108 protein-coding genes and 3 tRNA genes (1 of these 111 cut by a window edge) are annotated in these 112,237 nt (G+C 72.9%); 57 read left to right on the forward strand and 54 right to left on the reverse strand.

Annotated features, from left to right (window positions below):
• Positions 1–148: 148 nt before the first annotated feature.
• Positions 149–442 carry a hypothetical protein gene (locus IE332_RS19315; protein ID WP_229928723.1) on the reverse strand — a complete coding sequence of 98 codons (294 nt, stop codon included), beginning with the start codon at positions 440–442 and terminating at the stop codon, positions 149–151.
• 78 nt (positions 443–520) lie between these two features.
• Between IE332_RS19315 and holA the strand changes: the two genes are divergently transcribed.
• Entirely contained in the window at positions 521–1,519 is a 999-nt protein-coding gene (gene holA / locus IE332_RS19320; protein WP_189917953.1) for a DNA polymerase III subunit delta, read from the forward strand.
• Between the two features lie 92 nt (positions 1,520–1,611).
• Here holA and IE332_RS19325 read toward each other — a convergent pair whose 3' ends face one another.
• The 3 genes from IE332_RS19325 to IE332_RS19335 form a co-directional block, all read right to left on the reverse strand.
• Positions 1,612–2,283, reverse strand: coding sequence for a hypothetical protein (locus IE332_RS19325; protein ID WP_189917955.1), 672 nt, complete (start codon positions 2,281–2,283; stop codon positions 1,612–1,614).
• A 513-nt stretch (positions 2,284–2,796) separates the two neighbouring features.
• Positions 2,797–3,066 (reverse strand): 30S ribosomal protein S20, encoded by a 270-nt coding sequence (gene rpsT / locus IE332_RS19330; RefSeq protein WP_030309778.1) that lies wholly within the window; start codon positions 3,064–3,066, stop codon positions 2,797–2,799.
• Positions 3,067–3,319: 253 nt separating this feature from the next.
• A complete protein-coding gene (locus tag IE332_RS19335) occupies positions 3,320–3,646 on the reverse strand; it encodes an antibiotic biosynthesis monooxygenase family protein (protein ID WP_189917957.1) in 327 nt (108 codons plus the stop codon).
• Between the two features lie 188 nt (positions 3,647–3,834).
• Here IE332_RS19335 and lepA point away from each other — a divergent pair, with 188 nt between their 5' ends.
• A complete protein-coding gene (gene lepA / locus IE332_RS19340) occupies positions 3,835–5,703 on the forward strand; it encodes a translation elongation factor 4 (RefSeq protein WP_189917959.1) in 1,869 nt (622 codons plus the stop codon).
• A 113-nt stretch (positions 5,704–5,816) separates the two neighbouring features.
• On the opposite strand, the gene IE332_RS19345 is transcribed toward lepA, so the two are convergent.
• The 4 genes from IE332_RS19345 to IE332_RS19360 all read right to left on the reverse strand — a co-directional run bounded on the left by IE332_RS19345 (position 5,817) and on the right by IE332_RS19360 (position 11,978).
• Complete coding sequence (locus IE332_RS19345) at positions 5,817–6,899, reverse strand: NAD(P)/FAD-dependent oxidoreductase (RefSeq protein WP_189917960.1); 1,083 nt, start codon at positions 6,897–6,899, stop codon at positions 5,817–5,819.
• Between the two features lie 127 nt (positions 6,900–7,026).
• Positions 7,027–7,935, reverse strand: a complete 909-nt coding sequence (locus IE332_RS19350) for a sigma-70 family RNA polymerase sigma factor (protein ID WP_229928724.1) — start codon at positions 7,933–7,935, stop codon at positions 7,027–7,029.
• 201 nt (positions 7,936–8,136) lie between these two features.
• Positions 8,137–10,035 carry an ABC transporter ATP-binding protein gene (locus IE332_RS19355; protein ID WP_189918469.1) on the reverse strand — a complete coding sequence of 633 codons (1,899 nt, stop codon included), beginning with the start codon at positions 10,033–10,035 and terminating at the stop codon, positions 8,137–8,139.
• A gap of 209 nt (positions 10,036–10,244) precedes the next feature.
• Entirely contained in the window at positions 10,245–11,978 is a 1,734-nt protein-coding gene (locus tag IE332_RS19360; RefSeq protein WP_189917962.1) for an ABC transporter ATP-binding protein, read from the reverse strand.
• 333 nt (positions 11,979–12,311) lie between these two features.
• On the opposite strand from IE332_RS19360, the gene IE332_RS19365 reads away from it, so the two are divergent.
• Together IE332_RS19365 and hemW are read left to right on the forward strand one after the other, a co-directional pair.
• Positions 12,312–14,234 carry an AMP-dependent synthetase/ligase gene (locus tag IE332_RS19365; protein WP_189917964.1) on the forward strand — a complete coding sequence of 641 codons (1,923 nt, stop codon included), beginning with the start codon at positions 12,312–12,314 and terminating at the stop codon, positions 14,232–14,234.
• 58 nt (positions 14,235–14,292) lie between these two features.
• Positions 14,293–15,522: a radical SAM family heme chaperone HemW gene (gene hemW / locus IE332_RS19370; protein WP_189917966.1), complete on the forward strand. Its 1,230-nt coding sequence runs from the start codon at positions 14,293–14,295 to the stop codon at positions 15,520–15,522.
• 31 nt (positions 15,523–15,553) lie between these two features.
• Here hemW and IE332_RS19375 read toward each other — a convergent pair whose 3' ends face one another.
• The 3 genes from IE332_RS19375 to htpX all read right to left on the reverse strand — a co-directional run bounded on the left by IE332_RS19375 (position 15,554) and on the right by htpX (position 17,988).
• On the reverse strand, positions 15,554–16,387 hold the full coding sequence (locus IE332_RS19375) for a DUF3097 domain-containing protein (RefSeq protein ID WP_189917968.1): 834 nt from the start codon (positions 16,385–16,387) through the stop codon (positions 15,554–15,556).
• Positions 16,388–16,418: 31 nt separating this feature from the next.
• Positions 16,419–17,003: a PspA-associated protein PspAB gene (gene pspAB / locus IE332_RS19380; protein ID WP_189917970.1), complete on the reverse strand. Its 585-nt coding sequence runs from the start codon at positions 17,001–17,003 to the stop codon at positions 16,419–16,421.
• A gap of 64 nt (positions 17,004–17,067) precedes the next feature.
• Positions 17,068–17,988, reverse strand: a complete 921-nt coding sequence (htpX, locus tag IE332_RS19385; RefSeq protein WP_189917972.1) for a zinc metalloprotease HtpX — start codon at positions 17,986–17,988, stop codon at positions 17,068–17,070.
• Positions 17,989–18,290: 302 nt separating this feature from the next.
• On the opposite strand from htpX, the gene hrcA reads away from it, so the two are divergent.
• The 15 genes from hrcA (at position 18,291) to era (ending at position 32,679) form a co-directional block, all read left to right on the forward strand.
• Entirely contained in the window at positions 18,291–19,325 is a 1,035-nt protein-coding gene (gene hrcA / locus IE332_RS19390; protein ID WP_189917973.1) for a heat-inducible transcriptional repressor HrcA, read from the forward strand.
• A gap of 71 nt (positions 19,326–19,396) precedes the next feature.
• Entirely contained in the window at positions 19,397–20,536 is a 1,140-nt protein-coding gene (gene dnaJ / locus IE332_RS19395) for a molecular chaperone DnaJ (protein WP_189917975.1), read from the forward strand.
• Positions 20,537–20,639: 103 nt separating this feature from the next.
• Entirely contained in the window at positions 20,640–21,389 is a 750-nt protein-coding gene (locus IE332_RS19400) for a 16S rRNA (uracil(1498)-N(3))-methyltransferase (protein WP_189917977.1), read from the forward strand.
• Between the two features lie 130 nt (positions 21,390–21,519).
• Positions 21,520–24,780: a S41 family peptidase gene (locus IE332_RS19405; protein ID WP_229928725.1), complete on the forward strand. Its 3,261-nt coding sequence runs from the start codon at positions 21,520–21,522 to the stop codon at positions 24,778–24,780.
• Between the two features lie 140 nt (positions 24,781–24,920).
• On the forward strand, positions 24,921–25,637 hold the full coding sequence (locus IE332_RS19410; RefSeq protein WP_189917979.1) for an RDD family protein: 717 nt from the start codon (positions 24,921–24,923) through the stop codon (positions 25,635–25,637).
• Positions 25,638–25,689: 52 nt separating this feature from the next.
• Entirely contained in the window at positions 25,690–26,043 is a 354-nt protein-coding gene (locus tag IE332_RS19415; protein WP_189917981.1) for a histidine triad nucleotide-binding protein, read from the forward strand.
• 6 nt (positions 26,044–26,049) lie between these two features.
• A complete protein-coding gene (locus IE332_RS19420; protein WP_189917983.1) occupies positions 26,050–26,973 on the forward strand; it encodes a ribonuclease Z in 924 nt (307 codons plus the stop codon).
• Between the two features lie 325 nt (positions 26,974–27,298).
• On the forward strand, positions 27,299–28,324 hold the full coding sequence (locus IE332_RS19425; protein WP_229928748.1) for a PhoH family protein: 1,026 nt from the start codon (positions 27,299–27,301) through the stop codon (positions 28,322–28,324).
• A 14-nt stretch (positions 28,325–28,338) separates the two neighbouring features.
• Positions 28,339–28,833, forward strand: a complete 495-nt coding sequence (gene ybeY, locus IE332_RS19430) for an rRNA maturation RNase YbeY (protein ID WP_189917985.1) — start codon at positions 28,339–28,341, stop codon at positions 28,831–28,833.
• 19 nt (positions 28,834–28,852) lie between these two features.
• Positions 28,853–30,178, forward strand: coding sequence for a hemolysin family protein (locus IE332_RS19435; RefSeq protein WP_189917987.1), 1,326 nt, complete (start codon positions 28,853–28,855; stop codon positions 30,176–30,178).
• Positions 30,179–30,211: 33 nt separating this feature from the next.
• Complete coding sequence (locus IE332_RS19440; RefSeq protein ID WP_189917990.1) at positions 30,212–30,448, forward strand: hypothetical protein; 237 nt, start codon at positions 30,212–30,214, stop codon at positions 30,446–30,448.
• 21 nt (positions 30,449–30,469) lie between these two features.
• Positions 30,470–31,015 (forward strand): DUF4383 domain-containing protein, encoded by a 546-nt coding sequence (locus IE332_RS19445; RefSeq protein ID WP_189917992.1) that lies wholly within the window; start codon positions 30,470–30,472, stop codon positions 31,013–31,015.
• Positions 31,016–31,043: 28 nt separating this feature from the next.
• Positions 31,044–31,397: a cytidine deaminase-like protein gene (locus IE332_RS19450; RefSeq protein WP_189917993.1), complete on the forward strand. Its 354-nt coding sequence runs from the start codon at positions 31,044–31,046 to the stop codon at positions 31,395–31,397.
• A gap of 126 nt (positions 31,398–31,523) precedes the next feature.
• On the forward strand, positions 31,524–31,685 hold the full coding sequence (locus IE332_RS19455) for a hypothetical protein (RefSeq protein WP_189917995.1): 162 nt from the start codon (positions 31,524–31,526) through the stop codon (positions 31,683–31,685).
• A gap of 64 nt (positions 31,686–31,749) precedes the next feature.
• Positions 31,750–32,679, forward strand: coding sequence for a GTPase Era (gene era, locus IE332_RS19460; protein WP_189917997.1), 930 nt, complete (start codon positions 31,750–31,752; stop codon positions 32,677–32,679).
• A 97-nt stretch (positions 32,680–32,776) separates the two neighbouring features.
• Here era and IE332_RS19465 read toward each other — a convergent pair whose 3' ends face one another.
• Together IE332_RS19465 and IE332_RS19470 are read right to left on the reverse strand one after the other, a co-directional pair.
• Positions 32,777–33,043: a protealysin inhibitor emfourin gene (locus IE332_RS19465; RefSeq protein WP_189918000.1), complete on the reverse strand. Its 267-nt coding sequence runs from the start codon at positions 33,041–33,043 to the stop codon at positions 32,777–32,779.
• Positions 33,044–33,189: 146 nt separating this feature from the next.
• Positions 33,190–34,212 carry a M4 family metallopeptidase gene (locus IE332_RS19470; protein ID WP_189918002.1) on the reverse strand — a complete coding sequence of 341 codons (1,023 nt, stop codon included), beginning with the start codon at positions 34,210–34,212 and terminating at the stop codon, positions 33,190–33,192.
• A 334-nt stretch (positions 34,213–34,546) separates the two neighbouring features.
• Here IE332_RS19470 and leuA point away from each other — a divergent pair, with 334 nt between their 5' ends.
• From leuA to IE332_RS19490, 4 genes are all read left to right on the forward strand, one after another.
• Entirely contained in the window at positions 34,547–36,343 is a 1,797-nt protein-coding gene (gene leuA / locus IE332_RS19475) for a 2-isopropylmalate synthase (protein ID WP_189918004.1), read from the forward strand.
• A 262-nt stretch (positions 36,344–36,605) separates the two neighbouring features.
• Positions 36,606–37,271 (forward strand): TerB family tellurite resistance protein, encoded by a 666-nt coding sequence (locus IE332_RS19480; RefSeq protein WP_189918006.1) that lies wholly within the window; start codon positions 36,606–36,608, stop codon positions 37,269–37,271.
• A 210-nt stretch (positions 37,272–37,481) separates the two neighbouring features.
• On the forward strand, positions 37,482–38,228 hold the full coding sequence (gene recO / locus IE332_RS19485; RefSeq protein WP_189918008.1) for a DNA repair protein RecO: 747 nt from the start codon (positions 37,482–37,484) through the stop codon (positions 38,226–38,228).
• A 4-nt stretch (positions 38,229–38,232) separates the two neighbouring features.
• Entirely contained in the window at positions 38,233–39,066 is an 834-nt protein-coding gene (locus IE332_RS19490; protein ID WP_189918011.1) for an isoprenyl transferase, read from the forward strand.
• Positions 39,067–39,145: 79 nt separating this feature from the next.
• Here the strand turns inward: IE332_RS19490 and IE332_RS19495 are convergent, their stop codons facing one another.
• The 4 genes from IE332_RS19495 to IE332_RS19510 are packed head-to-tail and all read right to left on the reverse strand — an operon-like array spanning position 39,146 to position 42,361.
• On the reverse strand, positions 39,146–39,556 hold the full coding sequence (locus IE332_RS19495) for a Fur family transcriptional regulator (protein WP_189918013.1): 411 nt from the start codon (positions 39,554–39,556) through the stop codon (positions 39,146–39,148).
• Positions 39,557–39,591: 35 nt separating this feature from the next.
• Complete coding sequence (locus IE332_RS19500; RefSeq protein ID WP_189918015.1) at positions 39,592–40,524, reverse strand: metal ABC transporter permease; 933 nt, start codon at positions 40,522–40,524, stop codon at positions 39,592–39,594.
• Positions 40,521–41,285: a metal ABC transporter ATP-binding protein gene (locus IE332_RS19505; protein ID WP_189918017.1), complete on the reverse strand. Its 765-nt coding sequence runs from the start codon at positions 41,283–41,285 to the stop codon at positions 40,521–40,523. The genes IE332_RS19500 and IE332_RS19505 overlap by 4 nt, the downstream gene beginning before the upstream one ends.
• 11 nt (positions 41,286–41,296) lie before the next feature.
• On the reverse strand, positions 41,297–42,361 hold the full coding sequence (locus IE332_RS19510; RefSeq protein ID WP_373313774.1) for a metal ABC transporter substrate-binding protein: 1,065 nt from the start codon (positions 42,359–42,361) through the stop codon (positions 41,297–41,299).
• A 182-nt stretch (positions 42,362–42,543) separates the two neighbouring features.
• Between IE332_RS19510 and IE332_RS19515 the strand changes: the two genes are divergently transcribed.
• Positions 42,544–43,926, forward strand: a complete 1,383-nt coding sequence (locus IE332_RS19515; RefSeq protein WP_189918018.1) for a glycine--tRNA ligase — start codon at positions 42,544–42,546, stop codon at positions 43,924–43,926.
• A gap of 75 nt (positions 43,927–44,001) precedes the next feature.
• On the opposite strand, the gene IE332_RS19520 is transcribed toward IE332_RS19515, so the two are convergent.
• The 3 genes from IE332_RS19520 to ybiA all read right to left on the reverse strand — a co-directional run bounded on the left by IE332_RS19520 (position 44,002) and on the right by ybiA (position 46,930).
• Positions 44,002–45,162 carry a hypothetical protein gene (locus IE332_RS19520; protein WP_189918019.1) on the reverse strand — a complete coding sequence of 387 codons (1,161 nt, stop codon included), beginning with the start codon at positions 45,160–45,162 and terminating at the stop codon, positions 44,002–44,004.
• Positions 45,163–45,230: 68 nt separating this feature from the next.
• Positions 45,231–46,355, reverse strand: a complete 1,125-nt coding sequence (locus IE332_RS19525; RefSeq protein ID WP_189918020.1) for a hypothetical protein — start codon at positions 46,353–46,355, stop codon at positions 45,231–45,233.
• On the reverse strand, positions 46,352–46,930 hold the full coding sequence (gene ybiA / locus IE332_RS19530; RefSeq protein WP_189918021.1) for a riboflavin biosynthesis intermediates N-glycosidase: 579 nt from the start codon (positions 46,928–46,930) through the stop codon (positions 46,352–46,354). The genes IE332_RS19525 and ybiA overlap by 4 nt, the downstream gene beginning before the upstream one ends.
• Positions 46,931–47,055: 125 nt before the next feature.
• Between ybiA and IE332_RS19535 the strand changes: the two genes are divergently transcribed.
• Positions 47,056–50,883 carry a wHTH domain-containing protein gene (locus IE332_RS19535; protein WP_189918022.1) on the forward strand — a complete coding sequence of 1,276 codons (3,828 nt, stop codon included), beginning with the start codon at positions 47,056–47,058 and terminating at the stop codon, positions 50,881–50,883.
• Here the strand turns inward: IE332_RS19535 and IE332_RS19540 are convergent.
• From IE332_RS19540 to IE332_RS19555, 4 genes are all read right to left on the reverse strand, one after another.
• Positions 50,873–51,982 carry a threonine aldolase family protein gene (locus IE332_RS19540; protein WP_189918023.1) on the reverse strand — a complete coding sequence of 370 codons (1,110 nt, stop codon included), beginning with the start codon at positions 51,980–51,982 and terminating at the stop codon, positions 50,873–50,875. The two genes, IE332_RS19535 and IE332_RS19540, sit on opposite strands and share 11 nt — an antisense overlap.
• A gap of 254 nt (positions 51,983–52,236) precedes the next feature.
• Positions 52,237–52,467: a hypothetical protein gene (locus IE332_RS19545; protein ID WP_189918025.1), complete on the reverse strand. Its 231-nt coding sequence runs from the start codon at positions 52,465–52,467 to the stop codon at positions 52,237–52,239.
• Positions 52,464–52,649, reverse strand: a complete 186-nt coding sequence (locus IE332_RS19550; RefSeq protein WP_229928727.1) for a hypothetical protein — start codon at positions 52,647–52,649, stop codon at positions 52,464–52,466. The genes IE332_RS19545 and IE332_RS19550 overlap by 4 nt, the downstream gene beginning before the upstream one ends.
• A complete protein-coding gene (locus IE332_RS19555; protein ID WP_189918517.1) occupies positions 52,646–53,023 on the reverse strand; it encodes a hypothetical protein in 378 nt (125 codons plus the stop codon). The genes IE332_RS19550 and IE332_RS19555 overlap by 4 nt, the downstream gene beginning before the upstream one ends.
• 111 nt (positions 53,024–53,134) lie before the next feature.
• Here IE332_RS19555 and IE332_RS19560 point away from each other — a divergent pair, with 111 nt between their 5' ends.
• Together IE332_RS19560 and IE332_RS42400 are read left to right on the forward strand one after the other, a co-directional pair.
• Positions 53,135–54,001, forward strand: a complete 867-nt coding sequence (locus IE332_RS19560; protein ID WP_189918027.1) for a helix-turn-helix domain-containing protein — start codon at positions 53,135–53,137, stop codon at positions 53,999–54,001.
• Between the two features lie 28 nt (positions 54,002–54,029).
• Entirely contained in the window at positions 54,030–54,167 is a 138-nt protein-coding gene (locus IE332_RS42400) for a DUF397 domain-containing protein (protein WP_373313765.1), read from the forward strand.
• 15 nt (positions 54,168–54,182) lie between these two features.
• Here IE332_RS42400 and IE332_RS19570 read toward each other — a convergent pair whose 3' ends face one another.
• Positions 54,183–54,593 (reverse strand): SCO4402 family protein, encoded by a 411-nt coding sequence (locus IE332_RS19570; RefSeq protein ID WP_189918031.1) that lies wholly within the window; start codon positions 54,591–54,593, stop codon positions 54,183–54,185.
• 50 nt (positions 54,594–54,643) lie between these two features.
• Positions 54,644–55,114, reverse strand: coding sequence for a DUF5959 family protein (locus IE332_RS19575; RefSeq protein WP_189918033.1), 471 nt, complete (start codon positions 55,112–55,114; stop codon positions 54,644–54,646).
• Positions 55,115–55,241: 127 nt separating this feature from the next.
• Between IE332_RS19575 and IE332_RS19580 the strand changes: the two genes are divergently transcribed.
• Positions 55,242–55,775, forward strand: a complete 534-nt coding sequence (locus IE332_RS19580) for a P-loop nucleotide/nucleoside kinase family protein (RefSeq protein WP_189918042.1) — start codon at positions 55,242–55,244, stop codon at positions 55,773–55,775.
• A 19-nt stretch (positions 55,776–55,794) separates the two neighbouring features.
• Here IE332_RS19580 and IE332_RS19585 read toward each other — a convergent pair whose 3' ends face one another.
• Positions 55,795–56,376, reverse strand: a complete 582-nt coding sequence (locus IE332_RS19585; protein ID WP_189918051.1) for an RBBP9/YdeN family alpha/beta hydrolase — start codon at positions 56,374–56,376, stop codon at positions 55,795–55,797.
• 75 nt (positions 56,377–56,451) lie between these two features.
• On the opposite strand from IE332_RS19585, the gene IE332_RS19590 reads away from it, so the two are divergent.
• Positions 56,452–57,069 carry a TetR/AcrR family transcriptional regulator gene (locus tag IE332_RS19590; RefSeq protein ID WP_189918053.1) on the forward strand — a complete coding sequence of 206 codons (618 nt, stop codon included), beginning with the start codon at positions 56,452–56,454 and terminating at the stop codon, positions 57,067–57,069.
• A gap of 24 nt (positions 57,070–57,093) precedes the next feature.
• Here the strand turns inward: IE332_RS19590 and IE332_RS19595 are convergent, their stop codons facing one another.
• Positions 57,094–57,528: a nucleoside deaminase gene (locus IE332_RS19595; protein WP_189918055.1), complete on the reverse strand. Its 435-nt coding sequence runs from the start codon at positions 57,526–57,528 to the stop codon at positions 57,094–57,096.
• Positions 57,525–58,340 (reverse strand): LLM class flavin-dependent oxidoreductase, encoded by an 816-nt coding sequence (locus tag IE332_RS19600; RefSeq protein WP_189918058.1) that lies wholly within the window; start codon positions 58,338–58,340, stop codon positions 57,525–57,527. The genes IE332_RS19595 and IE332_RS19600 overlap by 4 nt, the downstream gene beginning before the upstream one ends.
• A gap of 93 nt (positions 58,341–58,433) precedes the next feature.
• On the opposite strand from IE332_RS19600, the gene IE332_RS19605 reads away from it, so the two are divergent.
• Positions 58,434–58,880, forward strand: coding sequence for an Lrp/AsnC family transcriptional regulator (locus IE332_RS19605; protein WP_189918060.1), 447 nt, complete (start codon positions 58,434–58,436; stop codon positions 58,878–58,880).
• A gap of 115 nt (positions 58,881–58,995) precedes the next feature.
• Positions 58,996–60,123, forward strand: a complete 1,128-nt coding sequence (locus IE332_RS19610; RefSeq protein WP_189918062.1) for a serine hydrolase domain-containing protein — start codon at positions 58,996–58,998, stop codon at positions 60,121–60,123.
• A 33-nt stretch (positions 60,124–60,156) separates the two neighbouring features.
• On the opposite strand, the gene IE332_RS19615 is transcribed toward IE332_RS19610, so the two are convergent.
• From IE332_RS19615 to IE332_RS19625, 3 genes are all read right to left on the reverse strand, one after another.
• Positions 60,157–60,636, reverse strand: coding sequence for a winged helix DNA-binding protein (locus tag IE332_RS19615; RefSeq protein WP_189918064.1), 480 nt, complete (start codon positions 60,634–60,636; stop codon positions 60,157–60,159).
• Positions 60,633–61,115, reverse strand: a complete 483-nt coding sequence (locus IE332_RS19620; RefSeq protein WP_189918071.1) for a MarR family winged helix-turn-helix transcriptional regulator — start codon at positions 61,113–61,115, stop codon at positions 60,633–60,635. The genes IE332_RS19615 and IE332_RS19620 overlap by 4 nt, the downstream gene beginning before the upstream one ends.
• A 142-nt stretch (positions 61,116–61,257) precedes the next feature.
• Entirely contained in the window at positions 61,258–62,778 is a 1,521-nt protein-coding gene (locus IE332_RS19625) for an MFS transporter (protein ID WP_189918073.1), read from the reverse strand.
• Positions 62,779–62,880: 102 nt separating this feature from the next.
• Between IE332_RS19625 and IE332_RS19630 the strand changes: the two genes are divergently transcribed.
• On the forward strand, positions 62,881–63,780 hold the full coding sequence (locus IE332_RS19630; RefSeq protein WP_229928728.1) for a helix-turn-helix transcriptional regulator: 900 nt from the start codon (positions 62,881–62,883) through the stop codon (positions 63,778–63,780).
• A gap of 2 nt (positions 63,781–63,782) precedes the next feature.
• Here the strand turns inward: IE332_RS19630 and IE332_RS19635 are convergent, their stop codons facing one another.
• Together IE332_RS19635 and IE332_RS19640 are read right to left on the reverse strand one after the other, a co-directional pair.
• Positions 63,783–64,220 (reverse strand): hypothetical protein, encoded by a 438-nt coding sequence (locus IE332_RS19635; RefSeq protein WP_189918075.1) that lies wholly within the window; start codon positions 64,218–64,220, stop codon positions 63,783–63,785.
• Positions 64,217–64,864: a hypothetical protein gene (locus tag IE332_RS19640; RefSeq protein WP_189918077.1), complete on the reverse strand. Its 648-nt coding sequence runs from the start codon at positions 64,862–64,864 to the stop codon at positions 64,217–64,219. The genes IE332_RS19635 and IE332_RS19640 overlap by 4 nt, the downstream gene beginning before the upstream one ends.
• Before the next feature lie 135 nt (positions 64,865–64,999).
• On the opposite strand from IE332_RS19640, the gene IE332_RS19645 reads away from it, so the two are divergent.
• The 6 genes from IE332_RS19645 (at position 65,000) to IE332_RS19670 (ending at position 73,138) form a co-directional block, all read left to right on the forward strand.
• Positions 65,000–66,214, forward strand: a complete 1,215-nt coding sequence (locus tag IE332_RS19645; RefSeq protein WP_189918079.1) for a sensor histidine kinase — start codon at positions 65,000–65,002, stop codon at positions 66,212–66,214.
• Positions 66,202–66,846 (forward strand): response regulator, encoded by a 645-nt coding sequence (locus IE332_RS19650; RefSeq protein WP_189918081.1) that lies wholly within the window; start codon positions 66,202–66,204, stop codon positions 66,844–66,846. The genes IE332_RS19645 and IE332_RS19650 overlap by 13 nt, the downstream gene beginning before the upstream one ends.
• Positions 66,843–67,619: a DUF4097 family beta strand repeat-containing protein gene (locus IE332_RS19655; RefSeq protein WP_189918083.1), complete on the forward strand. Its 777-nt coding sequence runs from the start codon at positions 66,843–66,845 to the stop codon at positions 67,617–67,619. Before IE332_RS19650 ends, IE332_RS19655 begins: the two co-directional genes overlap by 4 nt.
• Before the next feature lie 127 nt (positions 67,620–67,746).
• The gene (dusB, locus tag IE332_RS19660) at positions 67,747–69,075 is read left to right on the forward strand and encodes a tRNA dihydrouridine synthase DusB (protein WP_229928729.1); all 1,329 of its coding nucleotides are present in this window, start codon (positions 67,747–67,749) and stop codon (positions 69,073–69,075) included.
• 564 nt (positions 69,076–69,639) lie between these two features.
• Positions 69,640–72,348, forward strand: coding sequence for a pyruvate, phosphate dikinase (gene ppdK, locus IE332_RS19665; protein WP_189918085.1), 2,709 nt, complete (start codon positions 69,640–69,642; stop codon positions 72,346–72,348).
• A gap of 265 nt (positions 72,349–72,613) precedes the next feature.
• The gene (locus IE332_RS19670) at positions 72,614–73,138 is read left to right on the forward strand and encodes a ribonuclease (RefSeq protein ID WP_189918087.1); all 525 of its coding nucleotides are present in this window, start codon (positions 72,614–72,616) and stop codon (positions 73,136–73,138) included.
• A gap of 45 nt (positions 73,139–73,183) precedes the next feature.
• On the opposite strand, the gene IE332_RS19675 is transcribed toward IE332_RS19670, so the two are convergent.
• On the reverse strand, positions 73,184–74,179 hold the full coding sequence (locus tag IE332_RS19675) for a putative endonuclease domain-containing protein (protein ID WP_189918089.1): 996 nt from the start codon (positions 74,177–74,179) through the stop codon (positions 73,184–73,186).
• Between the two features lie 166 nt (positions 74,180–74,345).
• On the opposite strand from IE332_RS19675, the gene IE332_RS19680 reads away from it, so the two are divergent.
• Positions 74,346–75,584 carry an ADP-ribosylglycohydrolase family protein gene (locus tag IE332_RS19680; protein WP_308437586.1) on the forward strand — a complete coding sequence of 413 codons (1,239 nt, stop codon included), beginning with the start codon at positions 74,346–74,348 and terminating at the stop codon, positions 75,582–75,584.
• On the opposite strand, the gene IE332_RS19685 is transcribed toward IE332_RS19680, so the two are convergent.
• The gene (locus tag IE332_RS19685) at positions 75,574–76,308 is read right to left on the reverse strand and encodes a GNAT family N-acetyltransferase (protein ID WP_189918091.1); all 735 of its coding nucleotides are present in this window, start codon (positions 76,306–76,308) and stop codon (positions 75,574–75,576) included. The two genes, IE332_RS19680 and IE332_RS19685, sit on opposite strands and share 11 nt — an antisense overlap.
• A gap of 649 nt (positions 76,309–76,957) precedes the next feature.
• On the opposite strand from IE332_RS19685, the gene IE332_RS19690 reads away from it, so the two are divergent.
• The 5 genes from IE332_RS19690 (at position 76,958) to IE332_RS19710 (ending at position 84,011) form a co-directional block, all read left to right on the forward strand.
• Complete coding sequence (locus tag IE332_RS19690; RefSeq protein WP_189918093.1) at positions 76,958–77,902, forward strand: PAC2 family protein; 945 nt, start codon at positions 76,958–76,960, stop codon at positions 77,900–77,902.
• A gap of 179 nt (positions 77,903–78,081) precedes the next feature.
• On the forward strand, positions 78,082–79,083 hold the full coding sequence (locus IE332_RS19695) for an SGNH/GDSL hydrolase family protein (RefSeq protein ID WP_189918095.1): 1,002 nt from the start codon (positions 78,082–78,084) through the stop codon (positions 79,081–79,083).
• Between the two features lie 227 nt (positions 79,084–79,310).
• Positions 79,311–80,618, forward strand: coding sequence for a deoxyguanosinetriphosphate triphosphohydrolase (locus IE332_RS19700; RefSeq protein WP_189918097.1), 1,308 nt, complete (start codon positions 79,311–79,313; stop codon positions 80,616–80,618).
• A 164-nt stretch (positions 80,619–80,782) separates the two neighbouring features.
• Entirely contained in the window at positions 80,783–82,687 is a 1,905-nt protein-coding gene (dnaG, locus tag IE332_RS19705; protein WP_189918099.1) for a DNA primase, read from the forward strand.
• 64 nt (positions 82,688–82,751) lie between these two features.
• Entirely contained in the window at positions 82,752–84,011 is a 1,260-nt protein-coding gene (locus IE332_RS19710; protein ID WP_373313766.1) for an RNA polymerase sigma factor, read from the forward strand.
• Here IE332_RS19710 and IE332_RS19715 read toward each other — a convergent pair.
• From IE332_RS19715 to IE332_RS19730, 4 genes are all read right to left on the reverse strand, one after another.
• Positions 84,008–85,159, reverse strand: a complete 1,152-nt coding sequence (locus IE332_RS19715) for a helix-turn-helix domain-containing protein (protein WP_189918101.1) — start codon at positions 85,157–85,159, stop codon at positions 84,008–84,010. The two genes, IE332_RS19710 and IE332_RS19715, sit on opposite strands and share 4 nt — an antisense overlap.
• Positions 85,160–85,598: 439 nt before the next feature.
• Entirely contained in the window at positions 85,599–87,002 is a 1,404-nt protein-coding gene (gene gad / locus IE332_RS19720) for a glutamate decarboxylase (RefSeq protein ID WP_189918103.1), read from the reverse strand.
• 118 nt (positions 87,003–87,120) lie between these two features.
• Entirely contained in the window at positions 87,121–88,554 is a 1,434-nt protein-coding gene (locus tag IE332_RS19725) for an FGGY family carbohydrate kinase (RefSeq protein ID WP_189918105.1), read from the reverse strand.
• A 107-nt stretch (positions 88,555–88,661) separates the two neighbouring features.
• A complete protein-coding gene (locus tag IE332_RS19730) occupies positions 88,662–88,958 on the reverse strand; it encodes a hypothetical protein (protein ID WP_189918485.1) in 297 nt (98 codons plus the stop codon).
• A gap of 240 nt (positions 88,959–89,198) precedes the next feature.
• Here IE332_RS19730 and IE332_RS19735 point away from each other — a divergent pair.
• Positions 89,199–89,271, forward strand: a tRNA-Asn gene (locus tag IE332_RS19735).
• Between the two features lie 62 nt (positions 89,272–89,333).
• Positions 89,334–89,406, forward strand: a tRNA-Asn gene (locus IE332_RS19740).
• Between the two features lie 145 nt (positions 89,407–89,551).
• Here the strand turns inward: IE332_RS19740 and IE332_RS19745 are convergent.
• Both IE332_RS19745 and IE332_RS19750 read right to left on the reverse strand, forming a co-directional pair.
• Positions 89,552–90,298: a trypsin-like serine peptidase gene (locus tag IE332_RS19745; protein WP_189918107.1), complete on the reverse strand. Its 747-nt coding sequence runs from the start codon at positions 90,296–90,298 to the stop codon at positions 89,552–89,554.
• A 117-nt stretch (positions 90,299–90,415) separates the two neighbouring features.
• The gene (locus IE332_RS19750; RefSeq protein ID WP_189918109.1) at positions 90,416–91,273 is read right to left on the reverse strand and encodes a trypsin-like serine peptidase; all 858 of its coding nucleotides are present in this window, start codon (positions 91,271–91,273) and stop codon (positions 90,416–90,418) included.
• A 192-nt stretch (positions 91,274–91,465) separates the two neighbouring features.
• On the opposite strand from IE332_RS19750, the gene IE332_RS19755 reads away from it, so the two are divergent.
• The 5 genes from IE332_RS19755 (at position 91,466) to IE332_RS19775 (ending at position 94,770) form a co-directional block, all read left to right on the forward strand.
• Positions 91,466–91,539 (forward strand) — tRNA-Ile (locus IE332_RS19755).
• Between the two features lie 290 nt (positions 91,540–91,829).
• Complete coding sequence (locus IE332_RS19760; RefSeq protein WP_189918111.1) at positions 91,830–92,777, forward strand: SPFH domain-containing protein; 948 nt, start codon at positions 91,830–91,832, stop codon at positions 92,775–92,777.
• Positions 92,778–92,786: 9 nt separating this feature from the next.
• The gene (locus tag IE332_RS19765) at positions 92,787–93,029 is read left to right on the forward strand and encodes a type II toxin-antitoxin system antitoxin (protein ID WP_189918113.1); all 243 of its coding nucleotides are present in this window, start codon (positions 92,787–92,789) and stop codon (positions 93,027–93,029) included.
• A 36-nt stretch (positions 93,030–93,065) separates the two neighbouring features.
• Positions 93,066–93,695 carry a GOLPH3/VPS74 family protein gene (locus IE332_RS19770; RefSeq protein ID WP_189918115.1) on the forward strand — a complete coding sequence of 210 codons (630 nt, stop codon included), beginning with the start codon at positions 93,066–93,068 and terminating at the stop codon, positions 93,693–93,695.
• Positions 93,696–93,825: 130 nt separating this feature from the next.
• Positions 93,826–94,770 (forward strand): 1-aminocyclopropane-1-carboxylate deaminase/D-cysteine desulfhydrase, encoded by a 945-nt coding sequence (locus IE332_RS19775; RefSeq protein ID WP_189918117.1) that lies wholly within the window; start codon positions 93,826–93,828, stop codon positions 94,768–94,770.
• A gap of 25 nt (positions 94,771–94,795) precedes the next feature.
• Here IE332_RS19775 and IE332_RS19780 read toward each other — a convergent pair whose 3' ends face one another.
• Together IE332_RS19780 and IE332_RS19785 are read right to left on the reverse strand one after the other, a co-directional pair.
• Positions 94,796–96,313, reverse strand: a complete 1,518-nt coding sequence (locus IE332_RS19780) for an LCP family protein (RefSeq protein ID WP_189918119.1) — start codon at positions 96,311–96,313, stop codon at positions 94,796–94,798.
• A 120-nt stretch (positions 96,314–96,433) separates the two neighbouring features.
• Positions 96,434–96,898, reverse strand: a complete 465-nt coding sequence (locus IE332_RS19785) for a MarR family winged helix-turn-helix transcriptional regulator (RefSeq protein WP_189918121.1) — start codon at positions 96,896–96,898, stop codon at positions 96,434–96,436.
• A gap of 103 nt (positions 96,899–97,001) precedes the next feature.
• On the opposite strand from IE332_RS19785, the gene IE332_RS19790 reads away from it, so the two are divergent.
• Both IE332_RS19790 and IE332_RS19795 read left to right on the forward strand, forming a co-directional pair.
• Positions 97,002–98,027, forward strand: coding sequence for an NADP-dependent oxidoreductase (locus tag IE332_RS19790; protein WP_189918123.1), 1,026 nt, complete (start codon positions 97,002–97,004; stop codon positions 98,025–98,027).
• Positions 98,028–98,416: 389 nt separating this feature from the next.
• On the forward strand, positions 98,417–98,911 hold the full coding sequence (locus tag IE332_RS19795) for a DUF3145 domain-containing protein (protein ID WP_189918125.1): 495 nt from the start codon (positions 98,417–98,419) through the stop codon (positions 98,909–98,911).
• Between the two features lie 63 nt (positions 98,912–98,974).
• Here IE332_RS19795 and fabF read toward each other — a convergent pair whose 3' ends face one another.
• The 5 genes from fabF to IE332_RS19820 all read right to left on the reverse strand — a co-directional run bounded on the left by fabF (position 98,975) and on the right by IE332_RS19820 (position 104,011).
• Positions 98,975–100,240 carry a beta-ketoacyl-ACP synthase II gene (gene fabF, locus IE332_RS19800; RefSeq protein ID WP_189918127.1) on the reverse strand — a complete coding sequence of 422 codons (1,266 nt, stop codon included), beginning with the start codon at positions 100,238–100,240 and terminating at the stop codon, positions 98,975–98,977.
• A 182-nt stretch (positions 100,241–100,422) separates the two neighbouring features.
• A complete protein-coding gene (locus IE332_RS19805) occupies positions 100,423–100,665 on the reverse strand; it encodes an acyl carrier protein (protein ID WP_189918130.1) in 243 nt (80 codons plus the stop codon).
• A 79-nt stretch (positions 100,666–100,744) separates the two neighbouring features.
• A complete protein-coding gene (locus tag IE332_RS19810) occupies positions 100,745–101,776 on the reverse strand; it encodes a beta-ketoacyl-ACP synthase III (protein WP_189918132.1) in 1,032 nt (343 codons plus the stop codon).
• Positions 101,773–102,723, reverse strand: coding sequence for an ACP S-malonyltransferase (locus tag IE332_RS19815; protein WP_189918134.1), 951 nt, complete (start codon positions 102,721–102,723; stop codon positions 101,773–101,775). The genes IE332_RS19810 and IE332_RS19815 overlap by 4 nt, the downstream gene beginning before the upstream one ends.
• 91 nt (positions 102,724–102,814) lie before the next feature.
• The gene (locus IE332_RS19820; protein WP_189918487.1) at positions 102,815–104,011 is read right to left on the reverse strand and encodes a PucR family transcriptional regulator; all 1,197 of its coding nucleotides are present in this window, start codon (positions 104,009–104,011) and stop codon (positions 102,815–102,817) included.
• Positions 104,012–104,218: 207 nt separating this feature from the next.
• On the opposite strand from IE332_RS19820, the gene IE332_RS19825 reads away from it, so the two are divergent.
• Positions 104,219–104,995 (forward strand): pirin family protein, encoded by a 777-nt coding sequence (locus IE332_RS19825; protein ID WP_229928730.1) that lies wholly within the window; start codon positions 104,219–104,221, stop codon positions 104,993–104,995.
• 13 nt (positions 104,996–105,008) lie between these two features.
• Here the strand turns inward: IE332_RS19825 and IE332_RS19830 are convergent, their stop codons facing one another.
• Positions 105,009–105,839 (reverse strand): serine hydrolase domain-containing protein, encoded by an 831-nt coding sequence (locus tag IE332_RS19830; protein ID WP_189918136.1) that lies wholly within the window; start codon positions 105,837–105,839, stop codon positions 105,009–105,011.
• Between the two features lie 176 nt (positions 105,840–106,015).
• Here IE332_RS19830 and IE332_RS19835 point away from each other — a divergent pair, with 176 nt between their 5' ends.
• Both IE332_RS19835 and IE332_RS19840 read left to right on the forward strand, forming a co-directional pair.
• On the forward strand, positions 106,016–106,519 hold the full coding sequence (locus tag IE332_RS19835) for a MerR family transcriptional regulator (RefSeq protein WP_189918138.1): 504 nt from the start codon (positions 106,016–106,018) through the stop codon (positions 106,517–106,519).
• 290 nt (positions 106,520–106,809) lie between these two features.
• Positions 106,810–107,823, forward strand: a complete 1,014-nt coding sequence (locus IE332_RS19840; RefSeq protein WP_189918140.1) for an aldo/keto reductase — start codon at positions 106,810–106,812, stop codon at positions 107,821–107,823.
• Positions 107,824–107,882: 59 nt separating this feature from the next.
• Here IE332_RS19840 and IE332_RS19845 read toward each other — a convergent pair whose 3' ends face one another.
• Positions 107,883–108,461 (reverse strand): TIGR03086 family metal-binding protein, encoded by a 579-nt coding sequence (locus tag IE332_RS19845; RefSeq protein ID WP_189918142.1) that lies wholly within the window; start codon positions 108,459–108,461, stop codon positions 107,883–107,885.
• Between the two features lie 101 nt (positions 108,462–108,562).
• Here IE332_RS19845 and IE332_RS19850 point away from each other — a divergent pair, with 101 nt between their 5' ends.
• A complete protein-coding gene (locus tag IE332_RS19850) occupies positions 108,563–109,552 on the forward strand; it encodes a helix-turn-helix transcriptional regulator (RefSeq protein WP_189918149.1) in 990 nt (329 codons plus the stop codon).
• A 14-nt stretch (positions 109,553–109,566) separates the two neighbouring features.
• On the opposite strand, the gene IE332_RS19855 is transcribed toward IE332_RS19850, so the two are convergent.
• From IE332_RS19855 to IE332_RS19865, 3 genes are all read right to left on the reverse strand, one after another.
• Positions 109,567–110,781, reverse strand: coding sequence for an alpha/beta hydrolase (locus IE332_RS19855; protein ID WP_229928731.1), 1,215 nt, complete (start codon positions 110,779–110,781; stop codon positions 109,567–109,569).
• A 199-nt stretch (positions 110,782–110,980) separates the two neighbouring features.
• Positions 110,981–111,316 carry an MmcQ/YjbR family DNA-binding protein gene (locus tag IE332_RS19860; protein ID WP_189918153.1) on the reverse strand — a complete coding sequence of 112 codons (336 nt, stop codon included), beginning with the start codon at positions 111,314–111,316 and terminating at the stop codon, positions 110,981–110,983.
• 119 nt (positions 111,317–111,435) lie between these two features.
• Positions 111,436–112,237: the end of a Dyp-type peroxidase gene (locus IE332_RS19865; RefSeq protein WP_229928732.1), read on the reverse strand. Its footprint extends 1,574 nt past the window's final position; only the last 802 of its 2,376 coding nucleotides appear in the window; its start codon lies off the right edge, out of view; the stop codon is at positions 111,436–111,438.

The following is a 112,237-nucleotide window of genomic DNA, read 5'->3' on the forward strand; positions in this document are numbered from 1 at the left end:
CACGCCGCAGGAAATCGGGAGCAAAATTGGCCCTCGCACCCCCACTTCCGACCCGCACCGGCGCGCGGAACGGGCAGCGGAAGTGAAGAGGAAAGGGAAGCGCAAGGGGAGAAGCACAACGGAGAGGGCCCCCGAGGAGCCCCGCCCCTCAGGCCTCCTCGCGCCAGCCCTCGTGGTCGGTGGCGAGGGTGTCGAGGGCGTGCAGCAGGGTGGGGGTCCAGCCGGTGTCCGGGGCGTCGATCACGACGAGCCACTGGGCGTCCTCGGCGTCGTCCTCGCCGGCGAGCGCGTCGCGCACGATCTCGAGTTCGCCGAGGTCGGGTTGGGTGGCGCCGAGTTCCTCGGCGACCTCGTCGGCGGCGTCGCGGTCGGGCAGGACGAGCAGTTGCCGGGCGTGCGGGTCGTCGACGTCCGGGAGGGTGGTGGTGTGGTTGTCGGTCACCCGCCCATTGTCCAGGCCGCCCGCCCGGGCCGATCGGGAGGGCGGGAGTGTCGGCGGCCCGTGGGATGCTGGTAGGCGATGGCCAGGAAGAGTGCACCCGATGACCTGCTCGCCCCGCTGACCCTCGCGGTCGGCCAGGAGGAGCTGCTGCTGGACCGCGCGGTCGCCCAGGTCGTGGCGGCGGCGAAGGCGGCGGACCCGGACACCGACGTACGGGACGTGCCGCCCGGTGGCCTGCAGCCCGGCAGCCTGGCCGAGCTGACCACGCCGTCGCTGTTCGCCGAGCGCAAGGTCATCGTCGTCCGTGCCGCCCAGGACCTCTCCGCCGATTCGGTGAAGGAGGTCAAGGCGTACATCGAGGCGCCGGCCGAAGAAGTGATCGTGGTGCTGGTGCACGCCGGCGGCGTCAAGGGCAAGGGCCTGCTGGACGCCGGGCGCAAGGCGGGTGGCCGCGAGGTGGCCTGCGCCAAGCTGACCAAGGCGAACGAGCGGCTGGCCTTCGTCAAGGGCGAGTTCCGCACGCTGGGCCGCTCGGCGACGCCGGAGGCCTGCCAGGCGCTGCTGGACGCGCTCGGCAGCGACCTGCGCGAGCTGGCGGCCGCCTGCCACCAGCTGACCTCGGACGTCGAGGGCACGATCGACGAGACGGTGGTCGCCCGCTACTACAGCGGCCGGGCGGAGGCGACGGGCTTCGAGGTGGCCGACCTGGCGGTCACCGGCCGGGCCGCGGAGGCGCTGGAGCGGCTGCGCTGGGCCCTGGCCGTCGGCCAGCCGCCGACCGGCATCACCTATGCGCTGGCCTCCGGCGTGCGCAGCATCGGCCGGCTGGCGACCACCGGGCGGAACATGCGCCCGGCCGACCTGGCCCGTGAGCTGGGCATGCCGCCGTGGAAGGTGGACCGGGTCCGCCAGCAGATGCGCGGCTGGACGGGAGACGGGGTGGCCGCCGCGCTGACCGCGATCGCCCAGGCCGACGCCGCCGTCAAGGGCGGCTCGGACGATCCGGCCTTCGCCCTGGAGCGTGCGGTGGTCGCCGTGGCCCGGGCGGCCAGGGCCGGTTCCCGCCCCGCCTACTGACACGGCCGAGGCCGAGGCCGAGGGCCGAGGCCGCCCGGGCCCGCGGCCGGAGCCCCGGAGCGGCGCCCGCCGCCGACCCCCGCGGCCGGAGGCTACTTCCGCATGGCCCGGACGGCGTCCTGCGCGTCCGACTGCAGGGCGCTGCGCAGATCGTCCTTGGACGGCGGCTTGCCCTTCCCCTCGGTGTAGCTGGCCGAGTAGTTGATGTAGTACGTCATCCCGCCGTCGAGGATGTCCAGTTCGGCGTAGAGGCTGTGGTACTTGTCCGAGCCGTCGTCCTTGTAGAGGAAGTACGCCTCCTCGCCGAGCCCGGAGATGTCGGTGACCTGGTAGCCGCGGGCCCGGTAGAGCTCCTTGTTGGCCTTCAGCTCGGGCCCGGGGTTGACCGCCTTGTGCAGGTCGGCGCGCATGTAGACGGAGGCGTACTCGCTGTCGCTGTTGCCGCCGGTCCGCTTGAGGCTCATCGAGCAGTTCATGCTGTCCAGGGCCGGGTGCCGGTCGGTGTGGTGGGTCGGCGCGGAGGTGTCCGAGACGGAGTACGTCTGCAGCAGCTTGGTGGGCTTCCCGGTGGTGCAGAAGTCGTCGGAGAGGTGGTAGCTGCCGAGGCTGCGCGGCGAGGAGTCGCTGCTGACCATGCCGGGGATGACGATCACGGCGGTGGCCCAGCCGGCCGAGACGAGCACGGCGCCGACGAAGGCCCAGACGGCGTTGCGCCGCAGGTGCCCCCCGGAGCCCGAAGCACCGCCTCCCGGTACCGACGCCATCCCCGGTGCGGTCGCCGCTCCCGGCGCCGCGGGCATCCCCGGCCCCGGAGGCATCCCCGGCGCCGCGGGCATCCCCGGCCCCGCGGGCATCCCGGGCGCCGTCGGCAGTCCGGGCGGCGGTCCGAAGCCCGCGGCGCCCGGCGCTCCGGCCGGCGGTCGCGCCCCCGGTACGGGCTGCGCGCCGGGTGTCTGCTGCGGGAATCCGTACCCCGGCCCGTTCGGTGCGGACGGTGGCGGTGGCGTCGTCATGAGGTTCCCCCTAGGCCTGGCGTCGGGGCGCTCCCCGCACCTCGATCACACCTGACCCGACCATAGCGGCCGGACCGTGAAACGCGACAGGCGCCGCAGTGGCCTCCGGGGAGGAGGCCGACTGCGGCGCCTGCCGTACAGATTCGTGCACCGCACCCGCGTGGCGAACGCAGGCCGCGTGCGGTGCGAGTCTCGCGCGCCTCAGGGTCCGGGTAGAGGGCCGGAGCGTCCCGAGGCGGAGGGGGCCAGTGGCCCCCGGAGGCGTCAGGCCTGGACGGCGGTGTTGACGCGCTTGGTGATGGCCGACTTCTTGTTGGCGGCCTGGTTGGCGTGGATGACGCCCTTGCTCACGGCCTTGTCCAGCGCCTTGGAGGCGGCGCGGGCCAGCTCGGTGGCCTTCTCGGTCTCGCCGGCGGCAGCGGCCTCACGGGCCTTGCGCAGAGCGGTCTTCAGCGAGGACTTGACGGCCTTGTTGCGCAGGCGCGCCTTCTCGTTGGTCTTGTTGCGCTTGATCTGGGACTTGATGTTCGCCACGAAGGAGCCTCAGTCTGTCTAAAGGTTCTGAACGGGATCGCACCGGCGGCCGTCGGTCCAGCTGAGAGGGCATGCCGAGGCCAGGTGCAGCTGACTACGCTACCAGGGGGCCCACTCCCGCCCCAAACCGGCCGCCCGGCCCCGACCGCCCCCAAGCCGACCGCTCCCCAACCGGCCGTCCCGCGCCGTCCGCCCCCAAAACCGGCCGTCCCGCGCCGTCCCGCGCCGTCCCGCGCCGTCCGGCGCCGACCGCTCAGTGGGCGGAGGCCGGCGGCCGGGCGTCGAGCAGCGGTTCGCCGTAGTGCTCGACCTCCGGGAAGGGGCGGTAGAAGTGGTGCAGCAGCGCACGCCACCGCTGGTACTCGGGGGAGGTGCGGAAGCCCTCGGTGTGGTCGGCGAGGGTGTCCCAGCCGACCTGGAGGAGGAAGCGGGAGCCGCGGCCCTCGTCGAGGCAGCGCCGGAGTTCCAGGGAGCGGAAGCCGCGCTGGACGGAGATCAGCGGGCGGGCCTCGGCGAAGGCGGCGAGGAACTCCTCCTCCCGGCCGGGCAGGACGTCGAGCAGCGCGCTTTCGAGGATCACGGGGGCCATCCTGCCGCTCCGGGGCGGGCGGCGGGAAGGGTCGGACGGTCCCGAACGGCGGCAGGGCCCGCGCTCGTGGGAGTATGGGAGGAACTATTTCGATCGGACGAGACTGTCCGGTCCCCGGGAAGCCGGTCAGCGATGACCCGGACACCCCCGGCCCCGGACCAACGGAGAATCGGACCAAGGTGCCCGCGACCCCCAGCAATGTGCCAGAGCCCAGCCGTACCGACCCGGCGCTGATCCGCAACTTCTGCATCATCGCCCACATCGACCACGGCAAGTCGACGCTCGCAGACCGGATGCTGCAGATCACCGGCGTCGTCGACCCCCGGCAGATGCGTGCCCAGTACCTCGACCGCATGGACATCGAGCGTGAGCGCGGCATCACCATCAAGTCGCAGGCGGTCCGCCTCCCGTGGGCGCCGAAGACCGGCGCGAACGCCGGGACGACGCACATCCTCAACATGATCGACACCCCCGGCCACGTGGACTTCACGTACGAGGTGTCCCGCTCCCTCGCCGCGTGCGAGGGCACCATCCTGGTGGTCGACGCGGCCCAGGGCATCGAGGCGCAGACCCTCGCCAACCTGTACCTGGCGCTGGAGAACGACCTCACGATCGTCCCGGTGCTGAACAAGATCGACCTTCCGGCCGCCCAGCCGGAGAAGTACGCCGCCGAGATCGCGCACATCATCGGCTGCGACCCGGCCGACGTGCTCCAGGTCAGCGCCAAGACCGGTCTGGGCGTCGAGGACCTGCTGGACCACATCGTCGACACCATCCCGGCCCCGGTCGGCGTCAAGGACGCCCCGGCCCGCGCGATGATCTTCGACTCGGTGTACGACTCCTACCGCGGTGTGGTCACCTACGTCCGTGTCGTGGACGGCCAGCTGACCAAGCGCGAGCGCATCGCGATGATGTCGACCGGCGCCACCCACGAGCTGCTGGAGATCGGCGTCATCTCCCCCGAGCCGAAGGTCGCCGACGGCCTCGGCGTCGGCGAGGTGGGCTACATCATCACCGGTGTGAAGGACGTCCGGCAGTCCAAGGTCGGTGACACCATCACGTCGATGCACAAGGGTGCCACCGAGCCGCTCGGCGGCTACAAGGACCCGCGCCCGATGGTGTTCTCCGGCCTCTACCCGCTGGACGGCTCGGACTACCCGCTGCTGCGCGACGCCCTGGACAAGCTGCGGCTCAACGACGCCGCGCTGGTGTACGAGCCGGAGACCTCGGTCGCGCTCGGCTTCGGCTACCGCTGCGGCTTCCTCGGCCTGCTGCACCTGGAGATCATCCGGGAGCGCCTGGAGCGCGAGTTCAACCTCGACCTGATCTCCACCGCGCCCAACGTGGTCTACCGGGTGATCATGGAGGACGGCACCGAGCACACCGTCACCAACCCGAGCGAGTTCCCCGTCGGCAAGATCGCCGAGGTGTACGAGCCGGTCGTGCGCGGCACCATCCTCGCGCCCAACGAGTTCGTCGGCGCGATCATGGAGCTCTGCCAGTCCCGCCGCGGCAGCCTGCAGGGCATGGACTACCTCTCCGAGGACCGGGTCGAGCTGCGCTACACCCTTCCGCTCGCGGAGATCGTCTTCGACTTCTTCGACCAGCTGAAGTCCAAGACCCGCGGCTACGCCTCGCTGGACTACGAGCCCATCGGCGAGCAGACCGCCGACCTGGTCAAGGTCGACATCCTGCTGCACGGCGACGCGGTGGACGCCTTCTCCGCGATCGTCCACAAGGACAAGGCCTACGGCTACGGCGTGATGATGGCGGGCAAGCTGCAGAAGCTCATCCCCCGCCAGCAGTTCGAGGTGCCGATCCAGGCGGCCATCGGCTCCCGGGTGATCGCCCGTGAGACGGTCCGCGCGATCCGCAAGGACGTCCTCGCCAAGTGCTACGGCGGTGACATCTCCCGTAAGCGGAAGCTGCTGGAGAAGCAGAAGGAAGGCAAGAAGCGGATGAAGATGGTCGGCCGCGTGGAGGTCCCGCAGGAGGCCTTCATCGCCGCGCTGTCCACCGACGCGGAGACGCCGAAGGACAAGAAGTAGCCGAGGGAAAGACGTAACCGAGGCTGGCCGAAGGGCCCGGGCATCCCGCCCGGGCCCTTTCGCGTTCCCGGAAGGCGCCCTCGACGTCCGAGGGCGGCTACTCCCTCGGCGCGCTACTTCAGCGCGCCGAGGACGGCCGAGACGATCGCCGCCTTGGCCAGCCGCCCCGCGGTGCCGGTCAGGACGGTGGGCCTCATCGCGTCGTCCGGGTGGACCAGCTGCAGCAGCCCGTCCCGCCGGCCGAGGCTCAGGCACTGCACGACGTACCGGAACGAGAACGGCTTCGCGGTGCGCCCGTCGAGCAGCTTGCCGACGTACTGGCCCTGCGGCAGGGCGGTGGCGCAGCCCATCCGCAGGGTGCCGATGCCGGGGACGGTGACCGCGGCGGCGTCGCCGACCACGTGCACGTCGGGGTGCGAGACCGACCGCAGGTGGTCGTCGACCAGGGCGCGGCCGCGCTCGTCCACGGCCAGTCCGGCCTCGGCGGCCAGCGGGTGCGGTTCCAGCGAGGCGGCCCAGACGGTGAGGTCGGCGTCGATAGGGCCGGCGGTGGTGCGCGGGCCGTCCGGGGTGACCTCGGTGACGGTGGCGTCCTCGTGGACGGTGACGCCGAGCCGGTCGAGGACGCGCAGGATGTGGGCGCGGCCCTTGGGCGAGTAGATTCCGCCGACCCGGCCGGCCGCGACGATCCGCACCCGCCAGCCGGGGTGGGCCTCGGCGAGTTCGGTGGCGAGTTCGATGCCGGTGGCGCCGCCGCCGACGACGGCCAGGGTGCCGGGGCGGTCGGCCTCGCCGATCAGGCGCCGCACCTCGGCGGCGCGCTCCACGGGGTGGGCGTGCTCGACGGCGCCGGGGACGTCGTGCCAGGCGGTGCGGCTGCCGAGGGCGTAGACGAGGGTGTCGTAGCCGAGGGCGGTGCCGTCGTCGAGCAGGACCTTGCGCCCGGCGAGGTCGAGCTCGACGGCGCGGGCCCGGCGGTGCTCGATCGAGCGGCCGCGGGCCAGGTCGCCGATGGCGGGCCAGTCGCGGCCGCGTCCGGCCGCGGTCTCGTGCTGGCGGATGCGGTGCAGGAGCCGCTCCTCGGGGGCGACCAGGGTGACGTGGTGGTGGCGTCCGGCGCCCTTGGCCGCGGTGAGTCCGGCGTACCCGGCGCCCAGGACGACGATCCGCTTCCGGTCGCTGGTGGTGCTGCTCATCTCGTCCGCCTCCGTTCGCTGTGCCCTCGTGGGGCGCTGTTCGGGAAGGGGACGACGTGGCCGGCCGGGATGTGACCGTGACCCGCGTCACAAGCTCACGCGGGTCAGAGTTAGCGGCAGGGCCGGGTCAGGGGGTGGCGACCGGGCCGATCCGGCGGAGCTTCTCGGGGTTGACCACGACGTACGCCTCGGTGATCCGCCCGTCGGCCACGGTGAAGGCGAGGACGCCGCCGACGGTCCCGGTGGCGCGGTCGTACCAGACCAGTCCGGGCTCGCCGTTGACCACGGCGTGGTCGAGTCCGCTGCCGGGGGTGAACCACTTGTGGACGAGGCCGGCGACCAGGCGGGAGACCTTCTCGGAGCCGTGGATCGGGCGGACGCCGGCGCGGACGATGCCGCCGCCGTCGGAGTGCCAGATCACCTCCGGGTCGAGGACCTCCATCAGGCCCAGGATGTCGCCGCTGGTGCTGGCGGCGGCGAAGGCCTCGACGGCCCGGCGGTGCGCGGCCTTGTCGGCGCCGCCGGGCCGGCTGCCCTCCTTGACCCGGCGGCGGGCCCGGGAGGCGAGCTGGCGGGTGGCGTCGGGGGAGCGGTCCAGTGAGCCGGCGATCTCCTCGAAGCCGACCGCGAAGACGTCGTGCAGCACGAAGGCGGCCCGTTCGGCGGGGGAGAGCTGTTCCAGGACGGCGAGCAGGGCGAGGGAGACGGACTCGCCGCGTTCGGCGAGTTCGGCGGGGGTCTCCGGGCCGTCGGCGTAGGAGACGGTGGGCTCGGGCAGCCATTCGCCGTAGTAGGACTCCCGGCGGGCCCGGGCGGAGCCCAGCTGGTCGTAGCAGAGCCGGGTGACGACGGTGGTGAGGAAGGCGCGCGGGTCGGCGACGGCGGCGCGGTCGGCGGCCTGCCAGCGCAGCCAGGCGTCCTGCAGGACGTCCTCGGCGTCGGTGAAGGAGCCGAGCAGCCGGTAGGCGACCGAGCCCAGGTAGCGGCGGTTCGTCTCGAAGGCGTCCGGGGCGGCCGGGGGCTGGTCGTCGATCACGGGCCCCAAGGTAGCGCCCGCGCGGGCGCGTTGCGAAGCCCCGGACGAGAGCTCCGGACGGGAAGACCCGGAGGAGAAGCCCCGGGGGAGAAGACCCCGGACGGGAAGGGAAGCCCCGGACGGGAAGCCCTCCGACGGCGGGTGCGGGGACGCGAGGGGCCGGGGCGGAGGGTCCGCCCCGGCCCGTCGGGTGGCGCGTGGTCAGTCGACCTCGGCGACGGCCTCGGCGAACTGCGCCTGGTAGAGCCGGGCGTAGGCGCCGCCGGCGGCGATCAGTTCGTCGTGCGAGCCCTGTTCGACGATCGAGCCGTTCTCCATCACCAGGATCACGTCGGCGTCCCGGATGGTGGAGAGCCGGTGGGCGATGACGAAGCTGGTGCGGCCGGTGCGCAGCCGGGCCATGGCCCGCTGGATCAGCACCTCGGTGCGGGTGTCGACGGAGCTGGTCGCCTCGTCCAGGACCAGGATGGACGGCTGGGCGAGGAAGGCCCGGGCGATGGTGATCAGCTGCTTCTCGCCGGTGCTGACGCCGGTGCCCTCGTCGTCGATGACGGTGTCGTAGCCGTCGGGGAGGGTGCGGACGAAGCGGTCGACGTGGGCGGCCTTGGCGGCTTCGACGACCTGTTCGCGGGTGGCGCCCTGGGCGCCGTAGGCGATGTTGTCGGCGATGGTGCCGCCGAACAGCCAGGTGTCCTGGAGGACCATGCCGATGCCGGAGCGCAGGTCCTCGCGGGACATCGCGGAGATGTCGACGCCGTCGAGGGTGATCCGGCCGGAGCTGACCTCGTAGAACCGCATCAGCAGGTTGACCAGGGTGGTCTTGCCGGCGCCGGTGGGGCCGACGATGGCGACGGTGTGGCCGGGTTCGACCTTGAGGGAGAGGTCCTCGATGAGCGGCTTGTCGGGGTCGTAGCGGAAGGACACGTCCTGGAAGGAGACCCGGCCGTGGACGGTGTCGGGCTTCTCGGGCATGGCCGGTTCGGGGCTCTGCTCGGGGGCGTCGAGCAGTTCGAAGACGCGCTCGGCGGAGGCGACGCCGGACTGCACCAGGTTGGCCATGCTGGCGACCTGGGTGAGCGGCTGGCTGAACTGCCGGGAGTACTGGATGAAGGCCTGGACGTCGCCGATGGAGAGCGAGCCGCTGGCCACCCGCAGGCCGCCGACGACGGCGACCAGCACGTACTGCAGGTTGCCGATCAGCATCATCGCGGGCTGGATGATCCCGGAGATGAACTGGGCCTTGTAACTGGCCTCGTACAGTGCCTCGTTGTGCTCGCGGAAGGTCTCGGCGGACTCGCGCTGGCGGCCGAAGACCTTGACCAGGGTGTGGCCGGTGTACATCTCCTCGATGTGGGCGTTGAGTTGGCCGGTGGACTTCCACTGCTGGACGAACTGGGGCTGGGCGCGCTTGCCGACCTTGGTGGCGACGATCACCGAGACGGGCACCGAGACCAGGGCGATCAGGGCGAGCAGCGGGGAGATCCAGAACATCATCGCGAGCACGCCGACCACGGTGAGCAGCGAGTTGATGACCTGTCCCATGGTCTGCTGCATGGACTGGCCGATGTTGTCGATGTCGTTGGTGACCCGGCTGAGGACTTCGCCGCGCGGCTGCTTGTCGAAGTAGCTGAGTGGCAGTCGGGAGAGTTTGGCCTCGACGTCCTGGCGCAGCCGGTAGCTGGCGAGCTGGATGGCCTTGGTGGCGAGCCGGCCCTGGAAGATGCCGAAGACGGCGGAGGCGACGTAGATGCCGAGGACCCAGAGCAGGACGGAGCCGATGGCGCCGAAGTCCATGCCGTGGCCGGGGGTGAAGTCGACGGCGGAGAGCACGTCGGCGACGCCGGTGTCGCCGTGGGCGCGCAGCCCGTCGATGACCTGGGCCTTGGTGGCGCCGGGGTCGAAGCGGGCGCCGATGACGCCGGCGAAGATCAGGTCGGTGGCGTCGCCGAGGACCTTGGGGCCGATGACGGCGCAGCCGATGCCGAGGACGCCGAGGAGGAGGACGCCGAGGAGGATGGTGCGTTCGGGGCGCAGCAGGCCGAGGACGCGTTTGCCGGAGCCCTTGAAGTCCATGGACTTCTCGGTGCCCTGGCCGCCCATGAAGCGGCCGGGGCCGGCGGGGCCGCGGCGGGCGGCGGCGGCCTGGGAGTCGCTGGGCAGTTCGGCGTCGTCCGGCTTCGGGCGGGCCTTGGTCAGGTCGGCCGTGGCCGCGGCTCTCGTGTCCGCCGCGCCTCTGCTGTCCGTCGCGCCTGCCGCGTCCGTCACGTCCGTCACGTCCGCCGCGTCTGCCGGGGGCTTTCCGGGGGTGGTCACGCCGCCTCCTGCTCGGTGAGCTGGGAGAGCACGATCTCCCGGTACGTCGGGTTGTCGGCCATCAGTTCGTGGTGGGTTCCGGTGCCGACGACGGCGCCCTCGTCGAGGACGATGATCCGGTGGGCGTCGCGGATGGTGGACACGCGCTGGGCGACGATCAGGACGGTGGCGTCGGCGGTCTCGCGGGAGAGGGCCTTGCGCAGCCGGGCGTCGGTGGCGTAGTCGAGCGCGGAGAAGGAGTCGTCGAAGAGGTAGACGGAGGGCTTGCGGACCAGGGCCCGGGCGATGGCGAGGCGTTGGCGCTGGCCGCCGGAGACGTTGCTGCCGCCCTGGGCGATGGGGGCGTCCAGGCCTTCGGGGAGCTTTTCGACGAACTCCTTGGCCTGGGCGGTCTCCAGGGCGTGCCAGAGGTCCTCGTCGGTGGCGTCGGGCCGGCCGTAGCGGAGGTTGCTGGCGACGGTGCCGGAGAACAGGTAGGGCTTCTGGGGGACGATGCCGACGCTGTCGGCGATGGCGTCGGCGGCGAGGTCGCGGACGTCGGTGCCGTCGATCAGGACCTGGCCGGAGGTGGCGTCGAAGAGCCGGGGGACGAGGCCGAGCAGGGTGGACTTGCCGCTGCCGGTGGAGCCGATGATGGCGGTGGTCTCGCCGGGGCGGGCGGTGAGGTCGATGCCGCGCAGGACGGAGGCCTCGGCGCCGGGGTAGCGGAATTCGACGTCGCGCAGTTCGAGGGTGCCGCGGCGGGGGGCCTCGGTGACGGGCGTGGCGGGCGGGACGACGCTGGACTCGGTGCCGAGGACGTCCTGGACGCGGTCGGCGCAGACCTCGGCGCGGGGCACCATCATGAACATGAAGGTGGCCATCATGACGCTCATCAGGATCTGCATCAGGTAGCTGAGGAAGGCGGTGAGCGCCCCGATCTCCATGGCGTGGCTGTCGATGCGCTTGGCGCCGAACCAGAGCACGGCGACGCTGGAGACGTTCACGACGAGCATGACGGCCGGGAACATGACGGCCATCAGCCGGCCGACGTGCCGGGCGACGCTGGTGAGGTCCTCGTTGGCGCCGGCGAAGCGGGCCTGCTCCTGGTCGTCCTTGACGAAGGCGCGGATGACCCGGATGCCGGTGATCTGCTCGCGCAGGACCCGGTTCACGGTGTCGATGCGCTCCTGCATGCTGCGGAACTGGGGGCGCAGCGCGCGGACGAGCAGGATGACGACGACGGCGAGCGCGGGGACGACGGCGAGCAGCAGGCCGGACAGCGGGACGTCCTGGTTGAGCGCCATGATGATGCCGCCGACGCACATGATCGGTGCGGCGACCATGAGCGTGAAGCTCATCAGGGCGAGCATCTGGATCTGCTGGACGTCGTTGGTGGTGCGGGTGATCAGCGAGGGGGCGCCGAACTGGCCGACCTCGCGGGCGGAGAAGCTCTGCACCCGGTCGAAGACGGCGGCGCGGAGGTCCCGGCCGAAGGCCATGGCGACGCGGGCGCCGATGAGGACGGCGCCGATCGAGCAGGCCGCCTGGGCGATGGTCACGCCGATCATCACCCCGCCGACGCGCAGGATGTAGCCGGTGTCGCCCTTGACGACGCCGTCGTCGATGATGTCGGCGTTGAGCGTCGGCAGGTAGAGCGCCGCGAGGGTGGACACCAGCTGGAGGACCACCAGCAGGGTGATCGGTCGGGAGTAGGGGCGCAAGTACGCCCGCAGCAGTCTGATCAGCACTAGCACACTCTTGTCGTCGCGGGTCGGGTTCGCACCCCGATTCTCGTTCTTCTGTAGCGTCGTACAGGGCATTCGGCGTGCGCGAACCGAGGGTTTGCCGGGCTTTTGCCGAACTGCCCGGCAGTTCGGCGGGGCGCCGGGCGGTGCGGTCACCGGTGGCGCGGGGGCGTGCCAGCTGGATCCACCCTCTTACGGAATGACCGGTTTCCCCCTAGGCTGCTGATTGCCCCCTTGTTACTGACCGGTACCGCTCAGGTTAACCGGGGCCCGGCGACCGCCCCCACGGACGCCGCGACAATCCCTCAGACGGCCACCCGCCCCCGGAGGTCCTCGTTGAGTTCCGCGCAGTCCCTGATCGACTCCGGCAGGCCCGACCTGGTCGCCGGGCGCCCCGCCTCCGTCGCGCACCTGTTCCTGGAGCGGGTCGCCGCGACCCCTGACGGCGAGGCCTACCGCTACCCCGCCCCGGTCGACGAGCAGGCCGCGGACGGCGCGCCCGGCGCCGAGCAGTGGCGCTCGCTGACCTGGGCGCAGACCGCGACCCGGGTCAAGGCGGTGGCCGCCGGGCTGATGGCCCTCGGCATCCGGTCGGAGGACCGGGTCGCCCTGGCCTCCTCCACCCGGCTCGAATGGGTCCTCACGGACCTCGGCGCCATGTGCGCGGGCGCCGCGATCACGACCGTCTACCCGAGCACCAACGCCGACGAGACGGCCTTCATCCTGGCGAACTCCGGCTCCCGGGCGCTGTTCGCGGAGAACGCCGCGCAGCTGGCCAAGGCCGCCGGGCAGCTGGAGCAGCTGCCCGAGCTGCGCACCGTGATCCTCTTCGACGCGCCCGGGGAGACGCCCGAGGCGCCCGGCCTGGAGGTGCTCACCCTCGCCGAGCTGGAGCGGCGCGGCGCCGAGTACCTGGAGCGGCACCCGGACGCGGTGGAGAAGGCCGTCGCCGGGCTCGACAAGGAGCAGCTGGCCACCCTGATCTACACCTCGGGCACCACCGGCCGTCCCAAGGGCGTGCGCCTGGTGCACGACTGCTGGGCGTACGAGGGCCGGGCGCAGGAGGCCAGCGGGCTGCTGCGCTCCGACGACGTGCAGTTCATGTGGCTGCCGCTGTCGCACGTGTTCGGCAAGACGCTGATCTCCGGGCAGATCGCCACCGGGCACGTGATGGCGCTGGACGGCCGGGTGGACCGGATCATCCACAACCTGCCGGTGATCCGGCCGACGATCATGGCCTCGGCGCCGCGCATCTTCGAGAAGGTCTACAACGGCATCGCGGGCAAGGCCCGGGCCGAGGGCGGCGCCAAGTACAAGATCTTCATGTGGGCCGCCAAGGTGGCCCGCGAGTACGCCCGGGCGGTCCAGGAGAGCCGGATCGCCAGCGGTGTCGGCACCGCCCCGCTGGGCCTGCGGCTGCAGCACGCGCTGGCGGACAGGCTGGTGTACGCGAAGATCCGGGCGGCCTTCGGCGGCCGGCTGCGCGGCGCGGTCTCCGGCAGCGCCGCGCTGGCCCCGGAGATCGGCTACTTCTTCCTCGGAGCCGGGGTGCCGATCCTGGAGGGCTACGGCCTGAGCGAGACCAGCGCCGGGTCCTGCGTCAACCGCGAGGAGGACGTGCGGATCGGCACGGTGGGCCGTCCGCTGCCGGGCACCGAGGTGCGGATCGCCGAGGACGGCGAGATCCTGCTGCGCGGCCCCGGCATCATGCGCGGCTACCACGACCTGCCGGAGAAGACCGCCGAGGTGCTGGAGCCGGACGGCTGGTTCCACACCGAGGACATCGGCGAGCTGACCCCGGACGGCTTCCTGCGGATCACCGACCGCAAGAAGGACCTGTTCAAGACCTCCGGCGGCAAGTACGTGGCGCCCAGCGAGGTCGAGGGCAAGTTCAAGGCGGTGTGCCCGTTCGTCAGCAACATCCTGGTGATCGGCAACGGCCGCAACTACTGCACGGCGCTGATCGGCCTGGACGAGGCGGTGCTCCTGCCGTGGGCCGCCGAGCACGGCCTGGCCGGCAAGTCGTACGCCGAACTGGCCGCCGATCCGGCCGTCCACGAGCTGATCGAGGGCTTCGTGAAGCGGCTCAACACGGGGCTGCAGCGCTGGCAGACGATCAAGAGGTTCCACCTGCTGCCGCGCGACCTCGACGTGGAGCACGGCGAGCTCACCCCGAGCCTGAAGATCAAGCGCCCGGTGGTGGAACGGACCTACGCGGACGCGGTCACCGCGATGTACGCGGGCGCCAACGAGGCCTGACCCGGCCCGCCCCCGTACGGCTCACCGGTTCGGGTGAGCCGTACGGGACAATGGGGTCATGCCCTCCGCACTCCCCGACGGCGAACCCGTGCCGTCCGACGGTTCCCTGCCCGCGCACGCCCTCGCCGGGCTCGGCAGCCGGCCGTTCGGCTTCTACCTGCACGTGCCGTACTGCGCCAGCCGCTGCGGCTACTGCGACTTCAACACCTACACCGCCACCGAGCTGCGCTCCTCCGGGGCCGTCGCCTCCCAGGAGACGTACGCGGACAACGTGGTCGCCGAGGTCCGGCTGGCCCGGCGGGTGCTGGGGGACGTCGACCTGCCGGTGCGCACCGTCTTCCTCGGCGGCGGCACGCCCACCCTGCTGCCCGCCCGCGACCTGGTGAAGATGCTCGCCGCGATCCGCGAGGAGTTCGGGCTCGCCGAGGACGCCGAGGTCACCACCGAGGCCAACCCGGAGTCGGTGGACCCGGCGTACCTGGCCGAGCTGCGCGAGGGCGGCTACAACCGGATCTCCTTCGGCATGCAGAGCGCCCGCCCGCACGTGCTGCGGCTGCTGGACCGCCACCACACCCCGGGCCGCCCGGAGGCGTGCGTCGCCGAGGCCCGCGCGGCCGGGTTCGAGCACGTCAACCTCGACCTGATCTACGGCACCCCGGGCGAGTCCGACGACGACTGGCGGGCCTCCCTGGACGCCGCCGTCGGCGCCGGGCCCGACCACGTCTCCGCGTACTCCCTGATCGTCGAGGAGGGCACCCGGCTCGCCGCCCGGGTCAAGCGCGGCGAACTGCCGATGATCGACGACGACGTGCACGCCGACCGCTACCTCATCGCCGAGCAGGCCCTGGCCGCCGCCGGGTACCACTGGTACGAGGTCTCCAACTGGGCCACCACCCCCGAGGGCCGCTGCCGCCACAACGAGCTCTACTGGACCGGCGCCGACTGGTGGGGGGCCGGCCCCGGCGCCCACAGCCACGTCGGCGGCGTCCGCTGGTGGAACGCCAAGCACCCCGCCGCCTACGCCCAGGCCCTCGCCGAGGACCGCACCCCGGCCCTGGGCCGCGAGGTCCTCGCCGAGGAGGACCGCCGCGTCGAACGCATCCTGCTGGAGCTGCGCCTGGTGGAGGGCGTCTCCCTCGACCTGCTCACCGAAACCGGCCGCAAGGCCGCCGACCGCGCCCTCGCCGACGGCCTCCTCGCCGCCGGCCCCTACGAGCGCGGCCGCGCCGCCCTCACCCTCCAGGGCAGGCTGCTGGCCGACGGCGTCGTACGGGATCTGGTGGACTGACCGCCGGACACGGTCACAACGGCATCCGGACCTACGCCTGGTCCGGCAGGGTCACGAAGTCGATCAGTTCCTCGACGCGGCCCAGGAGTTCGGGCTCCAGGTCCTTGTAGGAGTTGACCTTGGAGAGGATGTGCTTCCAGGCCGCCGGGGTGTCCACCGGCCAGCCGAGGCGGCGGCAGGTGCCTTCCTTCCAGTCCTCGCCGCGGGGGACGGCGGGCCAGCCGGGGATGCCCAGGGAGGCGGGCTTCACGGCCTGCCAGACGTCGATGTAGGGGTGGCCGACGACGAGGACGGACTCCCCGGTGACCCGGGCGGCGATGCGGTGCTCCTTGGTGCCGGGGAGCAGGTGGTCGACCAGGACGCCGAGGCGGCGGCCGGGGCCGGGGGCGAAGTCGGCGACGATCGCCGGCAGGTCGTCGATGCCGCGCAGGTACTCGACGACGACGCCCTCGACGCGCAGGTCGTCGCCCCAGACCCGCTCGACCAGTTCGGCGTCGTGCCGGCCCTCGACGTAGATCCGCGACTCGCGGGCGACCCGGGCGCGGGCCCCGGGGACGGCGATCGAGCCGGAGGCGGTGCGGCCGGGCGCCTTGGACGGCGCCGGGCCGGCCGGGCGGACCAGGGTGACGACCCGGCCCTCCAGCAGGAAGCCGCGCGGGACCAGCGGGAAGACCCGGTGCTTGCCGAAACGGTCCTCCAGGGTGACGGTGAACCCCTCGGCGGTCTTCTCGCAGCGCACCACGGCCCCGCAGTAGCCGGTCGCCGCCTCCTCGACCACCAGGTCCCGCTCGGCGGGCACCTCCGGCGCGGGGGCCTGCTTCTTCCAGGGCGGGGTCAGGTCGGGTCCGTACTCGCGGCTGCGCATACGGGTGATCATAGGGACGGCGGACGGGCCGTCAGAGGCCCGGCGCGCCCCAGACCGGGAACCAGCGGCCGAGGTCCTTCTCCAGCCGCAGGTCGTTCCCCAGCATCGCGTTGACCTGCAGTTCCAGCGGGCTGTTGCGCTTCTCGCCGCCGCCGGGCATCGGGGCGAAGGGGTAGAAGGTGCCGCGCTTGTAGAGGTAGACCAGGCCCAGCGACTGCCCCTCCCCGTTGCGGAAGGCGACCAGCGAGCAGAGCAGCTGCGGCCCGAAGCCGTTCGCCTCCAGCTCGCTGTTGACCGCGTGCAGGTCGTTCACCAGCTCCGGGAGCTCCCCGGGGGAGTGCCGGGCGAGCAGCCAGGAGTAGCCGTAGTCGTCCTTGGAGGCCTCCACGGGGACGCCGCCGCGTTCGGTGTCGGCGTCCAGCAGCGCCCGCACCTGCTGTTCGACCTGGACGAAGGCCGCGCCCTCGACGGCCGCGAAGCAGACCGAGCCGAGCCCGGTGGGGAGGAAGCCGGCGGCGGCCTCCAGGGTGAGCGCGGCGGACGGCACGCCGAACAGCTGGTCGAGGTCGGGCTTGACGGGCTTGCTGCGGCCGAACAGGGTGTCCAGGATTCCCACGGCGGTCCTCTCGTGTGCTCGGGGCGTGTGTTCGGGGCGTGTGTTCGGGCGTGTCCTCGGGCGGTCAGCGGCCGAGCTGCTCGGAGATCCTCGCCAGCTGCTCCAGCCGCTTCTCCAGCGACGGGTGGGTGGAGAACAGCTGCGAGGCGGTCTCCCGGGCGCTCAGCGCGGGGGCGAAGTAGAAGGCGTTGTACGGCTGCGCCTGGCGCAGGTCCTTGCTGGGGATGGCCGCGATCTGCCCGGTGACCTTGGTGAGGGCCGAGGCGAGGGCGCTGGGCCGGCCGGTGAGCTGGGCGGCGGCGCGGTCGGCGGCCAGTTCGCGGTAGCGGGACAGCAGCCGGGTGAGCAGGAAGCTGATCGCGTAGACGACCATCGAGACCAGCGGGATGATCAGCGCCGCGATGGCCGCGTTCTGGTCGTTGCTGTTGCGGTTGCCGCCCATGAAGCCGCCGTACACGGCGATCCGGGTCATCGCGCCGGCGAGCACGCCGAGGAAGCCGGCGATGGTCATCACCGCGACGTCCCGGTGGGCGACGTGGGAGAGCTCGTGGGCGAGGACGCCCTCCAGTTCCTCCGGTTCCAGCCGGCGCAGCAGGCCGGTGGTCACGCAGACCACGGCGTTCTGCGGGTTGCGGCCGGTGGCGAAGGCGTTCGGCATGTCGTTGTCGGCGACCGCCACGCGGGGCTTGGGCATGTCGGCCAGCGCGCAGAGCCGGTCGATCGTGCCGTGCAGCTGGGGGAACTCCTCCGGGGTCACCTGGTGGGCGCCCATCGCCCGTTCGGTGATCTTGTCGCTGAACCAGAACTGGGCCACGAACAGCCCGCCGGAGATCAGGACGATGAGCGGCCAGGCGCCGCGCAGCAGCGCGATCAGCAGGCCGGTGAAACCGACGTACAGCAGCCCGATCACGAACATCGTCGCGACCATGCGGCCGGTCAGGCCGCGATCGGGTGCGAAACGGTTGTGCTGGCCCGAGCTCGACATCGCTTGCTCCTCCGTTCGCCGTCGCTTTCGATGCTGCCACCCGGACGGCCCCGGGGCACCACCCCCGCGCCGGGAAGCGTGAACGGTCACCGCCCCGCGGGCCGTACCCGGAACTGCGGGCAGGATCACGCCGGTCGGGCCGTTCCTGCCGTAGGACCCGGGCCTTACACTGGCAGATACGGTTTTGGCACTCGCGTGTTCAGAGTGCCAAGGGCGGGGTCTCCCGGAGCGGCCCGCAGCAGTAACCCAGTGACACACAGGGACACAGACGGACAACGTGCGAAGACGGAGGTGCGTGCCCCATGGCCGGTGAGGTCCGCCAGCTGGACGACCGCAAGCTCGCCGTGCTCCGCGCGATCGTGCAGGACTACGTGGGCACCGAGGAGCCGGTCGGTTCCAAGGCGCTCGTGGAGCGGCACAACCTCGGGGTCTCGCCGGCGACCGTCCGCAACGACATGGCGGCGCTGGAGGAGGAGGGCTACATCCACCAGCCGCACACCAGCGCCGGCCGGATCCCGACCGACAAGGGGTACCGCCTCTTCGTCGACAAGCTCGCCGAGATCAAGCCGATGAGCGCCCCGGAGCGCCGGGCCATCCGGCACTTCCTGGACGGCGCGGTCGACCTGGACGACGTGGTCGCGCGCACCGTGCGGCTGCTCGCCCAGCTGACCCGGCAGGTCGCGGTGGTGCAGTACCCGTCCCTGACGCGCTCCACGGTGCGGCACATCGAGCTGGTGGCGCTGGCCCCGGCGAAGGTGATGCTGGTGCTGATCACCAACACCGGCCGGGTCGAGCAGCGGATGGTCGACTGCCCGGGCCCGGTCGGCGAGACGGTCCTGGCGGACCTGCGGACCGCGCTCAACACCAGGGCGGCCGGCCGCCGCCTCCCGGAGGTCCCGGGGCTCCTGGAGGAGCTCCCGGCGGCGTTCGACCAGGCCGACCGGCCGACCGTCAGCACGGTCCTGGCGACGCTGTTCGAGACCCTCGCGGAACAGAACGAGGAGCGGATCATGCTGGCCGGCACGGCCAACCTGACCCGCCTCGGCCACGACTTCCCGCTCACCATCCAGCCGGTGCTGGAGGCCCTGGAGGAGCAGGTCATCCTGCTCCGCCTCCTGGGTGAGACCAACGACGCGGGGATGACGGTCCGGATCGGGCGTGAGAACGCCTACGAAGGGCTGATTTCCACTTCGGTGGTGTCCGTCGGTTACGGTTCGGGCGACGAGAGCGTGGCCAAACTGGGTGTGATCGGTCCGACCCGGATGGACTACCCGGGCACAATGGGGGCGGTGCGGGCGGTGGCGCGGTACGTGGGTCAGATCCTGGCCGAGTCCTAGCAAACAGCCGTCGGGCAAACTGACGGCGTCCAGTCGCAGCACTACTACAGGCGGAACAAGCGGAGCATTTGGTGGCCACGGACTACTACGCGGTACTCGGCGTCCGACGGGATGCGGGGCAGGACGAGATCAAGAAGGCGTTCCGGCGCCTGGCACGCGAACTGCACCCGGACGTCAACCCGGACCCGAAGACGCAGGAGCGGTTCAAGGAGATCAACGCCGCCTACGAGGTGCTCTCCGATCCGCAGAAGCGCCAGGTCTACGACCTCGGCGGGGACCCGCTGTCCCCGAGCGGCGGCGGTGCGGGCGGCTTCGGCGCGGGCGCCGCGGGCTTCGGCTTCTCCGACATCATGGACGCCTTCTTCGGCGCCGCGGCCGGCCAGCGGGGCCCGCGCTCGCGCACCCGCCGCGGCCAGGACGCCATGATCCGGCTGGAGATCACCCTGGAGGAGGCCGCGTTCGGCACCACCAAGGAGCTCCAGGTCGACACCGCCGTCACCTGCACCACGTGCAGCGGCGAGGGCGCGGCCCCCGGCACCTCCGCGCAGACCTGCGACATGTGTCGCGGCAAGGGCGAGGTCTCCCAGGTCACCCGGTCCTTCCTGGGCCAGGTCATGACCTCCCGCCCCTGCCCGCAGTGCCAGGGCTTCGGCACCGTCGTGCCGACCCCGTGCCCGGAGTGCGCCGGCGACGGCCGGGTCCGCGCCCGTCGCACCCTGACGGTCAAGATCCCGGCCGGTGTCGACAACGGCACCCGGATCCAGCTGGCCGGCGAGGGCGAGGTCGGCCCCGGCGGCGGCCCGGCCGGCGACCTGTACGTCGAGATCGCCGAGACCACCCACACCATCTTCCAGCGGCGCGGGGACGACCTGCACTGCACCGTCACCATCCCGATGACGGCGGCCTCGCTCGGCACCCGGGTGCCGCTGCAGACCCTGGACGGCCTGGAGGAGGTCGACATCCGGCCCGGCACCCAGTCCGGCCAGTCGATCCCGCTGCACGGCCGGGGCATCACCCACCTGCGCGGGGGCGGCCGGGGCGACCTGATAGTGCACGTCGAGGTGAAGACGCCCACCAAGCTCGACTCCGAGCAGGAGGAGCTGCTGCGCCGCCTCGCGGTGCTGCGCGGCGAGGAGCAGCCGTCCGGCCAGTTCGCGCCGGGCCAGCAGGGCCTGTTCTCCCGCCTGAAGGACGCCTTCAACGGCCGGTAGCCGGCCGCGGAGGGGTGCCGGGGGCCGACCCCCGGCACCCCTCTCGCGTTTCTCCCCCGCGGCCCCGGCGGCCGCCGGGCCCACTCCGGAAAGGTTCCCCCGCATGACCGCGCCCGTCTTCGTCGTCGACACCGAGCGGATCGCCGCCGCCGAGCCCGGCACCGTGGTGCGCCTGGACGGCCCGGAGGGGCGGCACGCCGCCGCCGTGAAGCGGCTGGAGGCCGGCGAGGCGGTGACCCTGGCCGACGGGCTGGGGCTCGGCGTGGACGGGACCGTCGCCGGGGTGCACGGCAAGGACGCGATCGACGTGGCCGTCACCGCGGTGCGGCGCGAGCCGCTGCCCGCGCCGCGGATCGTCGTCGTCCAGGCGCTGCCCAAGGGCGACCGCGGCGAGCTGGCCGTGGAGACCATGACCGAGGTCGGCGTGGACGTGGTGATCCCGTGGTCGGCCTCCCGCTGCATCACCCAGTGGAAGGGCGAGCGGGGCGCCAAGGCGCTCGCCAAGTGGCGGGCCACCGCCCGCGAGGCGGGCAAGCAGTCCCGCCGGCTGCGCTTCCCCGAGGTGCGCGACCCGATGACCACCAAGCAGCTGGCGCCGGTCCTGGCCCAGGCCGCGTTCGCCGCCGTGCTGCACGAGGAGGGTTCCGAGCCGCTGGCGCACGCCGCGCTGCCCGCCGACGGGGACCTGGTGCTGGTGGTCGGCCCGGAGGGCGGGGTCTCCCCGGAGGAGCTGGCCGCCTTCGCACAGGCCGGCGCCGCGCCGTACCGGCTGGGCCCCTCGGTGCTGCGCACCTCCACGGCCGGGGTGGCCGCCGGGGCGCTGCTGCTGGGGCGCACCGGCCGCTGGGCGTAGCGCGGAGGAGGGAGGCCGTGGGGGTGCGCCTACTACGGCCGCGCGCCGGGGTCCAGCCGGGCTCGTCCGAGGGGCCCGACTCTGCCGAAAAGCCCGGCGGCTCCTCCGCGTACGTGCTTACGCTGGCCGCGTGACGGACTCCCTGAGCACCTCCGCGGGCGCCTACCTGCGCCACCCCCACCTGCACGGCGACCTGGTCGCCTTCGTCGCCGAGAACGACCTCTGGCTCGCCCCGCTGGACGGCGGCCGGGCGTGGCGGCTGACGGCCGACCACCGGCCGGTCCACGACCCCCGGTTCTCCCCGGACGGGCGGCACATCGCCTTCACCTCCACCCGGGACGGCGCGCCCGAGGTGCACGTGGTGCCGGTGGACGGCGGTCCGTCCCGCCGGCTCACCCACTGGGGCAGCGGCCAGACCCGGGTGCAGGGCTGGACGGCCGACGGCCGCCCGATCGCCACCACCACCGCCGGCCAGGCCACCCTGCGCCGCACCTGGGCGCACGCCCTGCCGCTGGACGGCGGCGAGCCGGTGCGGCTGCCGTACGGGCCGGTCGGCGGGATCGCCTTCGAGCCGGGCGGGGACCGGGTGCTGCTGGCCAGCGCCGCGATCCGCGAACCGGCCTGGTGGAAGCGGTACCGGGGCGGCCGGGCCGGGAAGCTGTGGCTGGGCCGGGAGGAGTTCGCCCGGATCCACCAGGAGCTGGACGGCCAGCTGTCCTCGCCGCTGTGGGTGGCGGGCCCGGACGGCGCCCCGGGCGGGCGGATCGGCTTCCTGTCCGACCACGAGGGCGTCGGCGAGCTGTGGTCCAGCCTCCCGGACGGCTCCGACCTGCGCCGCCACACCACCGGCCGGGACGGCTTCTACGCCCGCAACGCCGCCACCGACGGCACCCGGGTGGTGTTCCACCGGGCCGGTGACCTCTGGCTGCTGGACGACCTGGCCGGCGCCGAGCCGCGCCCGCTGGACGTCCGGCTGGCCGGCCCGCGCAGCGGCCGCCGCCCCCGCCCGGTGCACGCCGCGCACTGGCTGGAGACGGTCGCCCCCGACCGCACCGGCCGGGCCAGCGCCGTCGTGGTGCGCGGCAGCGTCCACTGGCTGGCCCACCGCGAGGGCCCGGCCCGGGTGCTGGACGAGACCCCGGGCGTGCGCGGGCGCCTGGCCCGGGTGGTGCCGGGCGAGGACGGCGCCCAGGGCGTGCTCTGGGTGTCCGACGCGGAGGGCGAGGACGCCCTGGAGTTCGCGCCCGCCGTGCACGGCGCCGAGCGCCGCCGGCTGGCCGCCGGGCAGCTCGGCCGGGTCAACGTGCTCGCCGTCTCCCCGGACGGCAAGCAGGCCGCGCTCGGCGTGCACGACGGCCGGGTGCTGCTGGTGTCGCTCTCCGACGGCACCGTGCACGAGCTGGACCGCAGCACCGACGGCGAGGTCAGCGGGCTGGTGTTCAGCCCGGACTCGGCCTGGCTGGCCTGGTCGCGGCCGGTGCCGGGGCTGGGCCCGTACTCGCTGCGCCAGATCGTGCTGGCCAACCTGGCCACCCGCACCGTGAGCGAGGCCACCCAGCAGCGCTTCATCGACACCTCGCCGGCGTTCACCGCGGACGGCCGCTACCTGGCGTTCCTGTCGGTGCGCAACTTCGACCCGGTCTACGACTCGCACGTCTTCGACCTGTCCTTCCCCAACGGCTGCCGCCCGTACCTGATCACGTTGGCCGCCGACACCCCGTCCCCGTTCGGGCCGCACCGCGCCGGGCGCCCGCTCGGCGGGGAGGAGGACGAGCCGCGGGCCAAGAAGGCGGACGGCGAGGAGGGCGGCACCGACGGCGCGCCGGTGACCAGGGTGGACCTGGACGGCATCGCCGACCGGATCGTCCCGTTCCCGGTCGAGGGCGGGCTGTTCGGCACCCTGCGGGCCGCCAAGGACGGCCTGCTCTGGACCAGGGCCCCGCTGCTCGGCGAACTCGGCGACGAGGCGGCCTCGTTGGAGGACGAGCGGCCCCGGCCGGTGCTGGAGCGCTTCGACCTGAAGAAGCGCCGGGTCGAGCAACTGGTGCACGACGTCGACGGTTTCGCGGTCAGCGGGGACGGCGGCCGGGTCGCCGTGCTGGACGGGGGCGAGCTGCGGATCGTCCCGGCCGACCACAAGGCGGGCGGCGAGGACGACGAGACCGCCGTCGACCTCGACCGGCTGCGGGTCACCGTCGACCCGGCCGCCGAGTGGCGGCAGATGTACGCCGAGAACGGCCGGCTGATGCGCGACAACTACTGGCGCCCCGACCTGGCCGGCGTCGACTGGGCCGGGGTCCTGGAGCGCTACCGGCCGCTGGTGGAGCGGGTCGGCTCGCACGACGACCTGATCGACCTGCTGTGGGAGGTGCACGGCGAACTCGGCACCTCGCACGCCTACGTCGTCCCGTACGGCCCGCACACCGAGCCCGCCCGGCGCCAGGGCCTGCTCGGCGCGGACCTCGTCAAGGACGGCGGGCAGTGGCGGATCGCCCGGATCCTGCCCGGCGAGTCCTCCGACCCGCGGGCCCGCTCGCCGCTGGCCGCGCCCGGCGCCGCCATCCGCCCGGGCGACGCCGTCCTCGCGGTCAACGGCCGCCCGGTGGACCCGGTCACCGGCCCGGCGCCGCTGCTGGCCGGCACCGCCGGGCAGCCGGTCGAGCTGACCGTGACCGGCAAGGACGGCACCGACCGGCGCCACCCGGTGGTCGTCCCGCTCGCCGACGACGAGGCGCTGCGCTACCACGACTGGGTGGCGGGGCGGCGGGCCGCGGTCCGCGAACTGTCCGACGGGCGCCTCGGCTACCTGCACGTCCCCGACATGCAGACCACCGGCTGGGCCCAGATCCACCGCGACCTGCGCTCCGAGATGGCCAAGGAGGGCGTGATCGTCGACATCCGGGAGAACCGCGGCGGCCACACCTCGCAACTGGTGATCGAGAAGCTCGCCCGCCGGATCGTCGGCTGGAACGTCAGCCGGGACACCGACAGCGCGGTGCCCTACCCCGCCGACGCCCCGCGCGGGCCGGTCGTCGCGCTCGCCGACCAGGACTCCGGCTCGGACGGCGACATCGTCAACGGCGCCATCCAGGCGCTGGGGATCGGCCCGGTGGTCGGCACCCGCACCTGGGGCGGGGTGATCGGCATCGACAGCCGCTACCGGCTGGTCGACGGCACCCTGGTCACCCAGCCCAAGTACGCCTTCTGGCTGGAGAACTACGGCTGGGGGGTGGAGAACCACGGCGTCGACCCGGACGTCGAGGTGCCGATCGCCCCGCACCACTGGGCGGCCGGCGAGGACCCGCAACTGGCCGAAGGCGTCCGGATCGCCCTCGCCGCCCTCGCCGACACCCCGGCCCGCACGGCCCCGCCGATGCCCTGGCGGCCGTAGGGGGAGTGTCCCGCCCCGTCGGCTCGGAGGCGAGCGGGCGAGTGGCAGCACGGGAAGTCGGACGGGCCGACTTCCCGTGTCGGGGGGCCTGGGTAGGATGCGGGGCTGTTTCTTGATCCACAGCTCACGGGGGAACCACCATGGCGCAGGGCTACCCGCCGCCGCAGTACGGCCAGAACCCTTACGCACCACAGCAACCGCAGGCCTACCCGCCCCACCAGCAGCAACCGCAGCCGTACCCGCCGCAGGGGTACGGCCAGCCGCAGGGGTACGCGCAGCAGCCGCCGCCGCAGCAGTACGGCCAGCCGCAGGCGTACCCGAACCCCTACCCGCAGCAGCCGCACCCGCAGCAGCCGTACCAGCCGCAGCCGCAGCGTGCCGCCGCGCTGCCGCCGTGCCCCAAGGAGGCGGCGGGCAGCCGGCGCTTCCTGGCGATCGTGCTCGACTTCTTCTTCGCCGTCGGCCTCGGCTTCGTCGCCGCCAACGCCGCCAGCCGCCCGAAGGTCCGGCAGGTGGCCGGCCACACCGTCCACAGCGGCGGCCCGGCGGTGCCGTACTTCGTGGCGCTGGTGGTCGTCGGCCTCGCCGTGTCCTTCCTCAACCAGGTGGTGCTGGCCCGGCTCACCGGTTTCAGCGTCGGCAAGGGGATCCTGGCGATGCGGGTGGTGCGCCGCAAGCGGGTGATGCGGCCGAACACCTGGCGGCTCACCAGGCGCTGGCTGCTCGGGTTCGTCATCCTCGCGGTCGCCTTCCTCACCGAGGACTTCGACACCGAGGACGGTGACATCGTCGGCATGCGCGCGGTCCGCTGGAAGCACCTCCAGGAGTACCAGCAGGCCGTGGCCGGGCTCGGCTAGGCTGCGCCCGTACGGCCCCATCACCCGACGTACCGATCCCGAGGAGTAGCCGATGGCCGGCGAGCCGCAGACCGACTGCCTGTTCTGCAAGATCGTGGCGGGAGAGATCCCGGCGACGGTGGTGCGCAAGACCGAGCGCGTCCTCGCCTTCCGCGACATCGCCCCCAAGGCCCCGGTGCACGTCCTGGTGATCCCGCACGTCCACTACCCGAACGCGGCCGCGCTGGCCGCCGCCGAGCCGGAGATCGCCGGCGAACTGCTCGCCGAGGCGGGCCGGGTGGCCGAGGACGAGGGCATCGCGGACTACCGGCTGATCTTCAACACCGGTGCGGGCGCCGGGCAGACCGTCTTCCACGCGCACGTCCACGTGCTCGGCGGCACCCGCATGACCGAGAGCATGGTCTGATCCCAGGTGTCCCAGCGCGAGCTCGTCGTCCTCGGCACCGCCAGCCAGGTGCCCACCCGGCACCGCAACCACAACGGCTACCTGCTGCGCTGGGACGGCGAGGGCCTGCTGTTCGACCCCGGTGAGGGCACCCAGCGGCAGATGCTGCACGCCGGGGTCACCGCCACCCAGATCACCCGGATCGCGGTCACCCACTTCCACGGTGACCACTGCCTGGGCCTCGCGGGGGTGATCCAGCGGATCAACCTGGACCGGGTCCCGCATCCGGTGGACGTCTACTTCCCGGCCTCCGGCGACGTCTACTTCGAGCGGCTGCGGCACGCCACCGCGTACCACGAGACCGCGGTGCTGCGGCCCCGGCCGATCGACGAGCCGGGCCCGCTGCCGGCGCCCGGCGCCCGCTTCGCGCTGGACGCCGTCCGGCTGGACCACCCCGTGGAGTCCTTCGGCTACCGGCTGTCCGAGCCGGACGGCCGCCGGCTGGTGCCCGAGCGGCTCGCCGCGCTGGGCGTCGCGGGCCCGGCGGTGGGCCGGCTGCAGCACGACGGCGCGGTCGAGGTGGACGGCCGCCGGGTCACCCTGGACGAGGTCAGCGAGCCCCGGCCGGGCCAGAAGTTCGCCTTCGTGATGGACACCCGGCTCTGCGAGGGCGTGCACGCGCTCGCCGAGGACACCGACCTGCTGGTCGTCGAGGCCACGTTCACCGACGCCGACGGCCGCCTCGCCGAGGAGCACGGCCACCTCACCGCCGGCCAGGCCGCCAAGGTCGCCGCCGAGGCCGGCGCGCGCACCCTGGTGCTGACCCACTTCTCCCAGCGCTACCCGGACCTCGGCCAGCACCTGGCCGACGCCCGCAAGCACTTCGACGGGGAGCTGGTGCTGGCCACCGACCTCGTCCGGGTGCCGGTCCCCGCCCGCCGCCAGCCGTGAGGCCGCCGGCCGTGGCGCGGCCCGTGGAGCCGCCCGTGAACCGCCCCTACCGGGGACCCGGTGGAAAAAGGGCTCGCGCCGTCCCCCGAACTGCCGCAGCATCGACGGGTGCGGCCCCGCCGCCCGCCGCGGCGATCACGCTCGCGGCGTACCCTGGTGCCCCGGAGAGACCGAGCGGCACACGAGACCACGGATGGGATGAGGCAGGCCCCAGCGCCGACCTATGAGTGACACATCGCAGACCCGTACGAACGGACAGTCGCGCCCCGAACCGGCCGACGACGGCCGCGTCAGCGCCCGGATCGTCATCCCCGAGAAGCACCCGATGGTCACCCTGCTCGGCACGGCGGACTCGCTGCTGCGCGTGATCGAGCAGGGCTTCCCCGCCGCCGACATCCACGTCCGCGGCAACGAGGTGACCGCCACCGGGGAGCGGGCCGAGGTCGCCCTCGTCAAGAAGCTCTTCAACGAGATGATGCTGGTGCTGCGCACCGGCCAGCCCCTGACGGAGGACTCCGTGGAGCGCTCCATCGCCATGCTCCGCAGCCAGGACCCGGACAGCCCGGCGCCGTCCGAGGTGTTCACCGCGAACATCCTGTCCAACCGCGGCCGCACGATCCGCCCCAAGACCCTCAACCAGCAGCGCTACGTCGACGCGATCGACAAGCACACGATCGTCTTCGGCCTCGGCCCGGCGGGCACCGGCAAGACCTACCTGGCGATGGCCAAGGCCGTCCAGGCCCTGCAGGCCAAGGAGGTCAACCGGATCATCCTGACCCGCCCGGCGGTCGAGGCGGGGGAGCGGCTGGGCTTCCTGCCCGGCACCCTCTACGAGAAGATCGACCCCTACCTGCGCCCGCTGTACGACGCGCTGCACGACATGATGGACCCGGACTCCATCCCGCGCCTGATGGCGGCCGGCACCATCGAGGTCGCGCCGCTCGCGTACATGCGCGGCCGCACTCTCAACGACGCCTTCATCATCCTGGACGAGGCCCAGAACACCTCGCCCGAGCAGATGAAGATGTTCCTCACCCGCCTCGGGTTCAACTCCCGGGTGGTCGTCACCGGCGACACCAGCCAGATCGACCTCCCGGGCGGCACCAGGAGCGGCCTCAAGGTCGTCCAGGAGATCCTGGCCGACGTGCCCGACATCCACTTCTCCGTCCTCACCAGCACCGACGTGGTCCGCCACAAGCTGGTCGGCCGGATCGTGGACGCCTACGAGCGCTGGGACGCCCGTCAGGAGGCCGAGGAGACCTCCCCGGCCGCCCGCAAGCCCGCCCAGCGGCGCCCGGGCAAGACGACCACGCCCCGCGCACCCCGACAGTCCCATCGCACCGAAAGCTGAGCACACAGCCCGTCATGTCGATCGACATCGCCAACGAGTCCGGTTGGGACGCCGATGAGGAAGCCATCCTCGACGTCGCCCGCTTCGCCCTGGACAAGATGCGGATCCACCCGCAGTCCGAACTGTCCGTGATCCTGGTGGACGGTGCGGCGATGGAGGAGCTGCACATCCAGTGGATGGACCTCCCCGGGCCCACGGACGTGATGTCCTTCCCGATGGACGAGCTGCGTCCCGGCAAGGAGGGCGAGGAGCTCCCGCAGGGCCTGCTCGGCGACATCGTGCTCTGCCCCGAGGTCGCCGAGCAGCAGGGCAAGGCCGCCCCCTCCAAGCACTCCATGGACGAGGAGCTCCAGCTGCTCACCGTGCACGGCGTGCTGCACGTCCTCGGGTACGACCACGAGGAGCCGGACGAGGAGGAGGAGATGTTCGCCCTCCAGAAGCGCATCCTGGACGACTGGCGGGCGGGCCGCGGCCTCGGCGGCATCTCCCCGGCCCCCACCACCCACTGAGCGCGGAGCCCGAACCCCTGTGAGTGGTGAGAGTACGAGCTTCATCCTGGGTGCCGTGCTGCTCGTCGTGCTCGGCTGGCTGGCCGCGTGCGCCGAGGCGGGCATCTCCCGGGTCTCCCGGTTCCGGGCGGAGGAGGCCGTGCGGGTCGGCCGGCGGGGCTCCGCCCGGCTGCTGACCCTCGCCTCCGACCCGATCCGCTACCTCAACCTGGCCACCCTGATCCGGGTGGCCAGCGAGATGGCCGCGGCCGTCCTGGTCACCGTGGTGTGCGTGCGCAACGTGACGCCGACCTGGCAGGCCGTCCTGCTGGCGTTCGGCGTGATGGTGCTGGTGTCCTTCGTCGCGGTGGGGGTCTCGCCGCGCACGATCGGGCGCCAGCACCCGCTCACCACGGCGACCGCGGCCTCCTTCGTGCTGCTGCCGCTGGCCGCCGTGCTCGGGCCGATCCCGCGGCTGCTGATCCTGCTCGGCAACGCCCTGACCCCGGGCAAGGGCTACCGGGAGGGGCCGTTCGCCTCCGAGGCGGAGCTGCGGGCCCTGGTGGACCTCGCCGAGAAGGACGACCTGATCGAGGACGAGGAGCGCCGGATGGTGCACTCGGTCTTCGAACTGGGCGACACCATCGTGCGCGAGGTGATGGTGCCGCGCACCGACCTGGTGATGATCGAGCGGCACAAGACCGTCCGGCAGGCGCTCACCCTGGCGCTGCGCTCGGGCTTCTCCCGCATCCCGGTGGTCGGCGACAACGAGGACGACGTCGTCGGCATCGTCTACCTCAAGGACCTGGTGCGGCGCACCCACATCAACCGGGAGGCCGAGGCCGAGGAGGTCGGCGCGGTGATGCGCCCGGCCGTCTTCGTCCCCGACTCCAAGCCGGCCGGCGACCTGCTGCGCGAGATGCAGCAGCGCCGCTCGCACGTGGCGATCGTGATCGACGAGTACGGCGGCACGGCCGGCCTGGTCACCATCGAGGACGTCCTGGAGGAGATCGTCGGCGAGATCACCGACGAGTACGACCGGGAGATCGCGCCGGTCGAGGACCTCGGCGACGGCTCGTACCGGATCACCGCCCGGCTGCTGGTCGAGGACCTGGGCGAGCTGTTCGGCATCGAGCTGGAGGACGAGGACGTCGAGACCGTCGGCGGCCTGCTGGCCAAGCACCTCGGCCGGGTGCCGATCCCCGGCTCCGCCTGCGAGATCCCCCTCCCGGAGCCGGCCGACGACGGCCTGACCGGCATCCTGCTGACCGCCGAGTCCTCGGCGGGCCGCCGCAACCGGATCGGCTCCATGGTCGCCGCCCCGGTCCGCGCGGGCGACGAACCGGCCGGCCCGGCGGGCGAGTAGCGGGTGGGCGGTCGCCGAGCGACCATGGAGGGCATGACGCACAAACTTCGCGCGGAGTACGGCCCGCAAGGGGCGGCCGGCGGAGCCAAGTCCTGGCACGTGGTGCGGGACGAGGACCTGTCGGTGGCGCTCTGCGGGCGCACGATGTCCGACGAGGCCGAGACGCGGCCCGAGCAGGAATGGGGCACCGGGTTGCGGTGCTGCCAGCAGTGCGGCTCGCTGTACATGCACGAGACGCCGCACATGCAGGGGAGTCATCCGTACAGCTAGGGCGTGGCCTTGGAGGTCGCCATGAAGCTGCAAGACGAACTGCCCGTCGACAACCGGCTCGCCGTGGTGTGGCGGATCGGGGCGGGGCTCGGGGGGATCTTCCTGATCGTGTTCGGGTGCCTGGGGCTGGCCGACCACTCCGGCTTCCTGTCCACCCACGGTGACCGGGTCGCGGGGCTGTCGACCAACGGCGCGCTGAGCATCCTGTCCATCGTGGTGGGCGCGGGCCTGGTGGTCGGGGCGGTGATCGGCGGGAACTTCGCGTCCAACCTCAACATGGCGGTGGGCGTCCTGTTCGTCGTGTCCGGTTTCTACGGCCTGACGGTGCTCGGGCGGCCGGACGCCAACATCCTCAACTTCCGGATGTCGAACGTGCTGTTCGCGTTCATTTTCGGGGTCGTCCTGACGACCTTCGGGATGTACGGCCGGGTGAGCGGCCACCTGCCGCACGACAACCCGTTCTGGCGGGAGCGCGCCGAGCGGGAGGAGCCGTTGCCGTCCGGGCCGAAGACCTTCGTCAAGGTCCTCAACCCGAACCCGGGCCGCACCCACCCGGTCGGCCACTGAGGGGGAAGGGGTGCCTATGCTCGGCGGCATGAGTGACATCGTCGAGCTCGACCCCGAGGACAAGAAGATCATCACCCTGGCCCGCTCGGCCCGCGCCCGCAACGGCGTCGCCGAGGGGGCCGCGGTGCGTGACGAGACCGGCCGCACCTACGTGGCGGGGACGGTCGCGCTGGAGTCGCTGCGGCTGAGCGCGCTGCAGACGGCGGTGGCGATGGCGGTGGCCAGCGGCGCCAGGTCGCTGGAGGCGGCGGCCGTGGTGAGCGAGGCGGAGCAGCCGGCCGAGGCGGACCTGGCGGCCGTGCGGGACCTGGGCGGGGCCGGGACGCCGGTGCTGCTGGCCGGTCCGGACGGGGCGCTGCGGGTGGCCGCGGAGGCGCGCTGAGGCCCCGCTGAGGGGCCTCGTGGGGGCCTCGTACGGTTGGCGGCCCGGCGTCGGCCCGGCGTCTTGCCCCGATCGGCTCAACGGATAATCTCACCGGGGGAGTGGACTCGGTGAGGGGGCTGGGGCATGGGGGCGGTGGCGTTCTTCGCCGGGCTGCTGCTGTTCGTGATGGGGCTCGGCAAGTGGCAGGAGACCGGGTCGCAGGTCTGGCTGTTCGGCTCGCTCGGCTTCCTGCTGGTCCTGGTGGTGGTCTCGCTGATCCCCACGAACGGCAAGGGCGGGAAGTAGGCCCCGGCGCCCCCTCGGGCGACCCGGGACGGCGGGGCTCCGGTGATCAGGGAGAATGGAGCCCATGAATGCCCCTTCCTCCTCGTACCGCTCCGGGTTCGCGTGCTTCGTCGGCCGGCCCAACGCGGGCAAGTCGACCCTGACCAACGCCCTGGTGGGGACGAAGGTCGCGATCACCTCCGACCGCCCGCAGACCACCCGGCACACCGTCCGCGGCATCGTGCACCGCCCGGACGCCCAGCTCGTGCTGGTCGACACCCCCGGCCTGCACAAGCCGCGCACGCTGCTCGGCGAGCGCCTCAACGACCTGGTCCGCACCACCTGGGCCGAGGTCGACGTGATCGGTTTCTGCCTGCCCGCCGACCAGAAGATCGGCCCCGGCGACAAGTTCATCGCCAAGGAGATCGCCGGGATCAAGAAGACCCCGAAGGTCGCCATCGTCACCAAGACCGACCTGGTCGACTCCAAGCGCCTGGCCGAGCAGCTCATCGCCATCCACCAGCTCGGCGTCGAGCTGGGCTTCGAGTGGGACGAGATCATCCCGGTCTCCGCGGTCGGCGACAAGCAGGTCGAGCTGGTCGCCGACCTGCTCACCAAGCTGCTCCCCGAGGGCGGCCAGCTCTACCCGGACGGCGACCTCACCGACGAGCCCGAGCAGATCATGGTCGCCGAGCTGATCCGCGAGGCCGCGCTGGAGGGCGTGCGCGACGAGCTGCCGCACTCGCTGGCCGTCGTGGTCGAGGAGATGCTCCCGCGCGAGGGCCGCCCGGCGGACCGCCCGCTGCTGGACATCCACGCCAACGTGTACATCGAGCGGCAGAGCCAGAAGGCGATCGTGATCGGCGCCAAGGGCGCGCGGCTCAAGCACGTCGGCACCACCGCCCGCAAGCACATCGAGGCCCTGCTCGGCACCCCGGTCTTCCTCGACCTGCACGTCAAGGTGGCCAAGGACTGGCAGCGCGACCCCAAGCAGCTGCGCAAGCTCGGATTCTGAACGAGGGCTCCCCGCGGGGGAGTTCACCCGATCGAGGGCCAGGCCGGACGCACCCCGTCCGGCCGGGCCCTCGCCCTTGCCCGGCCCCGGGCCCGCTCTACGCGCCTTCGCGCAGCACCAGGGACACCAGCTCCCGCTGGGAGTCGGTGAGCTTCGGGTCGGCGCAGTACACCGTCCGGCCGTCGACGGTGATCTCGTAGTGGAAGCCGTCCGGCACCCCGTACGACGGGGCGCGCAGCCCGCCCGCGACGGCCTCGCGGGCGAGTGCGTGGACGTGCGGGGCGTCCGTGCGCTCGGCGGTGTCGAGTTCCGCGTGGCGGACGATTCCCGCGAAGCCGCCGGTCCGGGTCACCTGGATACGCATGGTGTCCATGGTGCTACGCAGGGATGGGATTCGCCGGACTTTTCCCGGACCGTGACCTTAAGCCCGTCTCAACCCGGTCTCAACCGCCGTCGGGCGCTACGGCGGGCCCGCCGTAGGGCGTGCTGCAGCAGCGGGTCGCGCGGCGGTCACCCCGGGCTGATCCCGACCTGCGCCCAGGAGGCCGTGACGGTGTCCGCGATCGAGGACCGGCCGGGGTAGCGGGCCTTGGCGGCGGCCACGGTGGCCCGGGCGAAGGCGGTGAAGTCGGCGTCGGCGGGCAGCGTGCGCCCGGTCAGCGCGTCGTACCAGATCCGCCCGGCGCGCTCCCAGGCCGAGCCGCCGAGGGCGGTGGCCAGCAGGTAGAACGCGTGGTTGGGGATGCCGGAGTTGATGTGCACGCCGCCGTTGTCCTCGGCGGTGTGCACGTAGTCCCGCATGTGCGCGGGCTGCGGGTCCTTGCCGAGCCGGGGGTCGTCGTAGGCGGTGCCGGGGGCCTTCATCGAGCGCAGGGCCACGCCCTGGATGCCGGGGGCGAGCAGTCCGGCGCCGATCAGCCAGTCGGCGTCGGCGGCGCCCTGGTGCAGCGCGTACTGCTTGACCAGCGAGCCGAAGACGTCGGAGACCGACTCGTTGAGCGCGCCGGGCTGGTCCTGGTAGTCCAGCCCGGCGGTGAACTGCGTGACGCCGTGGGTGAGTTCGTGGCCGATGACGTCGATGCAGGCGGTGAAGTCGCCGAAGATCTCGCCGTCGCCGTCGCCGAAGACCATCTGGTGGCCGTTCCAGAAGGCGTTGTCGTACTTGCGGCCGTAGTGGACGGTGGCGTCCAGCCGCAGGTCGTGGTCGTCGATCGAGTGCCGGCCGAAGGCGTCGGCGTAGAGCGCGAAGGTGGCGCCGAGGCCGTCGTAGGCGTGGTTGACGGAGGCGTCGGAGACCGCCGGCCGGCCCTCGGTGCGCACGGTGCGGCCGGGCAGCCGCTGGCTGTGGTCGGCGTCGGAGATCACCCGGTTGAGGCCCGGGGCGCCACCGGTGGGCGGGGGCGGGGAGAGTCGGGCCGCGCGGTGCGCGGCGTCCAGCGCGAGGGAGTGGACGGCGGCTTCGTGACCGGCCTCGGCGAGGCGGTCGAGGACGTACGGCGGGACGATCGCGCAGATCGGAACAGCTGCAGTCATGTCGCCCAGGGTGAGGCTTCGGTGACCGGATGTCACCCCCTTGTCATGGCCGGGCGGCGTCTCAAGGGGTGGAACGGAAGCCCGGATCACTTCGGGGGCGCGCGGTGCTGGGTTACGCTGGGTCCCATCATGCGCAACGGGCTGCTTCTTCTTAGCTGCCGCGTCGAGGGCCTGTAGTCCACAGGGGCCGGCTCCCTCGCCGCGGGGAACGAGCTGTGCGCGGATTCGGCGATCCAACGGCGGGTCGCGAGCGGCAGCAGAGGCCGGCCAGTCGGTGTTCATCCCTCCCGACGCCCGCTACCTAAGCATCCACAGGAAGCCGAGAGTCACCTCCATGACCGAGCAGACCTCCGCCGCGTCCATCCCCGCCGGTCGCGCCTTCGTCGACCGTCCCACCCCGATCACCGCCGCTTCCGTGCGCCAGCAGCCCTCCGGCATGCGGTACGGGCGCTACCTGCCGTTCGGCGCCGTGGAGCTGCCGGACCGCACCTGGCCGAACACCGTGATCAGCAAGGCGCCGCGCTGGCTCTCGACCGACCTGCGGGACGGCAACCAGGCGCTGATCGACCCGATGTCCCCGGCCCGCAAGCGCAAGATGTTCGACCTGCTGGTCGCCATGGGCTACAAGGAGATCGAGGTCGGCTTCCCGTCCTCCGGTGCCACCGACCACGCCTTCGTGCGGTCGCTGATCGAGGAGGGGGCGATCCCCGAGGACGTCACCATCTCGGTGCTGACGCAGGCCCGCGAGGAGCTGATCGAGAAGACCGTCGAGTCGCTGGTCGGCGCTCCGCGCGCGACCGTCCACCTGTACAACGCGACCGCGCCGCTGTTCCGCCGGGTGGTGTTCCGCAACGACCGGGCGGCCACCAAGGCGATCGCCACCGAGGGCACCCGGCTGGTGATGGAGTACGCCGAGAAGCTGCTGGGCGAGGACACCGTCTTCGGCTACCAGTACTCGCCGGAGATCTTCGTCGACACCGAGCTGGACTTCGCGCTGGAGGTCTGCGAGGCGGTCATGGACGTCTGGCAGCCGGGCGAGGGCCGCGAGATCATCCTGAACCTGCCGGCCACCATCGAGCGGGCCACCCCGAACGTCCAGGCCGACCAGTTCGAGTGGATGTCGCGCAACCTGTCGCGCCGCGAGTTCGTCTGCCTGTCGGTGCACCCGCACAACGACCGCGGCACCGCCGTCGCCTCCGCCGAACTGGCCTACATGGCGGGCGCCGACCGCATCGAGGGCTGTCTGTTCGGGCAGGGCGAGCGCACCGGCAACGTCGACCTGGTGACGCTGGGGATGAACCTGTTCTCGCAGGGCATCGACCCGCAGATCGACTTCTCCGACATCGACGAGGTGCGCCGCACCGCCGAGTACTGCAACCAGATGGAGGTGCACCCGCGCCACCCGTACGCCGGCGACCTGGTGTACACCTCCTTCTCCGGCTCGCACCAGGACGCCATCAAGAAGGGCTTCGACGCCCTGGAGGCGGACGCGAAGGCGGCCGGAGTACCGGTGGAGGAGCACACCTGGGGCGTGCCGTACCTGCCGATCGACCCGAAGGACGTCGGCCGCACCTACGAGGCGGTCATCCGGGTCAACAGCCAGTCCGGCAAGGGCGGCGTCGCGTACGTCCTGAAGAACGACCACAAGCTGGACCTGCCGCGCCGGATGCAGATCGAGTTCTCCCGGATCATCCAGGCCAAGACCGACGCCGAGGGCGGCGAGGTCACCCCGGCCGAGATCTGGCGGGTCTTCGAGGACGAGTACCTGCCGACCACCGGCAACCCGTGGGGCCGGCTGGCGCTGACCGGCTCGCGCACCCTGACCACCGAGGACGGCCGGGACGCGCTGACCGCCGAGGCCGTGGTGGACGGCGTGCCGGTGGCGCTGAGCGGTACCGGCAACGGCCCGGTCTCGGCCTTCGCGGACGCGCTGGCCCGGATCGGCTTCGACGTCCGCGTCCTGGACTACGCCGAGCACGCGCTGAGCGAGGGCGGCGACGCCCAGGCCGCCGCGTACGTCGAGTGCGCGGTGGACGGCCAGGTGCTGTGGGGCGTGGGCATCGACGGCAACACCGTGCTGGCCTCGCTGAAGGCGATGATCAGCGCCGTCAACCGGTCGCAGCGCGGGTAGTTCGTACGAGTGGCACGCGGCGGGGCCGTCCTGCGGGGCGGCCCTTCGCCGTGCCTGCGGGCCCCCTGCGGGGCACTGCCGGGGCCGCTGTGTCCTGCGCCACATTTTTTGGGATCGGAAGCCGTTCGAGGTGCTGACACGTGCCGGTAACCGTGGCAACATCGATCCACCGGCAGGCCGGGTCGGTGGGACGGCCCGGTGTCCGGTCGCGTGACCTGCCCATCGTCGAGCAGGCCGCCTGCCATGTCTGGGGAGTGGCGCCGTGACCAGGTTGTGGGGTGTTCGCCCGCGGTGGCGGACTGACGTTCTCGGTGACTTCTTCTGCCCGGGCTGCGGCGGGGACCGCAACTACCGCCGGCAGCACGGCCGGCGGTGGCTGCGGTTGCTGGGGACCCCGGTGCTCCCGCTCGGACCGGTGATCGGCAGCGTGCAGTGCACCAGCTGCCACGGCCGGTACGGCGTCGAGAGCCTCGAACAGCCGACCTGCGTCCGCCTCGGCGGGATGCTGCGGGACGCCCAGTACACCATCGCGCTGGCCCTGCTCGCGGCCGGCGGCACCGCCCACCGGGCGGCCCGCGACGCGGCCTGCGCGGCCGTGCGCGACGCCGGGTTCGAGGACTGCGGCGAGGCCCAGGTGCTGGCCGCGCTCGCCGCCCTCTCCGGGCTCGGCGGCGAGCTCTACGACGCCCACGGGATGGCCGGCGGCCTGGCCGTGGAACTGCACGCCGTGCTCGAACCGCTCACCCCGCACCTCGCCCACCAGGGCCGCGAACGGCTGCTGCTGCAGGGCGCCTCGATCGCCCTGGCCGACGGGCGCTACCTGCCGCAGGAGCGCGAGGCGCTGGCCGCGGTCGGGCGCTGCCTGGACCTGCCGCAGACCCGGGTCGGGGCGCTGCTGGAGGCGGCGACCAGGACGCCGTACCAGTAGGCCCGTCCCGTCGGCCGTCACGTCACCGGCGCCTCGTGCGCCCTGCGCCACCCGCGCCTCCCGTGGACCATCTCCGGAATCCCCCACAGAACGGGCCCCGAACCCCACACTCCGGGCCCGCCGTGACCCGCACCGCGGTGGCCCCCCACGGCCCCGGTGCGGGCAACACGGCTGTCCGTCGCGGTCCGCGGCTGGGGGACAATGGACCGCATGAGTCTTTTCCGGGACGACGGCGTCGTGTTGCGGGCGCAGAAGCTCGGCGAGGCCGATCGGATCATCACCCTGCTGACCCGCCAGCACGGCAAGGTGCGGGCGGTGGCGCGCGGGGTGCGGAAGACCAAGTCCAAGTTCGGTGCCCGCCTGGAGCCCTTCTCGCACGTGGACGTGCAGTTCTTCAGCCGGGGGAGTGAGTTGATCGGCCGCGGGTTGCCGCTCTGCACCCAGGTGGAGACCATCGCGCCGTACGGCGGTTCGATCGTCACCGACTACGGCCGCTACACCGCGGGCACCGCGATGCTGGAGACGGCCGAGCGCTTCGCCGAGAACGAGGGCGAGCCCGCCGTCCAGCAGTACCTGCTGCTGGTGGGCGGGCTGCGGACGCTGGCGGCGGGGGTGCACGAATCGCACCTGGTGCTCGACGCCTTCCTGCTGCGCTCGCTCGCGGTGAACGGGTACGGCGCGAGCTTCACCGACTGCGCCAAGTGCGGCCTGGAGGGGCCGAACCGTTTCTTCTCGCTCCCGGCGGGCGGGGTCCTCTGCCCGGACTGCCGAGTGCCCGGATGTGCCGTACCCTCCCCTGAGACACTGGTACTGCTCGGGGCGCTGCTGTCAGGGGACTGGCGGACGGCCGACGCCTGCGAGCCCCGGTACTGGCGGGAGGGCAGCGGCCTGGTCGCGGCCTATCTGCAGTGGCACCTGGAGCGGGGCATCCGCTCGATGAGATACGTGGAGAAGTGAGCACATGGCAGCGCGACGGCTCTTCGGCGGCGGCAAGCAGCGGGCGTACGCGCCCCCGACCCCGCACCCCAGCGGTGCACAGCCCCCGAAGATCCCCGGCGAGCTGGTCCCCGGCCACGTCGCCATCGTGATGGACGGCAACGGCCGCTGGGCCAAGGAGCGCGGGCTGCCCCGCACCGAGGGTCACAAGGTCGGCGAGTCGGTGGTGCTGGACGTCCTCGCGGGCGCCATCGAGCTCGGGGTCAAGAACATCTCGCTGTACGCCTTCTCGACCGAGAACTGGAAGCGCTCGCCCGACGAGGTGAAGTTCCTGATGAACTTCAACCGGGACGTCATCGCCCGCCGCCGCGAGGAGATGGGCGCGATGGGCGTGCGGATCCGCTGGGCCGGCCGGATGCCCAAGCTGTGGAAGAGCGTCGTCCAGGAGCTGCAGGTCGCCGAGCAGCACACCAAGGAGAACGACGCCGTCACGCTCTACATGTGCGTCAACTACGGCGGCCGGGCCGAACTGGCGGACGCGGCGCAGGGGATCGCCCGTGACGTCGCCGCCGGGAAGCTGGACCCGAAGAAGGTCAACGAGAAGACCCTCGCCAAGTACATGTACCACCCGGACATGCCGGACGTGGACCTCTTCCTGCGCCCCAGCGGCGAGCAGCGCACCTCCAACTTCCTGCCCTGGCAGTCGGCTTACGCCGAGTTCGTGTTCCAGGACGTGCTCTGGCCGGACTTCGACCGCCGCGACCTGTGGCGCGCCTGCGAGCAGTACGCGATGCGCGACCGGCGCTTCGGCGGGGCGATCCCGAACGAGCTGCCCGCCCCGCGGCCGTCCCAGCGCTGAGGGCCGTACGGCGACGCGGAAGGACCCACCGGGCAGATCCCGGTGGGTCCTTTCCGTTGCCGCCTCGCGGCCGGCCGGCTCAGGCCTTCTTGGCGCACTCCGCGCAGGTGCCGAAGATCTCCAGCGTGTGCGCGATGTCACTGAAGCCGTGCTCGGCGGCGACCGAGTTGGCCCAGCGCTCCACCGCCGGGCCCTCCACCTCGACGGTGGCGCCGCAGTGCCGGCAGACCAGGTGGTGGTGGTGCCCGCTGCTGCACCGGCGGTAGACGGCCTCGCCGTCGGCGGTGCGCAGCACGTCCACCTCACCGGCGTCCGCGAGCGACTGCAGGGTGCGGTACACCGTGGTCAGACCGACGGAGTCCCCGCGGTGCTTGAGCAGGTCGTGGAGCTCCTGCGCGCTGCGGAAGTCCGCGATCTCGTCCAGGGCGGCCGAGACGGCGGCACGCTGCCGGGTCGAGCGGGCGCGCGGCGACGGGCCTGCGGTGGTCACCGTGGGTCCTCCTGGGGTCGTGGGCGTCTCGCACATCATTGTGCCAGCCCGGCCCGCCGCTCAGGTGTGGTCGTGTCGGAGGAAGTCCGCTCCGGCCCCCGGACCGGCGGTCGGCCGTCGCAGACCTTCGGTCCGTGCTCGGTGTTCCCGCGGTGCCGGCGCCGGGCGAGCGGTGCGGCGAGCGCGCTGAACACGGCGAACACCGCGATGGCGAGCAGCACGATGGCCGGGCCGGAGGGCACGTCGAGGTGGTAGGAACCGGTGACGCCGGCCAGCGAGACGACCACGCCGAGCGCGATCGAGGCGGCCTGGGTGGCGGCGAAGGAGCGGGTGAGCTGCTGGGCGGCGACCACCGGGACCACCATCAGGGCGCTGACCAGCAGCAGCCCGACCACCCGCATGGCGACGGTCACGGTGACCGCGGCCATCACGGCGAGCAGCAGGTTGAGGGTGCGCACCGGCAGCCCGGTGACCCGGGCGAAGTCCTCGTCCTGGCAGATCGCGAAGAGCTGGCGGCGCAGGCCGACGGTGACCGCGATGACGACCGCGCCGAGCACCGCGATCGCGGCCAGGTCGGCGGGGGCGACGGTGAGGATCGAGCCCCACAGGTAGCTCTCCAGCGAGCCCGAGCCGGCCTCGGCGGAGAGCGAGACGAGCAGCTTGCCGCAGGCCATGCCGCCGTAGAAGAGCATCGCGAGGGCGATGTCGCCGCGCTGGTTGCCGCGCGAGCGGACCAGCTCCATGGTGACGGCGCCGAGCACGCAGACCAGCACGGCCATCCAGACCGGGCTGGTCTGGAAGATGAAGCCGAGGCCGACGCCGGTCATCGCGACGTGGCCCATGCCGTCGCCCATCAGGGCCTGGCGGCGCTGCACCAGGTAGATGCCGACGGCCGGGGCGGTGATCCCGACCAGGACGGCGGCGAGCAGGGCGCGCTGCATGAAGTCGTAGGACAGCATCTCGGTCATGCGAGCAGCCTCGGCGGGGTCAGGTCGGCGTGCGGGTGGACGTGGTCGTGGCCGGGCAGCGCGTGCAGGCCGGTCTCGGGGACGGGCGGGCCGTCGTGGGCGACGCAGCCGTCCCGCAGGACGACGGTGCGGTCGATCAGCGGCTCCAGCGGCCCGAGTTCGTGCAGGACGAGGAGGACGGCGGAGCCGCGGCCGACCTCGGAGCGCAGGGTGTCGGCGAGCACCTGCTGGCTGGCGGCGTCCACCCCGGCCATCGGCTCGTCCATGATCAGCAGGTCGGGGGAGCCGACCAGGGCGCGGGCGATCAGCACCCGCTGCTGCTGGCCGCCGGACAGGTCGGCGACGCCGTCCCCGGCCCGCTCCAGCATGCCGACGGCGGCCAGCGCGCGGTCCACCGCGGCGCGGTCCTTGCGGCGGAACGGCAGCAGCCGGTGCTGCGGCAGCCGTCCGGTGGAGACCACCTCGCGCACGGTGGCCGGGACGCCGGAGGCGGCGGTGGTGCGCTGCGGGACGTACCCGATGCGGTGCCAGGCGCGGAAGGAGCCGTACGGGGTGCCGAACAGCTCCAGGGTGCCGTGCTCCAGCGGGACGGAGCCGATCACGGTCTTGACGGTGGTCGACTTGCCGGAGCCGTTGGCGCCCAGCAGGGCGACGACCTCGCCGGGCTGGACGGTGAGGTCGACGCCGCGCAGCACCGGCCGGCCGCCGCGCGAGGCGACGGCGTCACGGAGGCGGACGGCCGGGGGTATCGGGTGCGTCATGGTGCTTCCCGTCAGCTGGTGGCGGCAGGGGTGGTGGCGTCGGGGGCGCCGGTCGGGGTGGCTGCGGGGGTGCCGGCCGCGGGCGCGTCGGCCGGGGTGGCCGTGGCGCCGAGGGCGGCCTGGAGGTTGGCCAGGTTCTGCTTCATGACGGTGAGGTAGTTCTCCTTGGAGGGGTCCTTGACGCCCTCCAGCGGGTCCAGCACGGCGGTCTTGAGGCCGAGGTCCTTGGCGACGGTGTCGGCGAGCTTGGGGCTGACCAGGGTCTCGAAGAAGATCGTGGTGACGCCGTTGTCCTTGGCGGCCTTCTGCACGGCGGCGAGGCGGGCCGGGGTGGGCTCGGACTCCGGGTCGACGCCGTTGATGGCGACCTGGGTGAGGCCGTAGTGGTCGGCGAGGTAGCCGAAGGCGGCGTGGCTGGTGACGAAGGTCTTGGTCCTGGTGTCCTTCAGGCCGGCCCGGAAGTCCTGGTCGAGCGCGGTGAGCTTGGTGACCAGCTCGTCGGTGTTCTTCTTGTAGTCCTCGGCGTGGGCCGGGTCGGCCTTGGCGAACTCGTCGCCGACGCTCTTGGCGATCGCCGCGTAGCGGGTCGGGTCGAGCCAGATGTGCGGGTCGCCGGCCGGGCCCTCGTGCTTGTGGCCGTCGGCGGCGTGGCCGTCCCCGGCGCCTTCGTCGGTGCCCTCGTCGAGGTGGTGGTCGACCAGCGGGCTGGCGGCGGTGGCGTCGATCCGGTGCTTGCTGGACGACTGCGCGACGGCCTGGTCGACGGTGGGCTGCAGGCCCTTGAGGTAGATGATCGCGTCGGCCTTCTGGACGGTGCCGACCTGCTTGGCGGTGAGCTCCAGGTCGTGCGGCTCGACGCCGGCGGCGGTGAGGTCGGTGACCGCGACGTGCTCCTTGCCGATCTGCTGGGCCAGGAACTCCATCGGGTAGAAGGAGGCGACGACCTTCAGCCTGCCGTTGCCACTGTCGGCGCTGCTGCTGCCTCCGCAGGCGGTGAGGGCGAGGGCGGAGGCGAGGGCGGTGGCGGCGATGGCTATGGAGGTGCGGGTACGTCGTCCGATCATCATGACAATCATTCTCATCTCACATGGAAATGATTGTCAACTCACTCGAATGGGTGAACGGCAGGTGGCGGAGAGTGGGGGCGGCCGGACGATACCGATTTGAATCACGTACCCATATGGCCGGTAACCTGAGGTATTCGGGTACGCGCAACCAGCCGTGCCCTGACCGTGCCGTACGTACTGAAGAGAGCACTGTGGCCGCCGACAAGATCGACACGATCGTCAGCCTGAGCAAGCGCCGTGGCTTCGTCTACCCCTGCAGCGAGATCTACGGCGGCACGCGTGCCGCCTGGGACTACGGGCCGCTGGGTGTCGAGCTCAAGGAGAACATCAAGCGCCAGTGGTGGCGCGCGATGGTACAGGCCCGTGAGGACGTCGTCGGTCTCGACTCGTCGGTGATCCTCGCCCGCGAGGTCTGGGAGGCCTCCGGCCACGTCGCCACCTTCAACGACCCGCTGACCGAGTGCCTTTCCTGCCACAAGCGCCACCGGGCCGACCACCTGGAGGAGAAGTACGAGGCCAAGCACGGCTTCCCGCCGCCGAACGGCCTCAAGGACGTCAACTGCCCCGACTGCGGCACCAAGGGCCAGTTCACCGAGCCCAAGGACTTCTCGGGCATGCTGAAGACCCACCTCGGTGTCACCGAGGAGGCCAGCGGCCTGGCGTTCCTGCGCCCCGAGACCGCCCAGGGCATCTTCACCAACTTCAGTGCCGTCCAGACCACTTCGCGCAAGAAGCCGCCGTTCGGCATCGCCCAGACCGGCAAGAGCTTCCGCAACGAGATCACCCCCGGCAACTTCATCTTCCGGACCCGCGAGTTCGAGCAGATGGAGATGGAGTTCTTCGTCAAGCCGGGCGATGACGAGCAGTGGCACGAGTACTGGCTGCAGCAGCGCTGGGACTGGTACGTCGGCCTCGGCCTGCGCACCGAGAACATGCGCTTCTTCGAGCACCCGAAGGAGAAGCTCTCCCACTACGCCAAGCGCACCGTGGACATCGAGTACCGCTTCAACTTCGGTGGCAGCGAGTTCTCCGAGCTGGAGGGCGTCGCCAACCGCACCGACTACGACCTGCGGGTGCACAGCGAGGCCTCCGGCAAGGACCTCCGGTACTTCGACCAGGAGTCCGGCGAGCGCTACTTCCCGTACGTCATCGAGCCGGCGGCCGGCCTCAACCGCGCCATGCTGGCCTTCCTGATCGACGCCTACTTCGAGGACGAGGCGCCGAACGCCAAGGGCGTCATGGAGAAGCGCGTCGGCATGCGGCTCGACCCGCGCCTGGCCCCGGTCAAGGTCGCCGTCCTGCCGCTGTCGCGCAACGCCGACCTCTCCCCGAAGGCCCGCGGCCTGGCCGCCGACCTGCGCACCGCGTGGAACGTCGAGTTCGACGACGCCGGCGCCATCGGCAAGCGCTACCGCCGCCAGGACGAGATCGGCACGCCGTTCTGCGTCACCGTCGACTTCGACACCCTCGAGGACAACGCGGTGACCGTCCGCGACCGCGACACCATGTCGCAGGAGCGCGTCTCGCTGGACCAGGTCAAGGCGTACCTCGGTGCCCGCCTGATCGGCTGCTGAGTCGGGTCCTTTCGGGTAGCCCCCGTCCGCCCTTCGGGGTGGGCGGGGGCTCCTCGCTTTCCGGGTGTTCCGCGGCTACCGCCATCCCCAACGGGAGCGGGGGGCCGCGGGCGGGGTCGTCGACAGGCCGGCCGCGCGGAGGGCGGCGAGGGTGGTGCGGTGGCGCGGGCCGTCGGCGAGCAGCGCGACCAGCAGCTGCCCGTACAGCTCCCGGCTGCCGGCCTCGTCCAACGCCGAGGCCAGGCGCACGAGTTCGGCCGGCGGGCGGAGCGCCGTCAGTTCCTTCAGCAGATCGGTGGTCAGCGCCGGCGGCAGCTCGGCGGCGAGCGCGGCGAGGTCCGCGGTGGGCCGGCCGGCGGCCTGGCGCAGCAGGGTCCGGACGTCGCCGGGGCGCCCGTGCTGCTGGAGGCAGGCGGCGAGGGAGGTCAGCTCGGGCGTCGGCGCCGAGCCCCACTCCCAGAGCAGCGTCGCGCCGTCGGCGTTCTGCCCGGCCTGCTCCAGCGCGGCGAGGAGCCCCGGGACGGAGGTCGCCGGGTAGGCCCAGAAGGCGTGGAACAGTGCGGCGGCCTCCTCGGCCAGGCCCAGCTCGCGTAACTCCGTCAGGACGGCGACCGCGTGTTCCGCCGTGAGACGGGCGGCGCTCCGGGCCAGGTGCAGGGAGGAGCCGGTCGGGCCGTACTGGGCGAGCATGCCGACCAGCAGGGCGGCGTCGGCGGGGGCGAGGCGGGCGGCCGCCTGGTCGAGCAGCTCCGCCTCCGCGGCGAGGGCCCCGGCGCGGTGGAGGGTGGTGATCCGCTCGGTGAGGGCGCCGATGTCGGGGCGGGCGGGCGGTGGCGGGGCCTTCGGCGGGGTGGGGGCCGGCTCGGGCTCGTGGTGGTGTTCGAAGTGGTGCTGGTCTTGCTGATGGTGCTGGTGTTGCTGGTGGTGCTGCGGTGGTTCCTGCTGCTGTTCGTGTCTGAGGCGGATCTCCAGTGCCTCCAGCTGGTTGCTGATCTGGAGGCAGCGGGCTCCCAGCCCCTCGCGGAGGGTGCGGGCCTGGGCGAGCTGCCGCAACAGCTCGCCGTCCGGCCTGCTGCGCCCCGGGTTCGCCCGGATCGCCTCGTTCAGTCGCCGTTCACGCTGACTCGCGTAGCGGCTCGCGCGGAGTAACTCGTCCAGCTCCGCGCGGAGTTCGGCGGCTCTTTGCTCGCCCTCCAGCTGCTGGCCTGCGGATTGTGCCGTCGGCCGCATGCGCATGATCGCCCCAACCTGTCCATCCAGACCCTGACTGCAGGACATCCTGGCGTTGGTATGTGGCGGGGGAGTTAAGAGCGCACGACCAGTCGTGCCCGAGTGGTGTCAAGGAGCGCGCAGACGGCGGTCGCGGCAAGAAGTGCGCCGGTCGCGCTCCGCAGCAGCGTCGCCTCGTAGTAGGGCCCCGGGAGGAGGGCGGCCACGACGCAGCCGACCGCCGCACCGGCGACGGCGGGAAGCAGGAGCCGTACGGTGTCCCGCCGGGCGGCCGCGCCCAGCACCACCAGGCCCGCCAGTGCGGCGAGTCGGGGCGTGGCGAAGGTCTGCGCGTAGCGGATCGCCAGGGCGGGGACGAGGAAGAGCGCCAGCGCCCGGCCGATGGTCGCGGTGAGCGTGGTGAGGTACGGGCCGGTCGGTGAGGTCGCGGAGCGGCGGAGCAGGTGGGTCGCGGCGAGGACCGCCGACGCGGCCGCGGCGGGGAGGACATGGCTGCCGAGCCGGGCCAGGTTGTAGAGCAGCACGGTGTCGTACAGCACCAGCATCAACTGGCCGTACGCCCACAGGTCGAGCGCGAAGAGGAACGGGTTGCCGCGGGCGGGGCGGTCGGCAACGGGCTCGCGCCGGGCCGGCCAGGCGATCAGCGGCGGCGTGACCACGGCCGAGAGCACGCGCAGCACCAGGTCGTCCACCGTGTACGGGTTCCGCAGGTCCCACTCGATCGCGCAGAACGCCACCGTGTACGAGGCAGCGGCGAGCGGGATCAGCGGCGAACCGGCCAGCCGGACGTACAGGTCGCGGTCCAGCCGCCGGACGACGGAGACGAACGCCAGCAGGACCAGCGGCAGTTCGAGGAAGGCCTGCACCCGCAGGACGGAGGGCGCCAGCAGCTCCGGCGCCGGGAAACGGTCGGCGAGGGAGCCGAGGCGGGGGACGTCGAACCAGCCCGGCGGCAGGTAGCGGGCGACGAAGGAGGCGTCCCCGCCGTGCACCCGGTTCACATAGACGGCGGACAGGACCTGGTTGAGGAAGACCAGCGCGACGACGGCCGCGAGCACCGCCTCCGGGCCGATCCCGCCCGGGCGGCCGGTGCGGCCCGGCGGCCGGGGCTCGGCCCGCAGCACCCTGGGCGCCAGGACCAGGGAGGCGGCGGCCGAGACCACCACCGCCCCGTTCAGCAGCGGCGCGACGCTGCTCACGCGGCCAGCCGCGCCCGCGCCTCCATCAGCGCGAAGCCCAGCAGGTTCAGCCCGCGCCACTCGGCGGGCTGCTGCGCCCGGATGTCGTCGGCCGCCAGCCCGATGCCCCAGATCCGGTCCATCGGGCTGGCCTCCACCAGCACCCGGCCGCCGGTGCCCAGCAGGTACGCGCGCAGCGTCTCGTCCTGCCCGAACTTGGCGACGTTGCCCGCCACCACCAGCTCGAACCGCCCGGCCACCCAGACCTCGTCGTCGAAGTCCTTCACCAGCCGGCCCAGCTTCTTCGCCTCGGCCGGCGTCGCGGCCGCCAGTACCTGCTCCGCGATGGCGTCGTCCCCGAACATCCGGGCCTTGCCGGCCATCATCCAGTGCTCGGCGGACGCGTACGTCACCCCGTCGACGGTGAAGTCCCCGGGCCACCACTGGCTCAGGCACTCCTGCCGGGTGCCGCCACCCTTACGGGCCGTGTGCCCCCAGAACATCACCCACTTCGGGTGCACCCCGTCGGCCATCAGCGCCGCCAACTCCTCACGGCTCCGGACGTCGGCCGGGTTCCCCACGCGCATCTCGCTCATATCGTCATAGTGACACAAAGGGGTCGTGGCCGCGAACCCTTTGATTACGGCGTAACGCCTGCGAGGGGGTGGCCCGGCTTCTAGGATTTCCGCACGCAGACAGGGGCATCGCGGGACGGGCGGGGATGGAACGGAACGACATCCACAACGAGTTCGGTGGCGGTACGGTCGGGAACCTGACCCAAGCGGGCGTCTTGAACCAGCACTACTACCAGAACGGATCGCCCGGCGGAGCGCAGCAGCTCGGCCTCTGGGCGGACAAGGTCTGGGATTCCCCGGCCTGGCACAAGGTCCCCGCACAGCACGCCGCCGAGCCGTACCGGCAGGGCGCAGCGATCGTGGCTGCCCGCCTCCAGGCGCGCCATGAGAACGCACAGCGGATGCTGGCGGCCGACCCCTGGCAGGACCCGGGCTACGGCCTGCGCTTCCTGGAGCAGGCTGAGAAATACCTGCCGCCGGATCTGTACCCGGCCGAGGCCGCGCTGCTGCTCCTGGTGCCGCTCATCCACCACGTCCACCAGGCGGAAACGGCCGTATGGCATCGCGCCGTCGATCCGACGAATCTGGACCAGGACCCGTCGGCGACCGGTGATCGGTCGTCCTATCAGCGGACCCTGGGGGACTACGGCACCCTGCTGGGCCGGGTGCCGCGCCGCCCGGAGGGGCGCGAGCCGATCGGATGGTGGCTGTACCACCGCTGGTTGCGGGTCCACTGCGGTGTGGCGCTGGACAAGAAATTTCCGGAGTTCGTCGACCAAATCGTGCCGATCGGATCTGTGCTGAAGGATGCCCTGGACCCGGCGCGGCTGCGGAAACTGTTGTACGGCCTGCAGCGCGGCCCGGACGTCTGCTCGACGGAACACCTCGACGAGCTCAAACCCGAGCAGTCGCTGCGCGGTTCAGGCCGGCAGCTCGTCCGCGAGCGGCGGCTCGCCCTGCTCCTCGCGCTCGCCAGCGGGATGGCCATCGAGCTGACGGCGCTGCCGGACATCATCGTCGACCACGTGGGCATCCCCGAGGCGGTGGAGCCGGATCAACTGCGGGAGACCCTGGACCACTTCTCCTGGGGTGGCTCGGACGTGCTGCCTGTGCTCAGCGCCGTCTACCACCATGGCGCGGTGGAACAGGCGTTGGAAGAGCACATCGCCAGGCTCGACGAGATGCTGCACGGCATCCAGCGGGCGATCCCGGACAGGGTCACCAGCGCCATGCCGGAGCTGCCGCGACGGCTCTCGACGACCGACGTCCAGGCCTCCGATTCGAAGATCGTCAACTGGGCCAAGTTCCGCCTGGACGAGCGTCGGGTGCGGGACATGCTGATGGGCACCCAGTTGTACAAGGACCGCAATCTGGCTGTCCGTGAGCTCTACCAGAACGCGCTGGACGCCTGCCGCTACCGCCGGGCCCGCACGGACTACCTGCGGGCGGAGGGGCATCCGCTCCAGGAGTACGAGGGCTCCATCACCTTCATCCAGGGGGAGGACGAGGACGGCCGACCCTACCTGGAGTGTGAGGACGACGGGGTCGGCATGGGGGAGGCCCAGCTGCGAGGGGTGTTTTCCCAGGCGGGTGCCCGCTTCGCCGACCAGCCGGCCTACAAGGCGGAGGAGGCGCTGTGGGCTGGCAAGAAGCCCCCGATCAAGCTCTTTCCGAACAGCCGGTTCGGCATCGGGGTGCTCAGCTACTTCATGCTGGCCGACGAGATCCGGGTCACCACGTGCCGGATGGACAGGCGGACGGGGGCGGCGGGAGCGGTCCTTGTGGCCTCGATCTACGGGCCGGGTCACCTTTTCAAGATCGCCGTGGCCGAGCAGGGGACGAAACCCTTCACCCGGGTGCGGCTATACCTCAGGGAGGAGGCGGAGTGGGTCCCGACCTGGTCGTGTGTGGACGTGCTCTGTGAGGTGCTCGGCATCGCGGAGTTCACCACCACGGCGGAGCAGGGAAGCCGGATCGAGAAGTGGGAGCGAGGCGTTCTCGACTACGCACGATTGGTCGGCTATCCGAAGCGGACCGCGCCTTGGGCTGAGGCTCCGCGCGACGTGGACGTGCAGTGGTGCGACGGCAATGGCGTCTTGATGGTGGATGGGCTGGTCGTCAAGCCACCGCCCGAACCCAGCCTTCTGAGCGTGGGAGGCGATCATCCTTATGGCCTGGTCATCAACTTGCGCGGGCCCTATGCGCCGGTGCGCCTCTCGGTCGACCGCGCGCAGGTGTTGGATGGTCTTCCTGCCGGCACATCCGGTCTGATCGATCAGGCGGCGAGGGCGCTGGTTGTCGACCCGGTTCGATTTGTCTCGTTCGACTGGTTGGCAAGGGTAGTGAGGGGGAGCCCCCAGCTCGCGGACGCCATCGCGCAGGTTTTCGCTGATGCCGGTATGTCAATGAGGCGCGAAGGTGTGAGTGTCGACCTGCGGTCGATGGGTGTTTTCGATCCGGATGCCGACCTCGCAGTACTCCTCCTCCCGGGAAGGCGGACCGGTCGAACCGGCCGGCCGGTCGACATGCCCAACCATCTCTTTCTGTGGCGGATCCTTGCTCATGGTTCGAGTGAACTCCGCGATGAGCTCGTGCGCTTGGTGCCGGAGGTTTCTGACCTCGCGGGTCTGTTGCGCGCGTGTCCATCGGACAGGAACCTGTCCACGGACGGAGGACACACGCCGGGCGCGCTCTCCGCTGTCTACGGCCATGCCCGACGCACCGGCCGTGATCCGTACGAGGTTGCTCTCAGGGCGAGAGCGCTCGGAGCGATCGACAAGGACCCAGCGGGGTTCCTGCACGCTGGGTCCTGCTCGTTTCGTCAGGAGGCGGCGCTCCTCGAAGCCGCGGATGGGGGAAGGGCACCGTCTGACGGGAGTATCCGGACCGCCGATCTCGTACGCGTTCATCACGCCCTGGGCGTCGGACTGGTGGAGGCCGCTGCTCGCCTTCGTCGCTACGGGTTCGACGTCCCGAATGGTCCGCAGGGCGAGGATCTCCTCACGCAGGAAACCTTGCGGCTCCTGAGCACGGACCAGACGATCAAGCGCGGCAACTGGCTGGACCTCGATGAAGCGATTCCACCGGGCCACGTACTTCAGGCCGCTAGCACCCTGAAACTTGAGGCCGTCGACATCGTCAGACGGCTGGAAGCACTGGGGGGCCGAGTGGAGTCCTTGCGAAGCCCCGTCGAGCCGGACGAGGACCTCCTCAGGTTGCTCAGCAGGGACCTGGACGGTCAGTGGCCTTGGCTCAGCATGGCGTCCACGGTGCCTCCGGGGCATCTGCTCGCCGCCGCCGACGAATTCGGGGTGGCGGCGGAGTCGGTCGCCGAGAGCTTGTCGGCCCTGGGCTTCCGCGTACTGCCTTTGCCGGAGCGGCGGGAGCCCCAGGACCGTGAGATCCTGGGGCGTCCGGACCTTCATGGCGGAGACCAGGTCTTTCCGGATGTCCCCATCCCGTTCGCGCAGCTGATCAGTGTGGTCGCGGATTCCGATGTCTCGCATGCTGTGGCAGTGGATCGGCTGGCTGCTTATGGGATCCTCACGGGGTTGACATTTCCTGAGGAGCCGGAAGACCTGGACCGGGCCCTCTTGTCCGAGGGCGTCTCCTGGTTCGCCGGGGTGTCGGTCGGTCAGGTGGTCCCGCTCAATCGCGTGCTTGTCACGGCGGGTGAATTCGGCGTGTCGCTTGGCGAGATCACTTCGCGCTTGGCCACGTACGGTGTCCCCCTGAGCAGGGCAGAACTTCCCCAAGGACTGGATCCTTACAGGGCCGTGTTGCTGGGGAATGTGGACAAGGACACCGCCGCGTCGTTGCCTCACCTCGTACTGGCCTCCCGCCAGGCCCAGATGTCCCTCGCTGAAACGGCGCACTGGCTGCGCGAACTGGGCGTCGACGTGCCCGACGTCGCCGAGATGATCCGCGCAGCCCTGGCCCGGGTGCCTCGGGAGATTCCCTCGGTCAGGCCTTAGCGGCCAGTTCCAGGAAGCGGTGGCCGAGTTCGGTCACCTCGTCGGCCGTCCATTCCTGGGCGGGGCCGGCGAGGCTGACTTCGGCCATGGCGAGGCCGGGGGCGGCGTCCTGCCAGTAGGGGAGGAACCAGGTGCCCTCTTGCTCGGCGAGGGCCAGGTGGGCGGCGTTGAGGGCCTTGGCGGGGTGGGGGAGCCAGAGTTGGAACTCGTGTGTCGGCGGGACCTCCGGGTACACGCGGGCGCCGGGGAGTGCGGCCAGGGCCGGGATGAGGGTCGTCGCAGCATGGCGGGTGTAGTCGGCGAGGTGGGGGAGGACGGTGTCCAGGCCGTCGAGGGCGGCGAGGGCGGCGGGCCACTGCTGGAAGAGTTGGCCGCCGTAGCGGTGGCGCCAGGTGCGGGCGTAGGCGGTGAGGCCGGCGTCTCCGGCGAGGGCGGCGCCGCTCATGCCGCCGAGGTCCTTGTAGTAGGAGACGTAGACGCTGTCGGCGAGGGCGGCGATCTCGTGGAGCGGCTTGCCGAAGTGGGCGGTGGTGTTCCAGAGGCGTGCGCCGTCGAAGTGCACCCGGGCGTCGGCTTCGTGGGCCGCGTCGACGAGCGCGGTGAGTTCGTCCCAGGTGGGGAGGAGGTAGCCGGGGTCGCGGAGCGGGAGTTCGACGGTCAGGGTGCCGAACGGTTCGCCGAGTGCGGTGAGTTCGGCGGGCGTGGGCTGGCGGTGTTCGGTGGTGGGCCAGAGGCCGCGCAGGCCGGTGAGCTGGGTGTAGGCGTGGCGCTCGTGGCGTTCGATGTGGCTGAGCGGGTGGAGCACTACAGCGGGGTTGCTGGTCTGTTCGGCGTGGTGGCGGAGGGCGACCTGCTGGGCCATGGTGCCGGTGGGGAAGAAGACCGCGTCCTCGTGGCCGAGCAGGGCCGCGGTCCGTTCCTCCAGCTGCCGGACCGGTCCGTCGTTGCCGTAGAAGTCGGGGTGGACGTCCAGGCCGTCCAGGGCGGCGAGCCGGGTGAGCCGTTCGCGGATGGTGGGGAGGCGGTCGCCGGAGAGGAACCGCTTGCAGGTGGTACGGGCCGCGCGTCGCCGGTGGAGCTCGCTCTGGTCATCGGTCATCCGGTGATTGTCGGACCGGCGAGCGGGCCGGGCCAACTGCTTTTCCCGGGAGGTCCTCAGCACTCCACGGGTGCGGGGTGGCCCGGGTTGAGCACCAGGCGTTCCTCGGCCGGTCCGTCGCCTCGGTGGACGGACACGCGGTACTCGCCGTCCCGCCGTCGTTGATCCGGGACAGGCGGAGGCCCCCTGTTCACTCGGCCTGCCAGATCAAGCCCGGCCCGTAGTCGCTGTCGTACACGACGGTGGTGACCTCGTCATTCGCGGGCTGTGTCGGGCGTCGGGTGTCGGCGCTGGATGGCGCTGCTGAGTGCGGAGTTGAGCAGCAGGGTGACGGCGCAGAGGACGAGGAGGAAGAGCAGTTCGGCCAGGCCCGGGTGGTGGTGGCGCACGGGGTGGGAGACGAGAGCCCCCGCGCCGGCCCCGGTCGCGACGGAGAAGGCTGCGGCGACGACCAGGGAGGCGCGGGGGCGGGTCGGTGGGGTCATGAGGCAGGGGGAGACCCGAGGTGCTCGGGGCGGGCCGTCCACTCGACGCCGCCGCGCGGCGGGCGGAGGTAGACGATGCGGCCGACGAGGTCCATGACGACGCCGAGCCGCTCGGCGCGGTGGTCGTAGACCAGGTCGCCGGGGGCGGGGGCCGTGACGGCCGGGACGGTCGGCGTGGTCACGAGGGGATCCAGCTCTCCAGCCGGACGCTGATCAACTTCCCGTTGGCGCCGACGACTTTGGCGGGCAGGGGCACGCCGCCGTCCGCGTGGAGCGTGACGGTCGAGCCGGCCTCCGGGTACCAGGGCTGCTGAGCGGCCTGCTCGCGCTGGGCCCGCACCCCGGCGCGGAGGAGGTCGACGATCTGGCGGACGACGGAGGTCGGAGCGGCGCCGAGGTCGATGAGGACGATGCCGGTGACGGAGGCGCACTTCCAGTCGATGCCGGGGGAGGGGAGTTGGGTCCCGGCGTAGGCGAGGGTCGCCTTGAGGTCGTCGAGGGCGTCGGCGGCCTCGCGGCGGTCCTCGGCGGTGATCTTTCTGAGCATGGAAGCCATGGCGCTGCTCCTGAGGGGGGTTTGGGATTTGCCCCACCAGATTGCTATTCACTGGCTACGCTGTGAAGCCAGATCGTCACAGCAGGTTGAACGTAGGATTTGGAGAGCTCGATGTCCAGGCTCGAAGTCCCCCGCGGAATGACTCCTCGCGAGTACTACGGCGCCGAACTGAAGAGGCTTCGGGAAGAATTTGTGCCCCGGATGACGCAGGAACGGCTGGGGGGACTGGTGTTCGTCTCCGGCGGCTACATCGGACAGTTGGAGCAGGCGGTCCGGGTTCCGCAGATCGACCTGTCGCAGCGGATCGACGTGGCTCTCGATACCGGTGGAGCGCTGGAGCGGCTGCACTCTCTGGAGGGCTTCAAGACCTTCTCGGACTACTTCGAGCATGCTTCCGACCACGAGTCCCGGGCGTTGACGATCAGTGAATATGCTGGGCAGATCGTTCCGGGGGTGCTGCAGACCCCTGAGTATGCGCGAGCGATGTTCCTGGATGCGGGATCCGTCTGGACTGACGAGCAGATCGCGACGAATGTCGCCTCAAGAATGGAGCGGGGGCGGCGCATTGCGGGCCCGGACGGTCCCGAACTGTGGTTCATTCTCGATGAGGCTGTGCTTCGGAGGGTGATCGGAAGCCGTCAGATCATGGCTGCCCAGTTGCGGCATATGGAAGAACTGATCAAGCAACGTCGACTGGTACTTCAAGTCGTCCCGTTCGCGGCGGGCTGCCATGCGCTCTCGGGCCTGCTCTGCCTGATGACGTTCGACGATGCTCCGCCCCTCGCGTACAGCGAGTCGGCTTATGCCGGCCAACTGCTCGATGACCCGGAGATGCTGGGCAAGTGTCGTCGCGCTTACGATGTGGCCCGGGCCACTGCGTTGTCATGGCGGGAGTCTCTGGCCTTCATCCAGTCGATCGCAGAGGGATACGAGCGTGGCGGGAACGGACCAGCAGGTGGCTCGGTGGCGAAAGAGTAGCTACAGCAACTCCGACAACGGGTCGTGCGTGGAAGTGGACGACGCCCGCCCCGGTCGTGTCCGCGATTCCAAGGACCCCGACGGCCCCGCCCTCGCCTTCACCCCCGCGGCCTGGCAGTCCTTCGTATCCGCCGTCCGCGCGGGCGAGTTCGGCGCTACCGGCTGACCTCCCCGTCGTCCGCTAGGAGGGGTGGCCGGCCTGGTGCAGCTTCTCCAGGGCCAGCAGGTCGTTGGTGACCATCACCTGGGCCAGGCGCGCGGCGACGGAGATCACGGCGGGCCAGCCGGGCGCGTCCAGGTAGGCCTCGTCGGGGGCGGTGGCGCCGACGGCGTCCTGCACCGCGCCGTAGGCGGTGCCGAGGCGCGCCATGAGCTCGACCTCCTCCTCGGTGCGGAGGCTGTAGCCCAGGCAGGGCGCCGGGTCGTCCGCGTGGCAGAAGTCGTCGAAGAGCACGTGCACGGTGTGGGCGAGGTCTTCGAGGCGTTCCGGGTCGAGCCAGGTCTCCCGCTGCCAGGTCGGGCTGGCCAGTGCCACAACGGCGGGTACGACGTGGAGGCGGTGGTAGGGGAGGGCGATGCCGTGGTCGATCACGGGCCAAGGATAGCCGTGGCGCCCGGCGCTGCTCTCGGCCCCGGTGCCGCTCAGCCCTGGCGGGTGGGACGCCATTGGTAGGTCCTGGGGGCCGTTTCCAGGACCTCGCTGGGCCAGGTTCGTCGGACCCGGTCGAGTCGGTCGTGGTGCTCGTCCGTCCAGTTCTCCTGCGGCCGGATCCACAGCAGCGCGCTGAGGCGGTCGGGATCGTGGATCGTCACGGCGAGGGAGCGGTCCTCGTGCAGGTGGAGGGTGAGACTGGGCCCGCGGTCCCCACCGATGCTCGCGTCCGCGCCGGGGGCGAGGCCGGTCAGCTCCTGCTGCCAGGCGTCGAGGTCGCGTTGGGAGAGATGGAGCTTCAGCCGGGCGTCGACGAAGTCGGCGTGCACCGAGATCTCGGCGCGGAGGATGTCGTGTCCGGTCGGCACACCGGGCTCGGAGCGACCGGTGACGCGAACGGTGCACCGGTCGCCATCGGGGTCCTCCAGGTGGATCAGGTCCACGGCACCTGGTTCGGTCATCGCCGGCCTCGCTTCCTCGTGCTGGTCCGGCGCGCATCCTGCCGCATCACGGGTCCAGCGGGTACCGCGAGGGGGCCAGGGCGTAATCCGGTGGTCCCCGGTTCTGTCGCCCTGTCACCATCCGGGGGTGACGACCTTGTTCCTGATGGTCGGCCTGCCCGGGGCCGGCAAGACCACGAGGGCTCGGCGGATCGCCGAGGAGCGGGGCGCGCTGCGGCTGACGCCCGACGACTGGATGCTGCCGCTGTTCGGGGCGGCGGAGGCGGAGGCGGAGGGGAAGCGGGACGTGCTGGAGGGGCGGATGCTCTGGCTCGCCCTGGAGGCGGTCCGGCTGGGCACCGATGTCGTGGTGGACTACGGCTGTTGGTCGCGGCAGGAGCGGTCCGCGATCCGCTGGCTGGCGGAGGCCGAGGGTGCGTGCTTCCGCATGCTCTATCTGCCGGTGGACGACCGGACCCAGCGTGCCCGGATCGCTCGCCGCTGGGAGACCGCGCCGGATGAGACGTTCCCGATGACCGAGGCGGAGATCCTGGACGGGCGGGCGCACTTCGAGGAGCCCGACGCGGCGGAACTGGCGGGCCTCGGGGCGGTCGAGGGTCCGCCGCCCGGCTGGACGGACTGGCGGGCGTGGGCGGCGAACCGGTGGCCGTCGTTCGGGTGACGGCGGCCACCGCGCGGGGTCAGGCCGCCAGGAGCTCCAGGACCAGCCGGACGGCCTCCGGCACCTCGACGTGGTCGTCCGGGGTGGCGCCGAAGTGCCCGCCGGTGGGCGTGACGACGGCGGTGGCGCCGAGGCCTTCGACGAGCAGGCGGACGTGCTCGGTGGGGTCGGGCTGGTTGACCGGGTCGTCCATGGCCTGGAGGATCCGGAAGTGCCGGGCCGAGCGGCGGATGCGCGCCCAGTCGAACTCGCCGTCGAAGAACGAGGCGAGCGCCTCGTACCCGACCTCGTGGGCGGAGGCCGACACCAGCAGCACGCCCGCGAACACGCCGTCCGCCTCGGGGTCGTGCTGCTCCAGGAAGCGCAGCACGTTGACGGCGCCGATGCTGTGCCCGACCAGGACGGTGGACCCGGCCGGGCCCGCGGCGAGTGCGGCCTCGCCGTAGGCCTTGCGCCACGGCTCCAGCCGCGGCGCCTCGGTGTCGGGCAGCCGGGGCACGGTGACCCGGTGGCCTGCCTGCGCCAACTGCTCGGTGAGGTACGGGAACCAGACGCTGTCGTCGCTCGCGCCGTAGCCGTGTGCCACCACGATCTCGCTCATGATCGGTCCACTCCCCTGAATTCAAACGATCCGTCGCGTTTCGATTAGAAGGTAGCACGCTGCTAGCGTGAGGAGGTGCCTTCCGGAGAAAACCCCAGCCGAGGAACGGCCGGCCGCCGCACCGGCGGCCGGGTCCGCAGCCAGGACGCCCACGACGCCGTCCTGGCCGCCGCCATCGAGCTCGTCGAGGAACTCGGCTACCAGGCCGTCACCATCGAACGCGTCGCCGCCCGCGCCGACGTCGCCAAGAGCACCATCTACCGCTGGTGGAAGTCGAAGGCGGTCCTCGTCATGGACGCCTACCGCACCGCCGTCGAGCAGCGGATGCCCGAGCCGGACACCGGTTCGCTCGCCGGCGACCTGACCGCGTTCGCCGCCGCCCTGTACGGCGTCACCGCGCACCCCGTCCGGGTCCGTACGCTGCGCGGCCTCATGGCGGAGGCCCAGCTCGACCCCGCCTTCGCCGGGCCCTTCCGGGAGTGGGTGGAGAGCCGGCGTGCCGTCCTGCTCGCCATGCTCTCCCGCGGCGTCCGGAACGGCGAACTCCCGGCCGACGTCGACCTCCAGGCCGCCACCGACCACTTCTTCGGGCTCTTCTGGTACCGCCTCCTGGTCGAGCACCAGCCCCTCGAACCGGTCCTGGCCGCCGGCCACGTCGAGCAGCTGCTGAACGGCCTCGCGCACAGGCGGTGACGGGGACCGACCGGCGCCGCCCCTTCAGGCCCGGTAGTACGCCTCGATCGGCGTCCGGGCCTCCTCGTGCAGGGCCGGGCCGTCCTGCGGCACCTCCGGCCAGGCGCCCGACGGCGGGTTGAGGGCGACGAGCTGCTCCGTCGACAGCCCGTAGACGACCCGCCCGATGCCGGACCGGACGATGCCGCCGTGGCACATCCCGCACGGCTGGCAGCTGGTGTACATCGTGGTGCGGGCGGCCGTGTCCGGGTCGAGTTCGCGGGCGGCCCAGCGGGCGAGCTTGAGTTCCGGGTGGGCGGTGATGTCGTCGTCGCGACGCACGGTGTTGTGCGCTTCGGCGAGGACTTCGCCGTCCGGGCCGGCCAGCAGGGAGCCGTACGGGGCGTCGCCGAGGGTGACCGCGCGGGCGGCGATGGCGACGGCGCGGCGCAGCAGGGTCTCGTCGGCTTCGGTGATCACGTGGTCGCCGCCTTCCAGTGGGTGGTCACGGTGGTGAGGTCCCGCCAGGCGGTCTGCGGGCGGCGGGTCTCGTCCGGGTCGCCGTGGTACGGGTCGAGGACGACGGTTTCGGCGCCGAGGGCGCGCAGTTGCCGCAGGTCGTCGAGGACCTGCTCGACGGTGCCCACCCCGGCGGGGCGGTCAGGGTCGTCGACCGGCTCGGTGGTCAGCCGCAGGGCGATCCGGGGCGCGAAGCCCGGCATCCGGTGCTCGGAGAGGACGGCCGCCATCCGGTCGAGCGGCAGCCGCAGGGGATGCCAGGCGTCGCCGTACCGGACCGCCCGGCGCAGCGCGGCCGGGCTGTGGCCGCCGACCCAGACCGGCACGGACCGGCCCTGCGCCTGTTGCCCCCAGAGGTCCCGCAGAGTGCCCAGGTACTCGTCGGTCAGCCGGCCGCGCGCGGTGAACGGCACGCCGAGCGCGGCGAACTCCTGGCGCGCCCAGCCGACGCCCACCCCGAGGACGAACCGGCCGCCGCTGAGCCGGTCGAGGGTGTCGGCCATGCGGGCCACCAGCAGCGGGTCGCGGTAGGGCAGGACGAGCACGGTCGTGCCCAGTCGCAGGCCGGTGGTGATCCCGGCCAGCCAGGACAGTGTGGTGAACGGCTCGTGGAACGGCTCCGGGTACCGCTCGGCCACGTCCGGGGTGACCGCCACGTGGTCCGACACCATGAGGAGGTCGAAGCCGAGCCCCTCCACGGTGCGGGCCCACTCGCGCAGCACGCCGGGGTCGGTGCCCGGGCCGAAGTTCGGGACGTTGACGCCAAGTTGCATGCTGCGAGGCTATCCCCGTGATCATGGGTCACGGAACGGATTCCTCCCGGTCTCGGCCGCCCGTGGCCGTGGTTCTCCCGGTAGATTCGCCGCATGGCCGTGAATCTTGACGACACCGACTGGGCGATCATCGAGCAGCTGCAGGGCGAGGCCCGGATCTCCCTGAGCGAGCTGGGGCGGCGGGTGAGCCTCAGCGCGTCCGCGACCACCGAGCGCGTCCGGAACCTGGAGTCGCTGGGCGTCATCACCGGCTACCACGCGTCGGTGGACCTGACGAAGGTCGGCTACCCCGTCCTCGCCGTCGTCCGGCTGAAGTACCCCGGCAACCGGCACGAGCCGCTGCGCCGGCTGCTCGCCGAACGGCGCGAGCTCCTGGAGTGCCTGCGCACCACCGGCGACGACTGCTACACCCTGAAGGTCGCGGCGACCTCCATGGAGCACCTGGAGACCCTGGTCGACGAGCTGGCCGGCTTCGGCAGCACCACCACGAGCGTCGTCTACAGCCGGACGCTGCCGCTGCGCGGGCCGGCCAGGCCCTGAGGGCGGCGGCGGAGGCGCTCCCTCGATCGGGGGAGGTCGTTCGTGGGCCGTGCGACCAGACTGGCGGTCGTGCTCAGGGAGGACCTACTCCCCACGTTCCCAGAGGAGTTGACCCATGCGTCAGCGGATCCGCCACATCGCCCTCGCACTCTCGGCCGCGGTCGTCGTCGGCACCGGCGTCCTGACGCCCGTCCAGGCCACCGCGTCCGCCGCCTCCCGCCCCGACACCGTCCGGCAGGGGCTGGACGCGCTGGTGCGCACGGACGGCGTGCCCGCCGCGCTCGCGACCGTACGGGACCGGGACGGCCGGACCCGCCACTACACGGCGGGAGTGGGGGACCTGGCCACCGGTGCGAAGGTGCCGGTCGACGGGCAGGTGCGGATCGGCAGCAACACCAAGACCTTCACCGCGGTGGTCGTGCTGCAGCTGGTGGGGGAGGGCAAGGTCGACCTCGACGCCCTGGTCGACCGGTACCTCCCCGGCCTGATCCGTGGCGAGGGCATCGACGGGGGGCACATCACCGTCCGCCAACTCCTGCAGCACACCAGCGGATTGGCCGACTACGAGGGGCTGCTCGACGAACCCTCGCTCCGTGACCGGTACTTCGAGCCCCGTGAGCTCCTGGACCTCGCCCTCGCGCAGAAGCCCGTCTTCGCTCCCGGGGAGAAGTTCGGCTACAGCAGCACCAATTACGTGCTCGCCGGCCTGCTCGTCCAGAAGGTCACCGGCCGGCCGCTCGCCGAGGAGATCGACCGGCGCATCGTCCGGCACCTCGGGCTGCGGCACACCTACTTCCCGGCCGTCGGCGACCGGACCATCCGCGAGCCCCACCCCCGGGGCTACCGCAAGGACACGCCGGACGGGCCGCTGGGCGACTTCACCGAGATGGACCCCTCGGCGGGCTGGGCGGCCGGGCAGATGATCTCCACCGGCTCCGACCTCAACCGCTTCTTCTCCGAACTGCTCGCCGGGAACCTCCTCCCGCCCGCCCAGCTCGCCCAGATGCGCACCACCGTCCCGATCGGGGACACCGGCGCGGGCGCCGGCCTGGGGATCCTCAGCCGGCCGCTCTCCTGCGGCGGGGTCTACTGGGGGCACGGCGGCGACATCCCGGGGTACGAGACCCGGGGCGGCGTCACCGACGACGGCCGCGCCGTCTCCGTCGCGGTGACCACCGTCCCGACCGACTACGGCGTGACCGAGCGCCTGGAGGGCGTCGTGGACGCGGCGTTCTGCCGCTGAGCCGCCGCTGAGCCTCCGGCGGGTCTCCGGCCCTCAGCCGTCCGCGGCCAGCTCGGCGTTCGCCCGCTCGGTGACCAGGGCCAGCACCCGGCCCGCGACGGCGAGGTCCTCGGCGGGGATGCCGCCGTAGAGCCGGGCGGTGATCTCGGCGGACTCGGCCGTGGTGCGTTCGTACAGTTCGCGGCCGGCGTCGGTGAGCCGCAGCCCGGCCCCCTCGGCGGGGTCGGCCGCCAGCAGCCGTGCGGCCGTCAGCTCCTCGACCACGTCGCGTACGACGGACTCGTCGACCTTCAGCGAGCCGGTGACGTCGTCGACGAGCGCGTCGGTGGCGATCGAGCCGCCCGCGACCGCGACGGCCCGGAGCGTCACGCTCTGCCGGAACGTGATGCCGTGGCGCTCCAGCACGCCCTCCAGCAGGGCGCGCGCCGCGTTGTGCGCCAGGGCGACGACCCGGCCGTTCACGGCTGCGGTGGTGGTGGGGGCGGAAGCGGGGGTGCCGGTACTCGTGGTCATGGTTGCTCCTCGTCGTTCTCGGTGGACGGATCAAGAGGTGCGTCGAGCAGCGCGGCCAGTTCGCTCGTGAACTGCCGCGCGCGGGGGCTGTCCTGGCCGCCGAGCGGCTCCAGCAGCCGGTCCAGGAGGCCCTGGACCACCGTGATGGCGCGGCGGGTGACCTCGCGCCCCTCCTCGGTGAGCGTCAGCTGCATGGCGCGCGGGTCGTCCGGGTCCCGGGTGCGGGTGACGAGCCCGTTGGCCTCCAGCGCGCGGGCGAGCTTGGAGACGTACAGCGCCTCCAGCCCCGTGTGGTCGGCGAGCCGCCGCTGGCTGGGCCGCAGCCCGGAGCGGGCCATGCCGTACAGGGACGCCATCACCGCGTACTGGGCGTGCGTCAGGCCCAACGGCGCGACCGCCCGGTCGACGGCCACCCGCCACTTCATCGACAGGCGCCAGACCAGGAACCCCGCCGTCGCGCCCTCGGCTGCTGTACTCATGACAGATACCGTACATGGCTACTATGTCCATGGCTACTGTTTTGCGCGCGGGCCGGCGGAAGCCGGAACGCCGACGGCCCCGCGATCGGGGTGCGATCGCGGGGCCGTCCGCCGCCGTCCGGGGCCCGGGGGCCCGGTGGGGTCAGCCGATGGAACGGGGCAGCCGGGTGGTCAGGTACAGGATGGTGAAGGAGCCGAGGAACTGGATCCCGAGGCAGAGGGCGAGCGCGTGGCCCATGCCGAGGCTGGGGGAGAGCGACAGGTACAGGGTGCCGAGGGTGGCGACGCCGAGGGCGAGGCTGGACTGCTGGCTGGTGGCGAGGACGCCGCTGCCGACGCCGGCCCGGGCGGCGGGCACCTTGGAGAGGACGACCCGGAACAGCGGGGTGCCGATCAAGCCCTGGCCGATGCCTGCGAGGGCGACGCCCGGGGCCATCCGCAGCGGCGAGAAGTGCGACCAGTCGGCGAGGACGGTCAGGGCGAGGGTGGTGAGGCCGGCGGCCTGGATGACGGCGCCCGCGCTGAGCACCCGGCTGCCCCAGCGGCCGATCAGGCGCGGGCCGGCGAGCGAGGCGCTGAAGTAGCCGACGGCCATCGGGACGAGCGCCCAGCCGGCCGCGACCGGGCCGAGCCTGAGGCCCTGCTGGAGGGCGACCGCGATGACGAACATGAAGCCGCCGAAGCCGGCGAAGTAGGGGAGCGCGATGCCGAGGCCGCGCCGCATCTCGGGGATGCGTAGCAGGGTCGGCGGCACCAGCGGGGTGTCCCCGCGCCGCTCGGCGCGGCGCTCGACCAGGGCGAAGGAGACGGCCAGCACGGGGAACAGCGCGAGCAGCACCCAGGACCAGAGCGGCCAGCCGGCGGCCCGGCCCTCCATCAGCGGGATGAGCAGGGAGAGCAGAGTGGCGGTGAGCAGCACGGTGCCGGGCACGTCGACCCGGGCGGCCTGGGTGGCCCGGCTCTCCGGGACGTAGCGGAACGCGAGGACGACGGCGAGCAGCGCGAACGGCACGTTCAGCAGGAACACCGAGCGCCAGCCGGTGCCGAACAGGTCGGCGGCGACCAGCATCCCGCCGAGCACCTGCCCGATCACCACCGAGATGCCGCCGACCGCGCCGTAGACGCTGAGCGCGCGGCCGCGCCGGGCGCCGTCGGTGGCGGCGGTGATGGTGCCGAGCACCTGGGGGATCAGCAGCGCGGCCGAGGCGCCCTGGGCGGCCCGGGCGGCGACCAGGGACCACGCGTCGGGGGCGAGGCCGCAGGCCAGCGAGGTGAGGGCGAAGGTGGCGGCGCCGACGACGAAGAGCCGGCGGCGGCCGAAGATGTCGCCGAGGCGCCCGCCGAGGACGAGGAGGACGGCGAAGGCGATGCCGTAGCCGGCGGCGACCAGTTCGAGGACGGCGGGCCCGGCGGCCAGGTCCTCGTCGATGGTGGGCAGGGCGACGTTGACGATGAAGAAGTCGAGCATCGGCAGGAAGGCCCCGAGCAGGACGGTGACCAGCCCGGCGGTGCCGAGGGCGGGGGTTCCGTGGGCGGGGGTTCCGAGAGCGGCGGTGCCGGGCGCTCCGGTGGACGGGGCGCCGGCGGGGCTGCGGGTGGCCGCGCTGCCGGGGGTGGTGGCGGTGCGGTGCGGGGTGGGGGCGGCGGCGAGTCGTTGGGTCACGGGTCATACGATCCGCCCGCTCTCACCCTGGTACCAGAGTGTGGTTATCCAGGTATAAGAAGTACCTGGCAACAGGCTGACGGCTGCCGCATGCTGGGGAGCATGAGCCTGATGACCCCCGCCGCACAAGCCCCCGCCAACGGATCCGCCCGGCCGCGCCCGGTCGGCCCGGTCGGTGCCGAGGACGCCCGCCGGCACGAGCTGGCCGCGTTCCTGCGCAGCCGCCGCGAGCGGATCGCGCCCGACCAGGTGGGCCTGCCGATGACCGGTCGCCGCCGGACGCCCGGGCTGCGCCGGGAGGAGGTCGCGCAGCTCGCCGCGGTCGGGGTGACCTGGTACACGTGGCTGGAGCAGGGCCGGGACATCCAGGTGTCCACCCAGGTGCTGGACGCGGTCTCCCGGGCGCTGCTGCTCGACCCGAGCGAGCGCGCGCACCTGTTCACCCTGGCCGGCGCGGACGACCCGGCGCCGGTGAGGGAGTGCCCCTCGGTGACCCCGAGCGTGCGGCTGGTGCTGGATCAGCTGGCGCCGTACCCGGCCCTGGCGGTCAACACCCGCTACGACGTGCTGGCGTACAACGCGCAGTACACCGGGATCGTCGGCGACCTCGCCGCCCTGCCGCCGGAGGACCGCAACCTGATGTGGATGGCGTTCACGCCCTCGCGGTTCCGCGAGGTGCTGATCGACTACCGCACCGAGCGGCTCGGCATGGTGGCCCGGTTCCGCTCGGCGATGGCCGACCACAGTTCGGAGCCGGCCTGGAAGGCGCTGCTGGCCCGGCTGCTCAAGGCCTCGCCGGACTTCGCGGAGGTCTGGCAGCGGCACGACGTGATGCGGCCGAGCAACGGCATCAAGCGCTTCCAGGTGCCCGGCGTCGGCCTGCTGAGCTGCGAGTACACCAACTTCTGGCTCAGCCCCCGGCTCGGCACCCGGATCATCACCTACACCCCGCTGGACGACGAGACCCGCGCGCTGATGGACCGGCTCCCCACCGGGGCCTGAGGTCAGGCCCGGACGGCGGCGCCCCGCCCGAGCAGCAGGCACACCGCCGCGAGCGGCAGCTCGACGCAGCCCGCCATGACGAGCGCCGCGAGCACCGCGCAACCCGGCCCGGCGCAGGCGATGTCGGCCAGGGCGTCCCCGACGAGCAGCACGGCCACCGCCGCGCCCGCCCACAGCGCGGCGGGGCTGCGCCGGCGCAGCAGCGCGTCGAGCGAGAGCAGGGCGGAGAACTCCACCAGGTCCAGCACGACCCACACCGTCTCGTGGGAGACGGCGAGGACGGCCAGCCAGGGCAGCAGCGCGACCGCGGCCAGGGCGGGCACCCGGGCGAAGCGCGCGGGCAGGACGACGGCGGGGACGGCCGAGGATATGAACGGGGGGACGAACGGGACGGTCCGGACGGTCCGGACGGGCCGGGCGGAGAGGGCGGCGGTGCTCATGCCGCACCCCCGGCCCGGCGGCCCGGGACCCGCTCCAGCGGCAGCCGCTCGGCGCCGCCGCCCGCCGGGTGCTCGACCAGCACCGCGTCGAACGGCCCCTCGGCCCAGGCGAGCCAGAACCGCCCGGCCACCGTGACCACCTCGGCCGCGGCGGCGGCCCGGCGGGACCGGCCCGGCCCGGAGGCCCGGAACGCCCGGAACCCCGGGAGGCCTCGGAACCCCCGCCGCCCGGTGAACACCACCGAGGGCGCGGTACCGTCCGCCGGCAGCCGCCCCCAGGCGAGCACGTGCCGGGCCCGCCCGGTGGACGGGCAGCGCCGAGCCCCGCGCAGCAGCTGCGGGGTGAGCCGGGCGGCGACCAGGACGTCGGCCAGCTCCCCGTGCTGGTACAGCTCCAGCGCGGCCCGGCCGCGGCCGGCCCCGACGCTGCGGACCGACCAGGGCCCGCCGCCGGCGGGCAGCGACCCGACCGGCAGCGAGCCCTCCGACGACGCCCCGGCCGGCGACCCGACCGGTGACCCGGTCGGCCGCGCCCCCGCCGGCTCCGACGCCGGGAAGAGCGCGCCCCCGGTGACACCCCCGTGGTTCCCGGGGACGCGCCGCCCGTGCGGCGGAGTGGCGGAGTGCGATGCGGTGCTCGTCATGGGCTCAAGCCTTCCGCCCGGCACCCCCTTCTGTCGGTGGTGCTCCACCCCGAATCGGGGGTGTAGCCAGGTACACCCCCAGCGGGTACCCCCCTTCATGGCGGCCGATGATCACCGGGCCCTACGCTGTCGGCCATGCCCTCCACCACGCTGCGCCGAGCGCTCGTCAGGAGCCTCCGGCGCCCACCGTGGTCGTCCGAGGTCCGGCGGGACGTCCGCTTCATAGCCGCCGGCCTGCCGTTGGCCCTGCCGGTCTGGCTGGCCGTCACCGAGTCCCGGATGCTGTTCGCGGTGCTCGCCGCCGTCCTGCTGTGCACCCGTCCGCTGACCGCCCTCCAGCGCGGCCGGCTGCGCGCGCTGTACGGCGTGGAGATCCCGCCGCCGCGCCCGGTCACCGGCTCCCGCAGGCTGCTGCTGGGGCTGACCTGGCGCCAGGTGCTGCACCACCTGGTGGTCGGCCCGCTGCTGGCGGCGGGCGCGCTGGCGGTGCTGTACGGCGCGGGCGCGGCCGTGGTGCTGACCACCCTGTACGGCTGGATCTGGCTGATGCCCCCCGGCACCGCGCTGCGCTCGGACCTGGCCGGGACGGACGTCGCGCTGACGGTCATCGGGGTGGCGCTGCTGGTCGCGCTGCCCTGGGCGGCGGAGGCCACGGCCCGGCTGGAGGTGTGGGCGGCGCGGCGGCTGCTCGGCCCGGACCGGGCGGAGGCCCTGGAGCGCCGGGTCGAGGAGATCACCGAGAGCCGGGCCGGGCTGGTCGACGCGGTGGACGCCGAGCGCCGCCGGATCGAGCGCGACCTGCACGACGGCGCCCAGCAGCGCCTCACCTCGCTGGCGATGAACCTGGGCCTGGCCCGGCGCACCCTCAAGGACGTCCCGCCGGAGGTCATGCAGGTGATCGTCGACGCGCACGAGGAGGCGCAGGCGGCCATCGACGAGCTGCGCGACCTGGTGCGCGGCCTGCACCCGGCCGTCCTGGAGGACCGCGGTCTGGACGCGGCGCTGTCCGGCATCGCGGCCCGCGCCCCGCTGCCGGTGCGCCTGGACGTCGAGCTCTCCGAGCCGATCGCCCCGACCGTCGAGGCGGTCGCCTACTTCACCGTCTCCGAGGCGCTCACCAACGTGGCCAAGCACGCCCGGGCCGAGCAGGTCGACGTCTCGGTGCGGACGACCGGCGGCCGGCTGCGCCTGGTCGTCAGCGACGACGGCGTGGGCGGCGCGGACGCCTCGCGCGGCACCGGGCTCACCGGTCTGCGCCAGCGCGCCGGCTCGGTCGACGGCTCGCTGTCCGTTCTCAGCCCCCTCGGGGGCCCCACCACCATCACCGTGGAGTTGCCGTGCGTGCTGTGATCGCCGAGGACTCGGTCCTGCTGAGGGTCGGCCTGGTCAAGGTCCTGGAGGCGGTGGGCTTCGAGGTGGTGGCCGCCGTCGGGGACGCCGTCGAACTGCTGGCCGCGGTCGAGGAGCACCGCCCGGGCGTGGTGGTGGCGGACGTCCGGATGCCCCCGGGCTTCACCGACGAGGGCGTCAAGGCGGCGATGGTGATCCGCCGGCAGTGGCCGGAGACGGCCGTCCTGCTGCTCTCCCAGTACGTGGAGGAGCGCTACGCCGCCGACCTGCTGTCCACCAACACCAGCGGCGTGGGCTACCTGCTCAAGCAGCGGGTGGCCAACGTGGACGACTTCGTGGACGCGCTGCAGCGGGTCGCCGAGGGCGGCACCGCGCTGGACCCGGAGGTGGTCGCCCAGCTGCTGGTGCGCCGCCACCGGGACCCGCTGGAGAAGCTGACCCCGCGCGAGCGGGACGTGCTGGGCCTGATGGCGGAGGGCCGCTCCAACGCCGCGATCGCCGCCTCGCTGGTGGTCAGCGACAGCGCGGTGGCCAAGCACATCAACTCGATCTTCACCAAGCTCGACCTGCCGCAGGCCGAGGACAGCCACCGTCGGGTGATGGCGGTGCTGCGCTTCCTGGAGGTCGGGTGAGCGCGGGCGCCGCGAAGGCCTGGCGGGTCACCGGCACGGTCGCGACGGTCCTGGTGCTGATCGGCGCCGGGCTGCAGACCTGGTCGGTCGTGGCGCAGCAGGAGTCGACCAGCAGCCGGTCGTACGAGGTGCCGGTCGACCGGCTGCGGCTGGAGACGGGGAACGCCTCGGTCAGGGTGCGGGCCGGACGGGCGGACCACGTGGTGGTCGGCCAGCGGCTGGACTGGACGGTGCGCAAGCCGGTGGTGTCCAGCATCATCGTCGACGGCCTCCTCACCGTGAGGGTGCAGTGCCGGCCGATCCTGCCGGTCGCGGACTTCGGCTGCGGCGCCGAGATCGAGGTGGAGGTGCCGGCGCAGACCGGGGTGTCGGGATCGCTGGGCTCCGGCTCGGTCCGGGTGGAGGGCCTGAGCGGGAACGTGGACGTGGAGCTCGGCTCCGGCGAGCTGCTGCTGTCCGGCACCTCCGGGGACGTGACGGCGCGCGCCACCTCCGGGCTGATCCGGGGCGAGGACCTGAAGGCCCGGCGGGTGGACGCGCGGACCACGTCGGGGGCGATGGAGCTGTCCTTCGCCAGTGCCCCGCAGCAGGTGGAGACCAGGGCCACCTCCGGTTCGGTGACGATGACCCTGCCGAGGGGCAGCCGCTACGCCTTCTCCAGCGACATCGGCTCGGGCACCGGCCGGATCGACCCGCAGCTGGCGGACTCCGGCAGCCCGAACCACATCCACGCGACGGCCACCTCGGGGTCGATCACCATCGACCCGTCGTAGCGGCCGGGCCGTGGTGGCGGTCGACCGGTCGTGGCGGCCGGGCCGCCGGTTCCGGCGCCGGGCCGGCCGCTCACCCGGGTGGGGGACAATGGAGAGTCCCGTCCCCTCGACCCGAGGTCAGCCGCGCATGACAGCCACGCCCGCACCCACCGCGTCCGACACCGAGTTCGCGCCGCTCGACATCGGCCCGATCCAGGTGTGGCCGCCCGTCGTGCTGGCGCCGATGGCCGGCATCACCAACGCGCCCTTCCGCACCCTGTGCCGCGAGCAGAGCGGCGGCAAGGGCCCGCAGGCCCCGGACGATGCCGGGGCGGCGTCGCGGGCCGATGGCTCTCGCCTGGCGTCGTTGTCGTCGGTCGCCGCAGCTCCGCTGCTACTCCCTCCTCCGCCTGGCCAGACTCGGCCCTCGACCCGCTCCTTCTCCCACCCCGGCATCGTCCGGGGCCTGTACGTCTCGGAGATGATCACCACCCGGGCGCTGGTCGAGCGCAACGCCAAGACCATGCAGCTGATCAAGTTCGACGCGAGCGAGAAGCCGCGCTCGATCCAGCTGTACGGGGTGGACCCGGTGACGGTCGGCAAGGCCGCCCGGATGATCTCCGACGAGGGCCTGGCCGACCACATCGACCTCAACTTCGGCTGCCCCGTCCCGAAGGTGACCCGCAAGGGCGGCGGCTCGGCGCTGCCGTACAAGCGCAACCTGCTGCGCGAGATCCTGCGCGAGGCCGTGGCCAACGCGGGCGACCTCCCGGTGACCATGAAGATGCGCAAGGGCATCGACGACGACCACCTCACCTACCTGGACGCCGGCCGGATCGGCGCCGAGGAGGGCGTGGCCGCGATCGCCCTGCACGGGCGCACCGCCGCCCAGCACTACGGCGGGACGGCCGACTGGTCGGCGATCGCCCGGTTGCGGGAGTCCGTGCCGGCGCACGTCCCGGTGCTGGGCAACGGGGACATCTGGTCGGCCGAGGACGCGCTGCGGATGATGCGCGAGACCGGCTGCGACGGCGTCGTGGTGGGCCGCGGCTGCCTGGGCCGGCCGTGGCTGTTCAAGGACCTGGTCGCGATCTTCGAGGGCGACGTCGACCACGCCCGCCCCGACTTCGGCTACGTGGCGCGGGCGATGGTGCGCCACGCGCAGCTGCTCGGCGAGTGGATCGGGGACGAGACGCGCGGTGTGATCGACTTCCGCAAGCACGTCGCCTGGTACACGAAGGGCTTCTCGGTCGGTTCGGAGCTGCGGGTGCGGCTCGCCAACTCCTCCTCGTTGGCCGATCTGGCCGAAACCCTGTCCGAAGTGGAGCAGTCCCAGGGCTGGCCGGTGGGTGCGGACGGCCCGCGCGGGCGGACCAGCGGCAACGGCCGGGTGGTCCTGCCGGAGGGGTGGTTGGACGATCCGTACGACTGCGCCCGACCGGGTGAGGACGCCGAATCGGACACCTCCGGCGGATGATCTATACGGGCCGGCGAATTCGACCCTCGTCGGTCGATTGCCACTAGGTCCCAGCCCTCTTGTCCAATCTGGACAGGAGGGCTCCTTTTCGGCATTCGGATGTCACGGAACGAGCACGTTTCTGGACGCTGTGCGACGATCGGCGGAGGCGTTCTACGTTCGAGCGGTGAGACGCGCTGGTGACCCTTGCCACACGCCGTCGGGACTGATGGTGGGTCAGTGGACGAAATGGACAGGTCGGCCGTGGATCGCTTCCCGAAGCCGGTCGACCGGGGATCGGCCGATCCGGGTGCAGGAAATCAAGCCGGGGCAACGCGACGGAACCACGCCCGCTACCCAGCGTCCGAATCGTGCGATCTTCCGGTTTCGTTGGCTTCAAGAGTTGAAGGCAAGCTAGCGTCAGGCGGACGATTTCACCAACAGAGGTGAACGCCTTTATGCGCTTTCGATCTAGAGGGTTACCTCTCGGTACCGGCCTCGGGTGGCCTATTCAGGGCAGAGAAGTGCCTTCGAAATGGGTATGTTCTCCGGCGTCAGGGCAACCGCGTACGAGGAGACCGACCCGTGCCGTCCCAGCAGAAGTTTGTTTACTCCTTCACTGAAGGAAACAAGGACCTCAAGGACCTTCTCGGCGGCAAGGGCGCGAACCTGGCCGAGATGACCAACCTGGGCCTCCCCGTCCCCCCGGGGTTCACCATCACCACCGAGGCCTGCAAGGTCTTCCTGGAGACCGGCAGCGAGCCCACCTCCCTCCACGAGGAGATCAGCGCCCACCTGGACGCCCTCGAGCAGGAGATGGGCAAGAAGCTCGGCCAGGCCGACAACCCCCTCCTGGTCTCGGTGCGCTCCGGCGCGAAGTTCTCCATGCCCGGCATGATGGACACCGTCCTCAACATCGGCCTCTCCGACACCTCGGTGACCGGCCTCGTCGCCCAGTCCGGCAACGAGCGCTTCGCCTGGGACTCGTACCGCCGCCTGGTCCAGATGTTCGGCAAGACCGTGCTGGGCGTCGACGGCGAGCTGTTCGAGGAGGCCCTGGACGAGGCCAAGCACGCCAAGGGCACCGTCAACGACCTGGACCTGGACGCTTCCGACCTCCGGGAACTGGTCGAGGTGTTCAAGGGCATCGTCGAGCGCGAGACCGGCCGGGCCTTCCCGCAGGACCCGCGCGAGCAGATGGACCTCGCCATCCACGCGGTCTTCCACTCCTGGAACGGCGACCGCGCCCGGCTGTACCGCCGCCAGGAGCGCATCCCGAACGACCTCGGCACCGCGGTCAACGTCTGCAGCATGGTCTTCGGCAACCTCGGCGAGGACTCCGGCACCGGTGTCGCCTTCACCCGCGACCCCTCCACCGGTGCCCAGGGCGTCTACGGCGACTACCTGTCCAACGCCCAGGGCGAGGACGTCGTCGCCGGCATCCGCAACACGCTGCAGCTGTCCGAGCTGGAGAAGCTCGACAAGAAGTCGTACGACGAGCTGATGGCGATCATGCAGAAGCTCGAGAACCACTACCGCGACCTCTGCGACATCGAGTTCACCATCGAGCGCGGCAAGCTCTGGATGCTGCAGACCCGCGTCGGCAAGCGCACCGCCGCCGCCGCCTTCCGGATCGCCGTCCAGCTGGTCGACCAGGGCCTGATCGACCTGGACGAGGCCCTGATGCGCGTCACCGGCGGCCAGCTGGCCCAGCTGATGTTCCCGCGCTTCGCCCCGACCGCCGAGTCCAAGCAGATCGGCTGGGGCCTCGCCGCCTCGCCGGGCGCCGCGATCGGCAAGGTCGTCTTCGACTCGTACACCGCCGTCAAGTGGTCCCGCTCCGGCGAGAAGGTCATCCTGGTCCGCCGCGAGACCAACCCGGACGACCTGGACGGCATGATCGCCGCCGAGGGCATCCTCACCTCGCGCGGCGGCAAGACCTCGCACGCCGCCGTCGTCGCCCGCGGCATGGGCAAGACCTGTGTCTGCGGCGCCGAGGAGCTGGAGGTCGACACCAAGGCCCGCAAGTTCACCACCGCCGACGGCCTGGTCGTCCACGAGGGCGACGTCGTCTCCATCGACGGCGCCAGCGGCAAGGTCTACCTCGGCGAGGTACCGGTCCTGCCGTCCCCCGTCGTCGAGTACTTCGAGGGCACCCTGCACGCCGGCGCCGACGTCCAGGGCGGGCTGGTCCAGGCCGTGCACCGGCTGATGTCGCACGCCGACGGCCGCCGCCGGCTGGCCGTGCGCGCCAACGCCGACAACGCCGAGGACGGCGGGCGCGCCCGCCGCTACGGCGCCCAGGGCATCGGCCTGTGCCGCACCGAGCACATGTTCCTCGGTGAGGAGCGCCGCAAGGAGGTCGAGCACCTGATCCTCGCGGACAACGACAAGGACCGCGAGCAGGCCCTCTCCACCCTGCTGCCGCTGCAGAAGAGCGACTTCCTGGAGCTGTTCCAGGCGATGGACGGACTGCCCGTCACCGTCCGGCTGCTCGACCCGCCGCTGCACGAGTTCCTGCCCGACATCACCGAGCTGTCGGTGCGCGTCGCCCTCGCCGAGGCCCGCAAGGACCCGAACGAGAACGACCTGCGGCTGCTCCAGGCGGTGCACAAGCTGCACGAGCAGAACCCGATGCTGGGCCTGCGCGGCGTCCGCCTCGGCCTGGTCATCCCCGGCCTGTTCGGCATGCAGGTCCGGGCCATCGCCGAGGCCGCCGCCGAGCGCAAGCTGGCCGGCGGGGACCCGCGCCCCGAGGTGATGATCCCGCTGGTCGGCACCGTCCAGGAGCTGGAGCTGGTCCGCGACGAGTGCGAGCGCGTGCTCGCGGAGGTCGCCCAGTCCACCGGCGTCCAGCTGGACATCAAGCTCGGCACCATGATCGAGCTGCCGCGCGCCGCGGTGACCGCCGGCCAGATCGCCGAGGCCGCCGAGTTCTTCTCCTTCGGCACCAACGACCTCACCCAGACGGTCTGGGGCTTCTCCCGGGACGACGTGGAGGCCTCCTTCTTCACCGCCTACCTGGAGAAGGGCATCTTCGGGGTCTCCCCGTTCGAGACCATCGACCGCGACGGCGTCGGCGCGCTGGTCAAGCACGCCGTCGAGGCCGGCCGGGCCACCCGCCCCGACCTCAAGCTCGGCGTCTGCGGCGAGCACGGCGGCGACCCGGAGTCGGTCCACTTCTTCCACGAGGTGGGGCTGGACTACGTCTCCTGCTCCCCCTTCCGGATCCCGGTGGCGCGCCTGGAGGCCGGCCGCGCCGCCATCGAGACGGCGGGCAGCGACTCGCGCTGAGTGAGGGAAGGCATCCCCTCCTCACGCGGGGCGACTGACCGCTCCCCCTCCCACCGGGAGGGCGTACACCGGAGCTCGGCGCAGGAGAACCGGCGTACGTGACACGGCCGGGCGGGAACGGACAACGGCGTCCGTTCCCGCTCGGCCGTACGTGTTTCCCGCGGGCGGCACCCCCAGCCCTTCGCCCCGGGCCGTGCGGCGGTGTGGCGGTGGCCACGTGTGTAGCTCGCCGGGCCCGGCGAGCCCGCCTGCCAAGCTGGTCCGCATGACCAGTCGTAAGAACCCGCTCGTCGTCGTGGCCGTGCTGATCCTGGTACTCCTGGCCGGGGCCGGGTACCTCCTCGCGAACAAGGGGAGCGGCCACTCCAAGGCCGCCGCGAGCCCCGCGGCGGCCGCCACGGGCACCCCGGCCGCCGGCTCCCAGGCGCCCAAGCCCTCGGCGCCCAAGCCGTCCCCGCCCGCCGGCGGCACCGCCCCGGCCGGCACCTGGGTCCCCGCCGACCCCGCGCTGGCCGACGTCTGCCGCACCAAGCTCCCCAGCCAGGCCCAGGACACCCTCGGCCTGATCGCCAAGGGCGGGCCCTACCCCTACAACCGCGACGGCATCGTCTTCGAGAACCGCGAGAGCCGCCTCCCCAAGAAGGCCGACGGCTACTACCACGAGTTCACCGTGGTCACCCCGGGCTCCAACGACCGCGGCACCCGCCGGGTGGTCACCGGCACCTCCGGCGAGCAGTACTGGTCCGCGGACCACTACGCGACCTTCCAGGAGATCGACCCCCGCTGCTGAACCGCCGCCGTACCCTCACCGCGCCCGCCCTCATCGCACCCGCCCTCAGCGCGCCCGGCGCCAGCTGACCCGCTCGTGCGGGCCGTGCGGGCCGGTGGTGACCAGCGCGGTCAGCTCGTGCAGCACCGGCGCCGGATCCCGGCGGAGCTGGACCGGGGTGGTGCGGACCACCGGGAGCCCGGCGGCGGTCAGCCGGTTGGCGCGGGCCAGCCCGCGCTCGTGGTCGTCCGGGCGCAGGTGCCAGGCGCGGGAGTCGATCTCCAGGGCCACGCAGGCGTGCGGCCAGTAGGCGTCCGGCACGGAGAGGAAGCGCCCGTCCAGGAAGAGCACCGGGTTCCACAGCGGCTCGGGCAGGCCCGCGTGCGCCAGCAGTTCGCGGGCCTCGCCCTCGACCACCGAGCGCACCCCGGCGGTCAGGTCCTCCACCACCCGGGCCACCTGCGGCAGCCCGAGCGCGCCCGGTCTGGCCAGCAACTGGTCCAGCAGTTCGCCGAGTTCGCAGTGCCGCCGCTGGACGGCCTCCGCGCAGAGCGCCCGGAACCGGTGCTGCCCGGTCCCTCCCGGCGCGAGGTCCGCCAGCGCCCGCGCCACCGTGGTGCTCCACAGCCCGTCGTCCCGCTCGAAGCCGCCCGGCATCGCCCCGCCCGCCCGGTGGATCCGGACGAACTCCAGGTCACGAACCCGGCGTTGGCGGGGGATCAGGACGTCGACCGCACCGAGGTCGGCCGGGTGCCCGGCGCTCGGCAGCCCGGCGGCGGCCAGCACCGCGAAACCGGTCAGCAGCACGTCCCCGGCGCGCGGCTGGTGCCCCTTCGGCGTCGCGTAGGCCAGGGCGGCCCGCAGCTTCTGGTGGACCGTCAACCTCCCGTTCTGCAGGCAGATCACCCGGGGGAGCACCTGCTGCCAGGGCCCACCCGGCCGCAGCCGGTGGGCGATGGTGCCGGAGGGCACCCCGAGGCGGCGCAGCTGCGCCCGGGTGGCGATGTGCTGCTGGTCGGCGCCGAGCAGGGCGACCGGGTCGAGCGGGTTCGCGCGGGTCATGCCAGGGTGCTGCCCGCCCGGATCGGAGGTATGCGAAACATCCCCCCGTCGGGGGCTCCCGGCAAACGTGTTGACGGAGCAGTACAGAGCAGAACGGAGCAGAACAGAGCAGAACAGAGCAAAGGTGTTGACGGAGCGGCGCCCGACCGGCTGAGCTGGTGCCCATATGACGACCCCACACACCGGCCCCGCGCTCGACGCGCTCCAGGGCCTCTCCGTCGGTGACGCCCTCGGTGCCCAGTTCTTCGTCCCCGGGACGGCCCGTACCCACCTCGCCGACCGCACCGACCCGCCCGGCCCCTGGCCGTGGACCGACGACACCGAGATGGCCTGTTCGGTGTACGCCGCCCACACCGAACGCGGCGCGATCGACACCTTCGACCTCACCCACGCCTTCGCCCGCCGCCACGACTTCGACCGCGGCTACGGCCCGGCCGCCAACCGGATGCTGCGGCTGATCCGCGAGGGCGGCGACGCGAAGCGGCTGGCCGCCGAACTCTTCGACGGCCAGGGCTCGTACGGCAACGGCGCCGCGATGCGGGTCGCCCCGCTCGGCGCCGCGTACGCCGAGGACCCGGCGGCGGTGGTCCGCCCGGCCGCCGACACCGCCGTCGTCACCCACACCCACCCGCAGGCGGTGGACGGCGCGATCGCGGTCGCGGTGGCGGCCGCGTACGCGGTCCGGGCGCGCACCGAGGCCGTGACGCCGCACACCTTCCTGGCGGCGGTGGCCGCGCTCACCCCGCGCGGGGCCGTCCACGACGGCCTGACCGAGGCGATCGGCCTGCTCGCCGAACCCGATCCGCTGGTCGCCGCCGAGGTGCTCGGCAACGGCAGCCGGACCTCGGCGGTCGACACCGTCCCGTACGCCCTGTGGTGCGCCGCCCGGAACCTCGCCGACTACCGGGCCGCCGTGTGGGACGCGATCGCGCCCGGCGGCGACATGGACACCGTGGCCGCGATCACCGGGGGAGTGGTCGCCGCGCACACCGGCGCGGACGGCATCCCGGCGGCCTGGCCGGCCGCCCGCGAGCCGCTGCCCGACTGGGCGTTCCCCGAGCCGGGCGGCGTCCGCGGCCGCGAAGAGCGGCTGCGGCTGCCCCGGCCGCACCCCGTCCCCGACGTGGTCTGGACGGACGGGCAGTGGCAGCGCATCCGGTCCGACGCCCCGTCGCGGGGCCGCTGGTGGGTCAGCACCCGGGAGGGCGTGGTCAGCGTGCACCACCCCCGGGGGCACCCGGTCTGGGAGGTGACGGTGGCGTCCGTCCGCGGCGGCTGGCGCCCGGTCACGGCCTTCGTCGAGGCGTACCCGGGTGCCTACCCGCTGTTCCCGGACGGCCGGAACCTCGCCGACCTCGACGTGGTCCTCGCGGCCGTCGCCGCCCGGGACCGCGTCACACCGTGATCATCAGCTGCCCGGCGCCGCTGCCGCCCTGTCTAAGGCACTCCTGGTTGATCGCCGGATCCGGCGCGCTCGGCGAGGTGGCGGCGGCGATCCGCAGCTCGATGATGTCCCGGACGGCCGGCCACTCGGCGTCGAGGATCGAGTAGAACGCGGTGGAGCGCACCACCCCGTCCAGTCCGCGCGAGTGGGCCCGGCGCACGCCCTCGCAGGTCGCGCCGAGCCGCTCGATCGCGGCGCGCGAGCGCTGGTTGCGGGCGTCCGCGCGCAGCGAGATCCGCTGCACGCCCCAGGTCTCGAAGGCGTGGCGCAGCATCAGCAGCTTGGCCTCGGTGTTGATGCCGGTGCCCTGGGCGCGCGGCGAGAGCCAGGTGTTGCCGATCTCGGCGGCGTCCGGGACGGCCGTGGCCGGATCGCCGAACGGGACGCCGGGCATCGGGGGCCACACCATCGGGCCCTGCCAGTAGTCCAGTTCGAGGAACCGGGTGGAGCCCACCACCCGGCCGTCGGCGACGTTCACCGTCGCGAACGGCAGCGACCGTCCGGCGGCCTGGTCGGAGAGGGCACGCGCGATGTAGTCGCGGGCCGCTTCCAGGCCGTGCGGGACGGGCGTGAAGGCGTAAGTCGTACGGTCCTCGGCGCCGGCCTCGGCGATGGCCTCGGCGTGGTGCGCGGCGAGGGGCTCCAGCCGCACGGTGCGGCCGGTGAGGATGACAGGTACGGGCACGGAACCTTCGGTCCTTCATCGGTCGGAGGATGCCTCCCGCGCCGGGGTACGGCACGAGGTGCGGGGACGGTTTCGCCCCGGCCCGGGACCGTCCGCCGGGTAGCCGTGCGCGCCGGAGGATTCCGGTCGGGCGGGGCGGGGGCGGCGGCCCAGGAACGGGCGGCGCGGGTGCCGGAACGGACACGGATCCTCGGACCGGTCCGGCGGGAAGAGCGAGGGGACAGTGTGCGTCCGCGAAATGGCCGAAGAGGGAACGAGAGCGCGAAGGGAAGCAGGCGGCCAGGTGAAGGCAAGGTGCGTCGTGGGGCTGGCCGAGCACCGGACCGGGACGTGGCCGACGGCGTTACGGGACGACGTGACGACGACGCGACGATGCGAGGCAGCGAGAGGACGATACCCGCCAGAAGGCGGTGCGTCACTTCGCGGCGCGCGAATGGGCGCGCGGGCCGCTCCGGCGGGCCTCCGGACGGGCCCCCGCACCCCCCGTGACCAGGGACTCTTCCTTCGGGTGCGATCATGGTCGGGAGCGGTCGGCCGGGGGCGTCGGAGGAGTCGTCCGGCGTGGCGGGAATTCCCCCGTCGCCCGGTGCGCTGGAGAGGACGAGAAGCCGGTCGGCCGGGACGAGCAGAGAACGGGGTTGGGTGCGCGGTGCGTGACTTCCAGGCGTTGTACGAGCTGGATCAGCAGGGCGTGGCCGCGGTGGCCGCGGCCACCGCGCGGTTGCGCGACACCGGCGCCGGTCTGGTGCTGCTCCACCACTTCGAGGGCTTCATGGACGCCGGGGAGGCCGGCGGCCAGGTGGTGGCCCACCTGCTGGAGACGGGCTCGCCGCAGGTGGTGGCCCGCTTCGACCACGACCGGCTGGTCGACTACCGGGCCCGCCGCCCCGCGATGGTCTTCGACCACGACCACTGGACGTCCTACGACCCGCCGGAGATCCTGCTCCAGCTCGTCCACGACGCCGCCGGCGCACCGTTCCTGCTGCTCAGCGGCCCGGAGCCGGACGTGGAGTGGGAGCGCTTCGCGCGCGCCGTCCGCGAGCTGGTCGAGCGCTTCGAGGTCCGCCTCTCGGTCGACTTCCACGGCATCCCGATGGGCGTGCCGCACACCCGCCCGGTCGGCCTGACGCCGCACGGCAACCGGCTGGACCTCGCGCCCGGGTACCCGCAGTGGTTCGAGCAGGCCCAGGTCCCGGGCAGCGCCCAGGCGCTGCTGGAGTACCGCCTGGCCGAGGCCGGGCACGACGTCCTGGGCTTCGCCGTGCACGTGCCGCACTACGTGGCCCGCTCGGCCTACCCGGCGGCGGCCGTGCTGATCCTGGAGGCGGTGCAGTCCGCCACCGGGCTGGTGCTGCCCGGCACCCGGCTGCGCGAGCGGGTCGGCGAGGTCTACGCCGACATCGAGGAGCAGTTGACGCAGGGGGACGGCGAGTTGCGCTCGGCGATCCGCGGCATGGAGGGCCAGTACGACGCGGTGGCGGGCGCCGAGAACCGGGAGAGCCTGCTGGCCGAGCCGGTGGACCTGCCCTCGGCGGACGAACTGGGCCGGCGCTTCGAGCAGTTCCTGGCCGAACACGAGCGCGACGCGGAGTAGCCGCTAGGTGGCCGTTCCGTACGCCCTCGGTGCACGCTCCGTACGCGTGCGTTCCCCTTGGAAGGATTTCGCGGAGGCGGGATTCATCGTCGCCGGCCGCGCGTTGGAGCCTGAGGTGCCCGGGGGACGGGCTGCCGTAGGGAGCCGACCGTGACTCGACGCACCCCCGGGGGGACCGCATGCCCAGGACCACACGCCCGACCCTCACCATGACGGCGGGGGCGGCCGCGCTGGCCGCCCTGCTGCTCGCCGGATGCACCGGCGGCGGCGGTACGGACAACCAGGGGAAGGACCTCGCGGACGCGGTGCCCGGCCGGGCGAAGGCCGGCGCGACCCCGACCCCCACCCCACCGCCCACCGGCCCGTACGTGGCGCTCGGCGACTCCTACACGGCCGGCATGCAGATCCCCCCGCACGCCGGCGAGCCGCGCGGCTGCTCCCGCTCGGGGGTCAACTACCCGTCCCTGGTGGCCAAGGGCCTCGGGGTGGCGTCCGGCGAGTTCCGGGACGTCAGCTGCACCGGCGCCACCACCGTGGACCTCACCGCGCCCCAGGACACCGGCAACGGCACCAACCCGGCCCAGCTGGACGCGCTGACCGCGGACACCCGGCTGGTCACCCTCGGGATCGGCGGCAACGACGCCGGATTCATGGAGGTCGTGACGGAGTGCGCCAAGGACAACCTGGTGGACGCGGTGAAGGGCGTGATCAAGCAGACCCGGGCCGCCTCGCCCTGCCGTGACCACTACTCCTCCGGCGACGGCGACGACCAGGTCCAGCGCAAGGTGAACGAGGCCGGGGACCGGCTCGGCAAGGTCCTCCAGGACATCAAGCGGCGCTCCCCGCAGGCCCGGGTGTACGTGATCGGGTACCCGACGCTGCTCCCGGCCGACCCGGCGAGCTGCCTGCCGGTGCTCGGCAAGACGGTGGCCGTCCCCGACCTGGGCTTCCTCTCCGAGAAGGAGCAGCAGCTCAACGGCATGCTCAGGAAGCACGCGCAGGCCGCCGGCGCGGTGTTCGTGGACACCGCCGGGCCCTCGGTCGGGCACGACATGTGCGCCGGCGAGGACAAGCGCTGGGTCGAGCCGCCGTTCCCGGCCCGCGGCCTGGCGCCGATCCACCCCAACGCCAAGGGGCAGGAGGCGGTGTCCGGCTTCGTCCTCAAGGCGATCCGGGGCTGACCGGGGCTGACCGCCGCGGCCCGGGGCCGACCGCCGCGGCCTGGGCCGACCGGCGCCGCCGGAGCCGTGCGCACCGCGGCCGCCGCGCCCGGGTCCGTGCCGTTCGGGTGAGGAGGACCCGCCGGGGGCGGGCACCCGCGCGCCGCGCAGCGTTCACGCCCCGGCCCGCGCCCCTTCGCGCGCGGCACACCCCGGGTGTCGGAGGTGCGGCGTACCGTGAGAGGCATATGGATGACACCGCGCACCGCCTCGCAGCCCCGACCCCGTACGACCACGCCGCCGAGGCCCGCTGGGTCCCCGAGCCCGACAAACGCCCGGGCCGTACGGCGTTCCAGCGCGACCGCGCCCGGGTGCTGCACTCGGCGGCGCTGCGCCGGCTGGCCGGCACCACCCAGGTGGTCGCCCCGATGCGCAGCGACTTCCCCCGCACCCGGCTCACCCACTCCCTCGAATGCGCCCAGGTCGGGCGGGAGTTGGGCGCGGCCCTGGGCTGCGACCCGGACCTCGTGGAGACCGCCTGCCTGGCCCACGACATCGGCCACCCGCCCTTCGGCCACACCGGCGAGGAGGCCCTCGACCAGGCCGCCGAGGCGTGCGGGGGCTTCGAGGGCAACGCCCAGTCGCTGCGCATCCTGACCCGGCTGGAGCCCAAGCGCTTCGCCCCCCAGGAGGAGCCGTCGACCCGGCTCGCCCCCTGGCCCGGCCGCAGCGTCGGCCTCAACCTGACCCGCTCCGCGCTCGACGCCGCCACCAAGTACCCGTGGACCAGGGGCGCCCACCCGCTCGACCCGGCCTCGCCCAAGTACGGCGTCTACGCGGACGACCTGCCGGTCTTCCGCTGGCTGCGGGCCGGCTCCCCGACCGGGCGCAAGTGCTTCGAGGCCACCGTGATGGACTGGTCCGACGACGTGGCCTACTCCACCCACGACGTCGAGGACGGCCTCCAGGCCGGCCACATCGACCCGGCCGTCCTGCGCGCCCCGAGCGAGCGCGCCGAACTCTTCAAGGTCGCCGAGCGCTACGCCCGGGACGCCGAGCCCGAGGAGCTGGCCGACGCCCTGGACCGGCTGCTCGGGCAGGAGTGGTGGCCCCACGCGTACGACGGCACCGCCCGCGCCCGGGCCGGGCTCAAGGACCTCACCAGCCAGCTGATCGGCCGCTTCTGCCTGGCCGCCGAGCAGGCCACCCGCGCCCGCTACGGCCCCGGCCGGCTCACCCGGTACGGCGCCGAGCTGGTGGTGCCGCGGGATGTCCGGCTGGAGTGCGCGGTGCTCAAGGCGGTCGCCGTCCGCTTCGTCATGCAGCGCGACGAGCAGGCCCAGCTGCGGGCCCGCCAGCGGATCGTGATCGCCGAGCTGGCGTACGTGCTCACCCAGCGCGCGCCCGAGGGGCTGGACCCGGTCTTCGCCGCCATGTACCGCGAGGCCGAGGACGACGGGGCCGCCCTGCGCACGGTGATCGACCAGATCGCCACCCTGACCGACGCCTCCGCCCTGGCCCTGCACGCCAAGCTCGTCGGCGCCGCCTGGGCGTGACGCCCGCGGCCCCAGCCCCGGCCCCCGACCCCAGCCCCGGCCCCCGACCCCGGCCCCCGACCCCGGCCCCAGGACCGGCCCCCGAGTCCGGCCCCCGAGTCCGGCCCCCGAGTCCGGCCCCCGACCCCGGCTCGAAACCCCGGCCACCCCAGTAGACTTCCGGGGTGGCCGGGCGGATCAGGGACGAAGACGTACAGGCGGTGCGCAGCGCACTGCCGATCGACGCCGTGGTCGGCGACTACGTACAGCTGACCAACGGTGGCGGTGGCGAGTACAAGGGGGTCTGCCCCTTCCACGACGAGAAGTCCGCCTCCTTCTACGTGAACCCCGCCAAGGGCGTCTTCCACTGCTTCGGCTGCCAGGAGAACGGCGACACCATCGCCTTCCTGATGAAGATCGAGCACTTCACCTTCGCCGAGGCCGTCGAGCGGATGGCCGCCCAGGCGGGCATCACCCTGCGCTACGAGGAGGGCGGCTACAGCCCCCGCCACCAGCAGGGCGAGCGCACCCGCCTGGTCGAGGCGCACAAGGTGGCCGCCGCCTACTACCAGGAGCAGCTGGCCTCGCCGGAGGCGGAGATCGGCCGCCGCTTCCTGTCCGAGCGCGGTTTCGACGAGGAGGCGGCCAGGACCTTCGGCGTCGGCTACGCCCCGGCCGGCTGGGAGCACCTGGTCCGCTACCTGCGCGGCAAGGGCTTCACCGACAAGGAGATCCTGCTCGGCGGCCTGGCCTCGCAGGGCCAGCGCGGCGGTCTGATCGACCGCTTCCGGGGCCGGCTGGTCTGGCCGATCCGGGACATCGCCGGCGAGGTGGTCGGCTTCGGCGCCCGCCGGCTGCGCGAGGACGACAACGGCCCGAAGTACCTCAACACCCCCGAGACGCCGATCTACAAGAAGTCCCACGTGCTGTACGGCATCGACCTGGCGAAGAAGGAGATCGCCAAGTCGGGCCGCGCGGTGGTGGTCGAGGGCTACACCGACGTGATGGCCTGCCACCTGGCCGGGGTCACCTCGGCGGTGGCCACCTGCGGCACGGCCTTCGCCGAGGACCACATCAAGATCATCCGCCGGCTGCTGATGGACACCTCCCAGTACCGGGGCGAGACGGTCTTCACCTTCGACGGCGACGCGGCCGGCCAGAAGGCCGCCCTGCGCGCCTTCGAGGACGACCAGAAGTTCGCCGCCAAGACCTCCATCGCGGTCAGCCCGGGCGGCATGGACCCCTGCGACCTGCGCCTGGCGCAGGGAGACGCGGCGGTCAAGCAGCTGATCGACAACCCGGTCCCGCTGTTCGAGTTCGCGCTGACCTCGGTGGTGGCCCGGCACCGGGTGGACACCCCGGAAGGGCGCTCGGCCGCGCTGGAGGAGGCGGCCCCGATCGTCGCCAAGATCAAGGACCGCTCGATCCAGCACGAGTACGCCGTCCGGCTGGCCGGCATGCTCGGCATCCTGGACGAGCCCTTCGTGGTGCGCCGGGTCTCCCAGCTGGCCCGCTGGGACCGCGAGCGCCAGCAGAACCCGCGCGGCGCCGCCCTGCGCCGGCCCGAGGCGGTGCGGGCGCCGAACCCCGCGCAGCCCGCCTTCCGGCTCAACCCGCGCGATCCGGCCCAGTTCGTGGAGCGCGAGCTGCTCAAGCTGGCGCTGCAGCACCCGGACCTGGTCAGCCCGGCCTTCGACCACTACGGCGAGGACGAGTTCCCGACGCCGCCGTACACCGCCGTACGGCAGGCCATCGCCAAGGCCGGCGGCGCCGCGTACGGGGCGACCCTGCCGGACTTCACCGGCGCGGTGCGCGAGGCGTCCCCGGACGACCGGGTGCGCTCACTGGTCACCGAACTGACCGTCGAGCCGGTGCGCTCGCGCCGCAAGGTGGACGCCGTCTACGCGGGGGAGTTCCTGGTCAAGCTGCGCCTGCTGGCCGTCGACCGGCGGATCGCCGAGGTCCGCGGCTACCTGCAGCGGCTCGGCCACCGGGCGGACGCCGAGCAGCAGCACGCGGTGCAGACCGAGCTGTGGCAGCTCCAGCAGTACGGCGACCAGCTGAAGAGCCGGGGCGCCGCCGCCCTGTAGCACTCGCCGCACAGAAAGTCGGCGCACGAGTCTCGGCCACGGAGTGTGGCGTACCGCACACTGGATGGCGTCCCACCTCCCAGCGCGGGTCCGCCAGAGTCGCGCCCGCCCCGAGGGGATGCCCGTGGAGCAAGGCCTCGCCGCAGCGACCACCACCACCAGTACGAGAGCGACCCCCGCCGAAGCGGCGGGGGACCAGGAGACCGATCACGGCCGGGCCGGGGCGGCACCCCCGGACGGTGCGCGGGTCCCCGCCCAGGGCCTGCCGGAAGGCCATCCGGAAAGTCCCGAGCCCGAGCCCGCATCCGACACCGCCGACGGCCCCGACGCCGACGGCCCCGGCCTCGATGCCGACGCCGACGCCTTCGCCGAGCCCGGCCTCGCCGACGAGCAGCGGCTACCGGCCGAGGCCGGCCCGGCCGCCGACCTGCTGCGCCAGTACCTGCGCGAGATCGGCCGGATCCGCCTGCTCACCGCCGCCGAGGAGGTCGAGCTGGCCTGCCGGGTCGAGGTCGGCCTGTTCGCCGAGGAGCGGCTGAACGGGCACCCGCCGCCGCCCGACCCGCTCACCGGGGAACTGGACACCCTGGTGGTACGGGGCCGGATCGCCAAGCGCCGGCTGATCGAGGCCAACCTGCGCCTCGTCGTCTCCGTCGCCAAGCGCTACGTCGGCCGCGGCCTGACCCTGCTGGACCTGATCCAGGAGGGCAACCTGGGCCTGATCCGGGCGGTGGAGAAGTTCGACTACACCCGCGGCTTCAAGTTCTCCACGTACGCGACCTGGTGGATCCGCCAGTCGATGAGCCGGGCGCTGGCCGACCAGGCCCGGACGATCCGGGTGCCGGTCCACGTGGTCGAGCTGATCAACCGGGTGGTCCGGGTCCAGCGCGCGCTGCTGCAGCAGCACGGGCTGGAACCGACGGCGGCCGAGATCGGGGCCGCCCTGGAACTGACCGGGGAACGGGTCCGTGAGCTGCTCCGGCTGGCCCAGGAGCCGATCTCGCTGCACACCCCGGTCGGCGAGGAGGACGACGTCGCGCTCGGCGACCTGATCGAGGACGCCGACGCCGCCTCACCCGCCGAGTCCGCGACCTTCCTGCTGCTGCGCCAGCACCTCGACGCGGTGCTGGCGACCCTGGGCGAGCGGGAGCGCCAGGTCGTCCAGCTCCGCTACGGGCTGGACGACGGCCGGCCGCGCACGCTGGAGGAGATCGGCACGGTGTTCGGCGTGACGCGGGAGCGGATCCGCCAGATCGAGTCGAAGACGCTGGTCAAGCTCCGCGACCACGCCTTCGCCGCCCAGCTGCGCGGCTACCTGGACTAGGAAGTGGCCGACGGCGTCGGCACCGGCGTCTCCGTCGGGGCCGACGCGGGTGCCGACGCCGGGGCAGGCGTCGCGGCAGTCGTCGCTGCCGGGGAGGCCGTCGCCGCCCCGGCCCCGGTGCCCGGCGGCGGGGAGGCGGGGCCGATCGGGATCGGGGTGGAGGCCACCACCGAGGCCAGGTCGGGGACCTCCTCGGTGCAGAAGTCCCCGACCGGCTCGTGGCGGTGGCCGCAGATCTTGAAGCCGATCGACGGATCCGCCGCGTTCAGCATGCTCGAGTAGTTGTCGTACCCGTAGTGGATGAGGCCCTGCTCGCTGTCGCCGGTGCTGTCGATGATCGTCGCGGAGTCGCCCGGCTCGCCCTCGGTGATCGCCGCCCAGGCGGCCTGGCACTTCTGGCTGTACCGGAGGTAGATGACCACCTTGCCGATGACGTCGGTGTGCAGGGTCCGCGCGTCCTTGCCGCAGCCGGTGCTCTTGGGGTCCTTGTGATCGCAGCCCATGGCCTGGCAGGTCGGGGCGGCGGGGACGGGCTTGGCGGTGGTGGCCGCCGGGGACGCGGTCGGCAGCGGCTCGGGGGCCGCCGCGGGCTGTCCGCCGTGCCGGGTGGTGGCGCGCAGCCCGGCCAGCACCAGCAGGACCGCCAGCACCGCCGCGCCGGAGAACAGCACCACCGGGCGCCGCCACCAGGCGACGGCGGCGGGCGCCGCGGCCTCTTCCGGGCCGGACGGCTCGTCGGGAGCCGGCTCACCGGGCTCCGACGGCTCACCGGGCGGCTTCTCCTCGGCCGCGGGCTCCTCGGCCGGGGATTCGTCGGCCGGGGACTCCTCGGCAAGGGACTCCTCTGCCGGGGCGTCCCCCACCGACGGCTCGTCCGGTCCGTCCGGTGCCGTCACCGCCCGTTCCCGGAGCGCCCGCAGCGCGGCCCCGTCGCAGTCGACCGCCCCGATCAGCGCCTCCAGCGCCTGCTCGGTGACGACCCTCTTGCCGTTCAGCCAGCGCTCCCACGAGGCCCGGCTGTAGTGCGTCCGGGAGGCCAGCTCGGACAGCGAGAGTCCGGCGGCGTCCTTGATGGCCCGGAGCTCCTCGGCCAGGTGTCTGGCGGGCTCTGACAGCTCCTCGGGCAGGTTCTTCCAGGCGGAACCCATGCGGCCTTCCAAAAGTTGCGAGACGGAACGGGGACGGGGACGGGCGGAACGGCGTCCGGCCCGGGCCGTTCGGGTGTCTCCGCGTCTCCAACCTCGTCGGCCTGACGTCTCAATCCCCTGGTCATGGCGCTGAGACGGACGGAAGTGTCTCACAAGCCAAGGGATGGCTCGAACAACCCTGGTGCGGTCGTGCAGAGTTCTCTGGTCGGCACGGTTGACCGTCCGACGCTTTCGTTCGGATACCGGACGGCTACATGCCGTTCGTCCGAATTCCGTCCCGGCTCCCCCCACGGAGCCGGGGCAGCCTCGCGGGGGGAGGCTGCCCCGGTCGGTCCGGGACCAGTCCGGCGGGAGGGTGCTTCACTGCGCTCTCCCGCCGTGACGTCTTCCCGCCGTGACGTCTTCCGGAGGCGACACGGTCAGGGCGTGCCCGACCGGCTCAGTGGTGGAAGCCCGACCGGGCCGGCACCCCGAGCTCCTTGAGCGGGACGGGCTGGCGCCGCAGTTCCGGCAGCAGCCGGTCGAGGTCGGCGAGCAGCAGGTCGGCGAGGTCCCGGGAGAAGCCGTTGCGGCAGACCACCCGGAGCACCGACAGGTCCTCCCGGTTCGCCGGGAAGGTGTACGCGGGCACCTGCCAGCCGCGCTCGCGCAGCCGCCGGGAGACGTCGAACACGTCGAAGGGGACGTCCCCGTCGGTGGTGAAGGCGAAGACCGGCACCTGGTCGCCGCGGGTCAGCAGCCGGAAGCAGTCCAGCTTCCCGATCTCCCCGGCCAGGTAGGTGGCGACCTCGCGGCTGGCGCCCTGGACGGCCCGGAAGCCCGCCCGGCCGAGCCGCAGCAGGACGTAGTACTGGGCGATCACCTCGGCGCCGGGCCGGGAGAAGTTGAGCGCGAAGGTCGGCATCTCGCCGCCGAGGTAGTTGACCCGGAAGACCAGCTCCTCCGGCAGCGCCTCCTGGTCGCGCCAGAGCGCCCAGCCCACGCCCGGGTAGACCAGGCCGTACTTGTGCCCGGAGGTGTTGATCGAGGCGACCCGGGGGAGCCGGAAGTCCCAGACCAGCTCGGGGTCGAGGAAGGGCGCCACCATGCCGCCGGAGGCGCCGTCCACGTGCACCGGCACGTCGATGCCGGTGCGCTCCTGGAGGTCGTCCAGGGCCGCGCAGATCTCCGCGACCGGCTCGTACGAACCGTCGAAGGTGGAGCCGAGGACGCCGACCACGCCGATGGTGTCCCGGTCGCACAGGGCGACCGCCTGTTCGGCGTCGAGGTGGAAGCGGTCGCCCTCCATCGGCGCGGTGCGGGCCTCGATCTCCCAGAAGTTGCAGAACTTCTCCCAGCACACCTGCACGTTGACGCCCATCACCAGGTTGGGCCTGGCCCCGGCGGCGTAGCGCTCGGGGTTGCGGCGCATCCAGCGGCGCTTGAGCGCCATGCCGGCCAGCATGCAGGCCTCGCTGGAGCCGGTGGTGGAGCAGCCGACGGCGGTGTCCGGGTCGGGGGCGTGCCAGAGGTCGGCGAGGATCGCCACGCAGCGCCGTTCCAGCTCGGCGGTCTGCGGGTACTCGTCCTTGTCGATCATGTTCTTGTCGAGGCACTCGGTCATCAGCCGGGTGGCCTGGGCCTCCATCGACGTGGTGACGAAGGTCGCCAGGTTGAGCTTGGCGTTGCCGTCCAGCATCAGCTCGTCGTGGATCAGCTGGTAGGCGGTCTCGGCGGGGACGGCGCCGGCGCCGAGCCGGTGCACCGGCGGGGCCAGCTTCATCGCGCCCAGCGGGTCGGACACGGCCGTGAACGCACCGATGCTCAGCCGGCGGTTCCCGCGGGCCCCCTTGTGCAGCGCCATGGCGTCCTGCCGCCCTTCGGGTCGGTGGCGGTGTCCCGTCCCACGCTGCCACCGGGCGCCGGGTGACGCATCTTCACCGGCCCGGCACCGGCCCCCGGCACCGCTCCGGCCCCGCGGCTCAGCCCGCCGCCTCCGGGTGGATCTGGTCCCGGGCGGCCTGGAACTGCCGGCGCACCGCGGCGCCGATCGCCAGGTCCTGCTCCCCGTCGGGCTCGACGGTCTCGGCGTCCGGCAGCTCCCACTCCGGCGGCTCGGGGGTGCCCGCCAGTGCCCAGGCGGCCTGCCGGGCGGCCCCGCGGGCGGCGTGCGCGCCCGGCGGCGGCACCACGACGGGGACGCCGAACAGCATCGGGGCGACGTGCCGGACGGCGGGCAGCCGCCCGGCGGCGCCGAGCAGGAACACCCGGTTGATCCCGACGCCCCGGGCGCGCAGCACGTCCAGGGCGTCCGCGATGTTGCACAGCATGCCCTCGACGGCGGCCCGGGCCAGGTGCTGAGGGGTCATCGCCTCGGCCCGCAGGCCGGTCAGGGTGCCGGCCGCGTGCGGCAGCGCGGGGGTCCGCTCGCCGTCCAGGTAGGGCAGCAGCACCAGGCCGTACGAGCCGGGGGAGGAGTGCAGGGCGAGGTCGCTCAGGCCCTCCAGGTCCCGGCCGAGCAGCGCGGCGGTGGAGAGCAGCACCTGGGCGGCGTTGAGGGTGGCGACCATCGGCAGGTGGCGGCCGCTGGCGTCGGCGAAGGAGGAGACCAGGCCGGAGGCGTCCACCACGGCCTCCTCGTGCACGGCGAAGATCGTCCCGGCGCTGCCGAGCGAGACCACCGCGTCGCCCGGGCGCAGGCCCAGGCCCAGCGCGGCGGCCATGTTGTCGCCGGTGCCGGCCGAGATCAGCAGGCCCTCGGGGGTGTGCCCGGCGGGCTCGGCGGGGCCGAGGACGTCGGGCAGCTTGAGCTGGTGGCCGAGCGCCAGTTCGACCAGGTCCTGGCGGTACTCGCCGGTGATCGGCGACCAGTAGCCGGTGCCGGAGGCGTCGCCGCGGTCGGTGGTGCGGCGCTTGGGGTGGCCGAGCAGCTGCCAGACCAGCCAGTCGTGCGGCAGCAGCACCTCGGCGACCCGGCGGGCGTTGGCCGGCTCGAACTCGGCCAGCCAGCGCAGCTTGGCGATGGTGTACGTCGGGGCGGGCACGGCGCCGATCGCGGCGGTCCAGGCGGCCGGGCCGCCGAGGGCGTCGAGCAGCTTGGCGGCGGCGCCGCTGGAGCGCGGGTCGTTCCACAGGATCGCGGGCCGGACCTGCACCCCGCCCGCGTCCAGGCCGATCATGCCGTGCTGCTGCGCGCTGACGCCGATCGCCCGGACGCCCTCCAGCAGGCCGCCGGCCGCGGCGTCGCCGAGCGAGTGCAGCCAGACCTGCGGGTCGGCCTCGCCGGGGCGCAGGTCCTGGTCCTCGGGGACGGGGTGCGGTGCCTTGCCGGAGCGCAGGACGGCGCCGGTTTCCGTGTCGCACGCGACGATCCGGGTACGGCTGGTCGAGCTGTCTATCCCCGCGACGATGGCCATGTCGAGATCATGCCTCAGCCCGGCCCGGGACGCGTCCGGGCCGGGTGAGCCTTTGCCCGTTCGGAACCCTCGGTTGGGATCCGCTTCGTCCTCGCGTCACCGCCCCGTCACGGGCGGAAGGTACCCCAGCCGTCGTCCTCCGGCCGGGCCCGGTTGAAGTACGGCACCCGGTCGGTGACGACCGACGGCAGCCGGTCTCCGACGCGGTCCGCGACGGCGCCCGCGGCCTTGCCGGCCACCGCGCCGGCCTGCTGCCGGGCCCGGTCGGCGGCGCCCTGGACCGCGGGGTTCCGGGCGATCTGCCGGGTGACCTTGGCGATCTGCTCGTAGCGCTCGCGCCCGGCCCGCGAGCCCAGCACGTAGCCGGCCGCGAAGCCCGCGGCCAACGACAGCTTCCACATGATCGGATCCACCCTCTCCTGGCGGCCTTCTGCCGCATTGCCCTACCCGTCGGTCGGGACGGCGAACCGTCCGCGCCCCCAGCATCCCCGGGCGCGGCGGCGGGCGCGCGCGGGGCACGCCGGGCGGCAACCGCGGGGCAACTGGCGAAAGCGATTGGCGGACCACCCCCCCGAGTGCGCTAATGTATGTCCCGCAGCGAGCGCCGCGGAGCCCGGGAAACCGGGGGCCGGGGCGGTGGCCGATCCCCCATAGCTCAATTGGCAGAGCAGCCGACTGTTAATCGGCAGGTTATTGGTTCGAGTCCAATTGGGGGAGCTCGGGACGTGGCCCTTCCGGGGTCCGCATCCCGTCCGTGGTACGGAAGTTCAGTACCGCGATCCCGCATAGCTCAATTGGCAGAGCAGCCGACTGTTAATCGGCAGGTTATTGGTTCGAGTCCAATTGCGGGAGCTGCACCGGGTCCGCCCGGTGACTGCTCAGAGCGAAGGCCCCCCGGTCGACCGGGGGGCCTTCGTGTTTCCCCCGGCGCTGTCGCGTACGTCACGTCGTGGCGCCGCCCCCGGAGGGCCCCTCAGCGGGCCGGAGCCGGCCGGAATCAGGTGGTCGCCTTCCGGTACAGGTCGGCGATCCGCTGGTCGAAGGCGACGCTGTACGAGGTGCTCGGGGTCTCCCCGCCCTCCTGGTAGCCGCCGATCACGCCGACCACCGCGCCCTGCTCGGTCACCCACGGGCTGCCGCTGGTGCCGTCGGTGTAGCCGCCGCAGTCGAAGCGCTCCTGGGTGGCGCTCTGCGAGCGGGTCCGGACCGCGCAGGTGATCGGCTCGTCGCTCTCGTTCGGGTAGCCGGTCACCGAGACCGACAGCCCGAAGCCCTGGCCGGTGCCGAGCGGGTTGCCACCGACCGCGTCCTCGACCTGCCGGCCGTCGACCGTGTCGACCGTGACGAAGGCCACGTCGTACTCGGGGTCGTCGCCGGCCGACCAGCGCGGGTCGACGGTGACCGACCGCACCGGCCAAGTGCCGTACGGGGTGGAACCGTTGCGGTAGCCCGGGGTGAACACCAGGCCGTCCAGCAGGCCGATCCGGTGGTTCTGCACGCAGTGCGCGGCGGTCACCAGCAGGTTGTGCCGGGGGCTCTGCACCACGCTCGCGGTGCACGCCCGGGGGCCCTGTGCGGTGTGGATGGAGAGCGTGCCGATCCGGTCCCGGGCGGCGCTCTGCCGGGCGACCTCGGCGGTCGGCGCCCCGTCCTGCCCGCCGCACGCGGTGCCGGCGGCGAGCAGCAGGGCGGCCAGTGCGGCCGTACGTGCCGTGCGCGCGGACCGTACCGGGCGGGAGGCCATCGGGGCTCCGTCTCGTTCCTCGGGGCGGGCACCGGGAGTGTGCGTTCCGCCGTTCGTGAGGAAGATCTACCAGGCCGTGCCGGGCGGCGCCACCGCCGGGGCCCGGTGCGGCCCCGGTCAGCCGGTGGCGCGGTCGTACAGCGCCTGGACGCGGTCGCCGAAGTAGCTGCTGTACGAGGTGTCCGGGTTGTCGCCGCCCTCCTGGTAGCCGCCGATCACGCCGACCACGGTGCCGGTCCTGGTCGCCGGGTCGAAGTCGGTGACCCAGGGGCTGCCGCTGGTGCCGCCGGTGTAGTCGGGGCAGTCGATCCGCAGCTGGGTCGGGCTCTGCTCGGAGGTGGTGTTGGAGCAGGTGATCGGGACGTCGCTGCTGCCGGGGTAGCCGGTGACCCTCACCGGCACCCGGTAGCCGCGGTTGACGCCCAGTCGGTTGGCGCCGAGCACCTGCTGGACCTGCTGCCCGTTCTGGGCCTGGACGACGGCGAAGGCGACGTCCATGTCCGGGTCGGCGTGGTCCTTCCAGGCGTCGTCCACGGTGACCGACAGCAGCGGCCAGACGCCGCTGGGGGTCTCGCCGTCCCGGTAGCCGGGGACGAAGACCAGGTCGCTGCGCCGGCCGAGCTTCGGGTCCCAGACGCAGTGGGCGGCGGTGACGACGAGGTTGAGCCCGGCGCTGTCGACCACGCTGGCGGTGCAGAAGTGGTCGCCGTCGGCGTTGCGGGTGAACACCGCGCCGACCAGGCCGTTGAGCACGGTGGGCTTGGCGGTGCGGGTCACCCCGGTGTGCTTGCCGACCGCGCCCTTGAACCGCTGCCTGTTCCAGCCGTGGGCGTCCCCCGCGGCGGAGGTGGGCGGCGCCGAGGTGACCGTGGGCACGCCCCCGCCGGGCCCCGCCGAGGTGGTGCAGCCCGCCGCGGCCAGCGCCACCGCGAGCACCCCGGCCGTCGCTCCCGCTCCCGCCCTACGAGTCGTCATCCGCCCAGGCTGCCCCGGACGGGGGCCCCGCCGCCACCCGGGCCCCGCCGCGGGGAGAGGGCGCGCACCGTCGCGCACCCAGGTGCGCCCCCGGCGCGCACCACGGGTGATCGACCGGCTATGCTGCCCGGGACGGCCTCGCAGGGGCCGTCTGCTGCTGCCGTGGCCGACGACCGGCGCGCGCGGCGAACCGGGGCGGTAGCTCAGCCGGTTAGAGCAGGGGACTCATAATCCCTTGGTCGTGGGTTCGAGTCCCACCCGCCCCACCTTCTCGATGCGTGACGAGTGTCGTGAACGACCGTCCGCGGGCGCGCTCCTGATCCGGAGCCCGGCGCCTGCGACGACGCAGAGTCTAGGGCGCGGCCACCTCCTTTCCCGTGTGGCGCGCCGCGATTCACCCGCCCGTGGGCATCGGCCCCGGCACCGCCTGACGGCTCCCCACCTCCGCCCGCTCCCCGCTGCCGACCCCTGGCGCACTGTGCGAAAAAAGTGATATCACTTTGACAGCTGACGCGAGCACTCGCGCGGCGCACATCGAACAGGGGGAGTCGGTCCCATGACCGCACCGCACGTCTCCGTCGAGGACGGCCCCGTCCTCGACATCCCGGCCCCGAAGATCACCGAACGGCTCATCACCGGTTCCGCCGGGTTGCCGATGCTCTTCGGCTCGCTGCTCGGCCTGGTCGCCGGGGCCGCGTCGTTCATCACCGGCATCGTCCAGCTGTCCGGCGGGAACGGCGGGCCGGGCGCCGCGCTGGTGGCCGTCGGGCCCGTGCTGCTGATCACCTCCGTGGTGCTGCTCTGCGGGCTGACGGTGGTCTCGCCCGGCCAGGCCCGGGTGGTGCAGCTGCTCGGCCGCTACCGGGGCACCGTCCGCGCCGAGGGCCTGAGCTGGATGAACCCGTTCACCAGCCGTCGCCACATCTCGCTGCGGATCCGCAACCACGAGACCGAGACCACCAAGGTCAACGACGCGGACGGCAACCCGATCGAGATCGCCGCCGTGGTGGTCTGGCAGGTCGAGGACACCGCGATGGCCATGTTCGAGGTCGACGACTACACCGACTTCGTCGCCATCCAGACCGAGACGGCCGTGCGGCACATCGCCACCAGCTACCCGTACGACGCCCACCACGAGGGCCAGCTGTCGCTGCGCGACGGCGCGGAGGAGATCGCCCGCAAGCTGTCCGCGGAGATCTCCGCCCGGGTCGCCTCGGCCGGCGTGCGGGTCATCGAGTCCCGGATCACCAGGCTCGCCTACGCCCCGGAGGTCGCCCAGGTGATGCTGCAGCGTCAGCAGGCCGGGGCCGTGGTGGCGGCGCGCAGGCTGATCGTCGAGGGCGCCGTCGGCATGGTCGAGGAGGCGCTGGACCGGCTCGCCGAGCGCGACGTGGTGGACTTGGACGAGGAGCGCAAGGCCGCCATGGTGAGCAACCTCCTGGTGGTGCTCTGCGGCGACCGCGGCGCCCAGCCCGTCGTCAACACGGGCTCCCTCTACCAGTAAGGCGAGGCAGTGGCGACGGAGCGGAAGAAGATCCTGTTGCGACTGGACCCTTCGGTTCACGACGCCCTCGCCAGATGGGCTGCGGACGACCTGCGCAGCACCAACGCGCAGATCGAGTTCCTCCTCCGCCGCGCCCTGACGGACGCGAGCCGGATGCCCAGCGGCGCGGACCGGCTTCCCCGGCGCGGACGCCCGCCCAAGGAGAGCCCGGCCCAGGACGGCTCGGAGCCCGACGGCTCCACCGGGAGCTGACCGGCGGCCGGGCGCGCGAAGACTTCGGAGACCGACATGGACCTGCCCGCCACCCTCCCCGAGAAGCTGTACCTGCTGGCCTACGACCCCGAGCGCGAGCGGCTCACCGGCACCCTCCACCTCGACCTGGCCGTACGGGCGGCGGCGCTCACCGAACTCCTCCGCCGCGGGCTGATCCGCGACGACGGCCGGCACCCGGTCGGCGTGGCCGGCCCGGCCGACGGCCTCGACCCGCTCTCCGCCGCGCTGCTGGAGGCGATCCACCAGGGGCGTCGGCGCACGTGGAAGGGCTGGATCGGCCGCGAGGCGTGGTCGGCGCGGGTGGTCCGCGACGGGCTCGCGGCCGCCGGCCGGATCCGGGTCGAGCGGCGCCGGGTGCTCGGGCTCTTCCCGGTCGCACGGGTCACCCTGCCGGAACCCCGGGTGCGCAAGGCGCTGGCGGCGAGTGTCACGTCGGCGCTGAGCGGCCCGTTCAGCCGGGTCGACCCGGCCGACGCCGCCCTGGTCGCGCTGGTCGACGCCGCCCGGCTGGGCTCGGCCCTGACGTGGCGCCGGCGCCGCGAGTTCCGGGCCCGGATCGACAAGCTGGCCCCCGCCGCCGGCCCCGTCCCGCGCGCGCTGCGCCGGGCCATCAACGCGAAGAGCGCGGACGGCGGGGCGGGCTGACCCGGCGGCCCGGGCCTGGGCCCGGGCCCAGGCCCGGGCCCGGACCCGGACCGGTCCCGGCCGCCGCTGACGGTGGCCGGGCTCCCGCCGTCCGGGCTCGCGCCGTCCGGGGCCCGCGTAGGCTGGCCGGATGCTCGAACCCGCCCTGCTGCCGACCCCGCTGGTGGACTGCACCGACGAGGTGTTCGCCCGGGCCGGGGTGGAGCTGCGGCTGAAGCGGGACGACCTGCTGCACCCGACCGTCCCCGGCAACAAGTGGCGCAAGCTCGCGCCGAACCTGGCCGACGCCGTCGAGCGCGGCCACACCCGGCTGCTGACCTTCGGCGGGGCGTACTCGACCCACCTGCGGGCGGTCGCGGCCGCCGCCGGGGCGCTCGGGCTGGAGAGCGTCGGGCTGGTCCGCGGCGAGGAACTGGCCGACCGGCCGCGCAACTGGTCGCTGCGGGCGGCCGAGGCGGCCGGGATGCGGCTGGAGTTCCTGACCCGGGCCGCCTACCGGGAGGCCACCGGCCGGGCCGCCGCGGACCACGGCGCCTCGGCCGAGGAGCTGCGGCGCCGCTGGGGCTCCTGCCTGGTGCTCCCGGAGGGCGGCTCCAACGCCCTGGCCGCCGTCGGCGCGGCGGCGGTCCCGGCCGAACTGCCCGACCTGGGCGCCCGTGACGTGGTCTGCTGCCCGGTCGGCACCGGCGGCACCCTGGCCGGCATCGCGGCGGGCCTGCCGCCGGGCGCGCGGGCGCTCGGCGTGGCCGTGCTGCGCGGCGGCGAGGGCTACCTGGAAGCGGAGGTCGCCAGGCTCCACCGGGCCGCGTACGGGCGCGAGTTCGACAACTGGCGGATCGACCACGCGCACCACGGCGGCGGCTACGGCAGGGTCCCGGCGGACCTGGCGGCCTTCGCCGAGGGGTTCGAGCGCCGGCACGGCGTCCCGCTGGAACGCCGCTACGTCGCCAAGCTGCTGGCCGCGCTGGCCGGCCTGGCCGAGGCGGGCGCCTTCCCGCGGGGCACCCGCCTCACCGCCGTGGTCACCGGGGTGCCCGATCCCGAGCAGCCCGAGCAGCCCGAGCAGCCCGAGTAACCGGCCGCCCGGCGGCCGGGCGCGGTCAGCCGAAGGTCAGGTTGGCGCACGGGTCGGTGTCGGCGTTGCGGGTGTTCTCCGCTATGCCGGTGGGGATGCCACCGCCCGGCGTGACGGGCGCGGCACCGGGCGTGGCACCGGCGGTGGCGCCGGGTGCCGGGCTCGGGGAGGAGACCGCGTCGATCCGGGTGCCGGCCGCCCGGTAGTCGGCGCCGAGCGTGACGGTGACCGCCTCCGAGCCGGGCTCCTCGACCGCCTTGGCGCCGGGGAAGAGCGCCACCACCTGGTCGGCGGTGGCCTTCAGCGCGGGGTCGTACCCGATCCGGGTGACCTGGTGCCCGGGGTCGTTGGTGCCGAGCGTGACGTTCCGGAAGCCCCGCGCCTTGAGCGTCTCCGCGCCGGAGCCGGCCAGCCCGGCGCTGCCGACCCCGTTGACCACGGTGATCGGGGCCGCCGCCTGCTCGGGGGTGAGCGGGGTGCCGGCGCCGGCGGTCGCGGTGGGCGAGGCGGTCACCTGGCCGGTCCCGGCGGTGCTCTGCCCGTCCAGGGTGCGGTCCTCGCGCAGCAGAGTCCAGAGGGTGTCGGCGTCCGGCTGGACCAGCCGGATCCGCTCGCCCGCGAAGCGCCAGGGCGCGGTGACGAAGGTGACGTCGGAGAGCTTGATGTCCTGCACCGAGCGGGCGAAGTCCACCAGCTTCATCGCGGTGCCCAGCCCCTCGTCCACGGTGAGCGACTTGGTGGCGGCGTCCGCCAGCGGCAGCAGGGTCGGCAGCGAGAAGCCCTGGCCCTGGACCTTCTTGATCATCGAGGAGAGGAAGGCCTGCTGGCGCTTCATCCGGCCCACGTCGGAGTTGTCGCCGATGCCGTGGCGCGCCCGGAGGTAGTCGACGGCGGACTGTCCGGAGAGCTTCTGCAGGCCCTTCTTCAGGTGGATGCCGTACTCGTTGACGTCGTTGGGGACGCAGGCGTCGACGCCGCCCACGGCGTCGGCCATCGCGGCCGCGCCCTTGAAGTCGACCACCACGGTGTGGTCGATCCGCAGCCCGGTGAGCTTCTCCACGGTGTTCTGGGTGCAGGCCGGGTTGCCCTTGGGGTCGTCGCCCACGGAGAAGGCGGCGTTGAACATCTGGTCGTTCCTGGCGGTCGTCCAGGCGCCGCTGGGCAGCCGGCAGGACGGGATGGTGACCAGGGTGTCGCGGGGTATGGAGACGCCGACGGCGTGCTTGTGGTCGGCGTAGATGTGCAGCACGATCGCGGTGTCCGAGTGGCCGACGCCCTCGTCGCCGCCGCCGAGCGACTTGTTGCCGTCGTCGCGGGTGTCCGAGCCGAGCAGCAGCACGTTGACCGGCACCGAGGCGCCCGGGGTGGCCGGTACGGGGGCGGGCGGGCGCTCGGTGGCGACGCCGCCCGCGTCGAAGGTGGTGATGTTGCTGTCCAGCCGGTGGTAGAACCAGGCTCCGGCACCCACGACCGACAGCACCAGAACGGCGGCCAGGCCGATGGCGGTCCGCAGGTAGCGGCGCCGGCGCGTGCTGCTGCTCATCCTCCGTGCCCCCCGTCTTCAGGTATCTCGCGTTCGATGATTCGAACGTTAGACGTTCCGGAAGGCGGTTCGGTTACCCCCGATGGGCGAACGGATCTCCCGTCGAGCCTGTGATGCTGGTCACGCGCCGGGGCCGGCGGCGCCCGTGAGCATCCGCCGGAGCAGGTCGCGCAGGACCGTCCGCTCGTCCGGGCCGAGGGCGGCCAGCGGCTCGCGGGCGAAGTTCAGCGATTCGCGCAGCTCGGCGGAGGCGGCCGAGCCGGTGTCGGTGGCGGCGACCAGCTTGACCCGGCGGTCCTGCCGGTCGGCCTCGCGGGTCACGAAGCCGCGGGACTCCAGCCGGTCGACGATGCCGGTGATGTTGGACGGCTCGCAGCTGAGCGTCTGGGCGATCTGGCGCATCGGCATCGGCCCGCGCCGCAGCAGCGCGAGGACCTTGGCCTGGGCTCCGGTGAGCGAGCGGGCGGCGGCGGCCTCTTCGTACTCGCGGTGGAAGAGCGCGACCAGGTTGGCCATCAGGTCGACGACCTCGCGGGTGATCTCGTCGGGCTGCGGCGTGGCGTCCTGGGCCGGCTGAGTGTCCATGGCCCATAGTCTACCTGAAAAGTTGACAACATGAACCTTTTATGTCCATCGTTACTTCAGTTTCTCAACCTTTCATGCAGTTGAAGCGCAAGGAGAACCATCCATGGCAGAGCAGGCCGCCCCCGCCACCGCCCGTGAATGGCACCTCGCCGCCCGCCCGCAGGGCTGGCCGGTGCCGACCGACTTCGCCCTGGTCGAGGCCCCGGTCCGGACCCCCGGTCCGGGCGAGATCCTGGTCCGCAACGCCTACCTCTCGGTGGACCCGTACATGCGCGGCCGGATGAACGACGTGAAGTCCTACGTCCCGCCGTTCCAGCTCGGCGAGGCCATGGACGGCGGCGCGGTCGGCTACGTGGTGGCCTCCGAGGCCGAGGGCTTCGCCCCGGGCGACGCGGTGCTGCACGGCCTCGGCTGGCGCGAGTACGCCACCGTGGACGCCAAGCGCGCCGTCAAGGTCGACCCGGCCGCCGCCCCGCTCTCCGCCTACCTCGGCGTGCTCGGCATGACCGGCCTGACCGCCTACGCCGGCCTGCTCGCCGTCGGCGGCCTCAAGGAGGGCGACAAGGTCTTCGTCTCCGGCGCGGCCGGCGCGGTCGGCTCCATGGTCGGCCAGATCGCCAAGCTCAAGGGCGCCGCCCTGGTCGTCGGCTCGGCCGGCTCGGCCGAGAAGGTCACCAGGCTGGTGGAGGACTTCGGCTACGACGCCGCCTTCGACTACAAGGAGGCCCCGGTCCGCGAGCAGCTCGCCGCGGCCGCCCCGGACGGCATCGACCTGTACTTCGACAACGTCGGCGGCGACCACCTGGAGGCCGCGATCGGCGCGCTGAACGTGCACGGCCGCGCCGTGCTCTGCGGCGCGATCGCCCAGTACAACGAGACCACCGCGCCCGCCGCCCCGCGCAACCTCGCGCTCGCCATCGGCAAGCGGCTGCGCCTGGAGGGCATGCTGGTCGGCGACCACGCCGCGCTGCAGCCGCAGTTCGTCGCCGAGGTGGCCGGCTGGCTGGCCTCCGGCGAGCTGCGCAACGAGGAGACCGTGGTGGACGGTTTCGAGCACGCCGCCGAGGCCTTCCTCGACCTGCTGCGCGGTGCCAACACCGGCAAGATGGTCGTCCGCCTGGACGGCTGACGCCACGTCAGGACGCCCGACCGCCCCGCCGCCCCGACCCGGGCGCGCGGGGCGGTCCCGTACCCGGGGTCGCGCGGGGCCGCGCGGAAAGGTTCGCGGTCGGGCGCAGGGGATCCGCCCGCACTACCGCATTCCGGCCGGATCCGAAAGTGCGTCAGCCATCGTGCGGGGCGGCGCGGTACGGTGGTCCCGCCCGGCGATGGGGCCGTTCGGGGGAGAGATCCGGCCGAGGGGTAGACCTCGTTGAGGATTCGACTAGCATTGAGCGAAAGCCTGTCCGTTTTGCTCAATTTAGTGGCTTAATGTCGGCTAACGTGGGTAACTGTGGATCAACTGCAGGCACGAGGCAGCTGGGGAAGGCGACCCTCGTCCACAGCCTGGAGGTCCCGGTGACGACACGTGGAGTTCTGTACATCCACTCCGCGCCCCGCGCGCTGTGCCCGCACGTCGAGTGGGCCGTCGCGGGGGTGCTCGGTGTGCGGGTGAGCCTGGACTGGATCCGCCAGCCGGCCGCACCCGGGCATTGGCGTGCCGAGCTCTCCTGGCAGGGGGAGCCCGGCACGGCTTCGAAGATCGCCTCCGCGCTGCGCGGCTGGCAGTTGATGCGGTACGAGGTGACCAGCGAGCCCTGCGCCACGGCGGAGGGCGAGCGCTACAGCAGCACGCCCTCGCTCGGCATCTTCCACGCCGTCACCGGCATCCACGGCGACATCCTGATCCCCGAGGACCGGCTGCGCGCCGTCCTGCTGCGCGCCCGCAGCGAGGGGGCCGACCTGGAGGCCGAGATCGCCCGGCTGCTCGGCAAGCCCTGGGACGACGAGCTGGAGCCGTTCCGGTACGCGGGCGAGGGCGCTCCGGTGCGCTGGCTGCACCAGGTGGTCTGAGACCGACGGGTACGACGGAGGGGCCGGCGCTCGCGACGAGCGCCGGCCCCTCCGTCGTGGGCGTCAGCGGGTGCGGAAGGCCAGCACCACGTTGTGGCCGCCGAAGCCGAACGAGTTGTTCAGCGCCGCGATCCGGCCCTCGGGCAGCTTGCGGGCCTCGCCGCGCACGATGTCCGCGTCCACGTCGTCGTCCAGGTCGTCGACGTTGATGGTCGGCGGGGCGAGACGGTTGTGCAGGGCCAGCACGGTGGCGACGGTCTCGACGCCGCCGGCGCCGCCCAGCAGGTGGCCGGTCATCGACTTGGTGGCCGAGATGGCGATGTGGTCCAGGTCGTCGCCGAGCTCCTTGCGGAGCGCCTTCAGCTCGGCGGTGTCGCCCTGCGGGGTCGAGGTGGCGTGCGCGTTGACGTGCACGATCTCGGCCTTGTCCAGCTCGTTGCGCTCGAACAGGTCGGCCAGCGCGCGGGCCACACCGGCACCGGTCGGCTCGGGCTGGGCGATGTGGTGGGCGTCCGAGGACAGGCCCTGGCCCACGGCCTCGCAGTAGATCCGGGCGCCCCGGGCCTCGGCGTGCTCGACCGACTCCAGGACCACCACGCCGGCGCCCTCGCCCAGCACGAAGCCGTCACGGGCCTTGTCGTACGGGCGGGAGGCGTGCTGGGGGTCGTCGTTGTTCTTGGACATCGCCATCATGCTGGCGAACGCGGCGATCGGCAGCGGGTGGATCGCCGCCTCGGTGCCGCCGGCCACCACGACGTCGGCGCGACCGGTGCGGATCATCTCGATCGCGTAGCCGATCGCCTCGGCGCCGGAGGCACAGGCGGAGACGGGGGTGTGCACACCCGCGCGGGCGCCGACCTCCAGACCGACGTTGGCCGCCGGGGAGTTGGGCATCAGCATCGGGACGGTGTGCGGGGAGACCTTGCGGGCGCCCTTCTCGCGCAGCACGTCGTACTGGTCGAGCAGGGTGGTCACGCCGCCGATGCCGGAGGCGATGACGGTGCCGAGGCGCTCGGGGGCGAGCTTGGAGGACTCGTCGGTGGCGGGGGTCTCGTAGCCCGCGTCGGCCCAGGCCTCGCGGGCCGCGATCAGGGCGAACTGGGCCGAGCGGTCCAGCTTGCGGGCCAGCGGGCGGGGCAGGATCTCGCCGGGCTCGACGGCGGTGCGCGCACCGATCCGAACCGGCAGCTCCTCGGCCCACTCCTCGGTCAGGGCCGCCACACCGGACCTGCCGGCGACCAGGTTCTCCCAGGTGCTGGCGGCGTCGGCGCCCAGCGGCGTGAAGGCGCCGATACCCGTGACGACCACGGTGCGATTTTCAGCGGTCACTGGTTTCTTCTTCTCTCACGTGTGCGGGGGGTCGGCGGGAGCCGAGGACGGGCCCGGCCGGGCGCCCCGGTTGGGGCGTCCCGGCCGGCGGTCGGCCTGGCTCGGTGAGCCGGGCCGACAGGTCAGCCGTCGGAGGCGTGCGGGACGCCGGACGAGCTGGCCGAGTCGAACGAATCGATCGCTCAGGCGTTGGTGAGGATGTAGTCCACCGCGTCGCCCACGGTCTTCAGGTTCTTCACCTCGTCGTCCGGGATCTTGACGTCGAAGCGCTCCTCGGCGGCCACGACGACCTCGACCATGGACAGCGAGTCGACGTCCAGGTCATCGGTGAAGGACTTGTCGAGCGCGACATCCTCGGTCGGGATACCGGCGATCTCGTTGACGATCTCGGCGAGACCTTCCAGGACCTCGTCCTTGGTAGCCATACTGGCTGCTCCTCTTCAGTGTTGAACGTGTCCGGCCGGCGGCCGGGCACAGGCTTGTGGGGCAATGGGCGAAACGCGCCTAGGGGAGCGTAACGACTGCTGCGGCGTACACGAGACCGGCCCCGAACCCGATGATCAGCGCCAGGTCGCCGCTGTGGGCCTCGCCGGTCTCCAGCATGCGCTCCATCGCGAGCGGAATGGAGGCCGCGGAGGTGTTGCCGGTCTCCGCGATGTCACGGGCAACCGGCACCGACTCCGGCAGCTTGAGGGCCTTGATCATGGCGTCGGTGATCCGCATGTTGGCCTGGTGCGGGATGAACGCGCCGAGCTGGTCGGCGGTCACCCCGGCGGCGTCCAGCGCCTGCTGGGCGACCTTGGCCATCTCCCAGACCGCCCAGCGGAAGACCGGCTGGCCGTCCATCCGCAGGTACGGCCACTTGGTCTCGCCGCCCGGGCCGTTGACGGCGTCGGGCTTGGCGAAGGCGGTGTCCCAGGCCTCGGTCTGGGTGATCACGTCGGCCTGCGAGCCGTCGGACCCCCAGATCAGCTTGCCGATGCCGGGGACGTCGGACGGGCCGACGATCGCGGCGCCCGCGCCGTCGCCGAAGATGAAGGCGGTCGAGCGGTCCGACTGGTCGGTCAGGTCGCTGAGCCGCTCGACACCGATCACCAGCACGTACTCGGCGTTGCCGCCGCGGATCATGCCGTCGGCCAGGCCGAGGCCGTAGCCGAAGCCCGCGCAGGCGGCCGAGATGTCGAAGGCCGGGGCGGTGCCGCAGCCGAGCCGCTCGGCGATCTCGGTGGCGATCGCCGGGGTCTGCTTGAGGTGCGAGACCGTCGCGACGATCACGCCGCCGATCCGGTCCGCGGAGATCCCGGCCTGGGCGATGGCCTTGCCGGCGGCCTGCACCGACATCTCGGCGACGGACTCGTCCGGGCCGGCCCAGCGGCGCTCGGTGATGCCGCTGCGGGTGCGGATCCACTCGTCCGAGGAGTCGATCCACTCCAGCACCTCGGCGTTGGGAATCACCCGGACCGGGCGGTAGCCGCCGACGCCGTGGATGCGCGAGTACCGCGCACCCGTGGCGGGACGGATCTGGGGCTTGGTCATGCGTGGAACTCCTGGTCCTGACCGCCGTGCTCCGCGACGAGCGCGCGGGCCTTGTCCAGATCGGCGGGGGTCTTGAGGGCGAGCGTGGCCACACCCTTGAGGTTGCGCTTGAGCAGCCCGGTCAGGGTGCCCGCGGGGGACAGCTCGATCACGGCCGTCGCGCCCAGCTGCCCGAGGGTCTCCATGCAGAGGTCCCAGCGGACCGGGTTGGACACCTGCGACACCAGGCGCGCGAGCACCTCGGCACCGGAGTCCACGACCGCGCCGTCCTTGTTGGAGACGTAACGGACCTGCGGGTCGGCCGCGGTCAGGGTCGGGGCCAGCTCCGCCAGCCGCTCGACGCCGGGGGCCATGTGCTCGGTGTGGAACGCGCCGGCCACCTTCAGGGCGATCAGCTTGGCGCCGGCCGGCGGGTCCGCCTTCAGCGCCTCCAGCTGGGCCAGCGTGCCGGCGGCGACGATCTGGCCGCCGCCGTTGTTGTTGGCCGCGGTCAGGCCGTGCTCGGCCAGCTTCGCCGCGACGACCTCCGAGTCGCCGCCGAGCACGGCGATCATGCCGGTCTCGGTGACGGCGGCGGCCGCGGCCATGGCCCGGCCGCGCTCACGTACGAAGGCCAGCGCGTCGTGGGCGCTGAGCACTCCGGCACCGGCGGCGGCGGTGATCTCACCGACGCTGTGGCCGGCGACGGCGCCGACCAGCTTGCGGGCGGCGTCCTCGTCCGGGAACAGCTCCCGGGCGGTCACCAGACCGGCCGCGACCAGCAGCGGCTGGGCGACGGCGGTGTCCTTGATCTCCTCGGCGGACGCCTCGGTGCCGGCGTGCACCAGGTCGAGCCCGGCCACCTCCGACCAGCCGCGAAGGCGGTCGGCGACACCGTCCAGCTCCAGCCAGGGGCTGAGGAAACCGGGGGACTGGGCACCCTGTCCAGGGGCGACGATTACGAGCACGGTTCAACCCTCTCTCGCCAGGCGCCCAGGGGCGGGTAGGCGACGGTAACGAAGAAAACCATCCGGGATTGTATGGTCCCTACATCCCGGCTCAGCTGGGCTCCCCGGCCGCGGTCAGTCGGCCGAGGGCCAGTGCGATCCGCAGGGTGAACGCCGAACGTACGTCGGACGGGGCGTACCCCGTGACGTCGGTCACACGTCGTAGCCGGTAGCGCACCGTGTTGGGGTGGACGAAGAGCATCCGGGCGGCGCCCTCCAGCGAGGAGGCCTGCTCCAGGTAGACGCTCAGCGTCTCCAGCAGGGCCGAACCGGCCTCGTCCAGCGGTGTGTAGATCTCCTCCACCAACTGCTGGCGGGCGGCCTGGTCACCGGCCAGCGCCCGCTCGGGCAGCAGGTCGTCGGCCAGCACCGGGCGCGGGGCGTCCGGCCAGGCCGCGCAGGCGCGCAGGCCGGCCGCGGCGGCGTGCGCCGAGCGGGTCGCGGAGAGCAGGTCGGGCACGGTCGGGCCGACCACCACCGGGCCCGGCGCGAACTGGCCGATCAGCGCCCTGGCCGCCTGCACCGGCTCCTTGTCGCCGCCGACCACGACCACCAGGCGCCTGCCCAGCACCCCGGTCAGCACGTGCAGCTTGGCGTACCGGGCGGCCCGGCGGATCGCCTCCACCACCAGCTCGCTGTCACCGTCCGGGGCGTTGCCCATCACCACCCGGATCTGGCTGGGCTGGCCCCAGCCGAGCGCGGCGGCGCGCGAGAGCACGCCCTCGTCGGCGTCGCCGGACAGCAGGGAGTTGACCACCAGCGCTTCCAGCCGGGCGTCCCAGGCGCCGCGCGCCTCGGCCGCCTGGGCGTACACCTGGGCGGTCGCGAAGGCGATCTCCCGGGCGTAGACCAGCACCGACTCGCGCATGTCCGCCTCGTCGCCGGGGGCGGCCACCTCCTCGATGGCCTCCTCCATCACCTCGATCGTGGTGCGGATCAGCTCCACGGTCTGGCGCAGGGTGATCGCCCTGGTCAGCTCGCGCGGGGCGGTGCCGAAGACGTCGGTGGAGATCGCCTTCGCGGACTCGGGGTGCCGGTACCACTCGGTGAAGGCGGCGATACCGGCCTGGGCGACCAGGCCGATCCAGGACCGGTGCTCCGGCGGCATCCGCCGGTACCAGCCGAGCTGGTCGTCCATCCGCGAGATCGCGGCGGTGGCCAGCTTGCCCGAGGCCTTCTCCAGCCGCTTGAGCGTCGCCGCCCGGCGCTCGGCGCGCTCGGCGGCGTTTCTGCGCTCCTGCGCCGTCAGGCGGGGCGCCGTACGGCCGGGGCGGTCACGGCCCGACCGGGGAGCCGGGCTCTTCCCGGTCGGTTCGGGTGCGGGACTGGGTTCGCTCTTGGCGTTCGCGGAGGCGGCTGGCACAAGGACAAGACTGCCTCACGTGAGTGACTGCTCGTGCACACCCCCCGGCGGAGCGGCACGGTGGCAAGGGTCACACCCTTTAGTGTGGGGCGCGTGACCGACGCCCCAGAACGCCCCCGCGCCGACCTGCGCCGCACCGGCGAGCGCTACCGCTCCACCCCGGCCGAGGGCGTCGAGACCCGCCACGCGTTCTCCTTCTCCGGCCACTACGACCCGAAGAACACCCACTTCGGCGCGCTGCTCGCCTGCAACGAGGAACTCCTCGCCCCCGGCGCGGGGTTCGAGGAGCACAAGCACCGGGACACCGAGATCCTCACCTGGGTGCTGGAGGGCGCGCTCGCCCACCGGGACTCCCACGGCCACGACGGGGTGGTCCGCCCGGGGACGGTCCAGCACCTGAGCGCCGGTTCGGGCGTCACCCACACCGAGCGCAACGCCGACGGCGCCACCGGCCCGGTGCGCTTCGTCCAGATGTGGCTCCAGCCGGACAGGTTCGACGCCGAGCCGGCGTACGGGCTGCGCGAGGTGGAACCGGCCGACGACGGGTTGACACTGCTCGCCTCCGGTCTGGAGCGCGACGCCGGGACGGACGCGCTGCGGCTGCGCCGCGGTGACGCCGCGCTCTGGCTGGCGGCCGCCGGGCCGTGGCAGCCGCTGCCCGAACTGCCCGCGGCCCCCTGGCGGTACGCCCACCTGACGGCCGGCTCGCTGGGCTACCGGACCGTCCCGGGGCCCAAGGGCGGCGGACGCTCGATGGTCCCGGGCGACAGCGTGCGGATCACCGGCGACGCCTTCGCCGACCCGACGGCCGGCGAGACCGGCGCGCAGCTCCTGCTCTGGGAGATGCACTCGCCGGTCTCGTACGGCTGAGGGGGCCCGGCTCTCAGCCCAGCTCGGCGAGGACCGCGTCGGAGAAGGCCGGCCAGGCCTCGACCGCCCACGGGCCGAAGTCCCGGTCGGTGAGCGCGACGCAGGCCGCGCCCGCCCGCGGGTCGACCCACAGGAAGGTGCCGGACTGGCCGAAGTGGCCGAAGGCCGCGGGGGAGTTGGCGGTGCCGGTCCAGTGCGGGCTCTTGCCGTCGCGGATCTCGAAGCCGAGGCCCCAGTCGTTCGGGCGGCGGTGGCCGTAGCCGGGCAGCACGCCGCTGGTGCCGGGGAACGCCACCTCGCGGGTGGCCCGCAGGACGGTGGACGGGTCCAGCAGCTTGGGGGCCTGGAGCTCGGCGGCGAACCGGGCGAGGTCGGCGACGGTGGACAGGCCGCCGGCGCCGGCCGGGGACTTGTGCGCGGTGTTGATCAGGGTGTCGGCCATGCCCAGCGGCTCGAACACCGCCTCGGCGACGTAGCGGGAGAACTCGATCCCGGCGGCCTCGGACAGCGTCCGCGCCAGCGCGTCGAAGCCCGCGTTGGAGTACAGCCGGCGGTTGCCGGGCTCGGCGAACACCCGGTCCTCGTCGAAGCCCAGGCCGGAGGTGTGCGCGAGCAGGTGGCGCACCGTCGAACCGGGCGGCCCGGCCGGGTCGTCCAGCTCGAACACGCCCTCCTCGACCGCGACCAGCGCCGCGTACGAGGTGAGCAGCTTGGTCACCGACGCCAGCGGGAACAGGTGCTGCTGCGGGCCGTGCGCCCCCAGCACCGCGCCGTCCGCCCCCCGGACCACCGCCGCCGCGGCGTGGGGCACCGGCCAGTTGTCGATCATGCGCAAGCTCTCCATGGACCTCGACTGTAGCCGGGGTCGGAGACGGGTGGCGGGGGCACCCGGCTGACGGGTCGGACCGGCTTGCTTGGAGTGCACTCCAACTCGGTAGCGTCGTTCCCGTCGCACAGGACGGGTCGCGTGAGGACCGGTCGTGCGACGACAGGTCGTACAGGACAGGGGGGAAACGTTCGATGGCCACGCCCGCACGAGTCGAGGTCGACCCGCTCAGCTGCGCCGAGGTGTTCAACCGCGCACCCGGCGGCGATCCGGACCGGACCCCGCGGCACACCATCAGCGAGGTCGCCGCCGCGAGCGGCCTGACCGCCCACACCCTGCGCTGGTACGAGCGGATCGGCCTGCTGGACCCGGTCGACCGCGCGGCCGGCGGCCAGCGCCGCTACTGCGACGCCGACCTGCACCGGCTGGCCTTCCTGGGCCGGCTGCGGCTGACCGGCATGTCCGTGGCGGACATGCTCAGGTACGTCGACATGGCCCGTCAGGGCGAGGGGACCTACGAGGACCGCCGGCAGCTGCTGGTCGACCAGCGCGAGGAGGTCCGGCAGCGGATCGTCGACCTCCAGGCCACCCTCGCCGTCCTCGACTACAAGATCGATCTCTACGCCGGGAAGATCGCCGACAGCACCGGCGCCCCGGTCGAATGCCGGTACCACCAAGAGGAAGAGCAGAGCGCTTGACCTCAGCCTCCGGCCGAAGCCAGAGGATTCCGGCCCTCGCGGGTCGGGCTTTCTGCTTCACAGTCGATTGCCGACCTGGGGTTACCAGCGGAGGGACGGTGTGCCGCCCATCGGTCTTACATCAGCTCCACAGACCTGACTTCCCGCCGGCCCGGCGGTAGGCCGGGCCGAAGCTTGGTTATCGCTCCGACCCGGCGTGACCACGCTATCACTGTCCGTGGCAATCGACCTATTCCGCAAAAGATCCGATCCATTCCCCGGCCTCGGTCGGGGGTTTGTGGAGGTATCACATGACTCACCCCGTCCTTCCCACCGCCGAACTCGGCACGGGCGGCCCGCTGGTGGGCGTCCAGGGCCTCGGCTGCATGGGCATGAGCGAGTTCTACGGTCCGACCGACTCAGACGAGGCGCTCGCCACCCTGGGTGCCGCGCTGGAAGCCGGCGTCACCCTGTTCGACACCGCCGACGGTTACGCCTTCGGCCGCAACGAGGAGTTCATCGGCCCCTTCGTCCGGGCCAACCGGGACAAGGTGGTGCTCGCCACCAAGTTCGCGCTCGTCCGCAAGGAGGAGGACCCGGGCTACCGGGGCATCAGCAACGACCCGGCGTACATCCGGGCCGCCGTCGACGCCTCGCTGCGCCGCCTCGGCGTGGACGAGATCGACCTCTACTACATGCACCGCCGCGACCCGGCCGTGCCGCTGGCCGACTCGATCGGCACCATGGCCGAGCTGGTCGAGGCCGGCAAGGTGCGTCACCTCGGGCTGTCCGAGGTGACCGGCGCCGAACTGCGGGAGGCGCACGCCATCCACCCGATCGCCGCGCTGCAGTCCGAGTGGTCGGTGTTCGCCCGCGACGTCGAGCGTACGGCGGTGCCGGCCGCGGCCGAGCTGGGCGTCGCCTTCGTGCCGTACTCGCCGCTCGGGCGCGGCTTCCTCACCGGCGCCTTCCAGGACGCGAACCACCTCGGGGCGGACGACGTGCGGCGCACCCAGCCGCGGTTCACCGGTGACAACGCGGCCGCCAACGCCGGACTGCTCGCCCCGCTGCGGGAGATCGCGGCGGCGCGCGGGGTGACCCTGGCGCAGGTCGCGCTGGCCTGGGTACACCAGCGGGCCGAGGTGCACGGGCTGACCGTGGTGCCGATCCCGGGCACCCGCAAGCGCGGCCGGCTCGCCGAGAACACCGCGGCGGCGGCCCTGCGGCTCACCGCCGAGGAGCTGGCCCTGCTGGAGCCGATCTCGGGCCAGGTGCGGGGCGGCCGCTACGCGGACATGAACTTCACCCAGGTCGGTCGGGAGTAGCGGGAGGGGGCAGGGCCCGGGGAGCCGCCGGCTCCCCGGGCCCTGCCCGTCGCGTCGGTTCAGGCGGCGCGGCCCAGCCAGGCGGCCAGTCGGGTGTGGACGTCGGCGTCCTCGGCGGCCGGCCGGACGGCGCCGAACGGCACGCCCTCGCCCCGGCCCTCGGCAGGCAGGACGGCCTGGGCGATGCCCAGCGCGGTGTGCGCCAGCCCGTCGTCCAGGACGAAGCCGTTGCCGAGGCTGGTGGCGATGTCCCAGGTGTGGGTCACCGCCTCCATCACGTAGCCGCCGACCGCGGCCCCGCCGGGCACCTCGCCCCAGGGGGCGAAGGTCGGGCGGCCGAGCTTGGCGTCGTCCGCCCAGGCGGCGGCGACCCGGGCGCGGGCCCGGCCCAGCGCGGCCGGCCAGCCCTCGTCCGACGGGTCCACGATGCCGGGCAGGATGTCCTCGGCGCGGCCGCCCTCGCCCATGTAGGCGAGGCGGTGGACGCCGCCGACCACGTGGTTGAGCAGCTGACGCAGGGTGAACTCGGGGCAGGGGGTGGGCCGGTCGAGGTCCGCCGGGGTGATCGTGGCGAACAGCTTCTCCAGCTGGTCGAGGGCGAGCAGGTACTGCGGGCGGGCGTCCTGGACGGCGTTCATGTGCGGTCAACTCTCCGTGGTGGGTCGGTCTTTCGGGCTCGGAACGCAATCTCCCAGTAAAACCTGACAAGCGCCGTCAGGATTACTGGGATTCTTGTTCCATGAAGGCCGACCGCCTGCTCTCCGTCCTCCTGCTGCTCCAGACCCGCGGCCGGGTGTCCGCCACCGAACTCGCCGAGCGGCTGGAGGTGTCCGTCCGCACCATCTACCGCGACGTGGAGTCGCTCTCCGCCGCCGGGGTGCCGGTGTTCACCGAGCGCGGGCGGCACGGCGGCATCGGCCTGCTCCCCGGCTACCGCACCGACGTCACCGGCCTGACCGCGGACGAGGCCAGGGCGCTGTTCGTGCTCTCCGCCCAGGGCGCGCACAGCGACCTCGGGCTGGAGGGCGCGCTCGGCTCGGCGCTGCGCAAGGTGATGGCGGCGCTGCCGGCCCCGCACCGCCCGGCCGCCGAGCGGATCAGCGAGCGGATCCTGGTCGACCCGGCCCGCTGGATGCAGGGCGGCCCGCCCGCCGCCGCGGCCGGCCCGGACCTCGGCGAACTGCAGTACGCGGTCTTCGCCGACCGCCGGCTGCGGCTGCGCTACCGGCACAGCGGCACGCCCGCGCCGGCGGAGTACACCGTGGACCCGTACGGGCTGGTGAGCAAGGCGTCGGTCTGGTACCTGGTGGCCGATCTGCACGGCGAGCCGCGGCTGTTCCGGGCCGACCGGGTGCTGGCCGCCGAGACCACCGAGGAGGCGGTGCGCCGCCGGGCCGGGGTGGGGCTCGGCGAGGTGTGGGCGGTGCTGCGCGAGCAGGTGGAGCGGCTGCCGAAGGAACTGCCGGTACGGGTGCGGGTACGGCGCGGCAGGCTGGACCTGTTCCTGCGCATCCACGGCGGCCGGGTCACCGCGCAGCCGCCGGAGACCGGCGTCGGGCCGGCCGAGGACTGGGTGGAGGTGGCGATGGCCTTCCCGTCCCCCGCGGCCGTCCGGTCGTTGCTGGCCTTCGGCGCGGACGCCGAGGTGCTGGCCCCGCCGGCCGCCCGGCGCGAACTGGCCAGGGCGGCGGCGGACGCCCTGCGGCTGTACCAGGACCAGCCGTCGTAGGGCGTGAACGGGCTCTAGGAGTTGGGCTCCGTCCGGACCACGTCCCGGTAGTGGCCGAGGGAGATCGCCGCGAAGTTGTGCAGGCTGTCGGTGCCGTCGGTGAAGTAGCCGTTGTGGCCGACCGCGCGGGCCGAGGAGATCTGCTCGGCGCCGAAGCCGCCGCCGGTCGGGTCGGCGCCGTGGCCGAGCTTGCCGACCTCCAGGAACGGGACGTTGCCGATCCAGTCGCTGGGGTTGCGGGCGGCCCAGACGTGTACGCCGTCGCCCAGTTCGGCGGTGCTCTGCACGCCCATGCCGGGGCTGCCGAACACCATCATGTCGGTGATGCCCGAGGTGTCGGACGGCGAGGCGGCCGCCCGCGGGATCTTCGGGGCGGCGGTGCCGCAGACCACCGAGCCGTACGAGTGGCAGAGCAGCGACGGGGGCACGTCCGGCCGGGTGGTCTCCTTGAGCCCGGCGAGCAGCCGCTCCAGCCGGGGCGCCGCGACGTCGGCGAGCCGGGAGGTGGCCGCGTCCGGGCCGAGGCCGGAGGGGGTGACGTAGCCGGTCCAGGAGATCACGGCGGTACGGGTGCCCGGGGCCTGGCGCTGCTCCTCGGCGTAGAGGGCGCGGGCCATGCCGGCCGGGGAGCGCAGCGGCTCGGCGGTCTGGTCGAAGTGGCCGAGGTCGGCGTCCGAGCCGGGCACCAGGACGGAGATCCGCTCGGCGTCGGCGAGGTCGCCCCACACCTCGGTGACCAGGCCGCGGCCGCGCGGGTCGAAGGCCAGGATCTGCCGGCCGGGGGCGAGCAGGTGATCGACGTCGTTGGCGCGGGAGACGGCAAGCGCGCGGGTGTCGGAGTCGAGCTCGCGGTCCTCGGCGCGGGCCTTGGCCTTGTCGCGCTCGACGGCCAGGGCGATCCGGTTGGCGCGGTAGCGCAGGTCCAGCGGGGCGCCGTCGTAGTTGCCGACGACCAGCGGGTACTCCTGGATCAGCCGGTCCAGCTCGGTGGGCGCCAGCGAGGCGAAGAACTCGGCGGCGGCGGCCGGGCTGGTGGTGGCCGGATCGGGCAGCACGCGGCCGTAGGAGTGGTCCTGGACCCAGGCGGCGCTGCCGGCCGGGGGCGTGGAGATCGCGAGCTGCTCGGAGGAGACGGCCGCCGCGGCGGCCGAGGCGCCGGCATCGGCGAGCACGGCACAACCCGCGAACGCTCCGACCAGTACCCGCTTCCAGCGTCGACGGTTGCGCACCGCACCAACTCCCTTGGGGCCCGTCACCGTTTCTCGGGCGGTGCCCGGAGGGTGCGATAAGACTGCTGACTTCCCTGCGCAAGCCTAGGGGGCCCGACGGGGTGGCGGGCACGGCCAAACTGTGGGATGGGTCACATGAACCGAGGGTGTCCTGACGGCGTCTCCCAGTGGTGCGCCGGAGACCCGTACGGCCGTCCGCTCAGGCGTCGAACTCCCGTACCAGCCGCTTCGGTGCCGTCCGCCGCCAGGCCTCGGTGACCAGGTCGCGCAGCTCGTCCCGGTCCACCAGGGCGAGCCGGACGCTCACCCAGCCGTGCCGGCCGACGTAGGGGGCGGAGGAGAACACCTCGGGTTCGGCGGCGAGGAGTTCGGCCTGGTCCTCGGGGGAGGCCTTGACGGTGACCCGGTCGCCGTCGGGCGCGCCCATCGCGAAGATCCGGCCGCGCACCCGCAGCGTCTCGATGTCCCAGGTCGGCTCCTGGGCGGCCTCCGGCAGGGCCATGGCCATCGTGCGGAACTCGTCGAACGTCACCATGGCGGCAGGTTAGAGCAGGGCACCGACAACGCGCCCCCGGCGCGCGTGACAGCGCACCGGGGGCGCGGGTGGGGCCGGGGCCGGGCGGCCGGGCCGGGGCCGGTCGGGCCCCGCACCGGTCAGGACAGCGAGGCCCAGGCGTCGCAGGAGCGGTCGGCGGCGACCAGCCGGTCCGGGTGGCCGCTGCCGTCGGCGATCGAGATCCGGCGGTAGTTCTGGCCGCTGAACACCCAGAACTCGCTGTTCCCGCCGACCCGCTGGCAGTCCGGGACGGGCAGGAAGCAGTCCACCCGGTTGAGCCCGTTCAGCGAGCTCCACTGGGAGAGTTCACGGTCGGTGCGCTCGCGCACGTCGGTGTGCGAGGTGCCGTCGGCGATCGAGATCAGCCGGTACTGCTGGCGGCCGGCCGTGGTGTGGAAGCACCAGTACCAGCTCTTGCCGCCGACCCGCTGCTGGTCCGGGACGGGCAGCCAGCAGTCCACCTGGCCGACGCCGCTGAGCGAGCCCCAGTGGGTGAGGTCGCGGTCGGAGCGTTCGAGCGTGGTGGTGTACCGGCCGCCGGCGCAGGTGACCGAGACCATCCGGTACAGCTGGCGGCCGCCGGTGCTGTGGAAGACCCAGTACCAGCTCTTGCCGGCCGGGTCCTGCTGGTCCGGCACGGGCAGGAAGCAGTCGACCCGGCCGACGCCCTGGAGACAGGTCCAGCTGGTGAGCCAGGTGTCGTCCTCGACCTTCCGGTCGGTGTGGGCCGAGCCGTCGGCCACCGAGATCAGCCGGCAGCGGTCGCCGTGGAACGCCCAGTACTGGCTCTGGCCGCCCTTGCGGTACTGGTCCGGGACGCCGACGAACTCGTCGCACGGGTACGCCTTCACCGGCTGCGGCTTGGGCTGCGTCTGCCCGCCGGTCTGGCTGCCGGTCTGC

This window comes from Kitasatospora xanthocidica (genome assembly GCF_014656195.1).
GTDB lineage: Bacteria > Actinomycetota > Actinomycetes > Streptomycetales > Streptomycetaceae > Kitasatospora > Kitasatospora xanthocidica.

Bases quoted from the DNA above. Each gene is read 5' to 3' on its own strand.
- holA (WP_189917953.1), top strand. From the start codon at position 521: ATGGCCAGGAAGAGTGCACCCGATGACCTGCTCGCCCCGCTGACCCTC.
- IE332_RS19325 (WP_189917955.1), bottom strand. From the start codon at position 2,283: ATGGCGTCGGTACCGGGAGGCGGTGCTTCGGGCTCCGGGGGGCACCTG.
- IE332_RS19345 (WP_189917960.1), bottom strand. From the start codon at position 6,899: ATGAGCAGCACCACCAGCGACCGGAAGCGGATCGTCGTCCTGGGCGCC.
- IE332_RS19355 (WP_189918469.1), bottom strand. From the start codon at position 10,035: ATGGGCGGCCAGGGCACCGAGAAGTCCATGGACTTCAAGGGCTCCGGC.
- hemW (WP_189917966.1), top strand. From the start codon at position 14,293: ATGCCCTCCGCACTCCCCGACGGCGAACCCGTGCCGTCCGACGGTTCC.
- IE332_RS19375 (WP_189917968.1), bottom strand. From the start codon at position 16,387: ATGCGCAGCCGCGAGTACGGACCCGACCTGACCCCGCCCTGGAAGAAG.
- htpX (WP_189917972.1), bottom strand. From the start codon at position 17,988: ATGTCGAGCTCGGGCCAGCACAACCGTTTCGCACCCGATCGCGGCCTG.
- hrcA (WP_189917973.1), top strand. From the start codon at position 18,291: ATGGCCGGTGAGGTCCGCCAGCTGGACGACCGCAAGCTCGCCGTGCTC.
- IE332_RS19400 (WP_189917977.1), top strand. From the start codon at position 20,640: ATGACCGCGCCCGTCTTCGTCGTCGACACCGAGCGGATCGCCGCCGCC.
- IE332_RS19410 (WP_189917979.1), top strand. From the start codon at position 24,921: ATGGCGCAGGGCTACCCGCCGCCGCAGTACGGCCAGAACCCTTACGCA.
- IE332_RS19415 (WP_189917981.1), top strand. From the start codon at position 25,690: ATGGCCGGCGAGCCGCAGACCGACTGCCTGTTCTGCAAGATCGTGGCG.
- IE332_RS19425 (WP_229928748.1), top strand. From the start codon at position 27,299: ATGGTCACCCTGCTCGGCACGGCGGACTCGCTGCTGCGCGTGATCGAG.
- ybeY (WP_189917985.1), top strand. From the start codon at position 28,339: ATGTCGATCGACATCGCCAACGAGTCCGGTTGGGACGCCGATGAGGAA.
- IE332_RS19440 (WP_189917990.1), top strand. From the start codon at position 30,212: ATGACGCACAAACTTCGCGCGGAGTACGGCCCGCAAGGGGCGGCCGGC.
- IE332_RS19445 (WP_189917992.1), top strand. From the start codon at position 30,470: ATGAAGCTGCAAGACGAACTGCCCGTCGACAACCGGCTCGCCGTGGTG.
- IE332_RS19450 (WP_189917993.1), top strand. From the start codon at position 31,044: ATGAGTGACATCGTCGAGCTCGACCCCGAGGACAAGAAGATCATCACC.
- IE332_RS19455 (WP_189917995.1), top strand. From the start codon at position 31,524: ATGGGGGCGGTGGCGTTCTTCGCCGGGCTGCTGCTGTTCGTGATGGGG.
- era (WP_189917997.1), top strand. From the start codon at position 31,750: ATGAATGCCCCTTCCTCCTCGTACCGCTCCGGGTTCGCGTGCTTCGTC.
- IE332_RS19465 (WP_189918000.1), bottom strand. From the start codon at position 33,043: ATGCGTATCCAGGTGACCCGGACCGGCGGCTTCGCGGGAATCGTCCGC.
- IE332_RS19470 (WP_189918002.1), bottom strand. From the start codon at position 34,212: ATGACTGCAGCTGTTCCGATCTGCGCGATCGTCCCGCCGTACGTCCTC.
- leuA (WP_189918004.1), top strand. From the start codon at position 34,547: ATGACCGAGCAGACCTCCGCCGCGTCCATCCCCGCCGGTCGCGCCTTC.
- recO (WP_189918008.1), top strand. From the start codon at position 37,482: ATGAGTCTTTTCCGGGACGACGGCGTCGTGTTGCGGGCGCAGAAGCTC.
- IE332_RS19490 (WP_189918011.1), top strand. From the start codon at position 38,233: ATGGCAGCGCGACGGCTCTTCGGCGGCGGCAAGCAGCGGGCGTACGCG.
- IE332_RS19500 (WP_189918015.1), bottom strand. From the start codon at position 40,524: ATGACCGAGATGCTGTCCTACGACTTCATGCAGCGCGCCCTGCTCGCC.
- IE332_RS19505 (WP_189918017.1), bottom strand. From the start codon at position 41,285: ATGACGCACCCGATACCCCCGGCCGTCCGCCTCCGTGACGCCGTCGCC.
- IE332_RS19510 (WP_373313774.1), bottom strand. From the start codon at position 42,361: ATGATTGTCATGATGATCGGACGACGTACCCGCACCTCCATAGCCATC.
- IE332_RS19520 (WP_189918019.1), bottom strand. From the start codon at position 45,162: ATGCGCATGCGGCCGACGGCACAATCCGCAGGCCAGCAGCTGGAGGGC.
- ybiA (WP_189918021.1), bottom strand. From the start codon at position 46,930: ATGAGCGAGATGCGCGTGGGGAACCCGGCCGACGTCCGGAGCCGTGAG.
- IE332_RS19535 (WP_189918022.1), top strand. From the start codon at position 47,056: ATGGAACGGAACGACATCCACAACGAGTTCGGTGGCGGTACGGTCGGG.
- IE332_RS19540 (WP_189918023.1), bottom strand. From the start codon at position 51,982: ATGACCGATGACCAGAGCGAGCTCCACCGGCGACGCGCGGCCCGTACC.
- IE332_RS19545 (WP_189918025.1), bottom strand. From the start codon at position 52,467: ATGACCCCACCGACCCGCCCCCGCGCCTCCCTGGTCGTCGCCGCAGCC.
- IE332_RS19555 (WP_189918517.1), bottom strand. From the start codon at position 53,023: ATGGCTTCCATGCTCAGAAAGATCACCGCCGAGGACCGCCGCGAGGCC.
- IE332_RS19560 (WP_189918027.1), top strand. From the start codon at position 53,135: ATGTCCAGGCTCGAAGTCCCCCGCGGAATGACTCCTCGCGAGTACTAC.
- IE332_RS19575 (WP_189918033.1), bottom strand. From the start codon at position 55,114: ATGACCGAACCAGGTGCCGTGGACCTGATCCACCTGGAGGACCCCGAT.
- IE332_RS19585 (WP_189918051.1), bottom strand. From the start codon at position 56,376: ATGAGCGAGATCGTGGTGGCACACGGCTACGGCGCGAGCGACGACAGC.
- IE332_RS19600 (WP_189918058.1), bottom strand. From the start codon at position 58,340: ATGCAACTTGGCGTCAACGTCCCGAACTTCGGCCCGGGCACCGACCCC.
- IE332_RS19605 (WP_189918060.1), top strand. From the start codon at position 58,434: ATGGCCGTGAATCTTGACGACACCGACTGGGCGATCATCGAGCAGCTG.
- IE332_RS19610 (WP_189918062.1), top strand. From the start codon at position 58,996: ATGCGTCAGCGGATCCGCCACATCGCCCTCGCACTCTCGGCCGCGGTC.
- IE332_RS19615 (WP_189918064.1), bottom strand. From the start codon at position 60,636: ATGACCACGAGTACCGGCACCCCCGCTTCCGCCCCCACCACCACCGCA.
- IE332_RS19620 (WP_189918071.1), bottom strand. From the start codon at position 61,115: ATGAGTACAGCAGCCGAGGGCGCGACGGCGGGGTTCCTGGTCTGGCGC.
- IE332_RS19630 (WP_229928728.1), top strand. From the start codon at position 62,881: ATGAGCCTGATGACCCCCGCCGCACAAGCCCCCGCCAACGGATCCGCC.
- IE332_RS19635 (WP_189918075.1), bottom strand. From the start codon at position 64,220: ATGAGCACCGCCGCCCTCTCCGCCCGGCCCGTCCGGACCGTCCGGACC.
- IE332_RS19640 (WP_189918077.1), bottom strand. From the start codon at position 64,864: ATGACGAGCACCGCATCGCACTCCGCCACTCCGCCGCACGGGCGGCGC.
- IE332_RS19645 (WP_189918079.1), top strand. From the start codon at position 65,000: ATGCCCTCCACCACGCTGCGCCGAGCGCTCGTCAGGAGCCTCCGGCGC.
- dusB (WP_229928729.1), top strand. From the start codon at position 67,747: ATGACAGCCACGCCCGCACCCACCGCGTCCGACACCGAGTTCGCGCCG.
- IE332_RS19670 (WP_189918087.1), top strand. From the start codon at position 72,614: ATGACCAGTCGTAAGAACCCGCTCGTCGTCGTGGCCGTGCTGATCCTG.
- IE332_RS19675 (WP_189918089.1), bottom strand. From the start codon at position 74,179: ATGACCCGCGCGAACCCGCTCGACCCGGTCGCCCTGCTCGGCGCCGAC.
- IE332_RS19680 (WP_308437586.1), top strand. From the start codon at position 74,346: ATGACGACCCCACACACCGGCCCCGCGCTCGACGCGCTCCAGGGCCTC.
- IE332_RS19695 (WP_189918095.1), top strand. From the start codon at position 78,082: ATGCCCAGGACCACACGCCCGACCCTCACCATGACGGCGGGGGCGGCC.
- IE332_RS19700 (WP_189918097.1), top strand. From the start codon at position 79,311: ATGGATGACACCGCGCACCGCCTCGCAGCCCCGACCCCGTACGACCAC.
- IE332_RS19710 (WP_373313766.1), top strand. From the start codon at position 82,752: ATGGCGTCCCACCTCCCAGCGCGGGTCCGCCAGAGTCGCGCCCGCCCC.
- IE332_RS19715 (WP_189918101.1), bottom strand. From the start codon at position 85,159: ATGGGTTCCGCCTGGAAGAACCTGCCCGAGGAGCTGTCAGAGCCCGCC.
- gad (WP_189918103.1), bottom strand. From the start codon at position 87,002: ATGGCGCTGCACAAGGGGGCCCGCGGGAACCGCCGGCTGAGCATCGGT.
- IE332_RS19725 (WP_189918105.1), bottom strand. From the start codon at position 88,554: ATGGCCATCGTCGCGGGGATAGACAGCTCGACCAGCCGTACCCGGATC.
- IE332_RS19745 (WP_189918107.1), bottom strand. From the start codon at position 90,298: ATGGCCTCCCGCCCGGTACGGTCCGCGCGCACGGCACGTACGGCCGCA.
- IE332_RS19750 (WP_189918109.1), bottom strand. From the start codon at position 91,273: ATGACGACTCGTAGGGCGGGAGCGGGAGCGACGGCCGGGGTGCTCGCG.
- IE332_RS19760 (WP_189918111.1), top strand. From the start codon at position 91,830: ATGACCGCACCGCACGTCTCCGTCGAGGACGGCCCCGTCCTCGACATC.
- IE332_RS19770 (WP_189918115.1), top strand. From the start codon at position 93,066: ATGGACCTGCCCGCCACCCTCCCCGAGAAGCTGTACCTGCTGGCCTAC.
- IE332_RS19775 (WP_189918117.1), top strand. From the start codon at position 93,826: ATGCTCGAACCCGCCCTGCTGCCGACCCCGCTGGTGGACTGCACCGAC.
- IE332_RS19780 (WP_189918119.1), bottom strand. From the start codon at position 96,313: ATGAGCAGCAGCACGCGCCGGCGCCGCTACCTGCGGACCGCCATCGGC.
- IE332_RS19785 (WP_189918121.1), bottom strand. From the start codon at position 96,898: ATGGACACTCAGCCGGCCCAGGACGCCACGCCGCAGCCCGACGAGATC.
- IE332_RS19790 (WP_189918123.1), top strand. From the start codon at position 97,002: ATGGCAGAGCAGGCCGCCCCCGCCACCGCCCGTGAATGGCACCTCGCC.
- IE332_RS19805 (WP_189918130.1), bottom strand. From the start codon at position 100,665: ATGGCTACCAAGGACGAGGTCCTGGAAGGTCTCGCCGAGATCGTCAAC.
- IE332_RS19810 (WP_189918132.1), bottom strand. From the start codon at position 101,776: ATGACCAAGCCCCAGATCCGTCCCGCCACGGGTGCGCGGTACTCGCGC.
- IE332_RS19830 (WP_189918136.1), bottom strand. From the start codon at position 105,839: ATGGAGAGCTTGCGCATGATCGACAACTGGCCGGTGCCCCACGCCGCG.
- IE332_RS19835 (WP_189918138.1), top strand. From the start codon at position 106,016: ATGGCCACGCCCGCACGAGTCGAGGTCGACCCGCTCAGCTGCGCCGAG.
- IE332_RS19840 (WP_189918140.1), top strand. From the start codon at position 106,810: ATGACTCACCCCGTCCTTCCCACCGCCGAACTCGGCACGGGCGGCCCG.
- IE332_RS19845 (WP_189918142.1), bottom strand. From the start codon at position 108,461: ATGAACGCCGTCCAGGACGCCCGCCCGCAGTACCTGCTCGCCCTCGAC.
- IE332_RS19850 (WP_189918149.1), top strand. From the start codon at position 108,563: ATGAAGGCCGACCGCCTGCTCTCCGTCCTCCTGCTGCTCCAGACCCGC.
- IE332_RS19860 (WP_189918153.1), bottom strand. From the start codon at position 111,316: ATGGTGACGTTCGACGAGTTCCGCACGATGGCCATGGCCCTGCCGGAG.